We start from the raw sequence: 113178 nt of genomic DNA, 5'->3' as shown, positions 1-113178 counted from the left end.
CGGCTTCTGACGGTGTCGAAAAATCGCCGTTCGCATCTTTCTCCATGCTCGGCGACGGCACGTAAATGGCGCAGAGGCCGCCGGCCAGCCCGCCCTTCCTGGCGCGTGGCAGGTCGATGTGGCCAACAGTATCACCCTCGATGAGCAGCGTTTCAGGTGAGGCATTGCCCGATCGCCATAACCGCAGCAGCACATCGTTGTGGCCGTCGAAGACGGGGACGGTTTTTTCATCGGTCATGGTCATTCACCTTCGGAAATGGGTCGGCGCGGGCGCGCCATCGGGGGAGTTTTGGGAATTGGTAGAGGAAAGGTCAAGGCGGGAGCAAATGCAATCCATGCATAGGCTCTGCCAAATTTGGAATTGGTCGGGCCTCGTTTGCTCGTGGTAATCGCGGGAAAACATAAAAAAAATGACTGGATTGGGGCAAACCCACACCGTTTCCGAAAAATAAGGTCCGAAAGGGGATTTTCGATGATTTCAAGACGCAACCTGCTGATTGCCGGCGCTGCCGTTCCGTTCCTGTCCTATGCGCGTATTCCGGCCTTTGCCGCGACGCCCAAGGATATTCTGGTTGTCGCCCAGCAGCTGGACAATATGACGAGCCTTGACCCGCATGAAGGTTTCGAAGCCGTCGGCGGTGAAATCATCTCCAACATGTATCAGAAGCTGGTGCGCGCCAACCGTGAGGATTCCACCAAGGTTGATCCGGTCATCGCGAAATCATGGGAAGCCGATGCGGACAGCAAGGTCTTCACCTTTGTGATCGGTGACGAAGCGACCTTCTCCAGCGGTGCGAAAGTGACCGCGGAAGACGTTGCCTTCTCGCTGCAGCGCGCCATCAAGATGAACAAGAGCCCGGCCTTCATCATCAGCCAGTTCGGCTTCACGCCTGAGAATGCCGAAACGACCATCGTTGCCGCCGACGACAAGACGGTGAAGCTGACGACGGCAAAGCCGACCGCCATCTCCTTCCTGCTTTATTGCCTCTCCGCCAATATCGGCGCGATCGTCGAAAAGAAGGCGGTTCTCGCCAATGCTTCCGGCGAAGACCTCGGCAATGGCTGGCTGCAAAAGAACAGTGCCGGTTCGGGCGATTTCGTTCTGCAGGCCTGGAAGCCGAGCGAAAGCGTAGCGCTCACCGTCAATCCGAACGGTCCTTACAAGGGCAATATCAAGCGCATCGTGCTGCGCCACGTCACCGATCCGTCTTCGCAGCTGCTGATGCTGCAGAAGGGCGATATCGACATCGCCCGCGACCTCACCTCGGAGCAGCTGCGTACCGTCAAGGACGACGCCAATATCGAGCTGGAGCGCAAGTCCATCGCCTCGCTGGTGTTGATCTCGCTCAACCAAGGCAATGAGAACCTTGCCAAGCCGCAGGTCTGGCAGGCGATCAAGTGGGCGCTGGACTATAAGGGCATGCAGGAAAACCTGGTGTCGCTGACGCACGAGATCCACCAGAGCTTCGAGCCGAAGGGTTTCCCCGGCGCCGTTAACGACATTCCGTTCCAGCGAGATGTCGAAAAGGCGAAGGCGCTGATGGCCGAAGCCGGTCTTGCCGACGGTTTCGAGATCAGCATGGATCACTATTCCGCCCAGCCTTACCCGGATCTGGCGCAGGCCATTCAGGCAAACCTTGCCGATATCGGCATCAAGGTGCGCCTGCAGTCGGCCGAGAACCGTCAGGTCCTGACCAAGATGCGCGCCCGCGAACACCAGATGGCGCTGTCCGCATGGGGTACGGATTATTTCGATCCGCATTCCAACGCCGATGTCTTCAACATCAACAAGGATAATGGCGACGACGCCAAGTCCAAGCCCTTCCTGTGGCGTTCGCGTTTCAAGAACGACGATTTCGCCGCCAAGGCGGAAGCCGCCCGTGACGAGAAGGACCCGGCAAAGCGCGTGGAGCTTTACGAAGCCCTGCAGCGCGAGCACATGGAAAACAGCCCCTTCGTGTTCATGTTCCAGACCACGAAGACGGCGGCCTTCCGCAAGGGCGTTTCCGGCTTCGAACTCGGCGTTCTCTCCGAGGGCAATTCCTACCACGATGCGAAGAAAGCGTGACATTGAACAAGCGCGTTAAAAGCATATCGTCGATACTGGGCAGCGTCATTCTGACGCTGTTCGGTTTGATGGTCATCACCTTCATGATCGGGCGCGTCATGCCCGTCGATCCCGTCATCGCGGCGGTCGGCGACAATGCGCCCGAAGACGTCATCGTGCGGGTGCGGGCCGAAATGGGTCTTGACCAGCCGCTGGTCGTGCAGTTCTTCCATTATGTCTCGCAGGTTCTGCATGGCGATTTCGGCAATTCGATCCTGACCCGCAATCCGGTCTGGATCGATATCAAGCGCGTCTTCCCCGCCACCTTCGAACTTGCCACCGCAGCCCTAATCCTTGCAGCGCTGATCGGCATTCCGCTCGGTGTCTGGGCCGCCGTGAAGCAGGGCAAGCTGACCGACCAGGTCATCCGCGTCGTCTGCCTTGCCGGTCACTCCGTGCCGGTCTTCATGCTGGCGCTGATTTCGCTGCTCGTCTTTTACGCCACGCTTGGCGTTGCACCGGGACCGGGCCGGCAGGACATCATCTATGACGGCATGATCACGCAGATTACCGGCCTGATGACGGTCGACACGCTGCTTGCGGGTGACTGGGACGCCTTTTATGACGCCATTGCCCATATGGTGCAGCCAGTCTGCATTCTCGCCTATTTCAGCATGGCCTATATCACCCGCATGACGCGCGCCTTCATGATCGATGCGCTGAAGGGTGAATATGTCATCACCGCCCGCGCCAAGGGGCTTTCGGCCATGACCGTCATCTGGGGACACGCCTTCCCGACGGTTGCCGTGCAGCTCGTCACGGTTCTCGCACTCACCTATGCCGGGCTTCTCGAAGGTGCCGTGGTGACGGAAACCGTCTTCAGCTGGCCGGGCCTTGGCCAATACCTCACCGTCTCGCTCATGAACGCGGACATGAACCCGGTCGTCGGAGCAACCCTGTTGATCGGCTTCATCTATGTCGCCCTCAACCTGCTCGCAGACGTGCTTTACAGAGTTATGGATCCTCGCGTTCGATGATGTTAGCTAATTTCAGAAACTGGGCGCTGGATGAGACGCCGCATTCCCGCACACAGGCTGCCTGGGGAAACCGGTACCGCATCTGGCTCAACCTCAAGTCCAACCCGCTGGCGGTGATCGGCCTGACCATCATCGTCCTCTTCATCGCGCTGTCGCTGCTGGCGCCGTTCATAGCGCCCTATGATCCGGCGACGCAGAACCTCGGCAACCGCCTTGCGTTTCCGGATGCCACGCACTGGTTCGGCACGGATGAGCTGGGACGCGATATTCTCTCGCGCATTCTCTACGGCGGCCGCGTCACGCTCGGCATGGTCATCGCCGTCGTCGTTCTCGTCGCACCGATCGGTCTCGCCATCGGCTGCATCGCCGGTTATTTCGGCGGCATTGTCGATACGGTGCTAATGCGGGTGACGGATGTGTTCCTGGCCTTTCCGCGCCTCATCCTCGCGCTCGCCTTTGTTGCGGCACTGAAGCCCGGCGTTGAAAGCGCCGTTCTCGCCATCGCGCTTACCGCATGGCCGCCCTATGCACGTCTTGCTCGCGCCGAAACCATGACGGTGCGCGGCAGCGATTTCGTTGCGGCCTACCGCCTGACGGGCGCTTCCGCCTGGCGCATCATTGCGCGTCACATCGCGCCGCTCTGCGTGCCGAGCCTTATCGTGCGCATCACGCTCGACATGAGCTCGATCATCATCACCGCCGCCAGCCTCGGCTTCCTCGGCATGGGCGCGCAGCCGCCTTCGCCGGAATGGGGCGCGATGATCGCCACCGCCAAGCGCTTCATCTTCGAACAATGGTGGGTCGCCACCATTCCCGGCATCGCCATCTTCCTCGTTTCGCTCGCCTTCAACTTCCTCGGCGATGGCCTGCGCGACGTTCTCGACCCGAAGGGACATTGAGCCATGCTGGTCGAAATCGAAAATCTGAAGATCGCGTTCCAGACCCGCACCAGCCGTTTCGAGGCGGTGCGTGGTGTCTCCATGAAGCTCGGCACCGAAAAACTCGGCATCGTCGGCGAATCCGGTTCCGGCAAGAGCCTGACGGCGCGTGCGCTGATGAAGCTTCTGCCCTCCAATGCGGATATTCGCGCCGACAAGCTCGCTTTCGACGGGATCGATATACTGTCCGCCAGCGAAAGGCAGATGCGACAGATCCGCGGCAAGCGTGCGGGCTTTATCCTGCAGGATCCGAAATATTCGCTGAACCCGGTGAAGACCATGGGTGCGCAGATCGCAGAAGCATGGCGGGCTCATAAGGGCGGCAGCAAGCGTGCCGCCATGGAAGCGGCAATCGCCCTGCTCGACCAGGTGAAGATCCGCAATCCGCGTCAGGTCGCTTCCTCTTATGCGCATGAGGTTTCCGGCGGCATGGGCCAGCGCGTGATGATCGCCATGATGCTGGCGCCCGATCCGGAACTGCTGATCGCCGACGAACCGACCAGCGCGCTTGACGCCACGGTGCAGGCGGAAATCCTGCGGCTGATCGAGGAGCTGGTGTCGGAACGCGGCATGGGTCTCATTCTCATCAGCCACGACCTGCCGCTCGTTTCGCATTTCTGCGACCGCGTGGCCGTGATGTATTCCGGCCGGGTGATGGAGGAACTGAAGGCTTCCGAGCTTTTGAAAGCCCAGCATCCTTACACGCAGGGACTTCTGAACTGCATTCCCTCGCTGACGCATCCGCGCGAGCGTCTTCCCGTTCTCAACCGTGATGCAGCGTGGTCCAGCCAATGATCGACGTCGACAATCTCCGTATCAAGTTCGGCGACCGCGAAGTGGTGAAGGGCGTGTCCTTTTCGGTGGAAAAGGGTGGCAGCTTCGGCATCGTCGGCGAAAGCGGCTCGGGCAAGTCCACCATCCTGCGCGCCATGGCCGGCCTCAATGAAAGCTGGGAAGGCCGCATCGCCTTTGCCGGCAAGGATGCGCCGCTGCGTCGCACGCCGGAATTCTTCCGGCAGGTGCAGATGGTGTTTCAGGACCCTTACGGGTCGCTGCATCCGCGCCAGACCATCGACCGTATCCTCAGCGAATTGCCGCTGGTGCACGGTATGGACAATATTGAAAAGCGCATCCAGCAGGCTTTGTCGGACGTCGCGCTGCCGCAGGCGGTGCGTTTCCGCTTTCCGCACCAGCTCTCGGGCGGCCAGCGCCAGCGCGTGGCGATTGCGCGTGCGCTGATCGCCGATCCGCAGGTGCTGCTGCTCGATGAGCCGACCTCGGCGCTCGATGTTTCGGTGCAGGCGGAAATCCTGAACCTGTTGCAGGACCTGCGCGTGGCCCGCAACCTCACCTATATTCTCGTCAGCCACAATCTGGCGGTTATCGCGCATCTGTGCCCGCAGGTTGGCGTGATGCTGAATGGCGAAATGGTGGAGCAGCTGAGTGCGGACGATCTGCGCGAGGGCCGCACCAAACATCCGCATACGGAAGAGCTGCGTAGTTTGAGCATCCGGCTGGAAGAGCCGGCCTGAGGTTGACCGTCTAACCGACGTTACGCATGGATAAAGTGGGTGCCGCTCGCTTCTTCTCCCCGCCGGGGAGAAGGTCGCGGCAGCGGGATGAGGGGGCAAGCTCTCCGAAATCCGGCAAGGTTGCCCCCTCATCCGACCCTTCGGGCCACCTTCTCCCCCTCGGGGAGAAGAAACAAGCGGCGACGCCGGTGACAGAACCGTTGTCCTCGCGCGCTGCAATAGAGACACGAGACCGAACCATGCCACAGCAATTCGACTGGAACGCCGCTTCAACCCTTTCGCAAAGCTTCGTCTCGCAATGGGCGGGCAACGAGCCGGGCGGGGCGGTCATCGGTTTCGATCTCAACGGCATCCGTTTCGCACATGCGGGCGGTGTCGAAAGCCTTTCGACCTTTGCGCCTTTCACGCAGCAGAGCGTGGTGCGTTATGCCTCCGTCACCAAACATGCCTTCTGCGCCATGGTGCTTGCGCATTCCGATCTGATCGGCCTCGACGACCCACTCGGCAAACATCTGCCGGAGCTGCAATCGCCGCTCAGCGAGGTGACGGTGGGGCAGGCGCTGGATATGAGCGGCGGCCTGCCGGATACGCGGGAATGCCTCTCACTGCTTGGCCTTTCCGTATACACCGAGACGAAGGCCGGCCCGCTTCTCGACTATCTCTCGCGGCTGACGCGGCTGAATTTCGATGCTGGCAGCGAGGTGTCCTATTCCAATACCGGTTATCGTCTGGTGGAAGCGGCGCTGGAGCGCCGAGGTTTCCGTTTCGACGATTTCGTGCAGACGCAGATTGCCGACCCCTTCGGCGTGTTCCTGAAGGCACCGGATGTCTGGAACGATCCGGTCGATGGCCTCGTGCCGGGTTACTGGAAAGCCGAAGACAACTGGCAGCTTTCGGCCGCCGGTCTGCATATCTCCGCTTCGGGCAGTCTCGCCGGCAGCGCCGAAGCGCTGACCCGCTGGCTGCAGGGGCTGATGCGGGGTGAAGGCAGTTTTGCGAGTGTTCTTGACAGGCTTTCGGCTGAACGGCCGCTCGCCGATGGGCGGATGAGCGAATATGGTCTCGGCCTGCGCTGGTCGCATCTCGGCGGCAGGCGCTTCGTCGGTCACGGCGGTTCGCATCCCGGCTACAAGACTTATTTCCTGCTCGATCCGGAAAACGGCACGGGTTTTGTCGTGGTGTCGAACCGCGAGGATACCAACGGTTTCAAGATTGCGCTGGAAAGCATGGCGGCCCTCACCGGCCTGCCTTTGCCCAAACCCGCCGCCAGCCTGCCGGAAGGCCTCTATGTCACCGAAAGCGGTCCATGGTGGCTGGAGATCAAGGGCAGCACATCGACCTTCATCGATGGTGACGACACACTTTATGAAGATGTGGATGGCTGGGTCTCTTCCCGCTCCGCATCCTCGCCGATGCGTCTCAGGCTAGATGGTGCCGCCATTGTCGGCGAGGCGGGCCACGCCGCCCGCCGCTTCCTGCCGGTCGGCCAGCATGCCGTGCCGGATGATCTTTCGGGCTTGTGGTGCTCGGATGAGGGAGCGGAATTTATCATCAGCGGCTCGTCGCTGACCATGGGCATCGGCCCCACGCGCCGCAGCATGCCGTTGAAGGCGCTCGGCAATGGCCGTTTCCTCTTCACGCTGATTGACGGGCCATGGACCAAGCGTGTTTGCCTCAATCGTCTGGGTGATGATCAGATCGAGCTGGTTTCCAGCCGGGCGCGGATGATCGAATATTCAAGGGCTGTTTAAAAGAGTTTCATTCACGTCCCATTGCTCCTAATAAAGACGCTTTCCGGATAAACGGATAAGTGTTTTTGGTGGGAGTGTGGGCCGTGGAAGTCAAATGGCTCGAGGATTTCCTGGCGTTGGCCGGAACGCTCAATTTCTCGAAGGCGGCGGATGAGCGGCATGTGACGCAATCCGCGTTCAGCCGGCGCATCAAGCAGCTGGAAGCCTGGGTGGGCGCGACGCTGGTCGACCGTGCCTCCTATCCGTCGCGGCTGACCGAGGCGGGCGTGAAATTCGTGCCGGTGGCGCAGGAGACGCTGAAGCAGCTTTACCATGCGCGGCGCACGCTACTTCAGGAAGAGGGGGCGGATGCGAAAACGGTGCGGCTGACGGCGCTGCACACGCTATCGTTCACCTTTTTCCCGGACTGGCTGAAACGGGTGAACGAGACGGCGGGACCGCTGTTTTCGGTTCTGCGGCCGGATTCCGGCAGCATGGAGGAAAATCTCAATTCGCTGGTGGACGGGCAGAGCGATTTCCTTCTGACCTATGCCCACCCCGAAGTGCCGATGCTGCTTGATGCGCAGACCTTCGAGTTCCGTGTGCTGGGTGCTGAAAACATCATTCCCGTTTCAGCGCCGGCCAAAGATGGTTCACCGCTGCATGCACTGGTGGAAAACGCTCGAAAACCCTTCGCCTATCTGGACTATGAAAAGGCCTCGTTCTTCGGGCCGCTGCTGCGCGATCTCTTAAGCGCGCGCCTGCCGCAATTCGAGCGGGTGCATGAGGGCAGCATGTCGGTGGGGCTGAAAGCCATGGCGATGGCCGGCTGGGGTGTTGCCTGGGTGCCGGAAAGCCTGATGCGGCACGAACTGGATAGCGGCGCGCTGGTGCGTGCCGCCGATAACAGTTTCGATATTGCCGTCGATATCAGGCTTTATCGTTCGAAGGAGAACCGCCGGCCCGTAGTCGAGCGCATCTGGGCGGTTCTCGAAGGCTGATGTTTGCTTAAATCGCGGTGCGGCGGGCGTTTTCCAGATAGAGCGCGCGCAGACGGCTGACGAGCGGGCCGGGCTTGCCATTGCCAACCGGCTTGCCATCGATCTTCGTCACCGAGACAACGAAGTTGGAGGCGCTCGTCAGGCAGGCCTCATCGGCATTCAGCGCCTCTTCCAGCGTGAAGGGCCGCTCTTCTAGCGTGAAGCCGGCTTCCTTGGCCAGTTGCAGGGCGGCGAGGCGGGTGCAGCCGGGCAGGGTCTTGTTGCTGTTGCCGCGGGTGATGATCTTCTTATCGCCGGTAATGATATAGGCGGTTGAGGAAGCGCCTTCGGTGACGAAACCATCCTCAATCATCCACGCCTCGTCACAGCCTTCGGCCTTGGCAATGCGTTTCGCCATGACCTGCGGCAGCAGGCAGACGGTCTTGATGTCGCGGCGTTCCCAGCGCTGATCGGGAACGGATTTGACGGCGATGCCGGCTTCCTCGACGGGGGTGCCGATCAGCTTCTTCGCCTGGGTGAACATGACCAGCGTTGGCTTCAGATCGGCGGAGAACAGGAAGTTGCGGTCTTCGGCACCTCGTGTCAGCTGCAGATAGATCATGCCTTCCACGAGGTTGTTGTCGGCAATCAGGCGGCGCTCGGCCTCGACGATTTCCTTGGTCGTGACGGGCAGCGGCACGTCGATTTCGCGGGCGCTGCGTTCCAGCCGGGCCATGTGCAGGTCGCTGTCGATCAGCTTGCCTTCCAGAACGGAGGTGACTTCATAAATGCCGTCACCGAACAGGAAACCGCGGTCGAAGATGGAAAGGCGGGCGTCCGCTTCGGGCAGGAATTCGCCGTTGACGTAAACGATGCGACCGGATGGGCTAGTCATGAAAACTCCGTCTGGAAAAGTCAGGCTGAAAGAAGGGTTTTAAGGGCGTCGATGGAAATGGCCTCTAGCGTCGCGGTTTTGCCGGTGCCGGCATTGAAGCCTGATGTCGTATTGGCTGCACAGAGCGAATTGAGGATCGCCTCCTCCGTCGCCTCAATCGCTGCTTCGAAGAGCGGCGAAATCGCATCGTTGGAAAGTTCTGGATAGTCTGTGACGGCCTTGCGGCGCGCAGGCGTGCGGCGCAGCCGCTCATCGGTGGAAAATGCCAGCGCATAGTCACCGGAGCCATTGCTGAGTGCTGCACCCGTGCGTGCCAGCCCGCCGAAGCTTCTGGCCGCCAAACGCTTCAGGTTGCGGGAGGAGAGCGGCGCGTCGGTGGCGACCACGATGACGATGGAGCCGTCCTTGTCCTGATGGTCAGGGCTGACATAGGGCTTGCCGCAGACCAGCAGATGGCCGCCGTAATTGGACTGGACGAGAATGCCGAGCGTATAGGTCTTTCCGGTGATGGTGACGATGCGGGATGCGGTGCCGATGCCGCCCTTCATGCCAAAGGCCACCGTGCCGGTTCCGGCACCAATGCCGCCCTCGGCCACGGGGCCTGTGGCGGCGTTTTTCAACGCGGCCGAGATTTCCTCGATGGTCGGGCGGCCGGCGCGGATGTCGTTCAGGCGGGAATCGTTGGTCTCGCCAACGACCGAGTTGATCGACACCACTTTTTCATTGCCCGGCTGCGCCAGCGTATGGCGGTTGATCGCCTCGATGGCCCGGCCTGTCGCCAGCGTATTGGTGAGGATGATGGGTGTTTCGAGTTCACCGAGTTCCTCGATCTGGGTGGAGCCGGCAAATTTGCCGAAGCCGTTATAGACGGCGAAGGCGGCGGGCACCTTGTCCTGAAAGAGATTGCCGCCATGCGGCAGGATCGCGGTTGCGCCGGTGCGGATCGTGTCGCCTTCGATGACGGTCGAATGGCCGATGGTCACGCCTTCGACATCGGTAATGGCGTTGAGCGGGCCGGTCTCGAAATGGCCGGGCCGGAAACCGATATCGCGCAGTCTCGGGCGGGTCGTCTGATGCATCGGGCGATCACTTTTGCGGAATGCAGGCTGAAATTGGAACGGGCGCGGCTTGCGAAAAGCTTTGCCTGTCCGAACGTTAGCCTAGTTCTCCGCGAAACGGCATCGCAAAAATGGAATAGTTTTATGCGGGCAATGGATGCGCTCAGGAGGCGCGCAGCGTAGGTTCGCCTTCACGCTCCAGCCATTGCCGCATGGCTTCTTCGGTCTCTTCGTGCGTGGGTGCGCCGATGCGGCCGCCGAAGACGGTGCATTTCAGCGCGGCGGCAACGGAGGAGAGCCGGATGGCCGCACGGCTTTGCATACCTTCAGCCATCGCCAGCGCAAATGTGCCGTGGAAGATATCGCCCGCCGCCAGCGTATCCACTGCCTTAACCTGCATCGTCGTCTGGAAATGCACGGTCGGATCGCCGGCCTCCGTCCACCAGCAGCCTTGCGGTCCGGCGGTGACGGCGATGAAGGTCTGCGGGTAGCGGGCGTGTAGCACCGGTAGCATGTCTTTTACAGTTTCGATGCCCGTCAGCCGGGCGGCGGCGGGTTCGGAAAAGACGATATGGGTTGCGGCGGGGGCCAGCTTCTCAAGGGTTTCGGCGGGTGCAACGTCGCCATCCAGAATGGCTGGTTTGCCCAGAGTACGTGCCACAGTCAGCACATCGAGTGCCAGTTCCGGCCAGCGAACATCCACCAGAACGGCATCGAACGGGGCAAGGTCTTCCGGCGTGCAGGAGCGTTTTTTCTGATGCAGGCGATGATCGTAAAAAGGCACGATAAGCCGCTCGCCGCGGTCATCGATGATGATCGTCGAGAGTGCGGAGCGCGCACCGGCGGCGATGGTCATGCCGGCAACATCGATGCCGCTTTCGGCGAGATCGCGCAGGATGCGGGCGCCGGTCTCGTCATCTCCCACCGCACCCCACAGGCTGGCGCGGCCGCCCATGCGATGCACGGCATAGGCGGCGCTCGACGCCATGCCTTCGGCGATTTGCAGCATCTCGTAGGGCAGGACCTTGCCTTCGCCCTTCGGCATGTCATGCACACGAAACAGGGTGTCCAGCACGGCGGCTCCCACGCAGAGCACATGCTTGCCGTCCGGTTCCTTCACCATTCTCTTCGCTCCTGCCGTGTTCAGATACGCTTGCCGCTATCCTTGTCGAACAGATGCACCGTTGCCGGATCGATGGCAATGTGGATCGTGTCGCCGAAGCGGACATTGAGCCGCTCGCGGAACAGGCAGGCGATCTCGTCACCCTTGCAATTGAGCTTGGCGTAGATTTCCGAGCCGGTGCCTTCGACCAGTTCGACCCGGCCTTCGATGCCGGTTTCGGCGGCGCGGATATGTTCCGGCCGCGCGCCGTAGACGAGGTCACGGCCGCCGAGCTTGCCGATATCGGCATTGGCGGGCAGCGGCAGGCTGAGGCCCTTTGCGGTGCGGAAGACGCCTTCCTCCACCCGGCCGCGAATAAAATTCATGGCCGGCGAACCGATGAAACCAGCAACGAAGAGATTGGCGGGATTGTCGTAAAGCTCGAGCGGCGCGCCGATCTGCTCGATGACGCCGTCATGCAGGACCACGATCTTGTCGGCCATGGTCATGGCTTCCACCTGGTCATGGGTGACGTAAATGGTGGTGGTGCCGATGCGCTGGTGCATGGCCTTGATCTCGCCGCGCATCTGCACGCGCAGCTTGGCGTCGAGGTTGGAAAGCGGCTCGTCGAACAGGAAGACCTGCGGATCGCGCACCAGCGCGCGGCCCATGGCGACACGCTGGCGCTGGCCGCCGGAAAGCTGGCGTGGATAACGGTCCAGCAATTTTTCTAGCCCCAGAATGGCGGCGGCCCTGTCCACCTTGGCCTTGGTTTCCTCGGTGCTCACCTTCTTCAGCTTCAGCGCGAAGCCCATATTATCCTTGACCGTCATGTGCGGATAAAGCGCGTAGTTCTGGAAGACCATGGCGATATCGCGGTCGCGGGCGGGCAGGTGACTGACCTCGCGCGCGCCGATGTGGATTTCGCCGTCGCTCAACTCCTCCAGCCCGGCGATCATGCGCAGCAAGGTGGACTTGCCGCAGCCGGACGGGCCGACGAGGACGACGAATTCGCCATCCTTGATATCGATATCGATGCCGTGAATGACATTGACCGAGCCGAAGCGCTTCTGGACATTTTGAATATTGACCGGTGCCATATGCAGGTTCCCGTTACGAGCAATTCCAGCAAAAGTGCGTCGCGGTTTTGCGTCCGGAATTGCGTTAAAAGAGTAAGGGCATGGAATGCCCTGATTGGTTGGTTCAGCCGCCCTTGACGGCGCCGGCGGTCAGGCCCGCCACGATCTGTTTCTGTGCGAACATGGTGAGCAGCAGCACCGGCAGCGTGACGATCAGAGCTGCGGCGGCAAGCGGTCCCCAGCTGACCTGCTCGAAGGACAGCATGTTGTAGACCGCGACCGGCAGGGTGCGCGTTTCACGGCTGGCCAGCACGATGCCGAAGACGAAGTTGTTCCACGAGAAGATGACCGCAAGAATGAAGGAGACGACGATGCCGGGTTTGGCAATCGGCAGCGCCACCAGCCTGAACACTTGCCAGGAGGATGCGCCATCGATGCTTGCCGCTTCTTCCAGTTCCTTCGGCGTGGTCTCGAAATAACCGATCATGATCCAGACGACGATCGGCACGGTTACGACAAGATGGATGATGATCTGCGGCCAGAGCGTGCCCAGGAGGTTCAGCCATTGGAACAGCAGGAACAGCGGAATGAGGAAGGAGAGGCCGGGTGTCATGCGGGCGATCATGATGACGACGGCGGATTTTTCCGCCTTCAGTCGCGCAATCCCGTAACCGGCGGGCACGCCGATCACCAGTGCCAGAATGGTGGCTGCACCGGTGACGAGGACCGAATTCCAGAAATAGAGGAAGAAATTATTCTCCTCGAACACCTTCACATAGTTCGACCAGGCGAAACGTTCGGGAATGAGGATCGGCGGATAGGCGCCGTTGTCGATTTCATATTTCAGCGACAGCGAGATCATCCAGATGAAGAACAGGATGACCGGCGAGATCATCACCAGCGCCACGAAGAACAGGCCGATGCGATCGATGTTTTTGCGTTTCAGGATTTTAGCGGACATCAGCGATCCTCCATCTCGTTCCATTGCGAGCGCTGGCGCACCATTAGAAGCACGAAGGACAGCGCCACGATGATGATGAAGAAGACGACGGCCATGGCTGAGCCGTAACCGATGTCGTAATAGGCGAATGCCGTATTGTAGAGATAGATGTTGATGGTTTCCGACGCCGTGCCGGGTCCGCCTTGCGTCATCGCATAGATGATGTCGAAGCTTTTGACGGCGTCGATGGAGCGGATGATGACGGCGATCATCAGGAACGGCGCGATCATCGGCATGGTCAGGTAACGGAATTTCTGCCAGGCATTGGCGCCGTCGATTTCGGCGCTCTCATAGGGTTCGCGGGGTACTGCGGCCAGCCCGCCGAGCACGATCAGCATGACGAGCGGTGTCCATTGCCAGGTTTCCACCAGCACCAGCGAAGGAATGACGGTGGACTGGTTGTAGATCCATTCCAGTGGGCCGATGTGGATGAAGGACAGCAGGTAGTTCAGAACGCCGAGCTGTGGGTGGAACATCATGGTCCAGACGAGCGCGATGGCGACCGGGGTCGCCATCATCGGCATGACGAAGACGCCGCGCAGGAAACCGCGCAGCGGAAACTGCGCATCGAAAACCAGCGCCGCCAATGTTCCGAGGATAAGCGGGGCGACCACCGACAGCACGGTATAGATGAGCGTGTGCCAGAGTGATTCCCAGAACCTGATATCGCTGGCGAGCCTTATATAATTCTCGAAACCGATAAAGCTCTGCTCCTGCCCAAGCGTCCAGCGATGCGCGCTCATCCAGAGTGTGAAGACCCATGGAAAAACGATCACCGCCAGAATGACGACAAGTGCCGGTATGACGAAGGGCCAGTAGTTGGGAGCAAGCCTTGCCGGCCTGCTCCCTTCTTTCCGGCTTGCGCCTGTCTTGGTGTTTTCGATGCTCACGGAGGCCATTATCCCTCGCTACGCGCCAGAACGGGTGCGAACTGTTCCGTCGCCTTTTTCAGCTCGGCTGCCGGGTCTGCGCCGCCGATCATGTTGGTGAGGCCGACCCCGTAGATGTCGCGGAATTCCGTCACCGGAATGATGACGGGCAGCGCAAGCTGCGAGACCTTGCCGGAACCGACGACCGCATCCAGCCAGGCGGCCGGCATCTTCACGCCTTCGCGCACCTTCTGGTCTTCGAGGATGGACTGGCGGAAGGGAACGCCCGCACCGGCCTGCAGGAGACGCGCGCCCATTTCATGCGAGATCGCCCATTGGCAGAAGAGATAGGCGGCTTCCTTCTTGCTGCTGGCTTCGACGACGCCGAGGCCATCGCCAAACGTGCCGGCTGCCTGTGTTGCCGGGCCTTTCGGCATGACGCCGTAACCGACCTTGCCGACCACGCGGGATTTTTCCGGATTCTCGATCGGCGGCGCAAAGCCGACGCCGTCGAACCACATGCCGATCTTGCCCTGCAGGAAGGCCGACTGCGCTTCCGCCCAGTTGAAGCCGGAAACGCCGGGAGGGGCGGCTTTGGTCATCAGGCGCTGGTAAAGCTTGGCGGCTTCCACCGCTTCCTTGGATTCGGTGTCGATCTTTCCGTCCGCGCTGATGGGCTTTGCGCCGTAACCCAGCATCAGCGAGGTCCAGACCGGGGTGTTGGCGTTCTTCAGGCCACGCGCCACGAAACCATAGGTGTTGGTTGCGGGGTCGGTGATCTTTTCCGCCGCCGTCACCAGTTCTTCGAAGGTCTCAGGGTATTTCAGGCCCTTGGCTTCGAAGAGGTCCTTGTTCCAGTAGACAATCCAGTAATCCACCGAGAAGGGCAGCGAGCGCAGCACGCCGTCGCTATCCTTGGCAAACAGCATGCCGGCCTCGGCGAAATCCTTCTCGACCAGCGACGGATCGGTCAGCGACGGGTCCTTCAGGAAACCGCTGATATCGGCCAGCCACTTGCCCTTTTCAAACTGGCGTTTCTGCACGTGGTAGCTCAGATGCACCACATCGAAGCTCGGCTTGCCGGAAGAAAGCTCGATGACGACCTTCTGGCGCTGCTGCTGTTCCGGCGTTGCTTCGGCATTGACCTTGATGCCGGTCAGCTCTTCGAATTCGCCGAGATATTTGATCAGCGTTTCGCTGCGCGGGCTTTTGACGAGGTTAACTTCAAGCGTGGTGCCGGCGTGTTTTTTCCAGTTCACCGCCGCCGATGCCGGGCGAATGCCGAGCATCGCGCTGCCGCCAATCGCGGCCGTGCCTGCCAGAAAGGCGCGACGCGTGGGGTTGAGCAATGAATGCGTCATGTCAGTTCTCCTCCAGTTAGCCGGAAATTCTCCTCACCCCGGCTTGTTGCTTATTTTCATGCAATTCCGGCGCAGGATCCTCTTTAGTCCCTGCCGGAATTGCCCTATACCGCCAGCGCCCTGTCCCTTGCGTTGCGGATATGGGCGGTCAGACGCTCCACGGCGTCTTCGACGGATCGCCTCTCGATGGCCTCGAGAATGGCGAGATGTTCCTTCATCACCGACTTCACATGGCCGGCGATGCGAAAGCGCTCCTGGTTGATGAGGCGCATCTTGATGGAATTGACCCGATAGGCGTTCGAGATGATCGAATTGCCGAGCGCATCGATGAAGGCATCGTGCATGCCCCAGTCCACCTGTTGCGCATGCTGATCGAGCTCCGGCGATTCTCCATTATTTTCAGCCGCTTCGGCGATATCGCGATGCTGTTTCAGAAGCTTGGCGATAGTTTCGTCGGAAGCCGAACGGGTAAACAGCGCCACGGCTTCCTTTTCGAGGAAGATGCGGAACTGGAATGCCTCACGGATAAGGTTGATGTCGATATGGGCGACCTGCAAGCCGCGTTGCGGCACGGTCTTGATCAGCCCTTCCGCCTCCAGCCGCGGAATTGCCTCCCGGATCGCCCCCAGCGGCAGACCCGTCAGTTCCACGAGGCGGCGTTGCGAGATGAATTGCCCCGGGCGAACATCACGCGAGAGAAGGTGATGCGTAAAGCTTTCATACGCCCGTTCCCGCAATGTCTGTTCGCCGGTATCGTCCATGCTCAACCTTTCAAGGCCTGTTCAAGCGGCCTGTTTGCGAAACAGCGCATCGAAAGCGCCTTCGATCCGCCGCCGGTCTTCAGCCGAAATCGTAACGAGCGGTGCGCGCACATCCGCCCAGATATTTTCGCCTGTCGTGTGTGATACCAGCACCTTGACGGCAGGCGTAACCGGAAATTTCAGAAGTTCCACAACAAGATCGACGATGCGCTTGTCGTCCTTGCCGTCAACGGCCATGGCGCGCACTTCCTGCGTCAGGAAATTGGCAACGCCCGATATCGCGCCCTGACCGCCGAGGCGAACGCCCCTGGCGAGATCGCGCTCATCGCCGATCAGGATGGCGAGGTCGCCGTGCTCCTTCAGCAGACGCTCTGTATGGCTCCAGTTGCCGGAGGAATCCTTGACGCCGGTGACGATGCCGGGGAAGGCTTCTCTCAGCCGTCCCACCAGCTCGACCGACAATGTCACCATGGTCACGGACGGAATGTTGTAGACGAGAATGTCACGGGCATCCTTGCCGATTTTTGCAAAAACGGCAGAGAACCAGGCAAACAGCCCGTCATCGCTGACATTCTTGAAATAGGAAGGCGGGGCGAGAAGGATATTGCGAGCGCCCGCGCTCAACGCTTCCGCCGATTGTTCGGCCGCATCCTCGATGGAATCCACCAGAACGCCGGTGACGAGGCGGGAGGGTTCAATGCCAGCTTCAATGAAACGGGAAAGAATGATCTGCCGTTCACGGCTGCCGACCGAGCACCCCTCGCCGGTGGTGCCGAACAGTGTCACGCTGTCGCAGCCATTTGCAAGGCAGCGGCGGGCATGCGCGATCATCGCATCGATATCGACGTTTCCATCCGCTTTGAACGGTGTCGTCAGGGCTGCTGAAAGGCCGAATTTCTGGGTCAATTAAGATGCTCCTCCAAGGTGACCGCAGATTGATGGCATACTGACATGTTAGTTGTAAAGCGGTAATTGTAACGTGATTTGTAACGTTCGGGACCGGGGGAGGAATTCGCTTTTCGACGCGGCGGGTGCCTTGTCTGTTTGTGGTCGAGGATGGGGCCATTGCCGATGATTGGCGCGGATGCCGTTTGCTGCCGCTTTTGCCCGCAGGTTTTCTCTGCCAGGGGTCACGAAAAAATGCGAAAATAAAATTTGACTGTTGGAGTAAAGATTTTTATCAGGCAGTCTGAATATAGGGATAAAGGGACCATCACCATGACCATTGCGGAGCAGACAGCGCCTGTGGCAGAGATTGAACAGAGCCGCGTCAAGCGCCTGAAGGCGGCGACGCGTGGCGCCCATGGCGATCTCGATACCTTCATCATGGCATCCAAGCCGTTCGAGAGCCGGGAAAACTTCGGCAAATTCGTCGAAACCCAATATCTTTTCCATCGCGACCTCGACGTTTTCTTTTCCAATGCCACGCTTGATGGCCTGCTTCCCGATCTCAAAGGCCGCCGCCGTCTCGCCATGATCGAGCAGGACCTTGCCGATCTCGATCTTGCTATTCCGGAAGCCAAGGCTGCGCGTTTCACCGGCGAAACGCCGTTCGATCTGCCGGAGGCGATGGGCTGGCTTTATGTGGTCGAAGGCTCCAATCTCGGTGCGGCTTTCCTGCTGAAAGATGCGGCCAAGCTTGGCCTGACCGAAGAATTCGGCGCGCGCCATCTGGCCGGAGCACCGGAAGGACGCGGCCTGCACTGGCGCACGTTCACCGCAGCACTCGATGAAATTGCGCTGACGGTTGAAGAGGAAGAGCGGGTTGTCGCGGGTGCCGAGGCTGCGTTCCGGGCCGTACATGCCTATGCGCAGCAGCGCCTCGTCTGAGGTTTTGGCATAGCTGCATGATTGAAAATGGTGACCGGTAGGTCCACCAAAGTTTGTCGACAGAACTTGCTCAGTATTCGACGTCATCCTCGGGCTTGACCTGAGGATCCATTGATTTCAGTGGGTTATGGATCCTCGGGTCAAGCCCGAGGATGACGGCAGAGAGGTTGGAGCTTTTTCGTCGCGTATATTGGGGACGGCCTGTGGGTCGTCCTTTTTCTATTCATTTCTGCCGAATAAACAGGCAAATATTTTGACCAAATGATAAATTTTTTGCCTTTTGGTCAAGGCTCCGCTCACCCCAAAATTTTATCCATTTGATAAAATTATTTTATTTGGTCTGGCACGGAACCTGCTACTCTTTTGTCAAGTCAGGAGACACCTGACGTAAAAAGGGAACAGCAAAATGGAAGTTGGTGTTTTTATCCCGATCGGGAACAATGGGTGGCTTCTTTCTGAAAACGCGCCGCAATACAAGCCGAGCTTCGACTTGAACAAGGCGATCACGCTGAAGGCGGAGCAGTATGGCTTCGACTTTGCGCTGTCGATGATCAAGCTGCGCGGCTTCGGCGGCAAGACAGAGTTCTGGGATTATAATCTGGAATCCTTCACGCTGATGGCGGGCCTTGCCGCCGTCACCTCCAAGATCAAACTGTTCGGCACGGCCGCCACGCTGGTCATGCCGCCGGCCATTGTTGCCCGCATGGCAACGACGATCGATTCCATTTCCGGCGGCCGTTTCGGCATCAACCTGATTACCGGCTGGCAGCGGCCGGAATACAGCCAGATGGGGCTCTGGCCGGGCGATGATTATTTCGGTGATCGCTACGAATATCTCGGCGAATACACCACCGTTCTGAAAGAGTTGCTGACGGACGGGCAATCGGATTTCAACGGCAAGTTCTTCAAGATGGAAGATTGCCGCATGAAGCCGGTGCCGCAGGGCGATGTTAAGCTCATCTGCGCCGGCTCTTCCAATTCCGGCATGGCGTTCTCGGCCAAGTTCGCCGATTACAGCTTTTGCTTCGGTGTCGGCGTCAATACGCCGAAGGCCTTCGCGCCCACCAACGAGCGGCTTTTGGCGGCAACGGAAAAGTCCGGCCGCGAGGTCAAATCCGTCGTGCTGACGATGGTGCTTGCCGAGGAAAAATCCGAAGATGCCTGGGCGAAGTGGGAGCACTACAAGGCGGGTGCGGATGAGGATGCCATCAAGTGGCTCGGCCTGCAAAGCGCCGTCGACACCAAATCCGGCTCCGATACCAATGTGCGGCACATGTCCAACCCGGTCTCGGCGGTCAACATCAACATGGGAACGTTGATCGGTTCCTATGAGGAAGTGGCGGCCATGCTGGATGAAATGAGCGAAGTGCCGGGAACGGGCGGCGTGATGCTGACCTTCGACGACTTCCTCGAAGGCGTTGAAAAATTCGGCAAATATGTGCAGCCGCTGATGAAGAGCCGCGCGCATGTTCAGGCCGGACTGGAGGCTGCGGAATGAGCGAAGCCGTCGTGGCGGGCTACAAGGGACCGGAAAGCCGTTCGGAAAGTGTCACTCTTCCCGCAAGGCCGGAGCCGATTACCCTGAAACCCAGCGAGACCGCCGTTGTCGTGGTCGACATGCAGAACGCCTATTCGACAGAGGGCGGTTATGTCGATCTGGCCGGGTTCGATATATCAGGGGCCAAGGGCACCATCGCCAACATCAAGAAGACGCTGGATGCGGCGCGCGCAGCAGGTGTTCAGGTCATTTATTTCCAGAATGGCTGGGACAAGGATTATGTTGAGGCGGGCGGGCCGGGTTCACCCAACTGGCACAAGTCCAACGCCCTGAAGACCATGCGCAAGAGGCCGGAACTGCAGGGCCAGCTTTTGGCCAAGGGCACGTGGGATTATGCCATCGTCGATGAGTTGCAACCGCAGCCGGGCGATATTCTGGTGCCGAAAACGCGTTATAGCGGGTTCTTCAACACCAATATGGACAGCGTTTTGCGCGCCCGCGGCATCCGCAATCTGGTGTTCGTCGGCATCGCCACCAATGTCTGCGTCGAAAGCTCGCTGCGCGATGCCTTCCATCTCGAATATTTCGGGGTGATGCTGGAAGATGCCACCCATCATCTGGGTCCGGACTATATCCAGCAGGCGACGGTCTACAATGTCGAGAAATTTTTCGGCTGGGTCGCCACCGTCAATGATTTCTGCGGTGTCATCTCGCAGGCCGCACCCGTCAGCGCTTGATATCCAACCACAAGAGGAGAACGAAATGCCGAAGAAGATTGTCGTGCCCGCCGGCACCAGCAAACCCATCGCTCCCTTTTCACCGGGAACCCTTGCCGATGGCGTGGTTTATGTTTCCGGCACGCTGCCTTTCGACAAGGACAATAATGTCGTGCATGTGGGCGATGCCAGTGCGCAGACCCGCCATGTTCTTGACACCATCAAGTCCGTCATCGAAACCGCCGGCGGCACGATGGAGGATGTGACGATGAACCATATTTTCATCACCGACTGGGCGAACTACCAGGCCGTCAACACGGTCTATGCCGAATATTTCCCCGGCGACAAGCCGGCGCGGTATTGCATCCAGTGCGGCCTTGTGAAGCCCGACGCGCTGGTGGAAATCGCCACCGTCGCCCATATCGGCAAATAAGGCGAAGCGGCACGATGATGCATTTCGAGGTTCATGGCCGCACCGACCCTGAAGCGCCCACCATCCTGCTGTCATCGGGACTGGGCGGATCGGGCGCCTATTGGGCACCGCAGATCGAAGCCCTTGCCGATCATTTCCGGATCGTCACCTATGACCATCGCGGAACCGGCAGGACCGGCGGCGAGGTGCCGCTGGATGGCGGCATATCGGCGATGGCGGATGATGTGCTGGAAATCGTCTCGGCGCTGAACCTCGAAACATTCCACTTCATGGGCCACGCGCTTGGCGGACTGATCGGTCTCGATATCGCGCTGCGCAGGCCCGGCATCATCGACAGGCTGGTTCTCATCAATGCATGGAGCAAGGCCGATCCGCATTCCGGGCGCTGCTTCGATGTGCGGATCGAGCTTCTGGAGAAATCCGGTGTCGAGGCATTCGTCAAAGCCCAGCCGCTGTTTCTTTATCCGGCCGCCTGGATGTCGGAACATCAGGAACGGCTGGCCCGCGACGACGTGCATGGCGTCGCGCATTTTCAGGGCAGGGCGAATGTGCTGCGGCGTATTGCGGCGCTTCGGGCTTTTGATGTCGACCGTCGACTTGGCGATGTCGGCAATCCGGTTCTGGTGGTGGGCACGAAAGACGATCTTCTGGTGCCCTATACCCGCTCCCTGCGTCTCGTTGAGGGTTTGCCGCAGGGCGAACTCTGCCTTCTCGATTTCGGGGCGCATGCGGTCAATATTACCGAACCTGACCTTTTCAACGCACGACTTTTGCAGTTTCTGCTACCGGCAACACGAACATTCTGACGGGATTTTTTAGGACAATGACGACAGCACTGGACGACAAGGCACTTGCAACGCTCTTCACCGAAGCACGCACCCACAATGGCTGGACAGACAAGCCGGTCAGCGACGAGACGCTAGGCGCGCTGTACGATCTGACGAAGATGGGGCCGACTTCGGCCAATTGCTCGCCCGGCCGTTTCGTGTTCGTGCGCAGCCCGGAAGCGAAGGAAAAGCTTCGGCCGGCGCTGTCTTCCGGCAATCTTGAAAAGACCATGGCGGCACCCGTGACCGTCATCGCTGCCATCGATAGTGAATTTTACGAGAAACTGCCGATGCTGTTTCCCCATGCCGATGCCCGTTCGTGGTTCACGTCCAGCCCTGCTGTCGCCGAGGAAACGGCCTTTCGCAATGGCACCCTGCAGGCGGGTTATCTCATTCTCGCGGCCCGGGCTTTGGGGCTGGATACCGGGGCCATGTCCGGTTTCGACAAGGGCAAGGTGGATGCGGCGTTTTTCGCCGGCACGACGTGGAAATCCAATTTCCTGATCAATCTCGGTCATGGCGATCCGTCGAAGCTCTTCGGCCGGCTGCCGCGGCTTGGCTTTGAAGACGCCTGTGTGCTGGCTTGATGGCCTGTTAAGGAAGGATGGGTTAGATGCGGATGATGTCTCTTGAAAAGGAAGCGGAAATGGAGACGAAGACTGCACAGGAGCGCAGCCTCGAATACAGAAACGCCATGGCGCGGCTCGGTGCGGCGGTCAACATCGTCACTACCAATGGTGCCGCTGGCCGCGCGGGCTTTGCAGCAACTGCCGTTTGCAGCGTTTCCGACAATCCGCCCACGCTTCTCGTCTGCCTCAACCGCAATGCTTCAGCCTATAAGGTGGTGAAGACAAACGGTGTCATCTGCGTCAACACGCTCGCCGCGCATCACGAGGTGCTGAGCACGCTTTTTGGTGGCAAGACACCCGCCGATGAACGTTTTGCTGCCGGCAGCTGGGGCGTGCTTGAAACCGGCGCACCCGTTCTGGAAGACGCGCTCGTCTCTTTCGACTGCCGCATCCGCGAAGCCCATGACGGTGGCACGCATGATATCCTCATCTGCGATGTTGTCGGTATGAAGATTAATGCGGGCGATGAGGCGCTGATGTATTTCAACCGGCGTTACCGGGTGCTTTGAGCGCGGTCTATCGACAACATCCCGCGGAACGGTTCTGTTTGGCGCGGCCATAGCATCCGCACACCGTCACCCCGGACTAGTTCCGGGGTCCAGCGCGATCAAGTCCTTGATCGCGTAAGACTCTTTTCACGGCGCAGACGCGCCGTGGCTGGATGCCGGATCAAGTCCGGCATGACGGACGAAACGTATCGTCGTTTCTCAGAAATTCGAAGGGCGTTTCCGGTCTCCCGGAAACGCCCTTTTCATTTACTTGATCAGCGGCAGAAGGTCGTTGATCGATTTCTTCGCATCGCCGTAGAACATCCGCGTATTGTCTTTGTAGAACAGCGGGTTCTCGATACCGGAGTAACCCGTGCCCTGGCCACGCTTGGAGACGATGACGAGCTTCGATTTCCACACTTCCAGAACCGGCATGCCGGCGATGGGTGAGTTTGGATCGTCCTGCGCCGCCGGATTGACGATGTCGTTGGAGCCGATGACGATGACGACGTCGGTATTGGGGAAATCGTCATTGATCTCGTCCATTTCCAGCACGATGTCGTAAGGCACCTTGGCTTCGGCGAGCAGCACGTTCATGTGGCCGGGAAGGCGGCCCGCCACCGGGTGGATGGCGAAGCGTACGGTCTTGCCGTCGGCGCGCAGCTTGCGAGTGAGTTCGGAGACCGCGCTTTGCGCCTGCGCTACCGCCATGCCGTAACCGGGCACGATGATGACGCTGTCGGCATCGTTCAAAGCCGCTGCGACACCTTCGGCGTCGATGGCGACCTGTTCGCCCTCGATTTCCATCGCCGGACCCGTCGTGCCGCCGAAGCCGCCGAGGATGACCGAGACGAAGGAGCGGTTCATGGCCTTGCACATGATGTAGGACAGAATTGCACCCGAAGAGCCGACCAGCGCACCGGTGACGATCAGCAGATCGTTGCCGAGCGTGAAGCCGATGGCTGCTGCCGCCCAGCCGGAATAGCTGTTCAGCATCGAGACGACGACAGGCATGTCGGCACCGCCGATGCCCATGATCAGGTGGTAACCGATGAAGAAGGCCAGCAGCGTCATCAGCACCAGCGACCATGCGCCCGCACCGTTGCAATACATGATGAGCAGCACGAGCGACAGGATCGCGGCGCCCGCATTAAGAACATGTCCACCCGGCAGTTTCTTCGCCTTGCCGTCCACCTTGCCGGCAAGCTTGCCGAAGGCGACGACGGAGCCGGTGAAGGTGACCGCGCCGATGAAGACGCCGAGGAAGACCTCGACCTTCATGATCGCCAGTTCGACAGGCGTCTTATGGGCGAGGATGGCGGAAAAGCCTGTCAGCAGCGCGCGCGCCGCCTCATCGAGCGAGGCGACATGCGCTTCCTCGATATGGGCGTTGAAGCCGATGAAGACGGCGGCAAGGCCAACGAAGGAGTGAAGGGCTGCCACAAGCTGCGGCATTTCGGTCATCTGTACGCGGCTTGCGACGTAATAACCGAGGACGGAGCCACCCGCGATCATCAACAGGACGATGAAGCCTATGCCGACATCAGGTCCGAAGACCGTGGCGGCGGCGGCAAGCCCCATGCCCGTTATGCCGTACCAGACGGCGCGTTTGGCGCTTTCCTGGCCGGAAAGGCCGCCAAGCGAAAGGATGAAAAGAACGGCTGCGGCAACATAGGCCGCGGAAACGATACCAATGGTCATTTAAAAAGATCCCCGCACGCTCAGGACTTCTGGAACATGGCGAGCATGCGCCGTGTCACGAGGAAACCGCCGACGATGTTGATCGTCGCGATCAGGACGGAAAGCGAGGCAAGGATCACCACCAGCCAGTTGCCGGAGCCGATCTGCAGCAGCGCGCCCAGAATGACGATGCCGGAAATGGCATTCGTCACCGCCATCAGCGGCGTGTGCAGCGAGTGGCTGACATTCCAGATCACCTGGAAACCGATGAAGCAGGCGAGCACGAAGACGATGAAGTGGCTCATGAAGCTTGCCGGTGCAAACAGACCGACGAGAAGCAGCAGTGCCGTGCCGATGACGAGCAGTCCGACCTGGTTTTTCGTCTGCGCCTTGAACTCGGCCCGTTCTTTCGCGTGCTTTTCCTCGGGCGAAAGCTCTTTGGCTCTTTCCTTCGGTTTCTGCGCGGCAATCGCCTGGATTTTCGGCGGCGGCGGCGGGAAAGTTATCTCGCCCTGATAGGTGACGGTGGCGCCACGGATGACGTCGTCTTCCATGTTGTGAACCGGCTTGCCGTCCTTGGCGGGCGTCAGATCGGTCATCATGTGGCGGATGTTGGTGGCATAGAGCGTCGAGGCCTGCGCCGCCATGCGGCTTGGAAAATCCGTATAGCCGATGACGATGACGCCGTTGTCGGACACCACGCGCTGGTCAGGCACCGTCAGATCGCAATTGCCGCCGCGCTCGGCCGCAAGATCGATGATAACGGAACCCGGCTTCATCATCGCCACCATGTCGGCGAGCCACAGTTTCGGGGCGTCACGACCCGGAATGAGCGCCGTGGTGATGACGATATCGATCTGCGGTGCGAGCTCGCGGAACTTCTCCAGCTGCTTCTCGCGGAATTCCGGCGAGGAGGGGGCGGCATAACCGCCGGTGGCGGCGCCGTCCTGCTGTTGATCGGCGAAATCGAGATAGACGAATTCCGCGCCCATGGATTCGATCTGTTCGGCCACTTCCGGGCGAACGTCGAAGGCATAGGTGATGGCGCCGAGCGAGGTGGCCGTGCCGATGGCCGCAAGACCGGCAACGCCGGCACCGATCACCAGCACCTTGGCGGGGGGAACCTTGCCGGCGGCGGTGACCTGACCGGTGAAGAAGCGGCCAAAATTATTGCCGGCTTCGATCACGGCGCGATAACCGGCGATATTGGCCATGGAAGACAGCGCGTCCATCTTCTGGGCGCGGGAAATGCGCGGCACCATGTCCATGGCGATGACATTGGCGCCCTTTTCCTTGGCCTGCTCCAGAAGGTCCTTGTTCTGGGCGGGATAGAAGAACGAGATCAGCGTCTTGTCCGAAGACAGGCGATCAATCTCCGACGTTTCCGGCGGACGAACCTTGGCGATGATGTCGGATCCGGCGTAAAGCGCATCCGCGCTATCGACGACGGTGACGCCGGCTGCGCGATAGGCGTCGTCGGAAAATCCCGCCGCCTTGCCTGCACCGGTTTCGAGGATGCAATCATATCCGAGTTTCTGCAATGCCTGGGCGCTGTCGGGCGTCATGCCGACGCGCGCCTCGCCTTCATATAATTCCTTGGGCGTCCCGATCTTCAAAATGGCTCTCCCTGTGCCTGATAATATAGGGGGGTCATAGCCTATTCAGGGGGGCTTTGTCTCCATATTGATTTTGTCTTGCCTGCGACGGAATGACAGCCCGCTGCGACAGGCTCTGTCGATATGCCGGCTTGTCACGCGATAAAAAAACCCGGTGCCTGCGCACCGGGTTCCGAAAGTGTCGATCAGGATGGTGATCAATCCATGGTGTGGATGTCGCGATCCTTGGTTTCCGGCAGGAACAGCAGGCCGATGACCAGCGTGATGCCAGCAAAGACGATCGGGTACCAGAGACCGTAATAGATGTCGCCCTTCGCCGCGCTCATCGCGAAGGCGGTGGCGGGCAGAAGGCCACCGAACCAGCCGTTGCCGATGTGGTAGGGCAGCGACATGCCGGAGTAGCGGATGCGGGTCGGGAACAGTTCGACCAGGAGCGCCGCGATCGGGCCATAGACCATCGTCACATAGATGACGAGGACGGTAAGGACGGCAATGATGACGACCCAGTTCACAGCGGCCGGATCGGCCACCATGGCGAAGGCGCCGCCACCGGCAATGGTGTAGACGGCCATCTCGGCGGCACCGCCGGTTTCGGCCGGTGTCAGCAGCTTGTCCGCCACCAGCTTGTCGGTTGCCACCATCTTCTTGTCGGTGGCACGAACGGCTTCAGCATTGAGGCTGAGTTCCGGGTTTGCGGCGATGAAGGCGTCCAGTTTTGCATCCGGAACCTGCGCTGCGCCGCGCACCAGCGGATAGCCGCTGTCATGCAGTGCGATGTTGACCTGTTTCTGGAAGGCCTTGTCCTTGGCCGCAGCATCCGCACCGGCTGCGATCGCGTCGTAGCTGGCGATGGTGGCGTCGCCGAGCTTGACGCTCGCCGGCTGGCCGGCCGTTCCGGCAACCACGTCATAGGGCACGGAGTTGCGGGTCAGGAACGAGGTGGCGATATCGCAGGATGTGGTGAATTTCGCAGTACCCGTCGGGTTGAACTGGAATTTGCAGTCGCCGGGGGCGGCGGTCACGGTGGCGCGGACGGTGGATTGCGCTTCCGCGAGTGCCGGGTTACCCGCCCAGGTGAGCGCCTTGAACAGCGGGAAGTAGGTCAGCATCGCCAGAACGAGGCCGGCCATGATGATTGGCTTGCGGCCGATCTTGTCGGAAAGCCAGCCGAAGAGCACGAAGAAACCCGTGCCGAGGATGAGGGCGGCCGCAACCATGATGTTGGCTGACTGGCCGTCCACCTTCAGAATGCTCTGCAGGAAGAACAGCGCGTAGAACTGGCCGGTGTACCAGACGACGGCCTGACCGATGACGGCGCCGACGAGGGCAAGCAGGGCGATCTTGGCGTTCTTCCACTGGCCGAAGGCTTCGCTGAGCGGGGCCTTCGAGGTCTTGCCCTCTTCCTTCATCTTCTTGAAGGCGGGGGATTCGTTCATTTTCAGACGAATCCAGACCGATACGCCGAGCAGCAGAACCGAAACGAGGAAGGGAATGCGCCAGCCCCAGGCGGCGAAGGCTTCCTTACCGAGCGCGAACTGTACGCCGAGAATGACCACCAGCGACAGGAACAGGCCGAGCGTCGCGGTCGTCTGGATCCACGAGGTGTAATAGCCTCTGCGGCCGTTCGGGGCGTGTTCGGCCACGTAAGTTGCGGCACCGCCATATTCACCGCCGAGCGCCAGACCCTGCAGCATGCGCAGGATGATGAGGATGATCGGAGCGGCGATACCGATCTGCGATGCACTGGGCAGGACACCGACGAGGAAGGTGGAAACACCCATGATGAGAATGGTGATGAGGAAGGTGTATTTACGGCCGACGATATCGCCGAGACGCCCAAACACCAGCGCGCCGAACGGGCGCACGAGGAAGCCGGCGGCAAAGGCCAGAAGCGCGAAGATGTTGCGCGTCGTTTCCGGATATTGGCTGAAGAAGTTCGCGCCGATATAGATCGCGAGCGAGCCGTATAGATAGAAGTCGTACCATTCGAAAACCGTTCCGAGAGAAGAGGCGAAAATCACCTTCTTCTCCTCGCCCGTCATTGGACGGGCGGGGCTGCTCACGGCTGCAACATTTGCCATTGTCTGTCCTCCACAGATGTCCCAATCGGCGCAGTGCAGAGCCCGTCTCTCTCCTCCGGGCTCCCCTTTCGGGTGCAATGCGCATGACATCAGAGTGACAGAAAATTAACCCCAATAAGAGCGATGCTTTCGGATTATGACTTTAGTCTAATGTATAACGTGCGAAAATGTCGCAGAGCGGTTTTTGCCTGCCGGGAGCGGGCGGAGCGAAACATGCCTTTTTTCTTGACACAACTGAGAAACCTTCTAATAGCTTCTCGCGAAGAAGGAGCATCACCTTGCGCAGGCATGTTGCAGACATGATTGTCATGGAAGGACCGGCACAATCCGCCGGCGATGATCCGCGCCTTTCTTATTCCATCCGAATTACGGCCAAAACGACGATTAAAACCGTCTGACGTCTCTGGCCCGCCGCTCTCTCCCCGGTTTGGCTGGGGATCGAGGAAGCCGCGATGCGATGCGGTTTCCCCACCTCACCCAAAAGAGGAGAGACAGAAAGAGAGCTTGATCATGGGTTTCAAAGTTGCAATTGCAGGCGCCACCGGCAACGTCGGTCGCGAAATGCTCAATATCCTGGCCGAACGCGGCTTTCCGGCCGATGAGATCGTGCCGCTCGCTTCCGCCCGTTCGCAGGGCACGGAAGTCTCCTATGGCGACCGCACGCTGAAGGTTTCCAATCTCGAGAATTACGATTTTTCCGACACGGATATTTGCCTGATGTCGGCCGGCGGCGATGTGTCCAAGAAGTGGTCGCCGAAGATCGGCCAGCAGGGTTGCGTCGTCATCGATAACTCGTCCGCATGGCGCTACGATCAGGACGTTCCGCTGATCGTTCCGGAAGTCAATGCCGATGCGGTTGAGGGTTTTACCCGCAAGAACATCATCGCCAACCCCAATTGCTCCACGGCCCAGCTCGTCGTCGCGCTGAAGCCGCTGCATGACTTCGCCAAGATCAAGCGCGTCGTCGTTTCCACCTATCAGTCGGTTTCCGGCGCCGGCAAGGAAGGCATGGACGAGCTGTTCCAGCAGACCCGCGCCGTCTTCGTTGCCGATCCGGTCGAAACCAAGAAGTTCACCAAGCGCATCGCCTTCAACGTCATCCCGCATATCGACGTCTTCATGGAAGACGGCTACACCAAGGAAGAGTGGAAGGTTCTGGCCGAAACCAAGAAGATGCTCGACCCGAAGATCAAGGTAACCTGCACGGCCGTGCGCGTTCCTGTCTTCATCGGCCATTCGGAATCGGTCAATATCGAGTTTGAAAACGAGATCACCGCCGATCAGGCACGTGACATCCTGCGTGAAGCGCCGGGTTGCCTCGTCATCGACAAGCATGAAAATGGCGGCTACATCACGCCGGTTGAATCCGCCGGTGAAGATGCGACCTATATTTCGCGTATCCGTGAAGATGCAACGGTTGAAAACGGCCTCAACATCTGGGTCGTTTCGGACAATCTGCGCAAGGGTGCTGCCCTTAATGCCATCCAGATCGCCGAACTTCTGGTCAATCGTGGTCTCATCAAGCCCCGCAAGGCGGCTGCGTGATACGATTTTTTAAGGTTCGTTAAGTATAACCCGTCTGTTCTGTGTGGGGCAGACGGGTTTTCCATTGGTGACGATCACGGCCAGTTTATTTGCAGGCCTTGCTGCCGAAAGGCAATTTAAGCCGCCAAAAAGACAATTTGGCACCCGACCCCCTACAACGGCAACGTGTTGGTTCTCGGGATAAATTCCCCAAAGGATATCGAAGGCAGATTTTGATGCGGGCAATGAAGGCAATTCTGGCTGGTGTGGCCATGGTCTCGGTTTTGGCAGCGACGCCGGTTATGGCTGCGCAATGCGGCAACACTTCGGCGGGCTTCGATGCCTGGGTCGGCGCCTTCAAGCAGGAAGCGGCGGGCCGCGGTGTCAGCGCTTCGGTGCTCGACCGTGCCTTCTCCGGCGTGTCCTACAATCAGGCGACCATCCGCGCCGATCGCGGCCAGCACAGCTTCAAGCTGTCCTTCGAACAATTCATGCAAAAGCGCGGCGGCCAGACGATCATTTCGCGCGGCAAGACCATGAAGAAGAACAACGCCTCTCTCTTCGCTTCGATCGAGCGCGCCTATGGCGTGCCGGCCGGTCCGCTGCTCGCCATCTGGGGCATGGAAACCGGCTTTGGCGGCTTCATGGGCAACCAGCACACGCTTTCCGCCGTGGCGACGCTCTCCTTCGATTGCCGCCGTTCGGATTATTTCACCGAGCAGCTTTATGCGGCGCTGAAGCTCGTCGGCAGCGGTTCGCTCAACGTCAACGCCAAGGGTGCCGCCCATGGTGAAATCGGCCAGACGCAGTTCCTGCCGCTGAACGTCGTGCGTTACGGCGTGGATTTCGACCGCGACGGCCGTATCGATCTCGTCGGTTCGCGCGCCGATGCGCTGGCATCCACCGCCAATTTCCTTGTCGGCCATGGCTGGCAGCGTGGTGCAGGTTATCAACAGGGACAGGCGAATTATGCCGCCATCCAGGGCTGGAACGCCGCAAGCGTCTACCAGCAGGCCATTGCCTTCATCGGCAAGGCGATCGACGGCCAATAAGGTCGTTGGTTTGACAGGCCTTGTGATCACAAGGCCTTATCCGCATTCTTGACGTCATCCTCGGGCTTGTCCCGAGGATCTGCAACGTTCCGATTTGTGCGAGGTGGTTAGATCCTCGGGACAAGCCCGAGGATGACGGGAGTTACCGGAGCGGCCCCCAAAAGGGGCCCAGTAGTACAGCCCGCTTCAATCACAGATCCGGGCGACGAAAGTCGCCGGTTTTGCCGTCCATCACCCACAATTCGCCGGTCGAAATATCGAACCACGCGCCGTGCAGCTTCACCTTGCCGGCGGTTTCCTGCGCCTTGACGAAGGGGAAACCGCGCAGGTTGGCGAGGGAAGTGCGGATGGAGACGCGTTCCAGTGCGGTCTGGCGCTCGGAGGCGGTCATGACGTCGTTGCTCTGGATTTGCTCGGCCGCTGATTTGACCATGTTCATCCATTTGCCGATGAAGTCACCGGGGGACAGCGGCTCGAGATTGGGATCGAGTGCTGCCTGAATGCCGCCGCAGCGGCCGTGGCCCATGACAACGATGTCCTTCACCTTCAGAACCTGCACGGCATATTCGATGGCTGCCGAGGTGGCGTGGTATTGTCCGTCCGGCTCGAAAGGCGGCACCATGTTGGCGACGTTGCGGACAACGAAAAGCTCTCCCGGTCCGCAATCGAAAATGGTTTCCGGCGCCGAACGGGAGTCACAACAGGCAATGAACAGGGTTTGCGGTTTCTGTCCGGTATCGGCCAGAACGCGGTATCTTTCGCGTTCGTCGACATAGCGGCCGCTCATGAAGTTCTTGTAGCCGTTCAGAAGAGTTTCCGGAAAATCTTTCATCTATCGCAGTACCGTTATGCTTGGACCAAGATCACGGGGCGAACCTGGCGCGTTGAAGACCAATCCTTTAGAGCATTTTCGCTTTTCTTCGAACCGCGAAACCGCTCCAACTTCCTGTTGCCGCATTTCCAGACGGAAAACCGAAGGCCACTTTTCCTGGAAATGCTCTAGCCGCTATTTGCGCTTGCTGCGTGAAGGATGCAAGAGATGACGCATCTGCACCATGGCCATGGGTGTGGAAAGACTTGAAGAATCGGTCTCAAGCGTCAGTTCGTTCATCTCGCGTTTTTTCGTGCGGGCCAGAATTTCGAACACGCTGGCGGTGGCCAGCTGCAGCGCCTTTTCATCATCCAGGCCTTCCAGCAGGCGGGCGAGGAACAGCGCCGACATCAGGTCGCCAAGCCCGTTCGGCGCATTCTCGATGGCGCGATGTTCGGCAAGCAGGGCGTGCCGGCCGCTGAGATAAAGATTGCCGGTGCCACCCGCCATCATCGGCACGGCGGAGGTGACCAGCATTTTCGGCGGGCCGAGTGCCAGCGCCGCATCCATGATGGCATTGTTGGTTTCAAGTTCGGCGCCGCTCATCCAGGCCAGTTCGTAGCGGTTCGGTGTCGCGACGGTGGCAAGCGGGATGAGGTGGTCGCGAATGGCTTCGGCGGTCTCAAGAGGAATGTAAAGCCCGCCCAGATCGCCCATGACCGGGTCACAGGCGTAAATCAGCGACGGGTTCTTTTCCTTCAGGTTGCGGATCAGCCTTGCGACGGAGCGCACCTGTGCTGCGCTGCCGAAATAACCGGTGAGAACAGCCTTGACCTCGCCGACCCATTTGGCGTTCTCAAGGTCGCTCATGGCCTTGTCGAAGTCGTCGTCCTGAAAGCGCATCCGCGTGGATGGGCCATGACCGGGATGCCAGGGCATGACGATGGTGGGCACTGCCCATACCGGATAACCGAGGGTTTCCAGCGCGAAGACCGCGGCGCGATTGCCGACCGATCCACGCATGACGTGGCTGGAAATGACGATGACGGCGCCCTGTGTATTTTCCTGCATCACGGCCTTCTTGCTTTCAAATGTCGCAGAAGCGCGCAAGTGCCCCTGCCTAGAGATCAAGATGCGCTCTCATGACATATCGCAAGGCCGGTTTCCACCGTTAATCCCGCAAGGGTCTGTCCCGCAAAAGGATGGGCGGGGGCGGGCGTTCTTGCGCTGCCGGGTTACCTTCCTGTCATTGCGCGATGGGCGAGGTGCGTTTTATTGGCGCACTGGGTCCTCCGAAAAGCGCGTTACACTTTTCGGTCTGATGCCCTATAGTTGTAATATGCTCGATCTCGTCATCGCCTATTGGCCCCATATCCTTGCCGTCCTTTCCATTTTGATGGGAACCGTGGCGGCCGTACATGCCACGATGACGAAGGAGGAGGTCCGTTCCGCGCTGGGCTGGGTGGGCGTCATCGTGCTGTCGCCCATCGTCGGCGCGGTCATCTATGCCATTGCCGGTATCAACCGCATTCGCCGGTCGAACATCACGCAGCAGCGGTCCTTCATGCAGGACGAGATCATGGATCGCGTGGCGCGTTTCGATGCGGATGCAGAACTCGTCGCCACGCGGTTTGGCCGCCGTTTTGAAGCGATGAAGACGCTGGGCGACCGGGTGACACGCCACGCGCTGACGACCGGCAACGCCATCGAGCCGCTTGTGACGGGTGACGTCGCCTATGCCGCCATGCTGGAGGCGATCGGCGAGGCGAAGCGGTCGATCATTCTCGAAACATATATTTTCGACAATGACAGGATCGGTTCCCGCTTCGTCGCGGCGCTCGAGCAGGCAAAACTGCGCGGCGTGGAAGTGAGGGTGCTCATCGATGCCGTGGGGGCGCGATATTCCGTGCCGAGCATCCTGCCGACGCTCCGGGACAAGGGCATCATCGCCGATGTCTTCAACGGCAATGTCATCATGGGGCTTCGGCTGCCCTATGCCAATCTGCGCACCCACCGCAAGATCCTGGTGGTGGACGGGCGCATCGCCTTTAGCGGCGGCATGAATATCCGTGAGGGTTTCACGCTGGAATTCGGTGGCGAGAAGCAGTCGCACGATACCCATTTCAAGATTACCGGGCCGGTGGTTTCGGATTTTTTCTCCATTGCGGCGGAGGACTGGCGTTTCACCACGAAAGAACTTCTGGACACCCCGGTCTGGGATATCGCCATTCCCGACGGTGTGCCGGGTTCGCAGATCGTCGCCCGGGTTTCCTCCTCGGGGCCGGATAAAAGCATCGAGACCAGTCACAAGATGCTGATGGGTGCGTTTTCCGTCGCCCGTTCCTCCATTCTTATCATGTCGCCCTATTTTCTCCCCGATCGGGAGCTTATTTCGGCACTCATAACCGCAGCAAGGCGGGGAGTGGTGGTCGATATCATCGTGCCCAAAAGCAACAATCTGGTGCTTGTGGACAGGGCGATGACGGCGCAGTTCGACCAGATGCTGAAGAATTATTGCCGCATCTGGCGGGCGACGGGGGCTTTCAATCATTCCAAGCTTCTGGTGATCGACGAGCGCTGGACCTATATCGGTTCCTCCAATCTCGATCCACGTTCGCTGCGATTGAACTTCGAGATCGATCTCGAAGTTATGGATGAGGCGTTTGCCGCGGTGATCGGGGCGCGCATCCGGGATGCGCGTGCGACCGCCTTGCCGGTGCGGCTCAGCGAACTGAATGGGCGGCCATTCGTTGTTCGTTTCGTGGAGCGTGTCCTCTGGCTCGCTTCGCCCTATCTTTAGAGCCTTGGATATGCGGAGACATTGACGCGTGAAGAAAAACGGTTTGCTGAACAGCGAAAAAACGGCCCTGGCGGCAAATAGCAGTTTGCCCGCCTTCGTCATGCAGTCGCTGCGCGACCATCGTCAGCGGCAGAAAGCGGTGCAGGCGGCGAAAGATCATCCCTTCCCCGTCATTGCTTCCTACAATGTGCATAAATGCGTCGGCCGCGACCGCAAGTTCGATCCTGATCGCACCAGCCGCGTCATTCAGGAAATCGGTGCCGATATCATTGCCCTTCAGGAGGCGGACAGCCGTTTTGGCGAGCGCACCGGCCTGCTCGATCTCGCCCGGCTGGAGCGGGAAAGCGGGCTTATTCCCGTGCCGGTGCAGGCAGGGGTGAAGGCGCACGGGTGGCACGGCAATGTCGTGCTGTTCAGGGAAGGTGCCGTCAGGGACGTGCATACGCTGAAACTGCCGGGGCTGGAGCCACGCGGTGCGCTTGTCGTGGAGCTGGATCTGAAAAGCGGCGGCACGCTGCGCGTCATCGCCGCCCATTTCGGCCTGCTGCGGCATTCCCGTGCCCAGCAGGCGAAGGCATTGATCGGCCTTCTGGAAGCGCGCAACGAATGCGCGACCGTCCTCATGGGAGATCTGAACGAATGGCGGCTCGGCAACGGCTCGTCGCTCAACACGTTTCGGGACGCTTTCGGTGCGCTGCCGCCGGCGGTGCCGAGTTTTCCCTCCAACCTGCCGGTGCTGGCGCTCGACAGGATCATCGCCAACCGGGAAGGTCTGGTCGAGCAGGTGGAGGCGCATGACAGCGCGCTGGCGCGTGTCGCTTCGGATCACCTGCCGCTGAAAGCCGCGGTCCGGACCGATCTACTTCAGGCCTGATCCCGCCACGACATGGCACGTCGCTCGCCGAGGCGCAGGCCGGATTAAAGCCGCTGCGCCGCCGCCATGTGGTTGCGCGAGCGCGCTTCCAGCAATGACGTGCGAATGGCTTCCATCAGTCGCTCTCGATTGTTTCTGGTCTTGCACCGGTCGAGATTCTGCGCGGCAAGCGCGAGATCAAGACCCTCATGCATCACTATAGAATAGGCAACGGTTGTTGCCCAGTTTTCGTAGTCCTGCTCCATCATGTCGCCCCTGAACTAAATCATTTAGTCCGAATCACCCAGTTCTTGGAAATTACCACAAAATACAAAGCATAAAACAGCATTGTTTCTTCGGGTTTTCGGCGATTTGTGAAGCTATATTGATTTTTCTCAGTTCTAACGCGGTGCAATATAGGTGCTTATTCCAGTTAAGCATTTGAAACCGATTCCATTTCAGGAGGGTTGCATAAACATTTCCGTCCATAAAAAACGCCGCGCATCTGATGATGCGCGGCGGGCTTGCGTCGAAGGTGGCGGTGGATGGGAGGTAAGGTTTCAGCCGGCCTTTTCGAGCTTGTAGTCCGAATTGGCCGGTTCTTCCTGCTTGTGCTGGATGAGCGGGCGGTTGCCCGCCAGCTTGCGCACCAGCACATAGAAAACCGGTGTCATGAAGATGCCGAAGAATGTCACGCCGATCATGCCGGAGAATACCGCGACACCCATGGCCGCACGCATTTCCGCACCCGCACCGGTGGAGACGACCAGCGGCACCACGCCCATGATGAAGGCGAGTGAGGTCATCAGGATCGGGCGCAGACGAAGCCGGCTTGCCTCGATGGCCGCCTGAAGCGGCGTTCGTCCCTCGAATTCCAGCTCCCGGGCGAATTCCACGATCAGGATCGCGTTCTTCGCCGAGAGACCGACAAGGACGACAAGGCCGATCTGCGTAAAGATGTTATTATCCCCTCCTGTCAGCCAGACGCCTGTGAGGGCCGCAAGCACACCGAGCGGGACGATCAGGATGATCGCAATCGGCAATGTGAGGCTTTCATATTGCGCGGCGAGCACGAGATAGACGAGCAGCAGCGCCAGCGGGAATACCACGATGCTGGAATTGCCGGCGAGAATCTGCTGGTAGGTCAGGTCGGTCCACTCGTAATCGACGCCCGCGGGCAGGGTTTCGGCAAGGATTTTCTCCATGGCCGCCTGTGCCTGTCCAGAGGAGAAGCCCGGCGCCGGACCGCCGTTGATATCGGCGGCAAGGAAGCCGTTATAACGGTTGGTGCGCTCCGGTCCTGTCGTTGCATCCACCTTCAGCAGTGTCGACAGCGGGATCATCTGGCCGGTCGCGGAGCGAACCTTCAGGCGGCCGATATCTTCCGCATGAGCGCGGAACTGCGAATCTGCCTGCACTCGAACGCTGTATGTCCGTCCGAAAGCATTGAAGTCGTTGACATAGAGCGAGCCGAGATAGATTTGCAGCGTCTGGAAGACGTCGCTGACGGAAACGCCCAGCTGTTCCGCCTTGGCGCGGTCGAGATCGGCGAAGAGCTGCGGCACGTTGATCTGGTAGCTGGAGAAGATGCCCGCCAGCTCCGGCGTCTGATAGGCCTTGCCGATCACCGCTTTCGCCGCTTCATCGAGCGTCTGGTAGCCGTAGCCGGCGCGGTCTTCGATCTGCAGCTTGAAGCCGCCCGTCTGGCCGAGACCGTTGACCGGCGGCGGCGGGAACATGGCGATGAAGGCATCCTGAATGCCCGCATATTTCTGGTTCAGCTGCATGGCGATGGCATTGCCGGACAGTTCCGGCGTCTTGCGTTTTTCGAAGTCATCGAGAACCGCAAAAACGATGCCGGAATTGGAGCCGATGGTGAAGCCGTTGATCGACAGGCCGGGGAAGGCGATGGCATGGCTGACGCCGGGTGTTTCCAGGGCGATGTCGCTCATGCGCTTGATGACGTTTTCCGTGCGGTCAAGCGTTGCGCCATCAGGAAGCTGGGCAAAACCGATCAGGTATTGCTTGTCCTGTGCCGGCACGAAGCCGCTCGGCACTGTCGTGAACATGCCGTAGGTGGCCGCCACTAGCGCCATATAGACGATCATGACAAGGCTCTTGCGCGTCACCAGCCCGCCCACGGTCTTGCCGTAGCCGTTGGAGGCGGCGCCGAAGGCGCGGTTGAAGCCGCGGAAGAACCAGCCAAGGATTTTGTCCATGAAGCGGGTCAGCCAGTCTTTCGGTGCGCCATGTTCCTTCAGCAGCAGAGCTGCAAGAGCGGGCGACAGCGTCAGCGAGTTGATGGCCGAAATGACGGTGGAGATGGCGATGGTCAGTGCGAACTGCCGGTAGAACTGGCCCGACAGGCCGGAGATGAAGGCAAGCGGCACGAAAACGGCGACCAGAACCAGTGCGATTGCGATGATCGGGCCGGAGACTTCGCGCATCGCCTTGTAGGTGGCGTCACGCGGCGAGAGCCCGTTTTCAATGTTTCGCTCGACATTTTCCACGACCACGATGGCGTCATCCACCACGATGCCGATGGCGAGCACAAGGCCGAACAGGGTCAAGGCGTTGATGGAAAAGCCGAAGGCATACATGACGGCGAAGGTGCCGATGATCGAGACCGGAACGGCGATCAGCGGAATGATCGATGCGCGCCAGGTCTGCAGGAAGAGGATGACGACAAGTACCACGAGGCCAACGGCCTCGAGGAGTGTGTCAACGACCTTCTCGATGGAGGAGCGCACGAATTTCGTCGTGTCGTAGACGATCTCGTATTTTACGCCATCAGGCATTGCCAGCTGCAGATTGTCCATTGTGGCACGGACATTGTCGGCGATTTCGATGGCGTTGGAGCCGGGTGCCTGGAGGACGGCGACAGCCACGGCGGGTTCACCGTCGAGCAGCGAACGCAGCGTGTAATCGGCCGCGCCAAGCTCGATGCGGGCGACGTCACGCAGGCGGGTGATTTCACCGTTCGCGCCGCTCTTGACGATGATGTTGCCGAATTCTTCCGGTGTGGTCAGGCGGCCCTGCGCATTGACGTTGAGCTGAAGATCAACACCATTAGGGCTTGGGGAAGCGCCGATGACGCCGGCTGCGGCCTGCACGTTCTGCTGGCGGATGGCGTCGGAAACGTCACTGGCGGCCAGATCATGCTCGGCGACCTTCTGCGGGTCGAGCCAGACGCGCATGGAATAGTCACCTGCGCCGAAGACCTGCACCTGGCCGACACCTTCGATGCGGGCGAGGCGATCCTTGACGTTCAGCGTCGCGTAGTTACGCAGATAGGTGATGTCATAGGCGTCGGTCTTCGAGACGAGGTTGACGACCATGATGAAGTCGGGCGAGCTTTTGACGGTGGTGATGCCGAGGGCGCGAACTTCCGCCGGCAGGCGCGGTTCGGCCTGCGATACGCGGTTCTGCACCAGCTGCTGCGCCTTGTCAGGGTCGGTGCCGAGCTTGAAGGTCACGGTCAACGTCAGCACGCCGTCGGAGGTTGCCTGGCTGCCCATGTAGAGCATGTCCTCGACGCCGTTGATCTGTTCTTCCAGCGGTGTCGCGACGGTTTCGGCGATAACGGTCGGGTTCGCGCCGGGATAGGTGGCGCGCACGACGACGGATGGCGGAACGACTTCGGGATATTCCGAAATCGGCAGGGCGCGCATGCCGAGAAGGCCTGCCACCACAATCAGGACCGAAAGCACGGCAGCAAATACCGGCCGGTCGACAAAAAATCTGGAAATATTCATATCCAGTCCCTCTCCGGGTCTTTGGGAATGCGAAGGCCGTTCCGGCGGCAATCCTGCCGCCGGTGAAGGCCGGTTCTGTCTGAAGGGGCGTCTCGCGAAAGCGCGGGACGCTTACTGATCAAAGAGGCGGGTTACTGCGAGGCAGCAACCTTGTCTTCCGTCTGCGGCGCGATGGTTGCGCCGGGGCGAATACGCTGCAGGCCGTTGACGACGATCGTATCACCGGCGGCAAGGCCGCTTTCGATGATGCGCTGGCCATCGGCCGGTGCGCCCGGCTTGATCTGGCGGTAGCTCACCTTGTTTTCGGCATCGACCACGAAGACGAAACGCTTGTCCTGATCCGTGCCGATGGCGCGATCGCTGATGACGATGCGGTTTTCCGGCTTCGGTTCGCCCATGCGCACCCGCACGAACTGGCCGGGGATGAGCCTGCCATCAGGATTTTCGAAGACGGCGCGGACACCGATGGTGCCGCTTGCCGAATCCACCTGGTTGTCGATCAGGTGCAGCGTGCCCTTGATCGGCGTGCCCTCATCCGAAAGCGTGCCGATTTCCACCGGGATCTGTTCGAGAGCCGGCAGGGCGCCGTCCGTCTGCGGCAGTTCGGCAAGCGCCTTGGCCACCACGCCTTCGCTGGCGTTGAAGCTGGCATAGATCGGATTGACCGAAACCAGCGTCGTCAGGGCAGGCGAAGTCGAGCCGGCGGCGACGAGGTTGCCGGCGGTGATTTCGATGCGGCCGACACGACCGGAAACCGGTGCGAGGATTTCGGTATAACCGAGATCGAGCTCAGCCGTCGTCAGGGCTGCGCGGGCGGCGCGAAGCTGGGCTTGCGCATCCGCAAACGAGCTTTGACGCTGGTCGAGATCGCTCTGGGAGATGGTGCGGTTATCGGAAAGCCGGCGGCCACGGTCGAGTTCCGTCTTCGCAAGGCTAACCTTGGCTTCAGCGGAGGCGACCTGTCCTTCAGCGCCCGCAACGGCGGCCTGATAGGGGGCGGGGTCGATGGTGAAGAGGGGATCGCCTTCTTTCACCAGCGCACCTTCGCGGAAATGAACAGCCTTGATCTGGCCTGCGACGCGGGAGCGGATCTGCACCCGCTCGACGGCTTCGAGACGGCCGGAAAACTCTTCCCAGCGCATGACGTCGCGGCTTTCCACCTTGGCGACGGTGACCGGAATTGCCGGCGTCTCGGCAGGTGCGGAGGCGGCCGTGGCATCGCGGCTGGTGGGGAGATCGAAAAACAGTGCTGCGGCTGCAACGGACATAGCAAGTCCGATACCGGCGCCCGTCAGGGCCCGGCGCTTTGTGTTCAGCGTCATGGGTTTCTCCTTGGCTCCCGATCAGGAGCCGGTCAGTTTCTGAATAAATGCGGTATCAGTGTTTCAACTGGTCAACGAAGGTCTTGAATTCCGAACAGACGGATGAGACCCATCCGCCGCCCTCTCCTTGATAAAGCCCCGTCCAGCCAACGCCGGAGGGGAAAACATGCTGGCGGACGCTGACACCGGAGGCGATGAGCCTGTCGGCATAACCGACCGTTTCGTCGCGCAGAGGGTCGTCCTCGGCGGTAAAGATCAGCGCCGGCGCCACCCGGTTCAGCCGCGTACACTGGCAGGGCGCGGCATAGGGGTGGAAAAACCCGCATGCCTTGGCAAGATAGTGGCTCCAGCCATCCGCCCAGCGCTCACGCATGCCGATCCTGTCCGCGTCGCGAAAGGATTCCGTCGTCATCATCGGGTCGATCATGGGCGACAGAAGAATCTGACCTGCGAGTTTGCCGGGCATGCGGTCACGGGCCTTAAGGGCAAGTCCCGCCGCCACATTGCCGCCCGCCTCTTCGCCGGCCACGAACAGCAGCGATTTCGCGCTGCCATAATGTTTGCGGTCCCGGCTCAGATGGTCGAGCGCCTCAAAAGCGCAATCCATCGCCATCGGAAACTCGTTGCCGGATGGCTTGCTATAGTCAGCCTCGACAACGATGGCACCGCTTTCCGCTAAGGCCTGGGCTACCGGAAGTTCCGGGCAATTGCCGCCCTTTTCCAGAAACGAACCGCCGCGCAGATAAAGGATCACGGGCGGGTGGCTGCACAGGCCGGCGCTCTCATAACGGCGCACGGAAAGCTGGGATGCGGGGCCCCCACAGCATTCGATGTTTTCCCAATGCGCCTTCATTTGATCCGGTCCCGTGTACCGCCATCGGCAGTTCACCATATTTGCAAAATCTGAAATTCATATTATTGTTCGAGAGAAAACGATCAAGTACGTCAAAATGAAAACACTATTCCAAAAAAGTGGATAATAGCTAGATGGATCAGCTTTCCGCCATGCGGGTCTTCACGCGCGTCGTCGAGACCGGCAATTTCAGCCGCGCCGCCACCGCGCTGAACATGCCCAAAACTACCGTGACCAACATGGTGCAGGCGCTGGAGGCGCATCTGCAGACCACGCTTCTCAACCGCACCACGCGGCGGGTGATGCTGACGACGGACGGCGCTCTCTATTATGAGCGAGCCTCACAGATTTTATCGGAAATAGAAGAACTGGACGGTAGCATGTCCAGCGCACAGGTGCAGCCTTCCGGCCGGTTGCGGGTGGAAATGGCCGGTGTCTTCGCGGACTTGGTCGTTATCCCACATCTTTGCGAATTTTACCAGCGTTATCCGCAAATCCGTCTCGATCTCGGTGTCGGTGACCGGCTGGTCGACTATATTGCCGAGAATGTCGACTGTGCGCTGCGGGTCGGCGTGCTGCGTGATCAGTCGCTGATTGCCCGTAAAGTGGGCGAACTCCGGTTCGAGACATTTGCCTCGCCGTCCTACATCGAAAATTTCGGCATGCCGCGTGAACCGGAGGATCTGGAGAAGGATCACTATTCGGTGGGTTATCTCAATGCCACCACCGGCCAGATCATGCCGGCCTCCTTCGACAATGGTGTGCGCAGCGTCGAGCTGACCCCGAATTATGTGGTATCGGTGAATGACAGCCGCACCTATCTCAATGCCGCGCTGGCGGGCATGGGCATCGTGCAATTGCCTATCTTCATGGTGAAAGATCACCTGGCGCGTGGCGAACTGGTGCCGGTCCTTTCCGAATGGCAGCGCGAAGCCATGCCGATCTATGTCGTTTATCCGCAGACCCGGCACGTCACCAACAAGGTGCGGGTTTTTGTCGACTGGCTCGCCAAGCTGGTGCACGGCATGGTCTGAGGCGGTCAATCACCGCCCGACCCTTGCGGCGACAAAATCGATGAAGGCGCGCACGCGGGCGGCCAGGTGTTCGTGGCCGGCATAAACCGCGTGGATCACTTCCATCTCCTCGGCATTATAGTCTTCCAGAACCGGCACGAGCAGGCCCGCCTCTATATCCGGCTCGATATGAAATTCGCCGACCCTTCCGAGCCCTAACCCCGTCAGGCAGAGCCTTCGCATCGCCATGCCGCTGTTGACCGCGACATTGCCCGTGACGGGAAGGCGATAGACTTCCGCCGAACCGGGGTCACGAAATGGCCACTCGTTGAGGCTGCGGCTGAAATTGAAACTGAAGCAATTATGCTGCGCCAGATCCTGCGGTGTTTCCGGCATGCCGTGTTTTTCGATATAAGCGGGGGAGGCGACGATGATCCGGCGCACCTCTTTCAGCTTTCTCGCCTTCAGGGATGAATCTCCCATCGCGCCCGAGCGGATGGCGATATCGGTGCGCTCCTCGATGAGACTGATAACACCGTCGGTCAGCGAAATATCCAGCTCGATTTCGGGATAAAGCGACAGGAACTCAGGTGCCAGCGGCAGGAGATAACGTTCGCCGAAACCCAGCGTGGCGTTGACGCGCAAAAGGCCGCGCGGCACCACCTTGCCGCCGCTCGCCACGATCTGCTCCGTCTCGGCTATGTCGGCCAGAATGCGCCTTGCCCGAAAAAGGTAGACTTCGCCCTCCGGTGTGAGCGTGACTAGCCGGGTGGAGCGGGCAAGCAGCCGGGTGCCGAGGCGGTCTTCGATGCGGGTGACAAGCTTGCTCACCGCCGAGGGTGAAAGCTTCAGCCTGCGCCCCGCGGCGGAAAAGCTGCCGAGTTCGGCCGCCGCCACGAAGACTTCCATTTCTCCGGCCCGATTGTCCATCGCCATACCATCTGTGAAATCAATTCAAAGGTATTTATCCAACCTTGCCGATTATCATGCAAGTCCCCTTCGCCCATATTGCGTCCATAGATTTGATCCAACCGGACAGCACCGCTGTTCAAATGATCCAACCCGGACGGCACCGCTGTCCAGAACGCCCGCGATCCCGCTGGGCGAAGAGGTATTCGTCATGCCATTGGCCATATTTGCCCTGACGATCGCGGCCTATGCGATCGGCACCACGGAGTTCGTCATCGTCGGCCTTCTGCCGACGGTTGCAAATGATCTCAACATTACCCTGCCGCTTGCCGGCCTCATCGTCAGCGTCTACGCGCTGGGCGTCACCTTCGGTGCGCCGATCCTGACGGCGCTGACCGGAAAGATTGAAAGGAAGCCGCTGCTGCTCGGCCTGATGGCCCTGTTCATCATCGGCAACAGCGCCGCAGCGCTTTCTCCCAGTTATGAGATGCTGCTTGTCGCCCGCGTCATCGCCGCCTTTGCCCATGGCGTGTTCTTCTCGGTCGGAGCGACCATCGCCGCCGATCTCGTGCCGGAAAACCGTCGTGGCTCGGCGATTGCCATGATGTTCATGGGGTTGACGGTCGCCATCGTTACCGGCGTTCCGCTCGGCACCTATATCGGCCAGGTGTTCGGCTGGCGCGCGACCTTCTGGGCCGTTGCCGGGCTTGGCGTCATCGCCTTCTTCGGCATTGCCGCCCTTCTGCCGAACACGCTCAAAAAGGCGCCGCCTGCCAGCCTGCTCGATCAGGTCCGCGTTCTCGGTTCCGGCCGTCTGCTCATCGTCTTTGCCATGACCGCGCTCGGTTACGGCGGCACCTTCGTCGCCTTCACCTTTCTTGCGCCAATCCTGCAGGATGTCACCGGCTTTTCGGAAAAGAGCGTCAGCCTCATTCTGGTGCTTTACGGCATTGCCATTGCGGCCGGCAATATCGGCGGCGGCAAGATCGCCAACCATAACCCTGTCAAGGCGTTGATCGGTCTCTTCCTGGCGCAGTCCATCGTGTTGCTCGTCTTTTCCTTCACGGCCGTCTCGCCGGTGCTGACGCTCATCACGCTTGCCGCGCTCGGGTTCCTGTCCTTCGCCAATGTTCCCGGCCTGCAGCTTTATGTGGTGCAGCTCGCCAAGGAACATCGCCCCGGTGCCGTCGATGTCGCATCGGCGCTCAACATCGCCGCTTTCAATCTCGGCATCGCCATCGGCGCATGGCTCGGCGGTCTGGTGGTGGAATCGCCGATGGGTCTTGCTGCAACCCCGTGGGTCGGCGCCATCCTCGTTGCCGTCGCCCTGCTCCTGACCCTTTGGAGCAGCGCTCTTGATCGCCGCGCCGCGCTGACGCTGAAGACGGCTTAAGCTTTTCACACCCAATTCCCGGCCATTCCCCTCGGGCTGGTCGGGCAATATCATAGGAGAAAATATATGTTTGATGTTGCTGCCAATGGTGCTTCCATTCCGGCGCTCGGCTTCGGCACCTTCCGCATTCCCGGCCCGGATGTCCTGCGCATCGTTCCGCATGCGCTGAAGGCGGGTTTCCGCCATATCGATACCGCCCAGATTTACGGCAACGAGGCCGAAGTGGGTGAGGCCATTGCCGGCTCCGGCGTGGCGCGGGGTGATATCTTCCTTACCACCAAGGTCTGGGTCGAGAATTATCGGCACGATGCCTTCCTCGCCTCGGTCGATGAGAGCCTGAAAAAGCTGAGGACCGATTATGTCGATCTGCTGCTTCTGCACTGGCCGAACGAGGCGGTGGCGCTCTCCGAGCAGATCGGCGCGCTGAATGAGGTCCGGCAAGCCGGCAAGGTCCGCCATATCGGCGTTTCCAACTTCAATAAGGCACTGATGGCCGAAGCTGTGAAGCTCTCAAAAGCGCCGATCGTCACCAACCAGATCGAATATCATCCCTATATCGATCAGGACGTGGTGATGGCTGCTGCCAAAGCTGCGGGCATGTCGGTCACCGGTTATTACGGCATGGCTGACGGCAAGGTCTTTGCCGATCCGGTGCTGAAGGATATCGCCGCAGGCCGGGGCAAATCGGTGGCGCAGGTGGTGTTGCGTTGGCTCGTACAGCAGGAGGGCGTTGTTGCTCTCTCCAAAACCGTCAGTGAAGCCCGCGTTGATGAAAACCTCGCGATTTTCGATTTTGCGCTGTCGGCTGATGAAATGGCGGCGATCCGCGCTCTCGCCAGGCCGGATGGCCGCATTGTTTCGCCGGATGGGCTGGCGCCCGTCTGGGATGAAGCTGCCTGAACCATGAGGGCCGGGAGGGGTAACTCCTCCCGGTTTCATGCATGTGCGGGAAACGGCCACGGTGCCAAAAATGGTCGCACGTTGGCCTTGCCAAGATGACCATCTGGCACAGCAACCTGCGCAAATCTTTGTTTGTTGATCTTGGAAAACTGGAGCGGGCGAAGGGATTTGAACCCTCGACCCCAACCTTGGCAAGGTTGTGCTCTACCCCTGAGCTACACCCGCTCAAAACCGCTGGTCCGGGGTAGTTCGCTGGACTGCGGACCGCCGAAGTTCGGCGACGGGTGCTATATCGCTCAATCGATTTTAGAATGCAATAGTTTCTTTTGCGGTTTCGGTGGAAATCCTTCCGGTCGCGGCTTTATTCGAAAGCACGCGTCGAAGGCTGCGTCAGACGCGGTCATAGCCGGGCGAAAGCGTTGTTTCGGCTGACCTTTATTCCAGCGACAAAGGGCGCGCGGATAACCGACAGTGCAGAAAATAACCTGTTTACATTTGGTTAAAATCTGATTCGACAAGTGATTCGTTCGGGTGTACAAAATTGATGCCCACGAAAAAAGAAACGATACTTGGCATATCATCATCGGGAGGATGAGCCTTGTCGTACGCAGCTTTTGAAAGAGTCGGCGCACAATTGTCGCCAGAACAAATCACCGATCTGCAGAATATTTTCGATGGTGTTTGTTTCGAGTGCCTTCAAGATCGCAGCAGCCATGTTGCCAATGAGTGTGCAGCAATTTTGATCCGTAGCGCCCAGCGCGGCATTCTGGATCATGAAATGTTGCGCGACATAGGGCTTGCGGTTTTGCGCCGCCATTGATGGCATCATCTTTACGAAAAAAGCGCCCGAATCTCTCGGGCGCTTTGCTGTGATGAGCAGGCTGCAAATGCCTTCGGCTCAGCTCTTTTCCTGTACGTGTGCTTCGAGGAACCACAACGATTTGTCGAGATCGCGCGAGGCGGCGGTGAAGATGTCGGCCGTCGTCGGATCACCGGCCTCGTCGGAATCGTCGATTGCCTTGCGGATCATGTTCGCCACCTCGCCATAACGCTCGATCAGAGCGTCGAGATGGTCGTGGATTTTATAGATATCGGTCGGATAGGCCTTGAGCTTCGTCGTTGAAGAGACGGCTTGCAGGCTGCCGAGGGCCGTGCCGCCAAGCTGCACGACGCGTTCGGCAATCGTATCGCCGTGATTGTCGAGCTGGGTGCGGAAGGTGTCGAGAAGCTCGTGCACGGCGATGAATTGCGGGCCTTTCAGGTTCCAGTGCGCCTGCTTGGTCACAAGCGCAAGGTCGATCACCGAGGCCAGCGATTCATTCAGAATGCCGATCACCGTCGACTTGGCGTTGGAAGGCAGGTCGTTCTTCGTCTTGTGCGTCTTCATCGATGTCTCCTGAAGTTGCGGACGGAATGCCGCTTTGGAAAAGTCCGTCGATTAACGTCCGGGCCTGTGGCCCTGTTCCATGTTAGGGAACGCGACAGCAAAAATCCTGCACAATCATCATGTCATTCGTAAAACAGGCAGATGCGCCGGCCGTCTATCTCATTGACGCGGATCGGCATGTCATAAATGTCCTTGAGAATGTCGGGGCGGATGATCTCTTCCGCCGGTCCATGATGGCAGATGCGGCCCTCGCGCATGGCGATGATGGTGTCGGAATACCAGGAGGCGAAGTTGATGTCGTGCAGCACCAGAACCACGGTCTTCTTCAGTTCATCGGCGGCGCGGCGCATGATCTTCATCATGCCGGAGGCGTGCTTCATGTCGAGATTGTTGAGCGGTTCGTCGAGCAGCACATAATCCGTGTCCTGGCACAGAACCATGGCCACGAAGGCGCGCTGGCGCTGGCCGCCGGAAAGCTCATCCAGAAAGCGGTCAGCCAGCGGTTCGAGATTGAGATATTCCAGTGCCCGGTCGATGTAGACCTTGTCTTCGATGGTGGGGCGCCCCTTGGAATAGGGGTAGCGGCCGAAACCGACGAGATCTCGCACCGTCAGGCGCGAGGAGATGTGGTTGTCCTGTCGCAGGATCGAGAGCCGCTTTGCCAGCGTATCGGAAGCGGTCTTGCTCACATCCAGCCCGTCGACCGTCACCGTGCCTGTGTCCATGGACATAAGCCGTGCGACGATGGAGAGCAGCGTTGATTTTCCCGCCCCGTTCGGGCCGATGATCGAGGTGACCCCGCCTGCCGGAATGGAGACGGAGACACCATCGACGACGAGGTTATCGCCATAGGATTTGCTGATCTGACTGGCGATGATCATCGCGCACCCCGCTTCAAAATAAGACCGATAAAGACGATACCGCCCAGGAATTCGATGATGATGGAAAGCGCCGTATCGAAGGCGAAGACCCGCTCCAGCACCACCTGACCGCCGACGAGGCAGATCACGGCGATGAGGATCGCCGCCGGCAGCACATAGGCGTGTTTGCCGTTGCCGGTGAGATAATGGGCCAGCGCCGCGACCAGCAGGCCGAAGAACATGACCGGGCCGACGAGCGCCGTGGAGACGGCGACGAGCACGGAGACCAGCACGAGGATGATGGTGACAGTTCGCTTGTATTCGACGCCGAGGCTGATGGCTGTCGCGCGGCCGAGGGAGAGGACGTCAAGCGTGTGCATCAGCCTGAGGCCGATCGCTGTCACCACACCGATGATGATAGCGGAGACGGCAAGAAGCGTCGGGTCGATGGAGTTGAAGCTGGCGAAGAGCACATCCTGCAGCACGGTATATTCGTTCGGATCGAGCACGCGCTGCATGAAGCCCGAAAGGCTGCGGAAAAAGACGCCGAAGACGATGCCGACCAGTACGAGGAGATGCAGGCTGCGTTCCGCGCCGACGAAAAGCCAGCGATAAAGCAGGGCGGAAAAGGCGACGAGCAGGGCGGTCTCAGTGAGAAACTTCAGTTGCGGATCGATCATGACGACCGTTGCCGAACCGAAGACGAAGATCAGCCCGGTCTGCATCAGCACGTAAAGCGAATCGAAACCCATCACTGATGGAGTGAGGATGCGGTTGTTGGTGACCGTCTGGAACAGCACGGTGGAGACGGCAATGGCATAGGCCACCAGCAGCAGCGACAGAAGCTTGATGCCGCGAAAGCTCAGCACGAAACTCCAGCTGCCCTTCGCGCCGAGTGTCATGAAGGCGGCCATGGAGATGAGTGCGAATGCCGCAAGCACGAGCAGAACGGTTTTTGCCCGCCGGTCGGGATGTCTCTCACGCATGGTGGCGTTTCCGCAGCAGGAGATAGAGGAACAGCACGCTGCCGATGACGCCGACCACGGTTCCGATCGGTATTTCGTATGGCGCGCGTACCGTCCGGCCGATGATGTCGCAGGAAAGCACGAAAACCGCGCCAAGTGTTGCCACCCAGGGCACGGAGCGGCGCATATTGTCGCCGATCATCAGGCTGACGACATTTGGTACGATCAGCCCCAGAAAGGGGATCATGCCGACGGTGACCACGACGACGGCGCTGACCAGCGAGACGATGGTGAGGCCGAGCGCCATTACCCGGCGATAGTTCAGACCGAGATTGGTGGTGAAATCGCGGCCCATGCCCGCAACCGTAAAACGGTCGGCGGCGAGATAGGCGGCAATGGCGAAGATGAAGCCGACCCACAGCAATTCATACCGGCCGCGCAGCACGCCGGAAAAATCCCCGGTCATCCATGCGCCGAGCGATTGCAGGAGGTCGAAACGATAGGCGAAGAATGTGGTGACGGCGGAAATGACGCTGCCCAGCATGATGCCGATCAGCGGCACCAGGAGTACGTCGCGCAGCGGCACCTGTCTCAGGATACGCAGGAAAAGCGCTGTTCCGGCAAGCGCGAAAACGGCTGCCACCAGCATCTTGCCGAAGATCGGCGTTTCGGGCGCAAGTAGGGTGACGACCAGAAGGCCGAGGCCGGCGGATTCGGTCGTGCCTGCCGTTGAAGGTTCCACGAAACGGTTTCGCACCAGCATCTGCATGATGAGACCGGCAATCGCCATCGAGCTGCCGGCCAATATGAGCGCCAGCGTGCGCGGAATGCGGCTGACGAGCAGCACGCGCAGCGCATCCGCGCTCGTATCAGGTGCGAAAAGCGTTGTGAGTGAAACGTTGCTCACGCCGACGAACAGGCTGACGATGGCGAGCGTCAAGGCCAGAAGAAGGGCTGATATCAGTGAAAGGGACTTCACGTTGGCAGTTTCCGGAAAAGGCGAAAGCTCCCGGCGGCCTCAAGCCATCGGGAGCCCTGATGATGTTCGGCAGGGGTTATTTCTTCTCTGAGACGGCCTTGTAGACCTGATCGAGCAGGGTGTTGAGTGCCGTGTAACCGCTGCTGACGATATAGGCCGCCTGCGGATCGAGATAGACGATCTGCTTTTTCTTCCAGGCGTTGGTCTGGTGGATCAGTTCGTTATCCAGCACCTGTGCGGCGGCCTTGCCCGGGTCGGTGGCACGGCCGACACCGGCGTCACGGTCGATCACGAACAGCCACTCGGGATTGACTTCGGCCAGATATTCGAAGGATACGACGTCGCCGCGGTCGAAGCGGTCATCGATGTCGGCGGCGACCGGCTTGAAGCCGATTTCGGTGTGCAGCCAGCCGGTGCGCGAGCTCGGGCCATAAACGCCGACCTTGCCGGCATTGGTCAGGAGGATCATCGCCGTGCCGGAATTCGGGGCGATCTCTTTCAGCCTGGCGACTTTTTCGTCGAGAGCGGCGTCTAGCTTCTTTGCTTCTTCCTGCTTGCCGAAGATATCGCCGAGCTTGGTGATGTTGCCTTTGACGCTGTTGATGAATTCCTTGGAATCGATCGACATGTCGATGGCGGGCGTGATCTTCGAAACGTCAGGATATTTCGCCCGCGAACGGCCGCCGACGATGACGAGATCGGCTTCAGCCGCATTGATTGCCTCGTAATCGGGCTCAAACAGCGTGCCGACCTTCAGATATTTGCCGTCGGCGTATTTCTGCAGGTAGGCTGGCAGGTTGGAGCCAACGACGCCTGTTGGCTCGACGCCCAGCGCATCGAGATTGTCGAGCGAGGGAATATCCAGAACCAGAACCTTCTTCGGTGCCGCTTTCAGCACGGTTTCGCCCTGCGCGTGCTTTATCGTCATTTCCTCAGCACCTGCGGTCATTGCGCCAAGGCTGAAGGCCGCTGCCGCCAGCAGCCGAACGGGGAAGGTGAAGTTGATGGCCACGAATATGTCCCTTGCAATATGGTTCTGGACCGGCGGAAAGCTTTCCGTCAGCTTAACTTGATGTTCGCTATCAGCTTTATTGGCAAGGTCGGCGGAAATCAAAAATATGTTTTAGAATTGTTCTGAATTGCGGTGAGCGGGAAATGTGTGGGCGGGAGAGCATGGCTTGCAATCTCTCCGGACTTCATCCTCGGGACAAACCTACTGCTGTCCGGTTTAAATTTCCGGACAGGCTGCAGTCTCTTTGAAGTCGGTGGTGAAGGGTGAACATTCACTCGACGTCATCCTCGGCCCTGTGCCGAGGATCTAACCACGTCGAATAAAATCAAAGCGTTAGCAGATCCTCGGGACAAGCCCGAGGATGACGGAAGCACCGTTTTCGCTCGCGTCGCTAACCCGGTCCGTGTCCGCACGTCTCAATTCGGCGGCCAGTCGCCGATGATTTCGCGTCTTTCCAGCTTCAGCGACCGGTCGGGCTGCACGCGGTAGGTTTCCATTGCAAACCGCCCGTCATCCATGACGAATTCGTTGCTGAGCGTGCTGCCGACGGGGGATTTGGTGAGTTTGGTGCGAGGCTGCCCGCCATAGGTGATGCTGCCGGGAATGGGTTCCACATCGGGAGCGGCGGTGGCGCAGCCGGCAAGGGCCAGAACCATCATCATCGCGATCTTGCGCATGTTTTTCTCCTGCGTTTGGACAGGAGTTATATCATGGCCGCGTTCGCGCCACACATCCCGTTGGCGTGAATAAAAAAGGCCCCGCATCCGAGGATACGGGGCCAGTTGCCTTGGGAGGCTCTTTGTTATCAGTCCTCGTTAGCGGCAAGCTGCGACAGCACCTCACCACGGCCGCGGATGCGCATGATCAGCGGGATGATGAAGGCGGCTGCCGCGACAGCGAACAGGCCGACGGCGATGGGCGAGGTGAGCAGCACTGTCGGATCGCCCTGGCCGATGGCCAGTGCGCGGCGAAGCTGCTGTTCGGCAAGCGGGCCAAGGATCAGGCCGACGACCGCAGGCGCAATCGGATAACCGAAGATGCGCATGATGTAGCCGAGGATACCGAAGGCGAGCAGCATGCCGAGTTCGAACACCGACGGGTTGGCGCCGATGGTGCCGAGCGTGGCGAACAGCAGGATACCCGCGTAAAGCCAGGGCTTCGGAATGGTCAGCAGCTTCACCCAGAGACCGACGAGCGGCAGGTTGAGCACCAGAAGCATCAGATTGGCGATGAACAGGCTGGCGATCAGGCCCCAAACGAGCTGCGGATTGGTAGCGAACAGCAGCGGGCCGGGCTGCAGGCCGAACTGTTGGAAACCGGCGAGCATGATGGCGGCGGTTGCCGTCGTCGGCAGGCCGAGCGTCAGCAGCGGCACGAGCGTACCGGCTGCCGAGGCGTTGTTGGCGGCCTCTGGTCCGGCAACACCTTCAATGGCGCCGTTGCCGAATTCTTCCGGATATTTGGTCAGCTTCTTTTCGGTGGCGTAGGAAAGGAAGGTGCCGATTTCAGCGCCACCGGCAGGCATTGCGCCGATGGGGAAGCCGATCAACGTGCCGCGCAGCCAGGGTTTCCACGAGCGCGCCCAGTCCTGTGCACTCATCCAGACCGAACCCTTGACGGCCTCGACCTTTTCGTCGCCGCTATTGCCCTGTGCGACGATGAACAGTGTTTCGCCGATGGCGAACATGGCCACCGCAAGCGTCGTCACTTCCACACCGTCGAGCAGGTCGGGAATGCCGAAGCTCATGCGGGTCTGGCCGGTCAGCTGGTCGATGCCGACAATGGCAAGTGCAAAGCCGATGAACAGCGAGGTGAGGCCGCGCAGCGCCGAATCTCCGAAAGCGGAGGAAACGGTGACGAAGGCGAGCACCATCAGCGCGAAATATTCGCGCGGGCCGAACACCAGCGCCAGCTTGACGATAAAGGGTGCAACGAAGGCAAGCGCGATGGTGGCGATGAGGCCGGCGACGAAGGAGCCGATGGCGGCGGTGGCCAGCGCCGGGCCGCCTCTGCCCTTGCGGGCCATCTTGTTGCCTTCGAGCGCGGTCACGATCGAGGCGCTTTCGCCCGGCGTGTTGAGCAGGATAGAGGTGGTCGAGCCGCCATACATGCCGCCATAATAGATGCCGGCGAACATGATGAGCGAACCGGCGGGATCGAGCCGGTAGGTGACGGGCAGAAGCAGCGCCACGGTCAGCGCTGGCCCGATGCCGGGCAGAACGCCGACGGCGGTGCCGAGCGTGACGCCGATCAGCGCATAGAGCAGGTTCATGGGTTGGGCAGCAACCTCAAGACCGTGCAGCAGGAATTCAAACGTACTCATGGACAGATGTCCCCCAAGTCGAGCAGAAGGGCGGGCGGAACGGCTGGCATTCGCGTCATCGCGCGCCGGCGGTTCCTGTTATCCCGAATTTTGGTCGGAATGGCTGTTAGAAGAACAGCCGTTCCAGAGGTCCGGCGGGCAGCGAAAGCTGCAGCAGGCGCGCGAAGATGAACCAGATGGCAAAGCTCAAAACGATGCCGATGGGGATCGAATACCAGAGCTTGCGTTTGCCGAAGGCGCGCGCCGTAAAGGCAAACAGCAGACCCGTGGCAATGGAGAAACCCGCCACATTCAGCAGCAGCATCTGCGCGGCAAGGCCGGCGACGACCCAGATGACCGGGGCGATTTCCTGTTTGTCGCGTTCGGGAAAATCACCGCGCCAGGCTTCAATGGCCGTCCAGAGCGCCAGGCCGACAAGACAGAAGCCGATGGCGTAAGGCACGGTTGCCGGGCCGACCGGCGAATAACCGGTGACGCTGGCGAGGCGGGCGCTGTCCCAGAAGATCACTGAGGCGATGAGAACGAGGAAGACGGCGATCGCCAGCGCCGCCCAATCAGGGCGGCGCTTTTGATGTTGTGAAGGGTTGGAACCCTGGCTCATTTTACCAGTCCGATGTCTTTGAGGATCGTTTCGGTGGCGGCAGTGTCCTTGGCAAGCTGTGCCTTGAACTCGTCGCCGGAAAGGTAGGTGTCCATCCAGCTCTTGGTCTTCAGGGTTTCCTGCCACTTGGCGGATTTCGCCAGCTTCTCGACGTCTGCACTAACGGCCTTTTCCTGTTCCGGCGTCAGGCCGGGAGCAGCGGCGACCATGCGCCAGTTCTGAACCACGACATCAAGGCCGCTTTCCTTCAGCGTCGGTGCGTCAACGCCTTCCAGCTTCTCTTCGCTGGAAACAGCGAGCAGGCGCAGCGTGCCGGCCTTGACCTGGCTTTCGAATTCGCCGTAGCTCGAAATGCCGGCGGTTACCTGCGAGCCGAGGATCGAGGCAAGCGCTTCGCCGCCGCCGGAGTAAGCGATGTAGTTGATCTTGGTCGGATCGACACCGGCCGCCTTGGCGATCAGGCCAACGGCGATATGGTCGGTGCCGCCGGCAGAGCCGCCGCCCCAGGAAACGCTGCCCGGATCCTTCTTCAGCTGGTCTACGAGGTCGCCGATGGTCTTCAGCGGCGAGGATGCCGGAACGACGATGGCTTCATATTCGCCGGTCAGGCGGGCGATCGGCGTCACTTCATTGAGGGTGACGGGCGACTTGTTGGTGAGGATCGCGCCGACCATCACGTAACCGCCGACGATGAGGGCGTTCGGGTTGCCCTTCTGCTGGCTGGCGAACTGCGCAAGACCGATGGTGCCGCCGGCGCCCGGTACGTTCTGCACCTGAACGCTCTTGGAAATGCCTTCTTCCTGCAGCACGGTCTGCAGGGAACGCGCGGTCTGGTCCCAGCCGCCGCCGGGGTTGGCCGGGGCGATGATGGTGTAATCCGCTGCAACCGCCGGAAGAGCGATCACGCCCGCCAGAAATGTGCCGATAAGAAAATGTTTCACGTAGAAAACCCTCCTCAGGATGCCCTTTTGGGCGTCGTTTTTCGTTTTATGCGGGGGGCTTCAGAGCGCATCTGTCCAGCGCTGAAAACTCAAGCGCAGGGCCTTGGCGATCGTTCAGATTTCCTCCCGCATCTTCTTCCGCCTCCACGGAATGAAGAAGGATTGCAGAGCATCACAAAAAGCTGTCATCTAACTGACGCTACGCAAGTCCTTGCGCATTTACTCTCTATTAATTTGTATCGGACGTCTACTGTGGCGTGTGGGACGACTTTGTTTTGCGCCGTCGATGTTCACTTCACCCTCATTCCTGTGCCTGTCACAGGAATCCAGTCGACGCACGTCTGTGCGGCGAGAAGAGTCCCTTCAGCCCAAAGACTTGGGCTGGCTGGATTCCTGTGACGAGCACAGGAATGAGGGAGGGGTGGGGAACCTACTGTGAGCGCAACGCCTCGTTCCAGCGCTCAATCAGGCGGCTGCGTTTCACCTGATCCAGATAGACCATCAGGCCGGGGCTGACGGGCACGGGACGCAATTGTGCGCCGTGGATGGCCTGCATGGTGTTGGCGGTGTTTTCGCCCGCCACTTCCGGGCTGACTGCGGGGATCTGCAACTGCCGGGCCATGATCGTTTGTCCTTCCTTGGACATGAAGAATTCGAGATAACGGCGGCCGAGTTCGGGATTGGCGGCGGCTTCCGGCACCAGCCCGATGCGCGACATGACGACTGTATAATCCTTGGGCAAAACGATGCCGACATCGGGGTGGCGCGAGGCCCAGTCAGCCGCATAAGAGCCGAGAATATTGTAGCCCAGCACGAAACGGCCGTCGGAAACGCGTTCCAGAATGGCCGAGGAGGTGGAATAGACCTTTACGCCGGCGGCCCCCATGGCCTTGATGACGCTCCATATATCGCCGAACTGTTCCTGGTCCCGCGACATGAACAGGAAGCCGACACCGGAGCGCTCAATATCGTAGGTGGCGATGCGGCCATATACCTCCTTGGCATGGTGTTCGAGGTAATTGACGAATTCTGCGCGGGTGGCGGGCGGTTTTTCGGTGGTGAAGCTCGGCTTGTGATAGACGAAGACCGCCGGCTCGAAGGTCAGCGCATAGGCGGTGTTGCGCCAATTCGCCCAGGCGGGCCAGCGCGCGCTCATGGCGAGATCCGAGCGCTGGGCGTAACCGTCATTGCTCAGCTTTACCTGCAGATCCATGGCGGAGGAGAAGGCAAAATCGGCGGTTTTTTTGCCGGCGTCGGTTTCCTTGACGATGCGGTCGTAGATTTCGCCGGTCAGCATGTCCTCGTAATGGACGGCGACATCGGGATTGGCCTTCTGGAAACCCTCGATCATCGGCGTTGCCAAAGGTTCATCCAGAGAGGAATAGACCACCAGCGTTTGCGCGTCCGCCTTGCCAGATGGGGCCGGAAAAACGGCAACCTGGGCAAGCCCGGGCGAGGCCATGCAAAGACAGAGGCAAAGAAGAAGGCAGATACGCATGGAAAAGATCATGCCGCAGGCGCTTGCCATTCACAAGCGGCAAGGGCTTGGTTAAATTAGGACATCGCGGGAGGGAAGATTTGCGTATTTTGCTGGTCGAGGACAATCAGGTGCTGTCGGAAGGTCTCTCGGCGCTGCTGCGGGGCAGCGGTTACGCGGTGGACGTGGTTTCCGACGGCGCTTCCGCCGATGCGGCGATTGCGGCGGAAAATTTCGATCTGGTCATTCTCGATCTCAACCTGCCGGAAATGGATGGTATCGAGGTGCTGCGCTCCATGCGTTCGCGCCAGGACAAGGCGGCGGTGCTGATCCTGACGGCGCGCGGTACACCGGAGGAAAAGGTCAAGGGGCTGGATCTCGGCGCCGACGACTACATGATCAAGCCCTTCGATATCACCGAATTCGAGGCGCGGGTGCGGGTGCTCTTGCGCCGCAATGCCGGGCTGCGCTCTTCCGCGCTCAGTTTCGGCAAGGTTCTGTTCGATCTGACATCGCGCACCTTTTCGGCGGATGGGCGTCCGCTCGATATTCCGGCGCGCGAAGTGGCGTTGCTCGAAGTGTTGTTCATGCGGGCGGGCAAGGTCGTCGCCAAGGAAGCGATCGTGCAATCGCTGACAGGCTTCGACGACGATATTTCCGCCAATGCCATCGAGCAATATGTCAGCCGCCTGCGCAAGCGGCTTGCTCCCCACGGGCTGACGGTGAAGACCGCACGCGGCATCGGTTATTATCTCGAAAAGCTGCCGGAGATGGCTGAATGAGACAGGCCGCCTATTCGCTCAGGCGGCGACTTTTAGGCTGGCTTCTCATTTCCACTGCCATCATCGGCTGCGTTGCGCTGACCGATACCTGGCGTGAGGCGGTCAATACCGCCAATGTCGTCTCCGACCGGGTGCTTTCCGGTTCCGCACTTGCCATTGCCGAGCGGGTGGTGGTGGCCGAGGATGGTTCGCTGGAAGTCGACATCCCCTATGTGGCGCTGGAAATGCTGACATCTGCGGCGCAGGACCGGGTATTCTACCGTGTCGATGGGCCGAACGGGCAATTCCTCACCGGCTACCAGAACCTGCCGACGGTGGAGAACCCGAAGGGCGATACCCCCGCCTATCGTGATGCGGTGTTTCGCGACGAGCCGATCCGCATCGCCGCGATCCGCCGTTTTGCCTCCACCGGCATCAATTCCGTGCCGTTTTCCGTGACGGTTGCCGAAACCACCATTGCCCGCAGCCAGCTGGCGCAGGCCATCATCCTGCGTTCGGCACTGCGGCTGCTCTTGATGATCGTGGGGGCGGCGATCATCGTCTGGATCGCGGTGACGATTTCTCTCAGGCCGCTTTACCGGCTCAGCGAAGCCATTGCCGAGCGCAGCCCGAACGACCTGCACCCCATCCGCCAGTCCGTGCCGGTCGAGGTGGAAAATCTGGTGGAAACCGTCAATTCCTTCATGGTGCGGCTGCAATCGGCGCTCGATGCTCTCCGGCATTTCACCGGCAATGCCAGCCATCAGCTGCGCACGCCGCTTGCCATCATCAGCACCCAGCTTGCGCTTTCCGCTCGCGCCGCGAGCCTTGAGGAAGCACAGGCGGCGGCGCTGAAAGGCGGGGCGTCCGTGGCGCATGCCGAACATATCCTTGCCCAGCTGCTGCGCATGGCGAACATCGATGCTGCCGGCTCCAGCGAAAAGCATGATTTTTCTGCGATAGACCTCGTGGCCGTTGCACAGAACGTGACTGCCGATTTCGTGCCGCGCGCGGCAGATGCCGGCATCGATCTCGGTTTCGAAGGCGAGGGTGAGGCGACCATTCTCGCCGAGCCGCTTTTGATCGGTGAGCTGATCGGCAACCTCGTTTCCAATGCCATCAATTATGCCGGGCGCGGTGCGGAAGTCACCGTCCGCGTCGGCGAGCAAGCGGGCGCCGTCTGGCTGGAAGTGGAAGACAACGGCCCCGGCATTCCGCCTGAAAAACGCGCCATGGTGCGCCAGCGCTTCGCCCGCGGCGAAGCCAACGCCGCCCCCGGCGCCGGCCTTGGCCTCGCCATCATCGAGGAGATCGCCGGGCTGTTCGGCGGGCGGCTGATGCTGGAAGACGGCGCGGAGGGGCGTGGGCTGAGGGCGCGGGTGGTGTTTGGCCCGGACCTTCGGGAAGAGTGACCGACCCAGGCAAATGGCTGCCTCAAAAGAACATCACATCGCTATAATGAAAATCGGACAGAACACGACCTTTCACAATAATACTGGTGTCTCCATCAATGCTGACAGTTGTGTCCAGACCGTTATCTGATGCCGCCGCGACCAAGCTATTGAGGTCAGCGAATAGCGCCGTATCGAAAACGAGGATATCGTTTGAGCCGGTACCGGTTTCGAAACCGTGGATGATGTCGCGCCCGGTTTGAGCATTGGTGAAAAAGAACGTGTCATGCCCGTCTGTTCCGAAAAAGACATCGTCTCCCTGGCCGGACGAGAATGAGTGTCCCATTATTGCCCTTTTTACGGCTCTTGAGAGATCTATGGATACGATTGCCGTCGCCGTCTCGTTCCCGTCGGAGACCGTGTAAGAGAAGGATTTGATGCCGCTTGCTGATCCGGATGGCTGATATGTGAGCGTGCCGTCTGCATTGTAGATCACCAGACCATCGGCGTCGGCCACCCAGGTTTGCCAGCCAGGTTGCATGTCGACGCCGTTGATTTGAGTGATTGTAAGCGCGTCGCCATTCGGATCACGATCATTTGCTAGTACGTCGATGGTGACTGAGCTACCGGGCGTGATGGCAGCATAGTTATCGACAGGGGAAGGAGCGGTCGGGATTATGATTGCCGTAACAGTGGCCGTAGCTGTTTCAGCACCATCGGACACCGTATAGGTGAAGATTTGCGTGCCGCTTGCCGATCCGGATGGTCGATAGGTGAGCGTGCCGTTGGCATTGTAGATGATCAACCCGCTCGCTTCCGCTACCCAGGTTTGCCAACCCGGCTGCATATCCACGTTACCAATCCGGGTAATTGTAAGGCGATCGCTATCTGGATCGCTGTCGTTGCCAAGAACGTCAAATGTGATCGAACCGCCCGCAGCAACCTGAACGAGATCGTTTTCCGGTGCAGGAGGCGTCGCGGCGTGCGATGTGTTCGACACACTGCCATTCCCACGGGACGTATCAGCGTCGGGTAGTAGTACAGTAACGTAATCGTCTGTAAAATAAATCGCTTCAATATTGATGGCAGTCGTGAACTGAGATCTGTTATTGGCGCTGACTGTCACATGCCGGCCATTGCCAGACCAACCGTAGCTTCCGCTTGATCCGTCCAAAACGAGGGTATCCCAGCCAGTGCCACCATCGATACGGTTGCTGCCTGCGCCGCCGTTCAAGGTGTCGTCCCCGGTATTTCCATAAAGATCGTCGTCGCCATCATTGCCGGAAATTAAATCGTTGCCCTGGCCGCCATAAATCCGGTCGGCGCCCGCGTTGCCGTTGACGGTATCAGCACCATTTCCAGAGAAGAGGCTATCGTCGAACCGGGAGCCGTTGACGGTGTCATTGCCGTCATTTGTCATCGCGATGTAGCCATTCAAATAGCCTACACCGTTCGAACCCGACCGGGACAGATCGGTAATATCTGAACTGACAACGTTCAGGATACGAAGGCTCGGGTCGGAATAGTCAACACCAGCGGTGACGGCCCGCAAGAACCCGACAACCGGTTTGGCGTAAATAGTGCGATCCGCGTAGCGACCAAATAGTCCGAAAGAACCTTCTCCAATCGAAGTGCTGCCATCATTTTCGCGGTTGCCATCATAGGCATTGTAACCGTCATTGGTCTCCCTGTAATAGTTGTCGAGCACCATATGAGCCATGATACCCTTGAGATCGGTATTGTCCCAGCTGTCGAGAACGCCAATGGCTTCGGCAATGAAATTGGCCTGGTCGATCTCGCCGGCCAGGCCCGCTCCGCGATAGCCCGTGTAGGATGGAACCCCGAATTCAGTAATCCAGAGTTCGGCGCCCTCGAAGCCGTGATAGTCCTTCAGGAACTGGATGCTGTGAAGCGCACCCTGAAAGCTATGGTAATAGTTCCAGGCTGACGGTGTATCGACAGGGTTCGGCACCCAATCGGTTGGGCGCCCGGATTGCGGACTCGTGGCGTTGTAATCATAGATCGTGTAAGGATGGATCGTGAAACCCTCGATATCTGCGCCAAGGTGCTTCAGGGTTGCGAACATGGTGTCCATGTAAGCGTAGTCGTTGTGGGCAATGCCGGCCCCGATTACCTTGATGTTCTGTCCGAGGGAGTTCTCGACACCCTTCACGGTTTCGTTCACGGCGTGAAGGTAGCGGGCATAATACTCCGCGTTTTCAACGCTGACGGCATAAAATCGGTCGTGATTGGGATCGCCTTTGCCGCTATAATAGGTGCCCGTATAACGATAGCTCAGGTTTGGTTCGTTGCCGACTTCCCAGCCGGCGATCACGTCTGAGTATTGCGAAAGACTTTCATGTATTGTTTTTACGAATACTGCGAACCTCGCCGCGAGTTCGTCAATAGCATCTATTCGGGGAGAGCCGTCCACGGCGCCAGTCTGGCTGAGATCCCGAGGTGTTTGACCAGGCTGGAAAATAACCTTGATGCCAAATTGCTGCAGTTGTTGCAGCTCCGCGGCGATATTCTTGACTGCCCAAGAGGGTAGACCGTTGGGGCCTACAATTGAAAGGTCGAGCGGGATGCGAACAATTTCCGAGCCAGCGCTGTTGCTCAACTTGTGAATATCAGAAGCGGTAATACCATTGTGCGCTGGCGCGCCCTTTGTATTGTAAGCATTTAAGAGGGAATGCGTGCCTAGAAGCATATTCTTGATAGACATGACTGATATCTCATTAATTTATTGTAATATTAAATTAAAAAATCAGGATTAATTGTAGTGAATAATACTTATAGCAAAAATTCAATAGAGTATGTCGATTGGAAAAGTATATTCAGAGATCGTTATTTTATAATTAGAGTAACTATATTTAATTCAGATCCAATATATCCATACCCTCTCGAAATTATTGAAAAATCCGATGTAAGTCATCAAATTGAAATGATTTTATCAAATGCTCTTAGCAGACGCTCCGATGTTGTTCGACTACGTTTTATACCCATTGAGGCTCTGCCGAAAATAGAGAGTCTGGTCTTGCCTTTAGGTGGCGTAATAAAAATACACCGTGCAAGTAGTGTAACGATTTCAAAATTCTGGTCGTCTTCAGCATTGGGAATGGCATCGCGTAAGGGTCTGAAGCGTAAGTTCAGGAACTTGCAAAATGAAGGAATAATACAATTCGAAGAAGTTAAGGAGCCGAAAGAAAGACTGAAGGCTTGTGGCCAAATGCTGGATTGGAAATTTCAATGGTTGAACTCCAGACGCCAAATAGCATTTGGATTTAGAGACCCGTTTTTTCAAAAGAGTATTTATAGTTCATTTTCTGGAAATGACTCGTCAAAATACCGGATATTTTCTCTGGCGGTGGGGAAAAAGGCGATAGCCTACGAGTTTTGCATCCATGAAAATCAGCGACTTATGTCCATAATTGCAAGTTTTGACAGGAATTATGCGCGGTTTAGCCCTGGACGAATTTTGAGCACTCTCATTCTGGAAGCCTCTCAGCAATTGGGCTTCAATAAATACGATTTACTGCCTCCCGAAACAGATTTCAAAAAAAGCTTGGCAAATACGTCTGAAGAGGTTCTGGAGATAATTATTCCCCGGACAATGGTTGGCAGATCCCTGATGTGGATTGCAGAGAAATGCGGGAAAATTTGAATAATCTGAAACCTCTGCGATTGATCTGCGCCCTGTCGGTCGTTTTTGCGCATTCTTTTTCCGTTGTTTCCGGTAATTATCTTGATGAACCTTTTCAAAAATCTACCGGATATTCAATTGGTGACTACGCGGTCATTGTATTTTTTGCCATAAGCGGGATAGTTATTCCCCTAAGTCTCGAACGTAATCCTGATATGTTACGATTCTGGGCGCGCCGCATGTTAAGAATCTTCCCGGCGCTTATCGTTTGCGTTGCTGCTGTCGCGTTTGCGTTGGGACCTGCGGTATCAACATTATCGGTCGACGCCTATTTTGCGGACCCTCGATTTGTAAAATACCTCTTCGGCGCATCATCATTGCTTGCAACCTCCCAGGGACTTCCGGGCGTCTACGAGACGCTTCCGGATGCTGAGCAGGTCAATGTCCCGCTCTGGACGTTGAAATATGAAATTCTGGCCTATTTCTTCGCAGCAATTATCTTTGGTACGATAAGAGCGGATCCGATGAAACGTTTGATTTTCATGGCCTTGTTGCTGATGGTTTTTCTAAGTAATTTTATATGGTTGGAAGTTTCATCGAAACTTTTTAACGCGCAGGTATTTCTCACGTCTTTTTTCGGTGCTGCGATTTTTTATGGACTAATTAAAAAATGCCGCACTGCAGCGCTGGGTGCTATTCTATCGGGTTTGTTCGTTATTCTGCTCATAGGCACGCCGGCATGGCTTCCGGCAATAAGCATTGTGCTTGCTTTGGCGACGTTAGCGATCGCTTACGCGCCACCAATTCCTGTTTTAACGAATGACAGATTCGGCGACTATTCGTATGGGCTATATGTTTTTGCCTACCCGATACAGCAGCTCATTGTCTTAATGTATCCGCAGATAGGCGTATTATTTCATTTTACTGCGTCACTGCTTATTTGTGTTCCGCTTGCATATTGTTCCTGGCATATTTTGGAAAGCAGGGCTGCTAGCCTGGTCCGGTAAGTAAACACGCTTGCGGTTCACGCCTGTCCACACGCTCCCCGGTTTGCCTTCGAGGCTTAACCCATCCGCTCCGAGGCATAACTTCCCGGGCTTGGCGGAAAGACCACGGTGCGGTTGCCGTTGATGAAGGTGCGGTGGTGGATATGGGCGTGGATGGCGCGGGCCAGAACCTGGCTTTCCACGTCGCGGCCGAGCGAGACATAGTCTTCGGCGCTCTGGGCGTGGGTGATGCGCACGGTGTCCTGTTCGATGATCGGGCCTTCGTCGAGATCGGCGGTGACATAATGGGCTGTCGCACCGATCAGCTTCACGCCGCGCTCATAGGCCTGCTTGTAAGGGTTGGCGCCCTTGAAGGAGGGGAGGAAGGAGTGGTGGATGTTGATGATCCTGCCTGACATCTTGCGGCACATATCGTTGGACAGCACCTGCATGTAACGGGCCAGCACCACAAGCTCCGTGCCGCTGGTCTCGATGAGATCCATCAGCTGGCCTTCGGCCTTCGGCTTGTTTTCCTTCGTCACCTTGATGTGGTGGAAGGGGATGTCGTGATTGACGACGACTTTCTGGTAGTCGAAATGGTTGGAAACGACGCCGACAATGTCGATCGGCAGCGCGCCGATCTTCCAGCGATAGAGCAGGTCGTTGAGGCAATGGCCGAAACGCGACACCATCAACAGCGTCTTCATGCGCTGGCCATCCGGATAGATGTCCGCCTGCATGCCGAATTTCTCCGCGACCGGCTGAAAGCCCTCGGTGATGGCCTGCAGGGACGCGCCTTCCTCTGAAATGAAGGAGACGCGCATGAAGAACTTGCCGGTTTCCAGATCATCGAACTGCGAACTGTCGACGATGTTGCAACCTTTTTCCGCCAGATAACCGGAAATCGCGGCGACGATGCCGCGGGTCGATTTGCAGGCCACTGTCAGAACATAGGATGTCATGCGTTTTCCCTCAAAGACGTCGCGCCGGCATGAACCGGCGCGGTTTGGCGCGTTCCATAGCGCAGCTTGGCGGCAGAGCAAAGCGCCAAGACGAACGCAGCCAAAGTCATAAAACGGGAAAGGCACCCGCGCCGTGCCGGAAGCGACATGGAATGTTCCACGGCCAGCACGGCGGCGGGAGCTATTGTGACAGGGTCGTTCCCAACTTCAGGCGCGGCGCAGGCGCATGGCCGTGCGGCCGCGGCCGTCGATCAGTTCCAGCGTGCCGCGGCGCGGCTCCAGCCGGAAGGAGCGTGCGCCCTCCAGCGCATCGATGAACTGCCGTTCCTGGCGCATGATATCGGGGGCGCAGGCCATCTGGGTGGAAATCATCCGGCCGAAATCGACGCGGTTGCGACTGATTTTCACTTCACCGCCAATGCCGTTGCAGCCGGCATTGGCCGACACGCGGCCCTCGCGGGAAATTTCCAGCGTCGCCTGGCGGCGGCCACGAACCCGCTCGCCTCTGATATCCTGCACCAGCCAGCGCCCGTCAATGCCGGCTTCCGGTTCCGGCCTGCCCGGACCCGCGCCCACACGCTCCAGCACGAGGTCGGTATCATCGCGACCGCCGGCCAGTACCGAATAACGCCGCGTGGTGGTGAAGAGCAGCCGGTCGCGGTCGCGGATTTCGGCGCTCAGCGCATAGGAGCGGCGGCCCCTGATGTCGCGATCGTCATAACGCAGCACGAAGGGTACCGGCACCTGTCCACGCGGACGGATGGTGGTTTCGGCAATGGTCTGCGACGGCGCATCCGCCAGCGAAACATCGATCAGGCGCACCGTCACAGTCGCGCTAGGCGGCAAAGCGATGCGCTCACGATAGGAGACGGTGCCGCGTAGGCTTGCCGGTGCGGCAGCTGCGCCGCCTGCCGCAAAAAGCGGGGCGAGCGCAACAAGCCCGGCAAAACTGCGGCGCGAAAGAAGAGGCTGGCGATCATTCATGGGGCGTGCTCCGTGCGGTTTCCGTTCGAATTTCAACGGATGATAGAAAACGGCACTGAACGGGCGATGAACCGATGGATGTTCCCCTGAATGCTCGAGGAGAGGTTCGGGGTGGGTGATGGCGTGTGCGATTGCGAGAGCCGAGGCATCTCCACCCTCATTCCTGTGCTTGTCACAGGAATCCAGCCCCCGCGTGTCCACGCGGCAGAGGAGTCTTTTCAGCCCAAGGACTTGGGCTGACTAGATTCCTGTGACAAGCACAGCAATGAGGGCTAGGAGAGGTTGCCGCAGCCACGGAAAGCAATTCCTCGGGCTGCAGCCTCCGGCTCACCTCAGCCGCGGAAACCGTCCCGCAGCGCTTCGAATTTCGCCAGTTGCTCGGCCCGCAATTCCTTGTTTTCGTCGCGGCGGACGAAAATCTTGAACATGGCGCCGCCGGCGGCATTCATGAACCAGACGGAACAGGAGCGGCGGCCGTGAAAACCGCGGTCAACGAAGGTTATGCCGGCGCAATTGTCCTTCTTGATGTGACCGCCGATCGGGCTATCGCCGTGGATGTTGAACCAGCCGTGGCTTTCCGTGCCTTCCGGCAGGTGGCCGGGCACTTCCAGCACGATATCGCCGGTCTGCACGATCATCAGGACTTCGCCCCAGCTGCGCATCTCGTTCCAGATCGCGTCGAAGCGGTCGGCGGCAGCGGACACGGCGGATCCTTCGGGCAGGATCGCCAGAATTTCGGCCGGTGTTACTTCGGCCTTGGCGGCGATGGCTTCCACGATACCGTCAGGCTTTTCGGCAAGGGCGGCGGCGGCGCGGGCCTGTCTGTCGTCATCGGTCCTTTGGGCTGCAATGCTCATCTGCTGTGCCTCAGGCGGCAATCGAACGGCGTTCGCCATTCTTGTCTTCATGGATGATGACGTCGAAGCCTTCAAAATGCGGGCCGGAGAGATATTCCACCTTGCCGCGGTTATCACCGGCTTTGGCGTGGGCGGCGCGGAACTGTTCGGATTTCGTCCAGTTCAGGAAGTCTTCCTTGGTGGCCCACACGGTGTGCGAGGCATAAAGCGTATGGTCGTCCGCCTTCGGGCCTTTCAGCATGTGAAATTCAATATAACCCTGCAATTCGCTGAGGTGCGATTTGCGCTCGCGCCAGATGGATTCGAAGGTTTCCTCGTAACCCGGCACGACGCGAAAACGGTTCATTGCGATAAACATGAAATTCTCCCTTTAAGTTTCCAGTTTCAGTCAGGATATCCAGCCGCGGCGACGTTGGGAAGAGGCTCACGACAAAGCGAACAAATTTACTCCACTTATTGATTGCGCGGCTCATAAACATGTGCAAAGAACTCAAGTTAAATGGTGCGGGCAAAGCCGCGCCCGCTCGTGTTTGGTCGTGTTTCAGGATAACGCCATGTTGAATTTTCGCCTTCGCCCGCTTGTTCTCGCCGCACTCGTGCCCGCCGCAATCGCCTTTGCCGCGCCGGCTGCCATGGCTTCGGACAAGGGTAATCCGGAGGCGAAACGTATTGTCGCGGTTGGCGGAACGGTGACGGAAATCCTCTATGCGCTGGGTGCGCAGGATCGCATCGTGGCGCGCGACAGCACCAGCAGCTATCCGGCGGACGCGCTTTCCAAGCCTGACATCGGTTATATGCGGGCGCTGTCGTCGGAAGGTATTCTGTCGCAGAAACCGGATCTCATCCTCTCCGAAGACGGCTCCGGCCCGGCGGATGTCGTTGCTATTCTCAAGGCCAGTGCGGTGCCTTTCGTCACGGTCGACACGCCGCCAAGCGGCGATGCGATACCGAAGAAGATCGAGGATATCGGCGCGGCCGTGGGGCTTTCCGACAAGGCGAAGGCGCTGGCGGCGGACACCAGGGCCGGACTGGATGCACTTGCCAAGGATGTTTCGACTGTCCCTGAAAAGAACAGGAAGCGCGTTCTTTTCGTGCTCTCCAGCGCTGGCGGCCGCGTCATGGCGGCGGGCAAGGATACGGAAGCCGCGGCGATCATCGAAATGGCCGGCGGTATCAATGCCGCTCAGGAAATCAGTGGTTACAAGCCGCTGACGGATGAGGCGGTCATTGCCGCCGCACCCGATGTCGTGCTGACGATGGCGCGCGGCGACCATGCCGGCAAGGCGGCCGAGATCTTTGCGCTGCCCGCCTTCCAGTCCACGCCGGCCGCCGCTTCAAAGGCGCTGATCAGCATGGACGGGCTTTATCTCATCGGTTTTGGCCCGCGCACGCCGGCCGCCGGCCGTGAGCTGGCAGCGAAGCTTTACCCGGAGGCGGTGAAGCCGTGAGCCTTGCTGCCTTGAGTTCCGCTGAGGGCAGGTTTGCCGGCGACAGATCCCGGCAGGGGGTCGTCACGCTTGCCGTGCTTGTCGGCATCCTGCTGTTTGCCTGTGGTGTGTCGCTGGTCAGCGGACCGACGGGCGTCGGCATCTCCGAACTCTGGGCTTATCTCACCGGCGGCGCGGCCGAGCTCGACGCCCGTGATAAAATCATTCTCGAGGCGGTGCGCCTGCCACGCACGGCACTCGGCATGTTGATCGGCGCGGGGCTTGGTGTCTCCGGCGCGATGATGCAGGGGCTGTTCCGCAATCCGCTGGCGGACCCCGGCATTGTCGGTGTCACCTCGGGGGCAGCGCTGTTTGCGGTTGCCGCGATTTCTCTCGGGGAAGGCGCGCTTGCCACGGTTGCGGTGTTTTTCGGCCCGCATTTCCTGCCGCTGATGGCGTTTTTCGGCGGGCTCCTGAACACCTGGGTGCTTTATCTGATCGCGACAAAGGATGGCGCCACCTCCACCACCACGCTCATTCTGGCCGGTATTGCGGTTGCGGCAATCAGCGGTGCGCTGACCGGACTGATGATCTTCGTCGCCGACGACCGGGCGCTGCGTGACATTACCTTCTGGTCGCTCGGCTCACTCGGCGGGGCAACACCCGCCAAGGTGCTCGCCACCTTGCCTTTCATCATCATCGTGCTTGCCATCATCCCCTTCGTCGCCCGCGGGCTGGATGCGCTGATTCTGGGTGATGCCGCCGCCTTCCACATGGGCATTCCGGTGCAGCGGCTGAAGCGGATCGTCATCCTGGCCGTTGCCGCTGCCTGCGGGGCGAGCGTGGCGGCGGCCGGTTCCATCGGTTTCGTCGGCATCGTCGTGCCGCATCTTCTGCGCCTCGCCATCGGTCCGTCGCACCGTTTCCTGCTGCCGGCATCGGCACTAGGCGGCGCCGCATTGCTGCTTTTGGCCGACAGTTTCGCCCGCACGGTGGCGGCTCCGGCGGAACTGCCCATCGGCGTCGTCACGGCGCTGATCGGCGCGCCGGTCTTCCTGTTCCTGCTGCTGGGCCGCGGCGGCTTTTCCATGCGGAACGCATCATGATCCGGGCCGAAAACATCACCCTCATCCGCTCCGGTCGCCGCCTGCTGGACGATGTCAGCGTCGATCTGCAGCCGGGCAAGGTCAATGTCATCATCGGCCCGAACGGTGCGGGTAAATCCACGCTGATGAAGGTTCTGTGTGGCGAGCTGCATCCGGAACATGGTTCGGTGACCTATAACGATATCGCCCTGCCGCTGTTCAAGCCGGTCCAGCTTGCCCGCCTGCGGGCCGTGCTGCCGCAGAATACCCAGCTTGCCTTTCCCTTTACCGCGCTTGAAATCGTCCGCATGGGCGCGGTGGCGCAGGGATCGCGCGCGCCGGAAGAACAGGCCCGCCGGGCGCTTGCCAAGGCCGGCTTGCGGGGGTTCGAGCAGCGCTCCTACAACATGCTGTCGGGCGGCGAGCAGCAGCGCGTGCAATTTGCCCGGGCGCTGGCGCAGGTGCCCTTTCCGGTCGAAAATGGTGAGGTGCGGGCACTGTTTCTCGATGAACCGACGGCCAGTCTCGATATCGGCCACCAGATCGCGGTCCTGGAAACCGCGCGCGATTTTGCGGCTGGTGGCGGTCTCGTGCTCGCCATCCTGCATGATCTCAACCTTGCGGCGGAATTTGCCGATCAACTTATCGTCATGCATGGTGGCCGGGTGACGGCGAGCGGGCCATCGCTGGAAACCATCAGTGACGAGACGATTGCGCGGGTTTACGGCATTGGCGGCGTTGTCGGCCGGTTGCCGGCGCGGCATATTCCTTATGTGCTGCCGCAGTCGCGGCACCGCTAGGGCCTTTCCAGGAAAAGTGGAAGCCGGTTTCCGTCCGCAAATGCGGCAAAGCTCGAAAGTCTGAAATTCAGCTTTCCGGGCGGGTGGCGATGAACAGCGCCGAACCGAGCATGACGGCGGCAACAATTGCGGCGCGCATGAGCGGCGGGTCGCTGAGGAACCAGAAGGCAGCGTAACTCACCGTCATGGCCGACAAGGCTGCGATCTTGGCCTTGCGGGCGATTGCGCCACGTTCGCGCCAACGCCGAAGCGAAGGGCCGAATCTGGGGTGGCTGAGAAGCCATGCCTCGAGCCTGGGCGAAGAGCGGGAGAAGCACCAGAGCGCCAGAAGAAGAAACGGCGTGGTGGGCAAAACGGGAAGAAACGCGCCGACAATGCCGGTCGCGACCATAAGCCAGCCAAGACAGAGGTATAGAAGGCGCATGGCTATGCCGGTATCATGACTTATCTACTCATGATAGAGCGGCTGCGAGAAAACCGCGAGCCTTGTTGCCGCAGGCCCTCGCCACACCGGGAAAACCGGCGGTTTTGGCCATCACATTTGGCGTGATCGGACCGTTACCTCCTGTCGCAGGTCGCCTTTAGGGTTGAAAGCGCGACGCTCAGTCTTTATCCCCTTGGGCCGCGATGTCCGGAGCATAACCGGACCACCAAGGGTTAAGAAGAAGGAAACACCATGGCCAAGCTGATCCACTCGATGGTCCGGGTGCTGGACGAAAAGCGTTCGGTGGAATTTTACACGCAGGCTTTCGGGCTTGAGGTTGCGGAACGCGCCGAGTTCGAGAATTTTACGCTGATCTATCTCAGCAATGCCGAGGGCGATTTCGAGCTGGAGCTGACCGTCAACCGGGGTCGCGAAGTGCCCTATGCGCTGGGTGACGGCTATGGTCACCTGGCCGTCAGCGTTGCCGATGTGGATGCCGAACACCAGCGCTTCACCGAGATCGGGCTTTCGCCCGGCAAGATCATCGAAGCCGATTATAAGGGCCAGCCTTTCGCGAAATACTTTTTCATCTGCGACCCGGATGGTTACAAGATCGAAGTATTGCAGCGCGGCAACCGGTTCAAATAGGGTAGAGGCACATCATGGCAGAGGCAGGCGTCAAACTCGAGGATAGCTGGAAACGCGTTCTTTCCACCGAATTCGCCAGCCCCTACATGCTGAAGCTGAAAGACTTCCTGCTTGCCGAAAAAACCGCCGGCAAGCGCATCTTTCCCAAGGGTGCCGAATATTTCCGGGCGCTGGATCTGACACCGCTGGATGAAGTCAAGGTCGTCATTCTGGGGCAGGACCCCTATCATGGGCTTGGCCAGGCGCACGGTCTGTGTTTTTCAGTCCAGCCCGGCGTGCGCATTCCGCCTTCGCTCGTCAATATCTACAAGGAATTGCAGGCCGATCTCGGCATCCGCCCGGTCGGTCACGGTTTTCTTGAGAGCTGGGCGAAACAGGGCGTGCTTTTGCTCAACAGCGTGCTGACGGTGGAGGAATCCCGCGCTGCCTCACATCAGGGGCAGGGCTGGGAGAAGTTCACCGATGCCGTCATCCGCGCCGTCAATGACGAATGCGATCACGTGGTGTTCCTGCTCTGGGGCTCCTACGCCCAGAAAAAGGCGGCCTTTGTGGATCAGCGCAAGCATCTGGTGCTGCGCTCGCCGCATCCTTCGCCGCTTTCGGCCCATAACGGCTTTTTCGGCAATGGCCATTTTTCCAAGGCCAACGCCTTTCTCGTTTCCCACGGCCGTCAGCCGATTGACTGGCAATTGCCGGAAACGGCGGGAAGCGACAAAAACCTTCTTTAGATACTCATAAATACCTTTGCGCTTTGCGGCTGCCGGGATTAAAGATAACCGGACTATAAAGTGAAGGATTATGCCCGTGTCTCTCCTGTCTGCAGAAACCTCCGTCTCGCTGCCCGATCCGCTGTCGATCGTCGATGCTTTCGAGGATCATTTTTCCGAGCATATGGAGATGGAGCGTGAGGGGCCGACGGTGCGCTTCAAGACAGAATATGGCCATGGCAGCTTCAGCGCCGAAGGCGGCCGTTTCGCCGCGCGGGTGAACTGCATTTCCGAACATATCCTGATGTCGGTTAAGGCCATGGTGGCCGAGCATATTGTCGAGTTTTCCGGCGAGACGGGGCTGGATTTCCGCTGGAGCGGCCATGGGGCCTACCAGCGGGAATTGCCCAATCTCTTCATCGGCAAGGTTGCCCGCGCCTATAACCTCACGCCGCATATGCGCCGGCTGGTGGTGTCGGTCGAAAGCGGCATCGAAAGACTGGTCACCGGCGGCATGCATGTCCGCCTGCTCCTGGTGCCGGATCAGGCCCGTGCGCCGGTCTGGCCCTACCTGGCACCCACCGGCGCCATCGTCTGGCCGGCCGGCGACGATCTTTTGATGCGACGCGTTTATACCATCCGTTCCGGCGATGTCGGTCGCGGCGAAGTGGATATCGACTTCGTCATGCATGAGGGTGACGATATGCCGGGCGCGACCTTCGGCGCGACGGCAAAGCCGGGTGATGTTCTCGGCATCATCGGCCCGAGCGGCACCTGCCCGGAGGCGGAGCGTTACGTCTTTGCCGGTGACGAAACCGCGCTGCCGGTGATGCTGCGCATGGCAGCCGAAATGCCTGTCGGCAAGAAACTCAGCGTCTACGCTGAAATTGACGACGAGGCTGAGCGGCAGGAGATTGTCTGCGCGGCCGACGTCGAGTGGACATGGCTTTATCGTCGCGGCAAGCCTGCCGGCACCTCCGGCCTCATCGAAAAGGCGCTGCGCGACCACGCCTGGAGTGCGGACCACGAAGGCCTGCATGTCTTTGTTGCCTGCGAAAAATCCGAGGCGAGGGCGGCGAAATCCTTCCTGACCGATGAAATAGCCTTCCCCAAGGCGTCGCTGCGGGCTGTCGGTTACTGGGCCATGGGCGCTGCCGACGACCATTGAGGTCTGCGGCATGGCGGATTCGGCTGAACAGTGAGTTTTATCGTTCACCAATCGGGAACAATCCGTTCCCGTTGTCCGGTCTATGCCTTCTGCGCCTCTTACCCCATCTTTACGCCATGAACAGGGCGGGCCCGATTGCGAGGCCTGCCAGGCGAAAAGGGGTTTATCATGCTCAACCAGATCAAGGGCCTGCACCACGTCACGTCAATGGCGGCCAGTGCGCGCCAGAATAACGGCTTTTTCACCGATACGCTCGGCCTGCGCCGGGTAAAAAAGACCGTCAATTTCGACGCGCCTGACGTCTATCACCTCTATTATGGCGATGAGGTCGGCACGCCCGGCTCCGTCATGACCTATTTCCCGTTCCCGCATATCGCCCAGGGCCGTCCCGGCACCGGTGAAGTGGGCACGACGCTGTTTTCCGTTCCGGAGGGATCGCTCGGCTACTGGCAGGAGCGGCTTTCAAAGGCCGGTGTTGACGGCCTGAAGGCCGATGAGGCCTTCGGCAACAAACGCCTGCATTTTGCCGGACCTGACGGAGACGGTTTCGCGCTGGTCGAGGTGAGGGATGACAATCGCGCGCAGTGGACCGGCAATGGTGTCGGCGAAGATCAGGCGATCCATGGTTTTCAGGGCGCCAGCTTGCGTCTTCGCGATGAAGGGGCAACTGCCGAGCTGTTGAAATTCATGGGCTATCAGGAAGTGGATCGTCAGGATGGCGTGCTGCGCCTCGGTATTCCCGGCGGCAATGGTGCCGACTTCATCGACATCGAAACCATGCCGAATATCTCCGGCGCGCGGCTGGGTGCGGGGTCCGTGCACCACATCGCCTTTGCGGTCGAAAACCGCGCCAAGCAGCTGGAAGTACGCCAGGCGCTGATGGATACGGGCTATCAGGTCACTCCCGTCATCGACCGCGATTATTTCTGGGCGATCTATTTCCGCACACCCGGCGGCGTGCTGTTTGAGGTGGCCACCAACGAACCCGGTTTCGACCGCGACGAGGATACCGCCCATCTCGGCGAGGCGCTGAAGCTGCCAAGCCAGCATGCGCATCTGCGCTCCGCGCTGGAAAAGCAGCTGGAACCGCTTGGGGACGAGAAGGCGGTTTAATCCGCTCTTACTTAGCCCTCCATTGCGTTTTGGCAGGACGTTGCCTCGTCTTTCTTCTCCCCGTTCGGGGAGAAGGTGGCCCGAAGGGTCGGATGAGGGGGCAACGTTGCCGTATCTCACGACCCTTGCCCCCTCATCCCGCTGCCGCGACCTTCTCCCCGGCGGGGAGAAGAAGCAGGCGGCAAGCCGCAAGCCGCTCGTTCCACATGAGAATGCTCCGTTTGGCCGCCGAAGCTGTGCGGAAGCTGTTGAACCTTCTCCTTCCAGAAAGGATTATCCGATGAACAAGGACACCTATTTCCACAAATCCCGCGCCGGTGCCGCCGGTGCTCCGCTTTTCGTCGTGCTGCATGGCACGGGTGGCGATGAGAACCAGTTCTTCGACTTTGGCTCCCGTCTTTTGCCGCAGGCCACCATTCTCTCACCCGCCGGCGATGTTTCCGAACATGGTGCAGCGCGCTTCTTCCGGCGCACGGGCGAGGGCGTTTACGACATGGCCGACCTTGCCCGGGCAACCGACAAGCTGGCGGATTTCGTCAAGGCAAACCGCGAACACTACCAGTCCGGCCCAATCATCGGTCTCGGCTTTTCCAACGGCGCGAATATTCTCGCCAATGTGCTGATCGAACAGCCCGAGCTTTTTGATGCCGCAGTGCTGATGCATCCGCTGATCCCGTTCGAGCCGAAAATTTCCCCGGCAAAACCCACGCGCCGGGTGTTGATCACGGCGGGAGAGCGCGATCCGATCTGCCCGGTGCCGCTGACGACGGCGCTGGAACAGAGCCTTCAGGCGCAGGGTGGAACCGTGGAGACGGTATGGCATCCGGGCGGGCATGAAATTCGCTCGAACGAGATCGATGCCGTGCGGGAATTTCTCTCGGTTTACGGGGAGTGATGCTGTCTTCCGTCATGCCGGCCTTGAGCCGGCATCCAGCCACGGCGCGTCTGCGCCGTGGAAAGAGTCTTTCGCGATCAAGGACTTGATCGCACTGGACCCCGGATCTAGTCTGGGGTGACGGAGGAAGGATTTGCTGCTCCGTCATATAATCCCAACGGAGCTCGTCCCGCCGAGCCTCAGCGATATCCGCATTGCTGCAGCTGCGCCTCGTAACGCAGCGCCATGTTGGCGGAGCGGCGGGCGGCCTTCTGGACGGCGGAATTGTTGCGCCAGCTGCCCTTGGCATAACCGGCATGGCCGGAATAATAGGCGAGGTAGAGATTGTAGGGATCGTTCAGCGAAATGCCGTTTTCGCGGCGGCTTTTGGCGTGATACCAGCCGACGAAATGGATGGCATCGGTGAAATCCGTGCGGCTTGCTCCCCGGCGGCCGGTTTCGCGCTGGTAAACACTCCATGTGCCATCCAGCGCCTGGGCATAACCATAAGCGCTCGACTGGCGCGTCCAGGGAATGAAGCCCAGCAGCTTGGTGCGCGGCGGCCGTGCATAGGGACGGAAGGCGGATTCGGTATAGATCGTCGCCATCATGACAGGCACGGGCACGCCGAACTCCCGTTCGGCCGCTTTCGCATCACGTCGCCAGTTGTTGAAAATGCCGTTCCGCTGTTCGAAAATCGCACAGGCATTGGTGACCTGTGACGGTGCGGTGGCGCAGCCGGCCAGAACGAGCATCAGAAAAACTACGGCAAATACGCCACGCATAACGGAACCCTTTCGTTCCGCTATTCTTAAATTGCTAACCATTAACGTCGGGTTTTAAGACAAGGTTAATTCAAATGCCGTCGATCAAGGGCCTGTTAACCCGCTGAAAATTCCTGTGGCCGGGATGGGGCGAAAGCGTGTGCCGCGCCTCTCCTGCGTGCCTTTTTCGCGATACATTTATCCCCGCGCGTCCACGGGTCCGGCCGGCTCGCTATAATCTCCTTATCCCGGTCATTGAGCGTGCGCGCGGCGCAAGGTGGACGGGGCAGGCGGCCGAACCGGGGAATTTCCCGATGTCACGGTTAAGGCAGCCGGCATATGTCCATCCGCCAAACAGGAACCGGTTTGGCGGGCGGCGTATATGTTGAGACCGGGGCCGCATCGCCTGCAAACCCTCAACCATCCTTTCAATACCCCGCAGTGATGCGGCCCATTTATCGCCTCTCAACACTGCTTCCGAATTGGGGCGGTGATATCGGCGCATATTTGAATAAAAAGCGGTCGCTGTACAAAAATGAAAACCGATAAAATTGTAGCAATCGGCTTAAAGCGCTCGAAAACAGTCGTGTGCCATTGTGGGATCACAGACGGAGAGCGCCTCTGAAAAGAGACGTTCCCACAAAACAGAAATCGAGACCGGCACAAGCCGGCGGATCGCCAAACGGGGTATGAAATGTTGAAGAAGATTATTGCTGCTGCCATCTGCGGAATTGTCGTTGCTTCCATGTCCACCCACGCCGATGCGGCGGGTGCTGCCGGTTTTGCCCGTGGTTTTGCCGCTGTTGAAAAGAGCGCGGTGACGGAGATCGGTGTTTCGGCGCCGGGCGGTTTTGATGGCTGTGTTCTTTCCGCCGGCCAATGTGTTTCGACGATTGCCGCGCCGCTTAACGGCGAGCGTCGTGAGGAACTGTTGCGCGTCAACCGCGATGTAAACGCCACCATGGGTGCGCTCGATGATTATTTTTCCGGCTTCGCAACCGATGTGCCGGCAACACCTTCGTTAAGCCTTGGCGATTGTGGTGATTGCGCCGCGATCAAGCGCACGGCGCTTGCCGGTGCCGGCTGGTCTTCGAGCGCGCTGCGCCTCGCCTTTTCGCTAAACAATGACGGATCGCTCGAAAAAGTGCTGATCGTTACAACCGACAAGGGCGATATCGTTCTCGGTAATGCCGTCTTTTCTCCGGCCGAGCGCGAAACCGCGCTTTAAGCCCATCTCTTCATGCCTGCCAGACTACGCCGGTTTTTCCTGATCCTATCTGGATCAGGAAGCCGGCGATTTTTTTCGTTCCGCGACGGCAATGCCGGCGAGCGCCATGACGAGTGCCGCAATCTGGTAGGTGTGCAGGGTTTCGCTGAGCACCACGACGGAAAGAAGCGTGCCGAAGACGGGTACGAGGTTGATGAAGAGGCCGGCGCGGTTGGCGCCGATCTGTTCAACGCCCTTGATATACAGGATCTGCGCGACGAGGGACGCAAAAATGGCGGCATAGACCACCAGCACCCAGCCCTTCTGATCCGGCCAGACGACGCTCTCGCGTGAGATTTCCCAGAAGATCAGCGGCACGGAGGTGAGGAGGGCGAAGAAGGCGGGGATGGCCATCAGGGTGCGCCAGTCGACCGCCGGTTTCCAGCGCAGGATGACGGTGTAGATGGCATAGACGAGCACGGCGAGCAGCATGATCGCGTCGCCGACATTCATTTCCAGTTGCAGCAACGAGACCGGATCGCCATGCGAGGCGAGAAGCGCCACGCCTGATATGGTGAGACAGAAGCCGACGATCTGGCCGAACAGCACGCGGGTGCGGAACAGGATGAAGTTCAGGACGAAGATGACCATGGGAATGCCGGCCTGAATAACGGCGGCATTGATGGCGGAGGTGTGCTGCAGGGCCGTGTAGAGAAACACGTTGAAGGCGGTGTAACCGACGCTGCCGAGCACGAAGAAATACGGCAGGCGCTTTTTCACCACCGGCCAGTCCTTGATGAGTTGCGGCACGGAAATGGCGAAGATGATGGCGACGGCGAAGACCCAGCGCAGGAAGGTGAAGGCCATGGGGCTGATGTGGCCGACGGCCAGCTTGCCGGCAACGGTGTTGCCGCCCCAGCAGAGCGTGGCGATGATGAGGGCGATATAGGCTTTGGAGGGCACGCTGATGTTTCGCTTCTTCACGGGGCGGGAAAACGGTTAAGGGGTGAATGGCGGTCTTGCGCCCGCGCTTGGGCCCCACGGGGCGAGATAATGCGGGAAATCCACGCCTTGTCACGGAAAAAGCAAAATTCTCCATAAGAAACAGGGTCGCTTTCCGTAAAACAACACAGTATACATTCGCGGGTTTGGGTTTCCCATCGGGTTATCGGGCGCGCAAGCGCCATGAGCAGGAAAGCAAGAAATGACGAATGTTGTGGTGGTCGGCTCGCAATGGGGCGACGAAGGCAAAGGCAAGATTGTCGACTGGCTGTCCGAGCGGGCAGATGTCGTCGTGCGGTATCAGGGCGGCCATAATGCCGGCCATACGCTTGTCATCGATGGCATCAGCTACAAGCTTTCGCTTCTGCCGTCCGGCGTCGTGCGTCCCGGCAAGCTCGCCGTCATCGGCAATGGTGTCGTGGTCGATCCGCATGCGCTGATCGCCGAAATCGGCCGTCTGGAAGCGCAGGGCGTCAAGGTTACCCCGGAAAACCTGCGTATCGCCGACAATGCCACCCTTATTCTTTCGCTGCACCGCGAGCTGGACGGCATGCGCGAAGACGCCGCCTCCAACAGCGGCACGAAGATCGGCACCACCCGTCGCGGCATCGGCCCGGCTTACGAAGACAAGGTTGGTCGCCGCGCCATCCGCGTCATGGATCTGGCCGATATGGAGGCGCTTTCCGCCAAGGTCGACCGTATCCTCACGCATCACAACGCGCTTCGCCGCGGTTTCGGCGCGACCGAAGTTTCGCACGAGACGATCATGGAAGAGCTGGGCTCGATTGCCGAGCGCATCCTGCCGTTCAGCGAAACCGTGTGGCTGCTGCTCGACAAGAAGCGCCGCGCCGGTGCGCGCATCCTGTTTGAGGGCGCTCAAGGCTCGCTGCTCGATATCGACCACGGCACATACCCCTATGTGACCTCTTCCAACACGGTTGCCGGCCAGGCCGCCGCCGGTTCGGGCATGGGTCCGGGTTCGCTGGGTTACATTCTCGGCATCACCAAGGCTTACACCACCCGCGTTGGCGAAGGTCCGTTCCCGACCGAGCTGAATGACGAGATCGGTCAGTTCCTGGGCGAAAAGGGCCATGAATTCGGCACCGTCACCGGCCGCAAGCGCCGTTGCGGCTGGTTCGATGCCGCACTGGTGCGCCAGTCGGTCGCCACCAATGGTATTACCGGCATCGCGCTCACCAAGCTTGACGTGCTTGACGGTCTCGACGAGCTGAAAATCTGCGTCGGCTACAAGCTTGACGGGCAGGAAATCGACCATCTTCCGGCCAGCCAGGGCGCGCAGGCGCGCGTCGAGCCGATCTACATCACGCTGGAAGGCTGGAAGGAATCTACCGTCGGTGCCCGAAAATGGGCGGATTTGCCTGCTCAGGCAATCAAATATGTCCGTCAGGTCGAGGAATTGATCGGGGCGCCTGTCGCGCTTCTGTCGACAAGTCCGGAGCGTGACGACACCATACTTGTGACTGATCCGTTTGAGGATTAATGTCCTCGGCGATCTAGATTCATAAACCATATCGGGCCGGTACGTCGCCGGTCACGACGAGAAAGTGCTTATGGCGGATTTTGTAGCAGTCATTCGCAAGGCCGTGGATGGCTTGGCGAACAATACTCCCGAAAACCGGGCGAAGGTTTACGACAAGGCGCGCAGTGCGGTTGTGCGCCAACTCGAGAATATGAAGCCACGTCCGCCGGAAGAATTGTTGCGCCGGCAGATCGCCAAGCTGGACGCCGCAATCGCCGAGGTGGACAGCGAATATGCCGAGGCGCTTCCGGCGCTGGAGGAGGATGAAGAATTCTCCTCCGCTGCCGAAGAGGCCGCAGCACCTTACCATCAGCACGATATCGATGAGGATCGCGCGGCCCATGCCGCCGAGCCTGTCGAGGCGGAAGAACCCGCCTCGACCGAGGCCGCACAGCCAGAGCCGGCTTATGAAGAACCCGCCGTCGAGGAAGAGCCTCGCCACGAAGCGCCGGTTTCCGCCGCCGCCGAGCAGGATGAGCAGGTTTATGAGGAACAGCGTGAAGAAGAGCGCGAGCCGGAAGAGCTCTATGAAGCGCCCGCGCCGATAACGCCCGCCGTTTCCGATGAAACGCACGGAACCTATTTCACCCGTGCGGAGGAAGAGCCGGCCTATCGCGCGGCTGACGAGCACGATCGCGAATTCGAAACCGCGCCGCGCGAAGATGACACGTCCGTTCCCGCCCATTGGGCAAAGCCGGTGGATGAGGACGACTGGCGCAAGCTTGAAGAAACGCAGGCCGACGATGCGCCCGCCGCTGACGACTATGCCGACGTGCGTGCCGAGACGGACGAGCGCCCGCTGGTTGCCGGTTATGCCGCGCAGCATTATCAGGACCTGGCGGTGAATTTCGAGCCGGAAAAGCGCGATGCGGATGACCGCTTCGGCCATGCGGCAGTCGATCACGATCCGGTCTTCGGCCGGCAGGATGAATTTTCCGAACCGCGCCAGGCGGACGATACGACACCGAAAAAGTCTGCCGTCGTTGAGGATTTCTCGTCCTATTTCCAGGACACGGAGATCGCCATTCCGGCCAAGGACGCGCCGGCTCTGCCGCGCGCCGACAATGATCCCTTCGGCGATCAGACACCGGCCAAGGACAACAAGGAACGCACCCCCTGGGACGATCTGGATGAGCTGATCGGCTACGATGGCGCGTCGTCTTCCAGCCGGGCAACTGCGGACGATACACCCGCCGTGGGCGCAGGTGCCGCGACGCCCGCCTACATGGTCAAGAAGAAGCCGCGCCGCAACTATGCGTCGCTTGTGCTTGCCCTTGTCGGGGCCGGGCTTCTGGCAGGTGGCGGTTATGCGCTGTGGATGAACCGCGACGCCCTGAACGACATGGTCGGCGGGCTGGTGCAATCGGCACAGAATGGTGGCCAGACCCAGACGCCTCCGGCCACTACTCCGACAGGTGAAGCGCAGACATCGACGCCGCCTGCAACCCAGCAGCCGCCCGCCACCGGGCAGCAGCCGGCAAACCACCAGACGCCGACGCATGGCGACGATGGTTCCGTGACCGGCACGAAGTTTACCCAGCGGCTTCTGGCCGACGGGACCGAGCGTGACGAGGGACCTGCGCCGGGCGCGAACGGCCAGCCGGTTACGGCAGAAGGCCAGTCGGTTTACGAGCAGAACGTCGCGCCGCCGCCTGCGGGTGAGGCTCCGGCCAATACTGCCGGCGCGCCCGCAGGAACGCCCAATGGAACACCTGCCGGCACGCCGCCGGCCCAGCAACCTGCCGCTGCCGCCACCGGCGATCGCATGTTCCTTTACGAGGAAGTGCTGGGCCAGACCGTTCCAACGGCCATTCAGGGCAGCGTTTCCTGGTCGCTGCAGCAGGAAAATGATGCGGAAGGCAAGCCATCGCCCACCGTTCAGGGCCAGATCACGGTTCCCGGCCGCGGCTTGAGTGCGCTTATTACCTTCAAGCGCAACACCGATCCGTCCCTGCCGGCCAGCCACCTGATCGAGATAGTCTTCTCGGTTTCGCCCGGTTTCGAAGGCGGCGCGATCGACAGCGTCCAGCGTATCGCGATGAAGAGCACGGAGCAGGATCGCGGCAATGCCCTGATCGCGGTTCCGGCCAAGATCACCGACGATTTCCACATGATCGCGCTTAACGACTTCCCGGATGCGATGAAGACCAATCTGGAGCTGCTGAAGAGCCGCAACTGGATCGACATCCCGGTCTCCTATCGCAACGGTCGCCGCGCGCTTCTGACGCTGCAAAAGGGCAATGACGGCATCGCCGCCTTCGACAAGGCGCTCAGCGAATGGGCGGCGGCGGCTCCTGCTGCCGGCGGTCAGTGATGATTTTGGGGGCTTGCCGAGAGCTTGCCCCCTCATCGCCTCGCTTACGCTCCGGCACTTCTCCCCGGCGGGGAGAAGAAACTGCCGCGCCCGATTGCGCTCTTCAGACATAGTCCCTGACATTTGATGCGGAATGAGACGTCGCCGCAAATTCTTCTCCCCGCCGGGGAGAAGTGCCGGAGCGCAAGCGAGGCGATGAGGGGGCAACGCCCACCGGTTCTCCGCAACCATGCGTCTGGCAAACAAAAAGCCCGCAGATCTTGCGATCTGCGGGCTTCATATTGACTTGGACGTTTAAGGACGGCTTACGCATCCACCACGCGCAATGCGCGCGCAGCTTCCAGCGCTTCCTTCTGCACCGCTTCCTGAACCTTCTCGAAAGCGCGAACCTCGATCTGGCGCACGCGTTCGCGGCTGATGTCGAACTCTGAGGAGAGTTCCTCCAGCGTCACCGGATCTTCCGCAAGGCGGCGAGCCTCGAAGATACGGCGCTCACGGTCGTTCAGCACGCCCATGGCCTTTGCCAGCATGCGGCGGCGGGTTTCCAGTTCGTCCTGCTCGATCAACACGGCTTCCTGGCTGTCATGGTCGTCCACCAGCCAGTCCTGCCATTGGCCGGACTCACCTTCGGAAGCCTTGATCGGCGCATTCAGAGACGCGTCGCCATGCAGGCGGCGGTTCATCGAGATGACTTCTTCTTCGGAAACCTGCAGCTTGGTGGCGATTTCCTTGACGTGTTCCGGCTTCAGATCACCGTCGTCGATTGCCTGGATACGGCCCTTCAGCCGGCGCAGGTTGAAGAACAGTCGCTTCTGGTTGGCCGTCGTGCCCATCTTTACCAACGACCACGAACGCAGGATATATTCCTGGATCGAGGCCTTGATCCACCACATGGCATAGGTGGCAAGACGGAAACCGCGTTCCGGATCGAACTTCTTCACCGCCTGCATCAGGCCGACATTGCCTTCGGACACGACTTCGCCGATCGGCAGGCCATAACCGCGATAACCCATGGCAATCTTGGCAACGAGACGCAGATGGCTGGTGACGAGCTTATGGGCGGCGTCGCGGTCGCCATGCTCGGCGTAACGCTTGCCAAGCATGTACTCTTCCTGCGGCTCCAGCATCGGAAATTTACGGATGTCGTCGAGATATCTATTGAGACCGGCTTCACCGGCCGTAATCGTAGGCAAACTATTGCGGGCCATAAAGCACCCCCTTATCTATGGTCTGGAACGGCGCCCTCTCTGGCGTGGCAAAATCACCCGCCCGAGGCACGCCGTAAGCTGCGGGTCGTTACCGACCCCGCACGAACCCATGTGACAGATATGTATGCGCCCGCCGCGTTTCAAGCGAACGCTGCGTTCACACATGCGTTATGTTCCGGCGGCATTGTCTCTGACCTGTTTAACTTTCGAACGGTAGATTCGTTCCGAAAAACCGCCAAGGCCGGAGCGTACCATCAGCTCATACATTACCCGTCGCCGCATGGGATTGTGCAGGCGCACGACGTTGGAACCGAGGAACTGCGTCTCGACATGGCCAAGCGCCTGCAGATCGGGGTCAGTGGCAATTGCGCCCGCATAAGTCGCGTGAAATTCCCGGCGGCAGACATAGGTTTTATATTTGGTCATGCCGAAGCAGACGAGGCTATGGCCATGGGTGCGCAGAAAATCGGCCACACCCACCGTCACCTCCGGCCAGGCCGGGTTGAAGGTATCGTCGAAAACGATGATGCCGTGCGGGGCGATCACCTCCATCGCCAGTTTCGCATCCGCCAGCACGTGATGCAGGTGGTGGCCGCCATCGATGCTGAAGAAGCGCGCCGGGCCGATGCGTGAGGTGATCTCGGCGGGGGCCAGCCGGGTGCTGTCGCCCCTGATGATCAAGTCCTCATCCATGGCAAAACCCAGCCGGCGGCCGTTTTCCATCAGCCGCTCATATTGGTCTAGGCTGCCATCTTCGGGCGGATCAAGATCGAACAGATCGACGCCCAGCACCTTTTCCTGCGTCCCAGCGAATTTGCGCAGCAGGAAATAGGAGCGGCCATAATAGACACCGATTTCCGCCATTCCACCCTTGAGATCGTCCCGCGTCTGCGCCTGCAGCAAAGCCTTGAAGACAAGCGCATCGGGTGGGTCGATATAACCTTCTATGCTGCGTAGATCCTGAAATATGAACCGGCGGTCTTCGATATTCATGCGCGATAGATCCCGTCATCATGCCGGTTCCGCTCAGGCTTTTGCATCGAACGGAAGGCGTTGCTTGCGGCGTCGGTTATTCGGCAAGCTCGGCATGCGGCCACGGTGTTTGCGGGGACGATGACAAGCCTTGCGGGGGCCGAGGAGGTGCGACGATTGAAGCGAAATTGGGGCGGTCTACAAAAAGGACCGACTGCGGAATATCGCTATCCGCTAATCTTTTTTTATTATCCGAGACTTCCGGCGAGATACGTGGCGCGGTTTTTTTGACCGCGCCATACCAGTTTTCAGCTGCGCAGGGCTTCAAGCAGTTCTTGCATATCGTCAGGCATATCGGTTTCGAACTCCATCACCTCGCCGGTGCGAGGGTGTTCGAAGGCCAGCAGATAGGCATGCAGCGCCTGTCGCGGAAAGCGGTTGACGGTGCTTCTGGCCGGTTCTTCCAAAAGGTTCGCCTTGGTGCGGAAGGACGCGCCATATTCGGGATCGCCGATCAGCGGATGGCCGATATGGGCCATATGCACGCGGATCTGGTGGGTGCGGCCGGTTTCCAGGCGGCACTCCACCATGGAGGCGAGGCAGGATGCGTCAGGCCGTTCATGGAAGCGTTCCATTACCTCGTAATGGGTGATCGCTTCGCGGGCGTCATCGGTATCCTCACGTTTGACGGTGCGTTTGGTGCGGTCGGCGCCGCGGCCAAGGGCAGCATCGATGGTGCCGCGCAATGTGCGCGGGCGGCCCCAGACGACGGCCTTATAGGCCCGCTCCAGCGGCCCGGTGCGGCCGTGATCGGCAAATTGCGCGGCAAGATGACGGTGGGCATTGTCGTTTTTCGCCACGACCATGACGCCGGAGGTTTCCTTGTCCAGCCGGTGCATGATGCCCGGCCGCTTCACGCCGCCAATGCCGGAAAGGCTGTCGCCGCAATGGTGAATGAGGGCGTTGACCAGCGTCCCGGTCCAGTTGCCGGCGCCCGGATGCACGACAAGGCCGGCGGGCTTGATGAGCACGATCAGGTCCTCGTCCTCATATTCCACGTCGAGCGGAATATCCTCGCCCTGCGGCACGGGGTCTTCCGGTTCCGGCATGACGATTTCGATGCGATCGCCCGGATGCACCTTCTTTTTCGGTTCGGTTACGGGCGTTCCGTTGAGAAGGACGGCGCCCTGTTCGATCAGCGCCTTCAGGCGGCTGCGTGACAGATCGCCGCCAACTTCGCCCACCAGCCACACATCGAGGCGACCTTCGGCGTCTTCCCCGGCAATCAGGACTTTCCTTGCGTCTCCGCCTTGTTTAAAGGGGTCGTTCATTGTTATTTTTCCGATCCATCAGCATTTCAGGGAACCCGATGACGCAGATCGAGCCAGACGAACAGGAAGACAAGCCGCTTGATCCGGCCGTGGAAAAAGTTCGCCGCAAGATGATCCGTTTGCAGATCGTGTCGGGCTCCGTGATGTTTATCAGCCTTATGGCCGTCTTCGGTGCGGTTGTCTACAAGGCGATGGGGCCGTCGAAAACGGTTCAGACGCAGAGTGCTGCGCCAAATCTTGCCGTTCCCACCGGCAACGGCCCGCTGGCCGTCACCGCCAGCCTGCCGCAGGGCTTCGTGATCGACAATGTCAGCTATTCCGGCGGCGACATGCTGTTTTATGGCCGGCTCGCCAATGGCACCCGCAAGGCGCTGGTCTTCAACGTCGCGGCCGGCCGTTTTCTGGCCGATGTGACTGTTGATGCCCAGTGAGGGCAACGAGGGTGTGCTGCTGGATGGGCGGGCGCTGATTCCGGTCGAAGACCCGGCCGATCCGCGCATCGCCGCCTTTCGCGATATTCGCGAGCGTGACCTGACCGGGCGTCAGGGCCGCTTCATTGCCGAAGGCACGGTGGTGCTGCGCATGCTGGCCGCCGCCCACAAAGCGGGTGGCGCCTTTGCGGCGGAAAGCATTCTCATCCTCAAAAACCGGCTTGCCGGCGTTGCCGATATTCTTGCCGATTTCCCTGATGATGTTCCCGTTTATGTGGCCGAAGCGCCGGTGCTTGACGGTATCGTCGGTTTCCACCTGCATCGCGGCATTCTGGCGCTCGGCCGCCGGGTGGAACGCGATGGGCTGGAGGAGATGACGGCCGCGCTTCCGGCCGCCTCGCTGGTGCTGGTGGGCTGCGGTATTTCCAATCACGATAATCTCGGCGCGATGTTCCGCAATGCGGCGGCGTTTTATGCTGATGCAGTGTTGCTGGACGAGACGTGCTGCGACCCGCTCTATCGCAAGGCGCTGCGGGTTTCCGTTGGGTCGGTCCTTTCTGTGCCCTATCATCGCGGTGGTGCTGCGGTGGAGATGCTGGAGCGGCTGTCCGAGGCCGGTTTTGCCATCTGGAGCCTTTCGCCAAACGGCGAGACCGAAATCCGTGATATTCCCCGTTCAGAGCGCATGGCGCTTGTCATCGGCACGGAAGGCGAGGGGTTGCCGCAATCGGTGCTGTCGCGGTTTCATACCGCGCGGATTGCGCAGTCGCCGCAGCTGGATAGCTTGAATGCGGGCACGGCTTCGGGTCTGGCGCTTTATCAGATGGCAGGGGTGATGGGGCGGATTTAAGGAGTGCTTACCGCTGCCTTTGCGTATGCCGCTTCACCCCCCTCTGCCCTGCCGGGCATCTCCCCCTCAAGGGGGGAGATCGACTCGTGGAGATGTCTCGCCTCTCTCAACGTTCGCGAATGAAGCGGTGGCAGCGCCTCTTGCCGATCTCCCCCCTTGAGGGGGAGATGCCCGGCAGGGCAGAGGGGGGGTAAACCACACCCACTGAGGCGGACTATCCCGCACCACCAGTTTTACTGTTCCCGCTTCCTCATCAACGCACTCGCCCCCGTCGCAAGGCTCTCCCGCCCCGATGAGCCGGAGGCCTTGGCCAGCAGACCCGGAATAGGCGACGTCTCGCCCTCCTGTGCAGCCGTCAGTGCAATCATCTTTGCGGCGATCCGCGCGATTTCGCGGCGGATGGGTTCGTCATTGCCAGTGCCGCGCACATTCAGCAGACGTTCGGTGAGCGCCGTTCCCTGATTGCGGATGTCCTCGATTTCCTGCTCCAGACCTTCCGGCGACGGTGTCGTCGGCTCAACCATGGGGGAGACCGCGGCCTCCTCCGTGGTCACCGCCTGTGTCACGTCCTCAGCAACGACGGGTGTGGTTTCGAGCGCGGCAGCTGGGGCCGGGACAGGGGTCGCCGGTTGCAACTGGCTCGCCGCTTTCTCAACCGGCACGGCCGGGTTCGGCAGGCGAATGATCATGTCGTTGCTGCGGCCGCCAGTTGCCGCCAGCTGTTCCTTCAGGCGGGCGACTTCCTGATTGCGCAGCGTCAGCATGGTGTCGAGATCGGCATTTTTCGCCATCACAGTGGCGACCTGGTCTTCCAGACGCGTGACCTTGCGGCTTTCGCGCGCAACCGCCGTCATGGCTTCCTTGTTGCGGGCCGCCACATCCTGCAATTCGCGGGTGGCGGTTTCGCCTTCCTTGCGGAAGCGCGAGGCGCTCTGTTTTGCCTGCTCGGCTTCCAGATCGCGGGTGGCGGCGGTGATTTTCGAATCATCCAGCTCGCGCGTCAGATTGGTGAGACGGGCGGTGAGATCAGACATCTGGGCGGCGCGCTCGTTGGCGGCCTGTTCCTGTTGCGTGAGGCTCATGGCAATGGCACCGGCGCGTTCTTCGCTGGTATCGAGGGCGGCGCGCAATTCGCCGATCTCCAGCGTCAGCTCCTCGATTTTCAGCGAAAGGCTGCGGTTCTGTTCGCCCAGCCGATAGGCGTCGCTGGAAGCGGCTTCGTTGGCGAGGCGCAGCGAGGTGTTTTTCTCCCGCTCGGTATCCAGTTCCTGGCGAACCTTGGCGTTTTCAGCGGCGTAAAGCGCGCGCGCCATATCCTTCTGGGCGCGGACTTCCTGCGGGCTGATGGGCATCGTCGCGCGCAGGCGGTTTTCCGTATAGGCGACGATGCGGCGGTGGATCGCGGGTGCAATCAACAGGGCCAGCAGGGTTGCGGTGAGAAAACCCAATCCGAAAAGAATGGCATATTCGATCACGCGGGACAGTCTCCGAAACTCAGATACGCGCGCATTCGGAAAGAGGAGCGCGAAAGCACGTTACGCTATTATTGCAACCGTGGGGAGGGGTCTCCCGGCAATTGCAGAGGCGGTGTCAGCGCCGCTTGTTTCTTCTCCCCGTGGGGGAGAAGTCCGCGGCAGCGGGATGAGGGGGCAAGGGTCATGAGGTGCCGGCAACGTTGCCCCCTCATCCGGCCCTTCGGGCCACCTTCTCCCCGGTGGGGAGAATAAACCTGCCGCAATCTCTCGTCCTATATGCCACCGCTGGCTCCGCTGCACTTTGATTTCAGCGAATCAGAAGGGGTTCCAGGTCGGCTGCTGGGTAAGCTTCAGGTAACCGACATTGATGCCGAGGCGTGCGCCGATGCCGGTGCGGATGGGGGCGAGCGTCACATCGCTGCTCTTCAGATAGGTCATGCCGACGCCAGCGACGATGAAGGCGGAACCGCTGACACCGCCATAACGGCGGTAAAGTGCATCGACGGAGGGAAGATTATAAACCAGCATCATGGCGCGGGTGCCCTGACCGCCATAATCAAGCCCGAGCGACGGGCCCTGCCAGAACACCGGATGCTGGCCGGCATTCTTGGTATAAAGCGTGCCTTCACCATAGGTGAGGCCGGCAACGAAGGCGCCGGAGCCTTCCTGGCCAAGAATGTAACCGTTCGGAAGTCCGTATTGCTGGAAGGCGCGCTCCACCACCTTGGCAAGGCCGCCGGTGGTTTCACCGAAGAATCCGTGGCCTGCATCCACGACTTCCTGGATGGAATATTGATCGCTGGTCTGGGCAAAGGCCGGTGCGACCCACATCAAGAGGCTCGCAAGGAGCGCGAAAATCTTTCCCAGTCCGAGGCGTGCAATGGTGCGGGTTTTCGTAAGGCGCATCGTCATGTCCGTCCGTCTGTTTCGTTAACGCATCAGCCCGAAAAACCGAATCGATTTTCGCAAGGGCCGATGCGTAGAGTCAAAGTTCTACAGCATCTGTCGTGCATCCTGGCGGATACACGGGGCTCCAATGTGGCCTGTTAAGGCATTTGGCATTTTGAAACCATCCTATTAACAATCGGTTTACCAAATATGGTGTCATTATGGCTTAACAATTTCCACACCGTCCGCGCCTCCCTTGCGCAGGAGAGAATTTTATGACGAGCAAACTCAATATCACGCTGTCCGGTCCCGATCTGGCGGCTCTTTTGTGCAGTCGCGTGTGCCATGATGTGATTTCTCCTGTCGGCGCCATCAATAACGGCCTCGAACTGCTGGACGAGGGCGGCACGGATGACGATGCGCTCGATCTCATCCGCACGTCAGCCCTTAACGCATCCGTGCGGCTGAAGTTCGCCCGGCTCGCTTTTGGCGCTTCCGGCTCGGCCGGTGCTTCCATCGACACCGGCGAGGCCGAAAAGGCCGCGCAGGATTTCGCTGCGGCTGAGAAGAAGGCTGAAGTCAGCTGGAACGGTCCGCGGGCCATCGTTCCGAAAAATCGTGTCAAACTTCTGCTCAACCTCTTCCTTGTCGCTTACGGCGCAATCCCGCGCGGCGGCAATGTGGATGTGCTGCTGGAAAGCCCCGATGGCGACGCCAAGTTCGAAATCACCGTCAAGGGTCGGATGATGCGCGTTCCGGCCAAGTTCGTGGAGATTTACGAAGGCCGGCTGGAAGAGGCGGTCGATGCCCATTCCGTGCAGCCCTATTACACGCTGCTTCTGGCGGAAGAGGCCAATATGACGGTGGAATATAAGGTGCATGAAGATCGCATCGTCTTTACCGCAAAGACGGTTGCCGAGTGACCATTCGATTGCGGAGATGATTTTGCGAAAGGGCCGGGATTGCGTCTGCCGACGTGCCGGCCTTTTTTCGTTTTGGGGAGCATGTTCATGGTTCGTCTGACCACCGCTCGCCTTCTCCTTCGGCCACACGCCATCGGGGATGAAGCGCTTTATCGCGCGTTCTGGGGGGCTGATGTTCCACAGATCGAGGGACTTACCGCGATTGCTCCGCTGGACGCGGAACTCGCATTCGCAAGGCTTTTGCGCTTTATCGGCCATTGGTCCGCTTATGGGTTCGGCCCCTTTGTGGTGGAAGAGCGGGCCACGGGGCGTATCGTGGGCGAGGTGGGCTTTGCCCATATGCGCCGTGGAAACGGGGCCGATTTCGATGGTGTTCCCGAGGCGATGTGGAAAATCGATGTCGAACTGGGCGGCAAGGGTGTCGCGACCGAGGCCGTGGAGGCCGTAACCGGGTGGTTCGACAGCAGCGGAATTTCGCAGCGGACCGTCTGCATGATCGATCCGCTGAACAGCCCTTCCTTGGCCATTGCCGCCCGATTCGGCTTTCGGCCATTCCGCGAAACGACGTTCCGGAAACACCCGATCCGGCTTTTCGAACGTGTGGCCGGGGTTTAGACGATTGGTGAGGGCGCTGCCTTGATCGTGTTTCAGTCCGTCCTCAAACCCGTTTGAGGTCTCGGGCGGCGGCGGTTTGAGCCAGGAGTTGGTGCATATCAACTCCTGGAGCATCTCATGCGCAATTTTCTTCTGGCGACAATTGTCATCTTCTCCCTTGTTCCCGCCGCGATGGCGGAAAGCGCCATCGGTTTCAAGCAGATCAAATTGCCTGACGATGCCGGTGCAAGAGCGCTCAATGTATCATTGTGGTATCCGGCTGTTCCGTCCGGAAAAACCGAGGTCGTGGGTGAAAACGCCGCCTTTTACGGCCTTGGGGTTCAACCGGGTGCTTCCATTCCGCCCGGTTCCCGCCCCCTCATTCTGCTCTCGCACGGGTTTGGCGGAAGCTGGCGCAATCTGAACTGGCTTGCCGGAGAGCTTGCGCAGGACGGTTATGTCGTGGCCGCGCCGGATCATCAGGGCGAATCCTTTACCGAAGAGAATGCAGTCGAGGTCATTCCGCTATGGGAGCGACCGCGCGATATCGGCAGAACGCTGACGGCACTTCTTGATGACGATCGGCTGGCCGGCGAGATCGATGAGACGCGCATCGCCGTGATCGGCCATTCCCTTGGCGGCTGGACCGCGATGGAGCTGGTGGGAGGCCGTTATAACGCCGAACTTGCCTTGAAGGACTGCAACGCAGAGAAAACGCCACCGCAATGCAAGGCGCCACGGCTGCTGGCCAAGGTCGGCATCATCGGCGGTGGCAAGGCCGATCCGCGCCTTTCGATGGATTTGCGGGATATCCGCATCCGCGCGGCCATTGCGCTCGATCTCGGCCCGGCCGCCGGGTTTTTGCCGGGAACGCTTGAAGGTGTCGATGTGCCGGTTCTGGTTCTGGCTGCCGGTGTGGAGACGCCGGAGATCGCCGCGATCAGGGCCGATTCCGGTTATATCGCCCGGCATCTGCCAAAAACCACGACGATCTATCGGGAGATACCGGATGCCAGCCACTTCAGCTTCATGCAGCTGTGCAAGCCCGATGGCGAAAAAATCGTCGAAGAGATGTCACCGGGTGAAGGTTTCGTCTGCCGGGATGGCGGGGGGCAGGGGCCGCGCTGAGATCCATGCGCAAATCGCAGAGATAATCGGCGGCTTTCTCAAAGAGAAACTGCATTGAGACGCCTATCCGCCTGATAGATGGAGGGACGCCTCGCTGAAACCTTTCGGTTTTGCGCCGCGTCCCGATTCCTTCAAGCAACGTTGAGCGGGTAATATCGGAAAACGAGATCTTCCGGGTCGTTGCGCGGCGCGGAGGGGTCGGGAGAACCACCGATTCGTTTGGCGACGGCGGCGGATTTGCTGTTTTGCGGTGATACGTAGCTCACCAGCGTGGGCAGCTTCAGGGTTTCAAAGGCCCAGCCACGCAGCGTTATGGCGGCTTCGGCGGCATAACCTTTGCCTTCGTGGCCGTCATAAAGCAGCCAGCCCAGTTCCTTTTCGGGAAATAGCGGGCCGTGATTGATGCCGACCTGGCCGATGCATTCCCCCGTTTCATCAAGCTCGATCATCAGCGCGCCGTGGCCGAAGAAGTGCCAGTTGGCCAGATCGTGGCAAAAAACGCCCCAAGCTTTCCAGAGGTCATAGGGGCCGCCGACACCGAGAGAGCGCGGTGAGGCCATGAAGGCCAGATAAGCGGGGAAATCCGCCATGGTCTGCGGGCGCAATGTCAGGCGTTGGGTTTTGAGAGTGGGGATAGGGTGGTTCATGGCATTGGTCCTTTTTGGGAGTGCCAATATGCGCTTTCTGTTGCGTCCGAATGAAGCGGGCATGTTTTGGCTGTGACGCACAACAAAAAACCCGCTGTCGCCAGCGGGTCTTTTAAAACTGTCCTGTCCTTATAAGAGATCAGGCGGTTTCGAGGAATTCCGTGGCGCCGTCAGGCTCGCGCAGAACATAGCCGCGGCCCCAGACGGTTTCGATGTAGTTTGCGCCGCCAGCGGCATTTGCCAGCTTCTTGCGCAGCTTGCAGATGAAAACGTCGATGATCTTCAGTTCCGGCTCGTCCATGCCGCCATAAAGGTGGTTCAGGAACATTTCCTTGGTCAGCGTCGTGCCCTTGCGCAGCGAAAGCAGCTCGAGCATCTGATATTCCTTGCCGGTCAGGTGAACGCGCTGGCCACCCACTTCAACCGTCTTGGCATCGAGATTGACGATCAGCTCGCCGGTGGAAATGACCGACTGCGCATGGCCCTTGGAACGGCGGACAATGGCGTGAATGCGGGCAACAAGCTCGTCCTTGTGGAACGGCTTCGTCATGTAGTCGTCGGCGCCGAAGCCGAGGCCGCGCACCTTGTCCTCGATGCCGGCCATGCCGGAGAGGATGAGGATCGGCGTCTTGACCTTGGAAAGGCGCAAGGTTCTCAAGACTTCATAACCCGACATGTCAGGCAGGTTGAGGTCGAGAAGAATAATGTCGTAATCGTAGAGCTTGCCAAGGTCCACGCCTTCCTCGCCGAGGTCGGTCGTGTAGACGTTAAAGCTTTCCGACTTGAGCATCAGTTCAATGCTCTGCGCTGTCGCGCTGTCGTCTTCAATCAGTAGAACCCGCATAATTATCCCCTTTGCCGCCCGCGAACCGGTAAAACATTGCCTCGCGCGATGCGGATCCAGACGTTGCCTGATTTGCAGGCTGCCACCAAATGGTTAACAAATTCTAATTGCCTTTGGCAAGGTGTATCGAATTTATTAAGCAAAGAAGGCATTTCGCTGTTTTTGCACGTGAATCCACCATCGCCAAAATTGAAGCTTAACGTGAGGATTTCTCGCTAAGTGATTCAATCGACTCTTACATCGTCTGGCCCATTTTTTTGGACCTGGCATTTACCGACCCTTAAATGATCGTGTTTATCATTAACGATGCCCGTAAACGAAAGGTTAACGACGGTGGTTTTTTATTAACGTCGGGTAACTTTTAGGAATCATTCCGGCACAGGAGTTAACCTTTGCGGAGTGACGGGCGGGTTAAACGGGCCGATCAGGGGGGCATAGTGCCTTTTTGATCCGGGTCTCGCTATCCATGGAGTATTGCGTATGAAGTCGCGTGACAGCCTGGTTCGCCTGAAGGAATTTCAGGTCAATGAAAAACGCCGGCAGCTTAACCAGCTGCAGCAGATGATGTCCGAATTCGAGCGGATGGCAAAGGAACTGGTGCATCAGATCTCGCTGGAAGAGAGCAAGTCGGGCATTACCGATCCGACACATTTTGCCTATCCGACCTTCGCCAAGGCCGCGCGCCAGCGGGCGGATAATCTTCAGGTCTCGATCCGGGAGTTGAAGGCCCAGCAGGAAGCCGCCGAAGCTTCGCTGGAAGAGGTGCAGGCCGAATATGAAAAGGCCGCTGCCCTCGAAAACCGCGACGGAGCAATCCGCGCCCGCGCCTGATATCAGGCGCAACATCGGACGAATGATCGTCCTCATTGACGGCTGCCGGTGGATCAGGAGGCGGCTTTCAATGACGGGACGGCATGCATTTTTTTAAAAGGCCGCCTCTCAGGGGCGGCCTTTTGTTTTGCCGGGTCGCCGTATCTCCCTGCCGCCCGGCCACTCGCTGATTTCGATTGTCCGGGGGTGGGGAAAGGCGTAATTTAAGGGGGTTCCGACCGTGAGCCGGAGGCTTTTACGCGCACGCGCCCCGTGCGGGTGCGGGTGGCTATTGCAGGGAGGGAAAAATGGCCCGCCAATATATTGATTGCCGCGAATTCCCCAGTGACAGCAAATGCACGATCGCCATCTCCGCCGATTCTCCGGAGGAGCTTATGGAAGCGGCCGTGCAACATGCTGTTGCCGTGCATGGCGCAAAGGATACGCCTGAATTTCGCGAGGAAGTCCGCCACAGCATGCATGCAGGGACGCCGCCGCTAAAGGTGGCGTGACGGGAGGCCCGACGCGCATTTATGAATGACGCAATATGGGAACGGTTGTGAAGGATCGAGCGTCTGCCGCTTGTTTCTTCTCCCCGTCGGGGAGAAGTCCGCGGCAGCGGGATGAGGGGGCGAGCGTGCAGCCTATCGCTAGCGTTGCTCATCCGACCCTTCGGGCCACCTTCTCCCTGGCGGGGAGAAGAAGACGCGGCGACGCTTTTGACTATTCTGCCGGCTTACCCCTGGATAACATCCGCCCATTCTTTATGGCGCAGCGTCTGAGCCTTGAAAAACGGGCAGAGCGGAATGATTTTCCAGCCGCCCTTGCGGGCCTCATCAATCGCGTGGGCTGCGAGCGCCTGGCCGACGCCTTTGCCGCGCAGGGCATCGGGCACGCCGGTATGATCGATGATGATAAGGGAAGGGGAGGTGCGCGAATAGGTCATCTCCGCCTTGTGGCCGTCGATGGTTGCCGAATATTCGCCGTGCGATCCGGTTTCGGTGCTGAGAATGTCCATGGTTTGCGCCTCCGTGTTGCTGTTCGTTCTCGCCACTGTAATGGCTTGCGCCTGAATTGAAACAGCGGGAAAGCGAACGCAGCGGACACAAACCGGCGACAATCTTTTACCGTGGGGCGGACATGCTATGCGGGGGGAATCCAAAATCAAACCGAAAACCCCGTCGATAATCTGACGGGGCATTTGAAATTCGGTTTGGGCGCGTTGCCGCGCCGGCGCAATATCAGTGGCGATATTGCTGAATGCGCGTGGTGCGCAGGCCGGCAAGGCCATGATCGGAGATCGAGGACTGCCAGGACAGGAATTCTTCAACGGTGAGCGTATAACGCTCGCAGGCTTCCTCGAGGCTCAACAGTCCTCCGCGTACCGCTGCAACCACCTCCGCCTTTCTGCGAATGACCCAGCGTCGGGTATTGGCAGGCGGAAGATCCGCGATCGTCAGAGGGCTGCCATCGGGGCCGATGACATATTTAACTCGTGGGCGTATCATTTCGGTCATTGGACACTCTATACAAACTCAAGACCATATGACGGGAACTCTATCCCCGTACCTTTAAAAATTGCCTAAGCAGCTCTAGACAATTTATTAAGAATTTGAACGGTTTCGCCTGATCTGTTCGAGTCGCCTTATTTTGCCGGGAAAAAATTTTTCCAAAAATCGCAATTTTTATCGTCCATCGGTTGTTTGCACTCACAGTGCTGCAAGCGAGAGGCATGTTTTCCCGTTACCCTGGGTAAATTCCGCCGTCCCCTCATGCTGCAGCCGCAGGCGGTCGCCGGCATTGAGGGAAAGGATGGAGGTTGCCGACTGCGAGGTGCCTGAAGTCGATGCATTGCCGGCGATGCCGAAGGGGGCCGCCGCGCCGTTGATGAAAAGCGTCACCCGGTGGCCGGAAGAGGAGACCACGGCGAGCATCAAGGCCGCCAGATAAAGACCCTTTGCCGGAACCACGAGTTCGCGCCCGCCGCCGCTCACCGCATCACCGAGCGCAAAGCCGCCCTCGGCGAAGGAGAGCACGGAAAAACCTGCAGCCGTGCCATTGGCAGGTTTCGTCGTGCCCGCCGGCAGGCCGGCGACGGCGAGCGGGCGGTTCCGGCATCGAGACCCGGCCGTCGCCGCTGCAAAGAAGTGCGGTGTGCCATGCGGTGCCATCCTCGCTGGTCTTGATCGAAAACCCGTCATTGCCGGCAAGGCCCATTTCCGCCCGGCCGCTCCATCCTGACTGGAACAGCAGCGAGGCGGTATCGGCCTTGCCCGCCTTGTTGACCGTCAGGCGATGGCTGCCGTCTTCCGGCGCATGGGTGAAGAGGCTGGAGGGGGAGGCGAGCGCCAGACGGTTCGTCGTGTCGGCATCCGTGCCGATGCCAACCCTTTCCATCCGGCCAGCGGCAGGCAGCGGCATGTCGCGCCAGACGCCGTCGTGCAGGATGCGATATTTATCCTCACTGACAAACCAGGCCGTCCAGCCGGGCTGTGGCGTGAACGAGAGCCAGGCGCCATCCTGCTTGAAGGCGAGCCTGCCGCCTTTGCCGGCCCAGTCACCCGCGGCATCCGCGGAGATGAGGAAGCAGTCTCCTTCCGCCGCATTTTCGGGCGGTGTGGCGACGGCGGCCTTGATGGTGAGCTGCACGATCGCATCCAGCCTTTGCAGGGCTTCGTTGTGGGTGACGTGTTTCTGTGCCTGTGAGGGGAGGATATAGGGAAGCCGAAGTCTCGCCGTCTGTTCCGTCATGATGTGCCTTCCGCGCTGATGTGTTCGTTCGCGGGGCATTGTGAGGCGGCGGGGTGGGGTGGGGATGAGGGGGGATGGGATTATTTTGGGAGCTTCGGCGTATGCCGCTTCACCCCCCTCTGCCCTGCCGGGCATCTCCCCCTCAAGGGGGGAGATCGGCAGGAGGCGCTGCCACCACTTCATTCGCAAACGTTGAGATGGGCGAAACCCGCCCGCGAGTCGATCTCCCCCCTTGAGGGGGAGATGCCCGGCAGGGCAGAGGGGGGTAAACCGCACACGCACGTCACAGGAGGTCGCAGAAGACGCCGAGCGCCCGTTACCCCGCGACTTCCACCGCCACCGCCCCTTCGGCAATAAAATCCGGATTGGCCAGCGCATCCTCACCATCACCCCTCACGGCATAGCCGAGCAGCTGGCCTTCGCAATCGAGCGTCCGGCCGCCTGCGGCACGCAGCACGGCGTCGCCGGCGGCCGTGTCCCATATCATGGTGCGGCTGAAGCGGGGATAGATATCGGCGGCCCCTTCCGCCAGCATGCAGAATTTCAGTGAGGAGCCGACGGAAATGCAGTCTTTCAGCCCGTGTTCGGCCACGAAAGCTTCCGTCTTCGCCGTGCAATGCGAGCGGCTGATCAGCGCCACGGGCGAAGCGCCGCGCTGGCGCGCGCGGATGGGGTGGCGGGAAAGGATTGCTCCCTCGCCGGAAATGGCGAGCTTTTCGGCCTTGTTGCCTTCGCCAGTCCATGCCTGCCCGCGACAGGGTGCGTAAACCACGCCCGCAACCGGAGCGCCGTTGCGGATAAGCGCGATATTGACGGTGAAATCGTCCTTGCCGGAAATGAATTCCTTGGTTCCGTCAAGCGGATCGACCAGGAAGAATTCCTTGCCCGTTTCCGGCAGAATTCCGTTTGAGACAGCCTCTTCGGCGATCACGGGAATGTCGGGAAAATGAGCGGCCAGCGCCGCAAGAATAATTGTTTCGGCGCGTTGATCGGCCTCGGTCACCGGCGAGCAGTCATCCTTATAAGACACATGCGGGCCGGCGCGATGGACCGCCATGATTGCCTGCCCGGCGTCCAGCGCCGCTTTCGTCAATATGTCGATCATCTCTTTGCCGTTGCCATCCCGTGCCGGGATCTTTCGATCCCCAATGTCGCTACTCCTTTGCCCGTCGCCCGTCAAATAATGGCGGTAGACAAGACTAAAATAAGCATTCCAGCGTCATTTTTTCAGCACTTCCTGCCGAAATCATGGCTCTTTTGACCGGGAAACGGGCAGATGGTGTGGAAATTCCAAATTTTGTGCAGGATCGCCTGTTTTTGACTTCACATTTTTAGCGAACACGATATGCATTTTGGGAGTGGGGATGCCCGCAGGGGCTCCCCCTATAATTAACATAACGAGGCGTGGCCCATTTGAGGCCATACCCGGGGGAAAGACATGGAGTATTTTATCCAGCAGCTCATCAACGGGCTGACTCTTGGATCGATCTATGGCCTCATCGCTATCGGCTATACGATGGTTTACGGCATTATCGGCATGATCAACTTCGCCCATGGCGATATTTTCATGCTTGGCGGCTTCGCCGCGCTGATCGTTTTTTTGATTGCAACATCGTTTTTCGCCGGCATTCCGGTGGCGCTTCTTCTGCTTCTGATGATGGTCGTCGCCATGCTGATGACCGGCCTGTGGAACTGGGTCATCGAGCGCGTCGCCTACCGGCCTCTGCGCGGCTCATTCCGGCTTGCACCGCTGATCACCGCCATCGGCATGTCGATCGCGCTGTCCAACTTCATCCAGGTCACCCAGGGCCCGCGCAACAAGCCGATCCCGTCCATGGTGACGGAAAGCTATCATTTCGGCGCCATCACCGTATCGCTGAAGCAGCTGATCATCATGGTCGTTACCTCGGTGCTGCTGTTCGCCTTCTGGTACATCGTCAACAAGACCCCGCTCGGCCGGGCGCAGCGCGCCACCGAACAGGACCGCAAGATGGCTGCCCTGCTCGGCGTTGATGTCGACAAGACGATCTCCATCACCTTCATCATGGGTGCGGCGCTGGCGGCTGTCGCCGGTACGATGTATCTGATGTATTATGGCGTGGCTTCGTTCAGCGACGGCTTCGTTCCCGGCGTCAAGGCCTTCACCGCGGCCGTTCTCGGCGGCATCGGCTCGCTTCCGGGCGCCGTTCTCGGCGGCCTTTTGATCGGTCTGATCGAATCCCTGTGGTCGGCCTATTTCTCCATCGCCTACAAGGATGTCGCGGCATTCGGCATCCTGGCTTTCGTGCTGATCTTCAAGCCGACCGGTATTCTCGGTCGTCCGGAAGTCGAGAAGGTGTGATCCCATGACCAATATCGCTTCCGAAAATGCCGCTTCCAGCCCGAGCCTGATGGCAACGGCGGTGAAGGAGGGGCTGATTGCCGGCGTCGTCTCGTTCGGCATGTTCATTCTCTACATCGGCATCATCACCTATCAGGATATCAACAACCAGCTGATCTGGGGCACCCGCTGGGGGCTGCTGGCGATCTTCGTCGCCGTCGCCGCCATTGGCCGTTTCCTCGTGGTCGGCTTCTTCAAACCGTCGATGGATCGCCGCAGGCTTGCCAAGGCAAAAACCGGCATTCTGGAAATCTCCGAGGACAAGGGCTTTTTCCATAAGCACTTCCTCAAGCTGGCGCTGGTTCTGCTGCTGCTTTACCCTGTTATCGCCGTGCAATTGTTCGGTTTTCAGGGTTCGCTGAAATTCGTCGACAATTTCGGCATCCAGATCCTCATCTACGTGATGCTGGCCTGGGGTCTCAACATCGTCGTCGGGCTGGCCGGCCTGCTCGATCTCGGCTACGTGGCCTTTTATGCGGTTGGCGCTTATTCCTATGCGCTGCTGTCCAGCCAGTTCGGCCTGTCCTTCTGGGTGCTTCTGCCGCTTGCCGGCATTCTCGCGGGCTTCTGGGGCATCATCCTCGGTTTCCCGGTTCTGAGACTTCGCGGCGACTATCTGGCGATCGTCACGCTCGCCTTTGGTGAAATCATCCGTCTCGTGTTGCTGAACTGGACAGATGTGACCAAGGGCACCTTCGGTATTTCCGGTATCGCCAAGGCTTCCGTCTTCGGCATCTGGTCTTTCGATGTCGGCGCGCCGAACAACTTCGCCAAGGCGTTTGGCCTGTCGATGTCATCGGCCTATTACAAGATCTTCCTGTTCTATGTGATCCTGCTTCTGTGCATGCTGACGGCCTACGTCACGATCAAGCTGCGCCGCATGCCGATTGGCCGCGCCTGGGAAGCGCTGCGTGAGGACGAAATCGCTTGCCGTTCACTCGGCATCGATACCGTCATCACCAAGCTCACCGCCTTTGCGACGGGCGCGATGTTCGGCGGTTTTGCCGGTTCGTTCTTCGCGGCGCGTCAGGGTTTCGTGTCGCCGGAAAGCTTCGTGTTCCTCGAATCCGCCGTCATCCTCGCCATCGTCGTGCTTGGCGGCATGGGGTCGCTGACAGGTATTGCCATTGCCGCCCTCGTCATGGTCGGCGGCACGGAGCTTCTGCGTGAAATGGAATTCCTGAAGCACATCTTCGGGCCTGATTTCACACCGGAACTCTATCGTATGCTGCTGTTCGGCCTCGCCATGGTCATCGTCATGCTGTTCAAGCCGCGCGGCTTCGTCGGCTCGCGTGAACCCACGGCCTTCCTCAAGGAGCGCAAGGCCGTGTCCGGCAGCTTTACCAAGGAAGGTCACGGTTGATGGCTTCCGGAACGATGAACATGACATCCAATGCGAACGGCAATACGACGGGCGACACGATCCTCAAGGTCGAACATCTCTCGATGAAGTTCGGCGGCCTGATGGCCATCAACGACTTCTCCTTCGAGGCGAAGCGCGGTGAGATCACCGCGCTGATCGGCCCCAACGGTGCTGGAAAGACCACGGTTTTCAACTGCATCACCGGCTTCTACAAGCCGACGATGGGCATGATCACCATGCGCCAGCAAAGTGGCGAGGCGCATCTTCTCGAGCGCCTGCCGGATTTCGAAATCACCAAGAAGGCGAAGGTGGCGCGCACCTTCCAGAACATCCGCCTGTTTTCGGGCCTCACGGTTCTGGAAAACCTGCTGGTGGCGCAGCACAATGCGCTGATGAAGGCCTCGGGTTACACCATTCTCGGTCTCCTCGGCCTGCCTGCCTATAAGAGGGCGGTTGCAAGCTCGATCGAGAAAGCCAAATACTGGCTGGAAAAGGCCGATCTGATCGACCGCGCCGACGACCCGGCCGGTGATCTGCCCTATGGCGCGCAGCGCCGTCTGGAAATCGCCCGCGCCATGTGCACGGGGCCGGAGCTTCTGTGCCTCGATGAGCCGGCCGCCGGTCTCAACCCGAAGGAATCGCTGGCGCTCAATGCGCTCTTGCGCGGCATCCGCGATGAAGGCACGTCGCTGCTCCTCATCGAGCATGACATGTCCGTTGTGATGCAGATTTCCGACCATGTGGTGGTTCTGGAATATGGCCAGAAGATTTCCGACGGCACGCCGGACCATGTGAAGAACGACCCGAAGGTCATCGCCGCCTATCTGGGTGTCGAGGATGATGAAGTGGAAGACGTGATTGCGGAAGAACTCGACGGAGGAGCGGCCTGATGTCCGGTGAACCGCTTCTGAAAGTCCAGGGTGTCGAAACCTATTATGGCAATATCCGCGCTCTGGCCGGTGTCGATGTCGAAGTCAACAAGGGTGAAATCGTCAGCCTGATCGGCGCCAATGGCGCCGGCAAGTCGACGCTGATGATGACCATCTGCGGCAGCCCGCAGGCGCGTGCCGGCCAGGTGATCTTCGACGGCGAAGACATTACCCAGCTGCCGACGCATCTCATCGCCCGCAAGCGCATTGCCCAGTCGCCCGAAGGCCGCAGGATTTTCCCGCGCATGACGGTGCTGGAAAACCTGCAGATGGGCGCCAATCTCGACAACCTCAAATATTTCAAGGAAGACGTCGAGAAGATCTTCGTGATGTTCCCGCGCCTGAAGGAACGCCAGAGCCAGCGGGGCGGCACGCTTTCCGGCGGCGAGCAGCAGATGCTGTCCATCGGCCGCGCGTTGATGGCAAGGCCGAAGCTGCTTCTGCTCGACGAACCGTCGCTCGGTCTCGCGCCGCTGATCGTCAAGGGCATCTTCGAGGCGATCAAGAAACTCAACCAGGAGGAAGGGCTGACCGTCTTCCTGGTGGAGCAGAACGCCTTTGCCGCGCTGAAGCTTTCCGACCGCGCTTATGTGATGGTCAACGGCAAGGTGACGATGAGCGGTTCGGGCAAGGAACTGCTGGCCGACCCACAGGTTCGCGCCGCTTATCTGGAAGGCGGACGGCACTGAAAGATTTTACTTGCGCCGCAAATTTTGCGGCGCAAAACTGCAAACGGTGTTCAGCCGCTGCCTTCGTGCAACGGCTGCACACAAAACAATAAAATGCCCACCGGCAAAACGGCGGGACGACAGATAAGGCAGGGTCTGGGCATTTTCGCCCGGCACTGATGGGGAAAGAGATGCAGGGCCTTTTTTTCGAAACCGATAACGGCGTGCGTTATGTTCTGCGCGCACTGGTTGTCCTCTTGGGTTTCTGGACGGCATGGCGCACGGGCAAGTCCGTGGCCGATGGCTGGGGCGATTATACGCGTGTGGTGATCTATACGCTGGCATTGGGGCTGGTGATGCGCTTCCTGCATCACGCGCTCTTCAACGGGCCGTTCATCAACGGCTTTTATTACGTGTTTGACGTCGTTCTTCTTCTGGTCTTTTCCAGCATCGGTTTCCGCATGCGCCGGACAAGCCAGATGGTCAATAACTACTATTGGCTATACGATCGCACGTCGGCATTTTCCTACAAGAAGAAAGATTGACAGGCGGATTTTTCCGGCTGCACAATGCTCGTCAGAGTGGAACGGTTTCTGTTCGGTTAAGGTGGGTACCGAACAGGTCCTTGCAATCAACCCATCCAAGGAACTGGGAGTAAAGTAATGAAGAAGTCTCTTCTTTCCGCTGTCGCGCTGACCGCCATGGTCGCCTTCGGCGGTTCGGCCTGGGCCGATGTCGTGATCGCTGTCGGCGCACCGCTGACCGGCCCGAACGCTGCTTTTGGCGCTCAGATCCAGAAGGGTGCCGAACAGGCTGCGAAAGACATCAATGCCGCCGGTGGCATCAATGGCGAGCAGATCAAGATCGTGCTGGGCGATGACGTATCCGACCCGAAGCAGGGTATTTCGGTTGCCAATAAATTCGTTGCCGACGGCGTGAAATTCGTCATCGGTCACTTCAACTCCGGCGTTTCCATTCCGGCTTCCGAAGTCTATGCCGAAAACGGCATTCTCGAAGTGACGCCGGCTGCAACCAACCCGGTCTTTACCGAGCGTGGCCTGTGGAACACCTTCCGCACCTGCGGTCGTGACGACCAGCAGGGTGGCATTGCCGGCAAATATCTTGCCGACCACTTCAAGGACGCCAAGATCGCCGTCATTCACGACAAGACCCCCTATGGTCAGGGCCTTGCCGATGAAACCAAGAAGGCAGCCAATGCGGCCGGCCTGACGGAAGTCATGTATGAAGGCGTCAATGTCGGCGACAAGGACTTCTCGGCGCTGATCTCCAAGATGAAGGAAGCCGGCGTTACGGTCATCTACTGGGGTGGCCTGCACACCGAAGCCGGTCTGATCATCCGCCAGGCGGCCGATCAGGGCCTGAAGGCGAAGCTGATTTCGGGTGACGGCATCGTTTCGAACGAACTGGCGTCCATCGCCGGTGACGCTGTCGAAGGCACGCTCAACACCTTCGGTCCCGATCCGACGCTGCGCCCGGAAAACAAGGAGCTGGTCGAGAAGTTCAAGGCCGCCGGCTTCAACCCCGAAGCCTACACGCTCTACTCCTATGCAGCCCTGCAGTCGATCGCAGGCGCGGCAAAGGCCGCCGGTTCCGTCGAGCCGGAAAAGGTTGCCGAAGCTCTGAAGAAGGGTACCTTCCCGACTGCACTCGGCGACATCTCCTTCGATGAAAAGGGCGACCCGAAGCTTCCCGGCTACGTCATGTACGAGTGGAAGAAGGGTCCGGACGGCAAGTTCACCTACATCCAGCAGGGCAGCTAAGCCTTTCTGCGATACACGATCGAAGCCCGGCAGCGATGCCGGGCTTTTTGTTTTGCAGCTTCTGCCTGCCACACTGGAGACAACAAGGCGGGAAACAAAAGCCTCTCACGAAAACTGCAATGGGGGGTGGCAATGACGATAAAGCGGGCCTTGTTTCTGTTCCTTGTTCTTGCCGTGCTGGCGGGCGCGCTTCTCGGCCTGCACGCCTTCAGCAAATCCCGCACGACACAACTCTTCGGGACCATCATCGCAAGGGTCGAAACGGAGAAGCCCGTCGTGGCGCTGACATTCGACGATGGACCTTCGGCGCGCTTCACGGAGAGTGTCTTGACGACCCTCAGGGAGCGCGGGGTGAAAGCGACTTTTTTCCTGACGGGTAAGGAAACCGAAGAAAACCTGCCGCAGGCGCGGATGATCGTGGGCGCGGGGCATCAGCTCGGCAATCACAGCTATGCGCATTCGAACATGATGCTGATGGGACCGGCGCGGATCAGGGAGGAAATTGAGCGCACCGACGTGGCCATTCGGGCCGCGGGCTACGGAGGCGAGATCATGTTCCGGCCGCCCTATGGCAAGAAGCTGGTGGCCTTGCCCTGGTATCTTTCCCGGCATGAGCGGAAAACCATCATGTGGGATGTTGAGCCGGAATCGTTTCCCGATGTCGCCGGGGATACGGCTGCCTTTGCAAAACACGTTATCGAGCAAACGAAAAACGGCTCGATCATCATCATGCATGTCATGTATCGAAGCCGCGAGATATCCCGGCAGGCCTTGCCCTTGATCATCGACGGTCTGCGTCAACGCGGGTTTGAATTCGTCACCGTTTCGCAATTGCTGGACAGTCGCTGAGGCCGGTTCAGCTGCCTGCGGGGTGCCGTTCAACCGATCCGCGTCAAGATAAAGTCTGCACGTTCTTCGATGCGTGTTTTGGGGAGCACGACGATGTCGTAGCCAAGCGCGTCATAATCGCGGAGCAGACGCTTGTATTCCTCGACCGCCGCATCGAAATCGTGTTTGCGTTCGCTGTCGCCCCTGTAGATTTCCGGCCATGGCGGGGTGAGGAAGACCAGACGGTTATACCGGTGTGCATCCCGCAGCGTCTCGATGAAGGCATCGCCATTTATGTGTCGAAGCGCTGAGGCGGCATCGATGAGGCCGCGATCGAAGAAGATTGGGCCTTCCGGCGGGGCCTTTTGCCGGTCTTCGAGCGCCATGGCGATGGCGCGGCGGGCGAAGGCCTCCATGTCGATCCATGGCAGGGCGGTGCCGTTGTTGCGGGTTTCTTCGATGACGATGCGGCGGCCCGGTTCCTCGACGGTGGCGAAACCGCGTCGGGCAAGCTCGGCCAGAAGCGTGGATTTTCCGCCGCCGGAGCAGCCGGAAAGGATGATGAAACGGTCCATGGGTGTTTGTTCCTGTTGGGTCAGCGGATCGGACTGTGATTTTGGGTGATGGGTCGCCGCGAGTTTCTTCTCCCCGAGGGGGAGAAGGTGGCCCGAAGGGTCGGATGAAGGGGGAAACGTTGCCGGATTTGCGGAGAGCTTGCCCCCTCATCCCGCTGCCGCGGACTTCTCCCCCTCGGGGAGAAGAAACAAGGGGCCGCCGCTCGACGAATGAGTGGACGTTGCGCGCTCAAGCGGAAAATATATGCCGGACGAACCTTAGCATATTAACGGCGGTCGTCACCCCTGATGCAATATATGCGCCGCCTTCACAGCCGCCGATGCCCGGTTTTCCACGCCGAGCTTCACATAGATCTGTTCCAGATGCTTGTTCACGGTTCTCGCGGAAAGGCCGAGAATATCGCCGATATCGCGGTTGGATTTGCCCTTGGCGATCCACAGCAGCACTTCCGATTCCCGTGTTGTCAGGGCGAAATGGTTTTTCAGCAGGTGGTCGTCGGATTTCTCGTTGGCGGCGGTCAGGCGGAAGAGATATTCGTCCGGTCCCATCGCGCCGAGGAAGGAGAGTTGCAGGGCTGGCCTGCCGGCCTCGGTGATCGTCAGGGGCGTGTCGCGGGCGGCATCCACCGTCACCCTGTCCGAAAGCCAGCCGGAAATATGGGCAACGACGATCTCCAGCCCGTCATCGCGGCCGGTGGCGGCGTTGACGAGCCGCGTCGCCTGCGGCGTCGACCAGTGGATGACGCCATTAGCGCGCACGGCGAGCAGGTGGCGGCCGGCGGCGTCGAGCGCGACGCGGGCGCTTTGGGCCGAGCGGGCATTGGAAAGATGCACGCGGATGCGGGCGCGCAGCTCGTCGATGTTGATCGGCTTGGTCAGATAATCGACGCCGCCGGATTCGAGCGCCCGCACCACATGTTCGGTCTCGGTCAGCCCGGTCATGAAGATGACGGGCACCTGCGCCACCGCCGCATTGGCCTTCAGGCGGCGGCAGGTCTCGAAACCGTCCATAACAGGCATGACGGCGTCGAGCAGGATGATATCGGGCGTAATGCGTTCGGCAATGTTGAGGGCTGCCTGGCCGGAGGTGGCGATGAGGGCGGAAAAGCCGGACTGTTCCAGCGCATCGGTGAGAAACCCGAGCGCTTCCGGGCTGTCATCCACCAGCAATACAATGTCTCTCGGGGCTGCCGCCGCCTGACCGCTCATGTCGTGCCGTCCCCCGTGTCGTTATCCGCAAACCGTTTGAGAAAATGCGCGTAACCGGCCAGATCGAAGGCCTGCACATAGGTGCCGAGTTCCTGCGTGAAGGGCAGGTTATCCGTGTTGCGGGCAAGATCGGCGAGTTTCGCCTCTATGCCGCGTATGTAGCCTATTTCACCGAGACGCTGCAAATCCTGAATGTGAATTGCGCCGGGATGGACGATCTGCGCCACGGGCGGCGGCGATGGCGATGGCGGCATATCCGCCTCGTAGATCCATTTGAGGCCGAGATGCACGGCGAGCCTGTCGCACAGGTGGCGGATATCGACCGGTTTGGCGATGGCGTCGTTGTGATTGTCTTCTCCCGCACCCGCCACGGTTCCGTCGCCGATATTGGCCGAGAGCATGATGAGCGGGGCGGTCTGCCCGGCTTCCCGCAGTTTCGTCACAAGCTGCCAGCCGGTCATGCCGGGCATAGAAATATCGATGAGGAAGAGGTCGGGCTTCACGCCCTCGATCAGCGTCAGGCATTCCGGCCCGCTCTGGGCGGTCAGCACCACGAAATCGAGCGGGGAGAGTACTTGCCGCATCAGCTCGCGGTGGTCCTCATTGTCATCGACCACGACGATGGTGCGGCGCGGGCCGGAATAGGAGCGGATGGTCTTTTCCGCCGCCGGCGCCGTGCTTGGCCGGTGCACGGCAGACAGCATGAGGCGCACGCGGAAAGTGGAGCCATTGTCCTTTTCGCTGGAAACGGAGATTTCGCCGCCCAGCGTATTGGTGAGAAGCCTCGTAATGGTCAGGCCAAGGCCGAGGCCGGGCATGGGGCGCACGCTGTCTGCCTCGCCGCGCTGGAAGGGCTCGTAGATGCGGGCGAGGTCCTTTTGTGCAATACCGCGGCCGGTATCGGAGACGGTGAAACTCGCCACCTGGCTGCGATAACCGACATCGAAGGTGACGGTGCCCTCATCGGTGAATTTGATGGCGTTGGAGATGAGGTTGACGAGGATCTGGCGCAGCCGCTTTTCATCGGTGCGGACATATTGCGGCAGGGCGCGGGAGCGGTCATGGCGGAACTCCAGCCCCTTGGCCTGCGCCTGCGGGCGGAACATATCGACGATCTGGTCGAGGAAATCCTGAATATTGATCTCGTTGGAATAGACCTGCAAGCGGCCCGCCTCGATCTTGGAAATATCGAGAAGCCCGTCGATCAGGCCCGACAGGTGATCGGCCGAGCGGCGGATGACCTTGATCGCCGATTGCCGGGGTTGGGGGATGGTGTCGTCGCGTTCGAGGATCTGGGCATAACCCAAGACGGCGTTGAGCGGCGTGCGCAATTCATGGCTGAGGCCCACCACATAACGGCTCTTGGCGCGATTGGCGGCCTCGGCCGTTTCCTTGGCGTCCTGAAGGGCGGCGTCGGTCTTCTTGTGGGCGGCGATTTCCTTGAGCAGCAATGTGTTCTGGCGCGAGGATTCCTCTTCCGCCACCACCCGGCTGTCATGGGCAAGCACGAGGAACCAGCAGACGATGCCGGCAATGACGGCGAAGACAAAAAATACGATGAGGATGGTGCGGTTCACCACATCGGCCGTTTCCGGCGAGGCGGTGCCGACCTGATGGGCGATCATCGCCAATATGCCGCCGATGGCGGTGACGGCAATCGCCGCCGCCATGCCATAGCGTCCGAGCCGGGTAGCGAGCTTCGCCACCAGCTGATCCGGCAGGAAGGATTTCGCGACGGTCGCCACCTGATAGTTCAGCTTCGCCTTCGGCTTGCACATGTCATGGCAGCGGCTGTCCAGTGAGCAGCAGAGCGAACAGATCGGTGCGGCATAGGCGGGACACCATGCCATGTCTTCCGGCTCGAAAGGGTGCTCGCAGATGGAGCAGGTGATGGTGCTTTCTTCGCGCCATTTCTGGCGCGGCTTGCGGGCGAGATAAAATTTGCCTTTCGTGCCCCAGGCAATCAGCGGTGAGGCGATGAAGGCGACGATCAGCGTCAGATAGGGCGCGAGCGAGGCGGCGAGCGGGCCGAAAGCGCCGAAATGCGCCATCAGGGCGATGGTGGCCGAAAGCGCCATGGAGCCGACACCGACGGGGTTGATATCGTAAAGATGGGCGCGCTTGAATTCGATGCCCGGCGGGGCAAGGCCGAGCGGTTTGTTGATGAAGAGATCGGCGGAAATGGTGCAGAGCCACGCCATGGCAATAATGGAGAAGATGCCGAGCGTTTCTTCCAGCAGCCGGTAAATGCCGAGTTCCATCAGAAGCAGCGCGATCGCCACGTTGAAGACCAGCCAGACGACGCGGCCGGGATGGCTGTGGGTGAGGCGCGAGAAAAAGTTCGACCAGGCGAGCGAACCCGCATAGGCATTCATGACATTGATCTTCAGCTGCGAGACGACGACGAAGGCAACCATCAGCAGCATGGCGGCGGTTTCGTTGGGGATCATGTAACCGAAGGCGGTGAGGTACATCTGGGCCGGATCGGCGGCGCGATCCACCGAGACGCCGGAACTGAAGGTGAGCACCACGAGGAAGGAGCCGGCGAGCAGCTTCGGCACGCCGACGACGACCCAGCCGGCGCCGGCCAGGAAGACGGCAAGGCGGTGGCGAAGGCGGCTCTGGCCCTCGGCAGGCAGGAAGCGCAGGAAGTCCACCTGCTCGCCTATCTGCGACATCAATGCGAGGATGACGGCCGAGGCCGCGCCGAATTCCACGAGGTTGAAATCCGCCACCGTGCCCGGTGGACCGGAAGCGTGGTGAATGCCGGAAAAGGCCCGCCAGAGATCGTATTTTTCCCAGTCCATCAAGGCGATGAAGATGAAGGGCAGGACGTTCAGCACGATCCAGAAGGGCTGGGTGATGATCTGGAAGCGGCTGATGAGGCGCACGCCATGGGTGACGAGCGGAATGACCATGACAGCCGAGATGATGTAGCCGATCCACAGCGGAATGCCGAGCGCCAGTTCCAGCGCGCCGGACATGATCGACGCTTCGATGGCGAAGAGCATGAAGGTGAAGGCGGCATAGATCAGCGAGGTGATGGTGGAGCCGATATAACCGAAGCTTGCGCCGCGCGTCAGAAGATCGATATCGACACCGTGGCGGATGGCGTAACGGCTGATCGGCAGGCCGACGGCCAGCATGGCGATGGCGGCGACGAGGATGGCGTAAAAGGCGTTGGTGGTGCCGTAGGAGAGGGTGATCGCCCCGCCGATGGCTTCCAGCGCCAGAAAGGAAATTGCGCCGATGGCGGTGTGGGAGATGCGGTTTGAGGAAAATTGCCGGGCGCTTTTGGCGGTGAAGCGCAGCGCATAATCTTCCAGCGTCTGGTTGGCGACCCAGCGGTTATATTCGCGCCTGACGGGGATGATGCGTTGCCGTGCGGCCATGCCTATCGAGCGCCTTTCCGCAACGGGCCTCTCACAGCCGCACCGACATGCCGCCATCCACCGTCAGCACATGGCCATTGACGAAGGAGGCCGCGTCGCTTGCCAGAAACAGCGCCGCACCGGCGATTTCATCCGGCCGGCCCCAGCGCTCCAGCGGCACCCGCAGCTTGGCGAAGGCCACCATCTCAGGATTTTCGGAAAGGGCGGCGTTGGTTTCGGTGGCGAACATGCCCGGCGCTATCGCGTTGCTGGTGATGCCGCGCGCGCCATATTCCACGGCTATCGCGCGCATCAGCCCGGTCAGCCCCTGTTTGGCGACGGGATAGATCGCATCCCCCGGCCGGACGATATGGCCGAGAATGGAGGTGATGGTGATGATGCGGCCGTAACCATTGATGTTCATGGCCTCTGCCGCATCCCGCGACAGCGAGACGGAAGAGGTGAGGTCGGTGCGGATGAGTTCCAGCACGTCCTCGTCGCTGAATTCGGCAAGCGGGCGGCGGTCGCGCGCGCCGACATTGTTGACGAGGATATCGAGATGGCCGGTTTCGTCCATGATACGGCGGACAAGGGCGCTGCCGGCCGCTGTGTCGGCAATATCGAAGGCGGCGTAATCGGCTTTTCCGCCGGCCTTGCGCAGCACATCTGCCGCCTGCTCCAGCGTTTCGGCGTTGCGGCCGGTCAGCCAGACATGGGCGCCCGCTTCGGTAAACGCGCTGGCAATTTCAAAACCGAGGCCGCGGCCGCTGCCGGTGATGATGGCCGTGCGGTTTTCGAGAGAGAATTTCTGGAGAATGCCCATCGCTCACCTTTTTTGCTTCAGAGCATCGGACCGAAAACGATGTTGCGATTTTCGGAAGATCCGAGGCTGTTTGTCAAAGCCACGCAGCTTGTTTGAGCTGGCGTAGGGGAAGACTATGCCGTGTGCGGCGTTCCGTGAAAGGTCGCCAGTCCGGCCTGGCCGTTCGGTGGACACAAAAATGGCGTCGCCCGGCTCAGGGCGACGCCATGTCTTGGCTTATCAGGCAGCAGCCGACTTTGCGAGCGGCACTTCCGCGATCGTCTGCAGAACGACGGAAGCGATCTGGTATGGGCAGCCCTGCGAGTTCGGACGACGGTCTTCGAGGTAACCACGGTAACCGTTGTTGACGAAGGAATGCGGAACGCGGATCGAGGCGCCACGGTCTGCCACGCCATAGGAGAACTTGTTCCACGGAGCGGTTTCGTGCTTGCCGGTCAGGCGCAGATGGTTGTCCGGGCCGTAAACGTCGATGTGTTCCTGCCAGTTCTTGGCAAAAGCGGCCATGAGGGCTTCGAAATAGTCCTTGCCGCCAACTTCGCGCATGAACTTGGTGGAGAAGTTGCAATGCATGCCAGAGCCGTTCCAGTCGGTATCGCCGAGCGGCTTGCAATGGAATTCAACGTCGATGCCGTACTGTTCGCAAAGGCGCAGCAGCAGGTAGCGGGCGATCCAGATCTGGTCGGCGGCGCGCTTGGAGCCCTTGCCGAAGACCTGGAATTCCCACTGGCCCTTGGCCACTTCAGCGTTGATGCCTTCGTGGTTAATGCCGGCTTCGAGGCAGAGGTCGAGGTGCTCTTCAACGATTTCACGGGCAACCGAACCGACATTCTTGAAGCCGACGCCGGTGTAATAAGGACCCTGCGGAGCCGGGTAACCCTGTTCCGGGAAGCCGAGCGGGCGGCCGTCCTGGTAGAAGAAATATTCCTGTTCGAAACCGAACCATGCATCCTCGTCCTCGAGGATGGTGGCGCGGCTGTTGGAGGCGTGCGGGGTAACGCCATCGGGCATCATGACTTCGCACATGACGAGCGCACCGTTGGTACGGGCCGGGTCGGGGTAGATCGCAACGGGCTTCAACACGCAATCCGACGAATGGCCTTCAGCCTGCTGGGTGGACGAACCATCGAAACCCCAAAGTGGCAGCTGCTCGAGTGTCGGGAATTCGTCGAATTCCTTGACCTGTGTCTTGCCGCGCAGGTTGGCGACCGGCTTGTATCCATCCAGCCAGATGTACTCGAGTTTGAACTTAGTCATTACGAACCTCTCATAGGTAAAGATGCGAAGCCTTGAGGCTTCCGTGGCTTTCGCCGCCGGAAGCGCTTTCGCGTTCAAGGGCTGACCCCATAGATGCATGCCGCGTGCCAGATTGGCGATGTTTAGCAGATTCTTCGAAAAATCTTTCAGAGGCTCTGGAGCGCAAGGGCTGCGATATTGCGGGAACCCGTTCCTGCTGCGCCGCAGAAGGCAAATTCACCCCTCATGTTTCGTCATTGAATCCTGATAGATAGCCGGCGTCCTGGCAGAGAATGCCCTGTTGCGGTGCAATGATTTCAATTGCGCGCGACGGATCGGCATTTGCCCCAAAAACTGGCGCTTCCGGAATGGTTTTTCTTGCTGATTGGTCGCTTAGTGCCTATATTTTTCGCAACGTGATTTTTTTTTAATCAAACGGAGCGAATCCGGCCTTTGCGGGTTTGCTTCAGACAAAAAGTGCCTCGATGCAAACAAAGTGAGATGATCGAAATGGCAACTGGCATTCATCGCGAGACGGCAACGATCTATCAATTCCCGGTCGGCGGGCGCGCGGGCCTTTCCAGGTTCGGCAACAGCGGACTTAGCGAGCTTGAGCGTCAGGCGCGGGAGCCGCATGTGGATTTCGGCTCCTGGTATCATGATGAAGCGATCCGGGATGAAGAGCGGGGCGATAAGCCGCATTCCTGATGTGAGACGACGGTGCGGCGCATTTCTTCTCCCTGTAGGGGAGAAGGTGGCCCGAAGGGTCGGATGAGGGGGCAAGCTCTCCTGATATCTCGCCCCCTCATCCCGCTGCCGCGGACTTCTCCCCGGCGGGGAGAAGAAACAAGTTTAAGCCGCCCATTCCACATGGGACCCCTTTACTCGTATCTGCCCTTAAAACCTCCCCCCTGCATCTTTCGCCACCCCGCCTACGTCAATTGACGTATACGGTTTCGCGTTCGCGAGATCGATAGTCCCTCCCAGCAGCGGCCGCAGATGCCGCTGAGCCTTGATAAGAGGCCAAACAAGGAGAGGGGTTCTTCCGATGATATTCCGCAAGACGCTTAGTGCTGCGCTGCTTGGCGCGATCCTGTCCACCACCGCCTTCCATGGCGCTTTTGCCGCTGACGACACCATCAAGGTCGGTGTGCTGCATTCGCTGTCCGGCACCATGGCGATTTCAGAGACGACGCTGAAGGACGCCATGCTGATGCTCATCGACGAGCAGAACAAGAAGGGCGGGGTGCTCGGCAAGAAACTCGAAGCCGTGGTGGTCGATCCGGCTTCCGACTGGCCGCTATTTGCCGAAAAGGCCCGCCAGCTGATTTCGCAGGACAAGGTCGCGGCCGTTTTCGGCTGCTGGACGTCCTCCTCGCGCAAGTCGGTTCTGCCGGTCTTCGAGGAACTGAATTCGATCCTGTTCTACCCGGTTCAGTATGAGGGTGAAGAATCCTCGCGTAACATCTTCTATACCGGTGCGGCGCCGAACCAGCAGGCCATTCCGGCCGTCGATTATCTCGCCAGCACCGAAGGTGTGGAGCGCTGGGTTCTGGCCGGCACGGACTATGTCTATCCGCAGACCACCAACAAGATCCTGAAGGCCTACCTGATGTCGAAGGGCGTCAAGGAAGAGGACATCATGATCAACTACACGCCGTTCGGTCATTCCGACTGGCAGACGATCGTGTCCGACATCAAGAAATTCGGCTCGGCCGGCAAGAAGACCGCCGTGGTTTCCACCATCAACGGCGACGCCAACGTGCCTTTCTACAAGGAACTGGCGAACCAGGGCATCAAGGCTGAAGACATTCCCGTCGTTGCCTTCTCGGTCGGCGAAGAAGAACTTGCCGGTCTCGACACCGCACCGCTGGTCGGCCACCTTGCCGCCTGGAACTACTTCCAGTCCGTCGATGCGCCTGTTAATGCCGAATTCATCAAGACCTGGCATGCCTTCACCAAGAACGACAAGCGCGTGACCAACGACCCGATGGAAGCCGCCTATATCGGCTTCAACGCCTGGGTAAAGGCCGTCGAATCCGCCGGCACGACGGATACGGACAAGGTTCTCGACTCGATTATCGGCGTTTCCGTGCCGAACCTTTCGGGCGGTTACTCCACCGTCATGCCGAACCACCACATCACCAAGCCGGTGCTGATCGGCGAAATCCAGGCCGACGGCCAGTTCGAAATCGTGCAGCAGACCCCGCAGGTTGTGGGTGACGAATGGTCGGATTACCTGCCGGATTCGAAGGATCTGATCTCGGACTGGCGGAAGCCGATGTCGTGCGGCAACTTCAATGTGGCCAGTGGGAAGTGCGGCGGCAAGGGTAGCTGATAGCGGGTGGTTGCCGCCCCCGTTGTTTGGGGGCGGTGCTTCAATAGTTGAAAACTGAACAAGCGTGCCCCCCTCTGCCCTGCCGGGCATCTCCCCCACAGGTGGGGAGATCGACTCGTGGCTAGGCCCCGCATTTCTCTTCGGTCGAGATAGAGCGATGCGAGCGCACCTTGCCGATCTCCCTCCTTGTGGGGGAGATGCCCGGCAGGGCAGAGGGGGGTAAACCGCATACTCAAGTGGCATTACCCAAAAAC

Annotated in this window: 105 protein-coding genes, 1 tRNA gene and 2 pseudogenes (1 of these 108 only partly in view); 53 read left to right on the top strand and 55 right to left on the bottom strand. The window is 59.7% G+C overall.

The genetic code is table 11. From position 1 onward, the window contains the following. Positions 1 to 238 carry the start of a dipeptidase gene (locus CFBP6623_RS11945; RefSeq protein WP_046801612.1) on the bottom strand. Its footprint begins 803 nt before the window's first position, so 238 of the gene's 1041 nt are visible here — the first part of the coding sequence; its start codon is at positions 236 to 238; its stop codon lies off the left edge, out of view. A 234-nt stretch (positions 239 to 472) separates the two neighbouring features. Between CFBP6623_RS11945 and CFBP6623_RS11940 the strand changes: the two genes are divergently transcribed. From CFBP6623_RS11940 to CFBP6623_RS11910, 7 genes are all read left to right on the top strand, one after another. Beyond that, positions 473 to 2068 (top strand): ABC transporter substrate-binding protein, encoded by a 1596-nt coding sequence (locus CFBP6623_RS11940; RefSeq protein WP_046801567.1) that lies wholly within the window; start codon positions 473 to 475, stop codon positions 2066 to 2068. A gap of 2 nt (positions 2069 to 2070) precedes the next feature. Continuing rightward, positions 2071 to 3084: an ABC transporter permease gene (locus CFBP6623_RS11935; RefSeq protein ID WP_046801566.1), complete on the top strand. Its 1014-nt coding sequence runs from the start codon at positions 2071 to 2073 to the stop codon at positions 3082 to 3084. After that, the gene (gene nikC, locus CFBP6623_RS11930) at positions 3081 to 3983 is read left to right on the top strand and encodes a nickel transporter permease (RefSeq protein ID WP_046801565.1); all 903 of its coding nucleotides are present in this window, start codon (positions 3081 to 3083) and stop codon (positions 3981 to 3983) included. The genes CFBP6623_RS11935 and nikC overlap by 4 nt, the downstream gene beginning before the upstream one ends. A 3-nt stretch (positions 3984 to 3986) precedes the next feature. Beyond that, complete coding sequence (locus CFBP6623_RS11925; protein ID WP_046801564.1) at positions 3987 to 4817, top strand: ABC transporter ATP-binding protein; 831 nt, start codon at positions 3987 to 3989, stop codon at positions 4815 to 4817. Further along, entirely contained in the window at positions 4814 to 5554 is a 741-nt protein-coding gene (locus CFBP6623_RS11920; RefSeq protein ID WP_046801563.1) for an ABC transporter ATP-binding protein, read from the top strand. Before CFBP6623_RS11925 ends, CFBP6623_RS11920 begins: the two co-directional genes overlap by 4 nt. A 239-nt stretch (positions 5555 to 5793) precedes the next feature. Beyond that, positions 5794 to 7305: a serine hydrolase domain-containing protein gene (locus CFBP6623_RS11915; protein ID WP_046801562.1), complete on the top strand. Its 1512-nt coding sequence runs from the start codon at positions 5794 to 5796 to the stop codon at positions 7303 to 7305. A gap of 83 nt (positions 7306 to 7388) precedes the next feature. Further along, entirely contained in the window at positions 7389 to 8285 is an 897-nt protein-coding gene (locus tag CFBP6623_RS11910) for a LysR substrate-binding domain-containing protein (RefSeq protein WP_046801611.1), read from the top strand. Between the two features lie 7 nt (positions 8286 to 8292). On the opposite strand, the gene CFBP6623_RS11905 is transcribed toward CFBP6623_RS11910, so the two are convergent. The 9 genes from CFBP6623_RS11905 to CFBP6623_RS11865 all read right to left on the bottom strand — a co-directional run bounded on the left by CFBP6623_RS11905 (position 8293) and on the right by CFBP6623_RS11865 (position 17295). Next, positions 8293 to 9159 (bottom strand): D-amino-acid transaminase, encoded by an 867-nt coding sequence (locus CFBP6623_RS11905; protein ID WP_035224438.1) that lies wholly within the window; start codon positions 9157 to 9159, stop codon positions 8293 to 8295. Positions 9160 to 9179: 20 nt separating this feature from the next. Further along, on the bottom strand, positions 9180 to 10238 hold the full coding sequence (locus tag CFBP6623_RS11900; RefSeq protein WP_046801561.1) for a P1 family peptidase: 1059 nt from the start codon (positions 10236 to 10238) through the stop codon (positions 9180 to 9182). 142 nt (positions 10239 to 10380) lie between these two features. Next, the gene (locus CFBP6623_RS11895; RefSeq protein ID WP_046801560.1) at positions 10381 to 11340 is read right to left on the bottom strand and encodes a sugar kinase; all 960 of its coding nucleotides are present in this window, start codon (positions 11338 to 11340) and stop codon (positions 10381 to 10383) included. Positions 11341 to 11360: 20 nt separating this feature from the next. After that, positions 11361 to 12419, bottom strand: a complete 1059-nt coding sequence (locus tag CFBP6623_RS11890) for an ABC transporter ATP-binding protein (protein WP_046801559.1) — start codon at positions 12417 to 12419, stop codon at positions 11361 to 11363. Positions 12420 to 12522: 103 nt separating this feature from the next. Then, complete coding sequence (locus tag CFBP6623_RS11885; RefSeq protein ID WP_175414563.1) at positions 12523 to 13344, bottom strand: carbohydrate ABC transporter permease; 822 nt, start codon at positions 13342 to 13344, stop codon at positions 12523 to 12525. Positions 13345 to 13358: 14 nt separating this feature from the next. Beyond that, complete coding sequence (locus tag CFBP6623_RS11880; RefSeq protein ID WP_046801557.1) at positions 13359 to 14297, bottom strand: carbohydrate ABC transporter permease; 939 nt, start codon at positions 14295 to 14297, stop codon at positions 13359 to 13361. Further along, positions 14297 to 15628, bottom strand: coding sequence for an ABC transporter substrate-binding protein (locus tag CFBP6623_RS11875; RefSeq protein ID WP_046801556.1), 1332 nt, complete (start codon positions 15626 to 15628; stop codon positions 14297 to 14299). The genes CFBP6623_RS11880 and CFBP6623_RS11875 overlap by 1 nt, the downstream gene beginning before the upstream one ends. A gap of 104 nt (positions 15629 to 15732) precedes the next feature. Beyond that, entirely contained in the window at positions 15733 to 16389 is a 657-nt protein-coding gene (locus CFBP6623_RS11870) for a GntR family transcriptional regulator (protein ID WP_046801555.1), read from the bottom strand. Between the two features lie 21 nt (positions 16390 to 16410). Then, the gene (locus CFBP6623_RS11865) at positions 16411 to 17295 is read right to left on the bottom strand and encodes a dihydrodipicolinate synthase family protein (RefSeq protein ID WP_046801554.1); all 885 of its coding nucleotides are present in this window, start codon (positions 17293 to 17295) and stop codon (positions 16411 to 16413) included. 312 nt (positions 17296 to 17607) lie between these two features. Here CFBP6623_RS11865 and CFBP6623_RS11860 point away from each other — a divergent pair, with 312 nt between their 5' ends. From CFBP6623_RS11860 to rutF, 7 genes are all read left to right on the top strand, one after another. After that, positions 17608 to 18219, top strand: a complete 612-nt coding sequence (locus CFBP6623_RS11860; protein ID WP_046801553.1) for a biliverdin-producing heme oxygenase — start codon at positions 17608 to 17610, stop codon at positions 18217 to 18219. 406 nt (positions 18220 to 18625) lie between these two features. Further along, positions 18626 to 19717, top strand: coding sequence for a pyrimidine utilization protein A (gene rutA, locus CFBP6623_RS11855; RefSeq protein WP_046801552.1), 1092 nt, complete (start codon positions 18626 to 18628; stop codon positions 19715 to 19717). Next, positions 19714 to 20454 carry a pyrimidine utilization protein B gene (gene rutB, locus CFBP6623_RS11850; protein WP_003492071.1) on the top strand — a complete coding sequence of 247 codons (741 nt, stop codon included), beginning with the start codon at positions 19714 to 19716 and terminating at the stop codon, positions 20452 to 20454. Before rutA ends, rutB begins: the two co-directional genes overlap by 4 nt. Positions 20455 to 20479: 25 nt before the next feature. Further along, on the top strand, positions 20480 to 20866 hold the full coding sequence (gene rutC, locus CFBP6623_RS11845; RefSeq protein WP_046801551.1) for a pyrimidine utilization protein C: 387 nt from the start codon (positions 20480 to 20482) through the stop codon (positions 20864 to 20866). A 14-nt stretch (positions 20867 to 20880) separates the two neighbouring features. Continuing rightward, positions 20881 to 21672: a pyrimidine utilization protein D gene (rutD, locus tag CFBP6623_RS11840; RefSeq protein ID WP_046801550.1), complete on the top strand. Its 792-nt coding sequence runs from the start codon at positions 20881 to 20883 to the stop codon at positions 21670 to 21672. Positions 21673 to 21689: 17 nt separating this feature from the next. After that, a complete protein-coding gene (locus CFBP6623_RS11835) occupies positions 21690 to 22280 on the top strand; it encodes a malonic semialdehyde reductase (RefSeq protein WP_046801549.1) in 591 nt (196 codons plus the stop codon). 26 nt (positions 22281 to 22306) lie between these two features. After that, positions 22307 to 22831 (top strand): NADH-dependent FMN reductase RutF, encoded by a 525-nt coding sequence (rutF, locus tag CFBP6623_RS11830; RefSeq protein ID WP_046801548.1) that lies wholly within the window; start codon positions 22307 to 22309, stop codon positions 22829 to 22831. A gap of 246 nt (positions 22832 to 23077) precedes the next feature. On the opposite strand, the gene CFBP6623_RS11825 is transcribed toward rutF, so the two are convergent. From CFBP6623_RS11825 to CFBP6623_RS11815, 3 genes are all read right to left on the bottom strand, one after another. Continuing rightward, positions 23078 to 24511 (bottom strand): NAD(P)(+) transhydrogenase (Re/Si-specific) subunit beta, encoded by a 1434-nt coding sequence (locus CFBP6623_RS11825; protein ID WP_046801547.1) that lies wholly within the window; start codon positions 24509 to 24511, stop codon positions 23078 to 23080. A 20-nt stretch (positions 24512 to 24531) separates the two neighbouring features. Beyond that, entirely contained in the window at positions 24532 to 26106 is a 1575-nt protein-coding gene (locus CFBP6623_RS11820) for a Re/Si-specific NAD(P)(+) transhydrogenase subunit alpha (protein WP_046801546.1), read from the bottom strand. Between the two features lie 197 nt (positions 26107 to 26303). Continuing rightward, positions 26304 to 28187, bottom strand: a complete 1884-nt coding sequence (locus CFBP6623_RS11815) for an MFS transporter (protein ID WP_046801545.1) — start codon at positions 28185 to 28187, stop codon at positions 26304 to 26306. Between the two features lie 510 nt (positions 28188 to 28697). Between CFBP6623_RS11815 and CFBP6623_RS11805 the strand changes: the two genes are divergently transcribed. Together CFBP6623_RS11805 and CFBP6623_RS11800 are read left to right on the top strand one after the other, a co-directional pair. Continuing rightward, a complete protein-coding gene (locus CFBP6623_RS11805) occupies positions 28698 to 29732 on the top strand; it encodes an aspartate-semialdehyde dehydrogenase (RefSeq protein ID WP_046801543.1) in 1035 nt (344 codons plus the stop codon). A 215-nt stretch (positions 29733 to 29947) separates the two neighbouring features. Beyond that, positions 29948 to 30763 carry a lytic murein transglycosylase gene (locus tag CFBP6623_RS11800; protein ID WP_046801542.1) on the top strand — a complete coding sequence of 272 codons (816 nt, stop codon included), beginning with the start codon at positions 29948 to 29950 and terminating at the stop codon, positions 30761 to 30763. Between the two features lie 190 nt (positions 30764 to 30953). Here the strand turns inward: CFBP6623_RS11800 and CFBP6623_RS11795 are convergent, their stop codons facing one another. Then, positions 30954 to 31595 (bottom strand): carbonic anhydrase, encoded by a 642-nt coding sequence (locus CFBP6623_RS11795; protein WP_046801541.1) that lies wholly within the window; start codon positions 31593 to 31595, stop codon positions 30954 to 30956. Between the two features lie 174 nt (positions 31596 to 31769). Next, positions 31770 to 32645 carry a pyridoxal kinase PdxY gene (pdxY, locus tag CFBP6623_RS11790; RefSeq protein ID WP_046801610.1) on the bottom strand — a complete coding sequence of 292 codons (876 nt, stop codon included), beginning with the start codon at positions 32643 to 32645 and terminating at the stop codon, positions 31770 to 31772. Between the two features lie 268 nt (positions 32646 to 32913). Here pdxY and CFBP6623_RS11785 point away from each other — a divergent pair, with 268 nt between their 5' ends. Then, on the top strand, positions 32914 to 34374 hold the full coding sequence (locus tag CFBP6623_RS11785; protein ID WP_080841854.1) for a phospholipase D-like domain-containing protein: 1461 nt from the start codon (positions 32914 to 32916) through the stop codon (positions 34372 to 34374). A 28-nt stretch (positions 34375 to 34402) separates the two neighbouring features. Next, the gene (locus CFBP6623_RS11780) at positions 34403 to 35248 is read left to right on the top strand and encodes an endonuclease/exonuclease/phosphatase family protein (RefSeq protein WP_080841855.1); all 846 of its coding nucleotides are present in this window, start codon (positions 34403 to 34405) and stop codon (positions 35246 to 35248) included. Between the two features lie 44 nt (positions 35249 to 35292). Here the strand turns inward: CFBP6623_RS11780 and CFBP6623_RS11775 are convergent, their stop codons facing one another. From CFBP6623_RS11775 to CFBP6623_RS11760, 4 genes are all read right to left on the bottom strand, one after another. Then, on the bottom strand, positions 35293 to 35496 hold the full coding sequence (locus tag CFBP6623_RS11775; protein WP_046801538.1) for a hypothetical protein: 204 nt from the start codon (positions 35494 to 35496) through the stop codon (positions 35293 to 35295). 291 nt (positions 35497 to 35787) lie between these two features. Beyond that, positions 35788 to 38982, bottom strand: coding sequence for an efflux RND transporter permease subunit (locus CFBP6623_RS11770; RefSeq protein ID WP_046801537.1), 3195 nt, complete (start codon positions 38980 to 38982; stop codon positions 35788 to 35790). Between the two features lie 131 nt (positions 38983 to 39113). Further along, a complete protein-coding gene (locus CFBP6623_RS11765) occupies positions 39114 to 40304 on the bottom strand; it encodes an efflux RND transporter periplasmic adaptor subunit (RefSeq protein ID WP_080841857.1) in 1191 nt (396 codons plus the stop codon). 55 nt (positions 40305 to 40359) lie between these two features. After that, positions 40360 to 41157 (bottom strand): alpha/beta hydrolase fold domain-containing protein, encoded by a 798-nt coding sequence (locus tag CFBP6623_RS11760; protein WP_046801535.1) that lies wholly within the window; start codon positions 41155 to 41157, stop codon positions 40360 to 40362. Positions 41158 to 41291: 134 nt separating this feature from the next. On the opposite strand from CFBP6623_RS11760, the gene CFBP6623_RS11755 reads away from it, so the two are divergent. Next, a complete protein-coding gene (locus CFBP6623_RS11755) occupies positions 41292 to 42191 on the top strand; it encodes a LysR family transcriptional regulator (RefSeq protein ID WP_046801534.1) in 900 nt (299 codons plus the stop codon). 9 nt (positions 42192 to 42200) lie between these two features. Here the strand turns inward: CFBP6623_RS11755 and CFBP6623_RS11750 are convergent, their stop codons facing one another. Next, entirely contained in the window at positions 42201 to 43100 is a 900-nt protein-coding gene (locus CFBP6623_RS11750; RefSeq protein ID WP_046801609.1) for a LysR family transcriptional regulator, read from the bottom strand. Between the two features lie 190 nt (positions 43101 to 43290). Here CFBP6623_RS11750 and CFBP6623_RS11745 point away from each other — a divergent pair, with 190 nt between their 5' ends. Next, positions 43291 to 44472: an MFS transporter gene (locus CFBP6623_RS11745; RefSeq protein ID WP_046801533.1), complete on the top strand. Its 1182-nt coding sequence runs from the start codon at positions 43291 to 43293 to the stop codon at positions 44470 to 44472. A gap of 66 nt (positions 44473 to 44538) precedes the next feature. Beyond that, complete coding sequence (locus CFBP6623_RS11740; RefSeq protein WP_080841858.1) at positions 44539 to 45372, top strand: aldo/keto reductase; 834 nt, start codon at positions 44539 to 44541, stop codon at positions 45370 to 45372. Between the two features lie 150 nt (positions 45373 to 45522). Here CFBP6623_RS11740 and CFBP6623_RS11735 read toward each other — a convergent pair. Further along, positions 45523 to 45597: transfer RNA gene (locus tag CFBP6623_RS11735), tRNA-Gly, on the bottom strand. Positions 45598 to 45970: 373 nt separating this feature from the next. Here CFBP6623_RS11735 and CFBP6623_RS26810 point away from each other — a divergent pair. Next, positions 45971 to 46192 (top strand): hypothetical protein, encoded by a 222-nt coding sequence (locus tag CFBP6623_RS26810; RefSeq protein ID WP_161991265.1) that lies wholly within the window; start codon positions 45971 to 45973, stop codon positions 46190 to 46192. Between the two features lie 78 nt (positions 46193 to 46270). Here the strand turns inward: CFBP6623_RS26810 and dps are convergent, their stop codons facing one another. The 10 genes from dps to CFBP6623_RS11675 all read right to left on the bottom strand — a co-directional run bounded on the left by dps (position 46271) and on the right by CFBP6623_RS11675 (position 55938). Then, on the bottom strand, positions 46271 to 46759 hold the full coding sequence (gene dps, locus CFBP6623_RS11725) for a DNA starvation/stationary phase protection protein Dps (protein ID WP_006312098.1): 489 nt from the start codon (positions 46757 to 46759) through the stop codon (positions 46271 to 46273). Positions 46760 to 46881: 122 nt separating this feature from the next. Then, on the bottom strand, positions 46882 to 47640 hold the full coding sequence (locus tag CFBP6623_RS11720) for an ABC transporter ATP-binding protein (protein ID WP_046801530.1): 759 nt from the start codon (positions 47638 to 47640) through the stop codon (positions 46882 to 46884). Further along, entirely contained in the window at positions 47637 to 48605 is a 969-nt protein-coding gene (locus CFBP6623_RS11715; protein ID WP_046801529.1) for an iron chelate uptake ABC transporter family permease subunit, read from the bottom strand. The genes CFBP6623_RS11720 and CFBP6623_RS11715 overlap by 4 nt, the downstream gene beginning before the upstream one ends. Then, the gene (locus CFBP6623_RS11710) at positions 48598 to 49563 is read right to left on the bottom strand and encodes an ABC transporter permease (RefSeq protein ID WP_080841860.1); all 966 of its coding nucleotides are present in this window, start codon (positions 49561 to 49563) and stop codon (positions 48598 to 48600) included. The genes CFBP6623_RS11715 and CFBP6623_RS11710 overlap by 8 nt, the downstream gene beginning before the upstream one ends. Positions 49564 to 49639: 76 nt before the next feature. Further along, positions 49640 to 50575: a siderophore ABC transporter substrate-binding protein gene (locus CFBP6623_RS11705; RefSeq protein ID WP_046801608.1), complete on the bottom strand. Its 936-nt coding sequence runs from the start codon at positions 50573 to 50575 to the stop codon at positions 49640 to 49642. A 416-nt stretch (positions 50576 to 50991) separates the two neighbouring features. Then, positions 50992 to 51252: a hypothetical protein gene (locus tag CFBP6623_RS11700; RefSeq protein WP_046801527.1), complete on the bottom strand. Its 261-nt coding sequence runs from the start codon at positions 51250 to 51252 to the stop codon at positions 50992 to 50994. Between the two features lie 128 nt (positions 51253 to 51380). Continuing rightward, positions 51381 to 52898 (bottom strand): tripartite tricarboxylate transporter permease, encoded by a 1518-nt coding sequence (locus tag CFBP6623_RS11695; RefSeq protein ID WP_046801526.1) that lies wholly within the window; start codon positions 52896 to 52898, stop codon positions 51381 to 51383. Positions 52899 to 53004: 106 nt separating this feature from the next. After that, positions 53005 to 53499, bottom strand: coding sequence for a tripartite tricarboxylate transporter TctB family protein (locus tag CFBP6623_RS11690; protein ID WP_046801525.1), 495 nt, complete (start codon positions 53497 to 53499; stop codon positions 53005 to 53007). Next, the gene (locus CFBP6623_RS11685; RefSeq protein WP_046801524.1) at positions 53496 to 54440 is read right to left on the bottom strand and encodes a Bug family tripartite tricarboxylate transporter substrate binding protein; all 945 of its coding nucleotides are present in this window, start codon (positions 54438 to 54440) and stop codon (positions 53496 to 53498) included. Before CFBP6623_RS11685 ends, CFBP6623_RS11690 begins: the two co-directional genes overlap by 4 nt. Before the next feature lie 430 nt (positions 54441 to 54870). Next, a complete protein-coding gene (locus tag CFBP6623_RS11675) occupies positions 54871 to 55938 on the bottom strand; it encodes an ABC transporter substrate-binding protein (protein ID WP_046801607.1) in 1068 nt (355 codons plus the stop codon). 80 nt (positions 55939 to 56018) lie between these two features. On the opposite strand from CFBP6623_RS11675, the gene CFBP6623_RS11670 reads away from it, so the two are divergent. Next, the gene (locus tag CFBP6623_RS11670) at positions 56019 to 56699 is read left to right on the top strand and encodes a response regulator (protein WP_046801523.1); all 681 of its coding nucleotides are present in this window, start codon (positions 56019 to 56021) and stop codon (positions 56697 to 56699) included. Next, complete coding sequence (locus CFBP6623_RS11665) at positions 56696 to 58090, top strand: sensor histidine kinase (RefSeq protein ID WP_046801522.1); 1395 nt, start codon at positions 56696 to 56698, stop codon at positions 58088 to 58090. Before CFBP6623_RS11670 ends, CFBP6623_RS11665 begins: the two co-directional genes overlap by 4 nt. Positions 58091 to 58112: 22 nt before the next feature. On the opposite strand, the gene CFBP6623_RS11660 is transcribed toward CFBP6623_RS11665, so the two are convergent. Continuing rightward, positions 58113 to 60794 (bottom strand): Ig-like domain-containing protein, encoded by a 2682-nt coding sequence (locus CFBP6623_RS11660; protein WP_080841862.1) that lies wholly within the window; start codon positions 60792 to 60794, stop codon positions 58113 to 58115. 57 nt (positions 60795 to 60851) lie between these two features. Between CFBP6623_RS11660 and CFBP6623_RS11655 the strand changes: the two genes are divergently transcribed. Beyond that, positions 60852 to 61733: a GNAT family N-acetyltransferase gene (locus tag CFBP6623_RS11655; protein ID WP_137002530.1), complete on the top strand. Its 882-nt coding sequence runs from the start codon at positions 60852 to 60854 to the stop codon at positions 61731 to 61733. Then, positions 61718 to 62719 (top strand): acyltransferase family protein, encoded by a 1002-nt coding sequence (locus tag CFBP6623_RS11650; protein WP_080841864.1) that lies wholly within the window; start codon positions 61718 to 61720, stop codon positions 62717 to 62719. The genes CFBP6623_RS11655 and CFBP6623_RS11650 overlap by 16 nt, the downstream gene beginning before the upstream one ends. 56 nt (positions 62720 to 62775) lie before the next feature. Here the strand turns inward: CFBP6623_RS11650 and purU are convergent, their stop codons facing one another. The 4 genes from purU to CFBP6623_RS11625 form a co-directional block, all read right to left on the bottom strand. Next, positions 62776 to 63660: a formyltetrahydrofolate deformylase gene (gene purU, locus CFBP6623_RS11645; RefSeq protein WP_046801517.1), complete on the bottom strand. Its 885-nt coding sequence runs from the start codon at positions 63658 to 63660 to the stop codon at positions 62776 to 62778. A 207-nt stretch (positions 63661 to 63867) separates the two neighbouring features. Next, positions 63868 to 64644, bottom strand: coding sequence for a YbaY family lipoprotein (locus tag CFBP6623_RS11635; protein WP_046801516.1), 777 nt, complete (start codon positions 64642 to 64644; stop codon positions 63868 to 63870). Between the two features lie 332 nt (positions 64645 to 64976). After that, a complete protein-coding gene (gene hutX / locus CFBP6623_RS11630; RefSeq protein ID WP_046801606.1) occupies positions 64977 to 65501 on the bottom strand; it encodes a heme utilization cystosolic carrier protein HutX in 525 nt (174 codons plus the stop codon). Positions 65502 to 65511: 10 nt separating this feature from the next. Next, entirely contained in the window at positions 65512 to 65859 is a 348-nt protein-coding gene (locus CFBP6623_RS11625; RefSeq protein ID WP_046801515.1) for an antibiotic biosynthesis monooxygenase family protein, read from the bottom strand. Between the two features lie 196 nt (positions 65860 to 66055). Here CFBP6623_RS11625 and CFBP6623_RS11620 point away from each other — a divergent pair, with 196 nt between their 5' ends. The 3 genes from CFBP6623_RS11620 to CFBP6623_RS11610 are packed head-to-tail and all read left to right on the top strand — an operon-like array spanning position 66056 to position 68813. Next, a complete protein-coding gene (locus CFBP6623_RS11620; RefSeq protein WP_046801605.1) occupies positions 66056 to 66949 on the top strand; it encodes a heme/hemin ABC transporter substrate-binding protein in 894 nt (297 codons plus the stop codon). Further along, entirely contained in the window at positions 66946 to 68034 is a 1089-nt protein-coding gene (locus CFBP6623_RS11615; protein ID WP_046801514.1) for a FecCD family ABC transporter permease, read from the top strand. Before CFBP6623_RS11620 ends, CFBP6623_RS11615 begins: the two co-directional genes overlap by 4 nt. Then, positions 68031 to 68813 (top strand): heme ABC transporter ATP-binding protein, encoded by a 783-nt coding sequence (locus tag CFBP6623_RS11610; protein ID WP_046801513.1) that lies wholly within the window; start codon positions 68031 to 68033, stop codon positions 68811 to 68813. Before CFBP6623_RS11615 ends, CFBP6623_RS11610 begins: the two co-directional genes overlap by 4 nt. Before the next feature lie 67 nt (positions 68814 to 68880). Here CFBP6623_RS11610 and CFBP6623_RS11605 read toward each other — a convergent pair whose 3' ends face one another. Beyond that, entirely contained in the window at positions 68881 to 69237 is a 357-nt protein-coding gene (locus tag CFBP6623_RS11605; protein ID WP_046801512.1) for a YbaN family protein, read from the bottom strand. A gap of 252 nt (positions 69238 to 69489) precedes the next feature. On the opposite strand from CFBP6623_RS11605, the gene CFBP6623_RS11600 reads away from it, so the two are divergent. The 5 genes from CFBP6623_RS11600 (at position 69490) to CFBP6623_RS11580 (ending at position 73768) form a co-directional block, all read left to right on the top strand. Then, positions 69490 to 69885: a VOC family protein gene (locus CFBP6623_RS11600; protein WP_046801511.1), complete on the top strand. Its 396-nt coding sequence runs from the start codon at positions 69490 to 69492 to the stop codon at positions 69883 to 69885. 14 nt (positions 69886 to 69899) lie between these two features. After that, a complete protein-coding gene (gene ung / locus CFBP6623_RS11595; RefSeq protein WP_046801510.1) occupies positions 69900 to 70613 on the top strand; it encodes a uracil-DNA glycosylase in 714 nt (237 codons plus the stop codon). A 70-nt stretch (positions 70614 to 70683) separates the two neighbouring features. After that, entirely contained in the window at positions 70684 to 71760 is a 1077-nt protein-coding gene (locus CFBP6623_RS11590; protein WP_046801509.1) for a siderophore-interacting protein, read from the top strand. Positions 71761 to 71928: 168 nt separating this feature from the next. After that, complete coding sequence (locus CFBP6623_RS11585; RefSeq protein ID WP_046801508.1) at positions 71929 to 72873, top strand: VOC family protein; 945 nt, start codon at positions 71929 to 71931, stop codon at positions 72871 to 72873. Positions 72874 to 73153: 280 nt separating this feature from the next. Then, a complete protein-coding gene (locus CFBP6623_RS11580) occupies positions 73154 to 73768 on the top strand; it encodes an alpha/beta hydrolase (protein ID WP_046801604.1) in 615 nt (204 codons plus the stop codon). Positions 73769 to 73947: 179 nt separating this feature from the next. Here CFBP6623_RS11580 and CFBP6623_RS11575 read toward each other — a convergent pair whose 3' ends face one another. Then, positions 73948 to 74532, bottom strand: a complete 585-nt coding sequence (locus CFBP6623_RS11575; protein ID WP_046801507.1) for a membrane protein — start codon at positions 74530 to 74532, stop codon at positions 73948 to 73950. A 673-nt stretch (positions 74533 to 75205) separates the two neighbouring features. Between CFBP6623_RS11575 and CFBP6623_RS11565 the strand changes: the two genes are divergently transcribed. Next, positions 75206 to 75739, top strand: coding sequence for a transglutaminase-like cysteine peptidase (locus CFBP6623_RS11565; RefSeq protein WP_046801506.1), 534 nt, complete (start codon positions 75206 to 75208; stop codon positions 75737 to 75739). A gap of 54 nt (positions 75740 to 75793) precedes the next feature. On the opposite strand, the gene CFBP6623_RS11560 is transcribed toward CFBP6623_RS11565, so the two are convergent. Further along, positions 75794 to 76681, bottom strand: coding sequence for a DMT family transporter (locus CFBP6623_RS11560; RefSeq protein ID WP_046801603.1), 888 nt, complete (start codon positions 76679 to 76681; stop codon positions 75794 to 75796). A gap of 241 nt (positions 76682 to 76922) precedes the next feature. Between CFBP6623_RS11560 and CFBP6623_RS11555 the strand changes: the two genes are divergently transcribed. Next, on the top strand, positions 76923 to 78221 hold the full coding sequence (locus CFBP6623_RS11555) for an adenylosuccinate synthase (protein WP_046801505.1): 1299 nt from the start codon (positions 76923 to 76925) through the stop codon (positions 78219 to 78221). Positions 78222 to 78291: 70 nt separating this feature from the next. Continuing rightward, complete coding sequence (locus CFBP6623_RS11550; RefSeq protein WP_046801504.1) at positions 78292 to 80574, top strand: hypothetical protein; 2283 nt, start codon at positions 78292 to 78294, stop codon at positions 80572 to 80574. A 305-nt stretch (positions 80575 to 80879) separates the two neighbouring features. On the opposite strand, the gene rpoH is transcribed toward CFBP6623_RS11550, so the two are convergent. The 3 genes from rpoH to CFBP6623_RS11530 form a co-directional block, all read right to left on the bottom strand. After that, positions 80880 to 81782, bottom strand: coding sequence for an RNA polymerase sigma factor RpoH (rpoH, locus tag CFBP6623_RS11545; protein ID WP_046801503.1), 903 nt, complete (start codon positions 81780 to 81782; stop codon positions 80880 to 80882). A 168-nt stretch (positions 81783 to 81950) separates the two neighbouring features. After that, positions 81951 to 82775 carry a class I SAM-dependent methyltransferase gene (locus CFBP6623_RS11540; RefSeq protein WP_046801502.1) on the bottom strand — a complete coding sequence of 275 codons (825 nt, stop codon included), beginning with the start codon at positions 82773 to 82775 and terminating at the stop codon, positions 81951 to 81953. 287 nt (positions 82776 to 83062) lie between these two features. Continuing rightward, positions 83063 to 84085, bottom strand: coding sequence for an RluA family pseudouridine synthase (locus CFBP6623_RS11530; protein ID WP_046801501.1), 1023 nt, complete (start codon positions 84083 to 84085; stop codon positions 83063 to 83065). Between the two features lie 38 nt (positions 84086 to 84123). Between CFBP6623_RS11530 and CFBP6623_RS11525 the strand changes: the two genes are divergently transcribed. Together CFBP6623_RS11525 and CFBP6623_RS11520 are read left to right on the top strand one after the other, a co-directional pair. Then, on the top strand, positions 84124 to 84516 hold the full coding sequence (locus tag CFBP6623_RS11525; RefSeq protein WP_046801500.1) for a hypothetical protein: 393 nt from the start codon (positions 84124 to 84126) through the stop codon (positions 84514 to 84516). Then, positions 84506 to 85366, top strand: a complete 861-nt coding sequence (locus tag CFBP6623_RS11520) for a TrmH family RNA methyltransferase (RefSeq protein ID WP_137002529.1) — start codon at positions 84506 to 84508, stop codon at positions 85364 to 85366. The genes CFBP6623_RS11525 and CFBP6623_RS11520 overlap by 11 nt, the downstream gene beginning before the upstream one ends. Before the next feature lie 233 nt (positions 85367 to 85599). On the opposite strand, the gene CFBP6623_RS11510 is transcribed toward CFBP6623_RS11520, so the two are convergent. Together CFBP6623_RS11510 and CFBP6623_RS11505 are read right to left on the bottom strand one after the other, a co-directional pair. Beyond that, positions 85600 to 86841: a hypothetical protein gene (locus CFBP6623_RS11510; RefSeq protein WP_046801498.1), complete on the bottom strand. Its 1242-nt coding sequence runs from the start codon at positions 86839 to 86841 to the stop codon at positions 85600 to 85602. 315 nt (positions 86842 to 87156) lie between these two features. Continuing rightward, on the bottom strand, positions 87157 to 87753 hold the full coding sequence (locus tag CFBP6623_RS11505) for a DUF1134 domain-containing protein (protein WP_052818233.1): 597 nt from the start codon (positions 87751 to 87753) through the stop codon (positions 87157 to 87159). A gap of 251 nt (positions 87754 to 88004) precedes the next feature. On the opposite strand from CFBP6623_RS11505, the gene chpT reads away from it, so the two are divergent. The 3 genes and pseudogenes from chpT (at position 88005) to CFBP6623_RS11490 (ending at position 90432) form a co-directional block, all read left to right on the top strand. Next, on the top strand, positions 88005 to 88652 hold the full coding sequence (gene chpT, locus CFBP6623_RS11500; RefSeq protein ID WP_046801496.1) for a histidine phosphotransferase ChpT: 648 nt from the start codon (positions 88005 to 88007) through the stop codon (positions 88650 to 88652). An 87-nt stretch (positions 88653 to 88739) separates the two neighbouring features. Then, entirely contained in the window at positions 88740 to 89267 is a 528-nt protein-coding gene (locus tag CFBP6623_RS11495) for a GNAT family N-acetyltransferase (RefSeq protein ID WP_046801495.1), read from the top strand. A 117-nt stretch (positions 89268 to 89384) separates the two neighbouring features. Next, positions 89385 to 90432: pseudogene (locus CFBP6623_RS11490) on the top strand (alpha/beta hydrolase family protein). Between the two features lie 73 nt (positions 90433 to 90505). On the opposite strand, the gene CFBP6623_RS11485 reads toward CFBP6623_RS11490, so the two are convergent. Together CFBP6623_RS11485 and ctrA are read right to left on the bottom strand one after the other, a co-directional pair. Then, positions 90506 to 91021, bottom strand: coding sequence for a GNAT family N-acetyltransferase (locus CFBP6623_RS11485; protein ID WP_046801493.1), 516 nt, complete (start codon positions 91019 to 91021; stop codon positions 90506 to 90508). A gap of 139 nt (positions 91022 to 91160) precedes the next feature. Next, a complete protein-coding gene (ctrA, locus tag CFBP6623_RS11480) occupies positions 91161 to 91865 on the bottom strand; it encodes a response regulator transcription factor CtrA (RefSeq protein ID WP_003491823.1) in 705 nt (234 codons plus the stop codon). A 480-nt stretch (positions 91866 to 92345) separates the two neighbouring features. Here ctrA and CFBP6623_RS11475 point away from each other — a divergent pair, with 480 nt between their 5' ends. After that, complete coding sequence (locus CFBP6623_RS11475) at positions 92346 to 92696, top strand: flagellar export protein FliJ (protein ID WP_003491821.1); 351 nt, start codon at positions 92346 to 92348, stop codon at positions 92694 to 92696. A 287-nt stretch (positions 92697 to 92983) separates the two neighbouring features. Further along, on the top strand, positions 92984 to 93187 hold the full coding sequence (locus CFBP6623_RS11470) for a DUF1059 domain-containing protein (protein ID WP_046801492.1): 204 nt from the start codon (positions 92984 to 92986) through the stop codon (positions 93185 to 93187). Between the two features lie 224 nt (positions 93188 to 93411). On the opposite strand, the gene CFBP6623_RS11465 is transcribed toward CFBP6623_RS11470, so the two are convergent. The 4 genes and pseudogenes from CFBP6623_RS11465 to cysQ form a co-directional block, all read right to left on the bottom strand. Next, positions 93412 to 93693 (bottom strand): GNAT family N-acetyltransferase, encoded by a 282-nt coding sequence (locus tag CFBP6623_RS11465; protein ID WP_046801491.1) that lies wholly within the window; start codon positions 93691 to 93693, stop codon positions 93412 to 93414. Between the two features lie 223 nt (positions 93694 to 93916). Further along, positions 93917 to 94192 carry a DUF1153 domain-containing protein gene (locus tag CFBP6623_RS11460; RefSeq protein WP_004430042.1) on the bottom strand — a complete coding sequence of 92 codons (276 nt, stop codon included), beginning with the start codon at positions 94190 to 94192 and terminating at the stop codon, positions 93917 to 93919. 192 nt (positions 94193 to 94384) lie between these two features. After that, a pseudogene (locus CFBP6623_RS11455) lies at positions 94385 to 95426 on the bottom strand (DUF2793 domain-containing protein). A gap of 316 nt (positions 95427 to 95742) precedes the next feature. Continuing rightward, positions 95743 to 96531 (bottom strand): 3'(2'),5'-bisphosphate nucleotidase CysQ, encoded by a 789-nt coding sequence (gene cysQ, locus CFBP6623_RS11450; RefSeq protein WP_080841868.1) that lies wholly within the window; start codon positions 96529 to 96531, stop codon positions 95743 to 95745. 333 nt (positions 96532 to 96864) lie between these two features. Here cysQ and CFBP6623_RS11445 point away from each other — a divergent pair, with 333 nt between their 5' ends. The 7 genes from CFBP6623_RS11445 to CFBP6623_RS11415 all read left to right on the top strand — a co-directional run bounded on the left by CFBP6623_RS11445 (position 96865) and on the right by CFBP6623_RS11415 (position 103396). After that, the gene (locus tag CFBP6623_RS11445; protein ID WP_046797796.1) at positions 96865 to 97767 is read left to right on the top strand and encodes a branched-chain amino acid ABC transporter permease; all 903 of its coding nucleotides are present in this window, start codon (positions 96865 to 96867) and stop codon (positions 97765 to 97767) included. A gap of 4 nt (positions 97768 to 97771) precedes the next feature. Next, positions 97772 to 99169 (top strand): high-affinity branched-chain amino acid ABC transporter permease LivM, encoded by a 1398-nt coding sequence (gene livM, locus CFBP6623_RS11440; protein ID WP_046797797.1) that lies wholly within the window; start codon positions 97772 to 97774, stop codon positions 99167 to 99169. Next, a complete protein-coding gene (locus CFBP6623_RS11435) occupies positions 99169 to 100059 on the top strand; it encodes an ABC transporter ATP-binding protein (protein ID WP_046797798.1) in 891 nt (296 codons plus the stop codon). The genes livM and CFBP6623_RS11435 overlap by 1 nt, the downstream gene beginning before the upstream one ends. Continuing rightward, positions 100059 to 100787 carry an ABC transporter ATP-binding protein gene (locus tag CFBP6623_RS11430; RefSeq protein ID WP_046797799.1) on the top strand — a complete coding sequence of 243 codons (729 nt, stop codon included), beginning with the start codon at positions 100059 to 100061 and terminating at the stop codon, positions 100785 to 100787. Before CFBP6623_RS11435 ends, CFBP6623_RS11430 begins: the two co-directional genes overlap by 1 nt. A 170-nt stretch (positions 100788 to 100957) precedes the next feature. Then, positions 100958 to 101311, top strand: a complete 354-nt coding sequence (locus tag CFBP6623_RS11425) for a DUF6867 family protein (RefSeq protein WP_046797800.1) — start codon at positions 100958 to 100960, stop codon at positions 101309 to 101311. 117 nt (positions 101312 to 101428) lie between these two features. Further along, complete coding sequence (locus CFBP6623_RS11420) at positions 101429 to 102547, top strand: branched-chain amino acid ABC transporter substrate-binding protein (protein WP_046797801.1); 1119 nt, start codon at positions 101429 to 101431, stop codon at positions 102545 to 102547. A gap of 132 nt (positions 102548 to 102679) precedes the next feature. Continuing rightward, positions 102680 to 103396 carry a polysaccharide deacetylase family protein gene (locus CFBP6623_RS11415; protein ID WP_046797802.1) on the top strand — a complete coding sequence of 239 codons (717 nt, stop codon included), beginning with the start codon at positions 102680 to 102682 and terminating at the stop codon, positions 103394 to 103396. 29 nt (positions 103397 to 103425) lie between these two features. Here the strand turns inward: CFBP6623_RS11415 and CFBP6623_RS11410 are convergent, their stop codons facing one another. From CFBP6623_RS11410 to CFBP6623_RS11390, 5 genes are all read right to left on the bottom strand, one after another. Continuing rightward, the gene (locus CFBP6623_RS11410; protein WP_046797803.1) at positions 103426 to 103950 is read right to left on the bottom strand and encodes an AAA family ATPase; all 525 of its coding nucleotides are present in this window, start codon (positions 103948 to 103950) and stop codon (positions 103426 to 103428) included. 279 nt (positions 103951 to 104229) lie between these two features. Beyond that, the gene (locus CFBP6623_RS11405; protein WP_046797804.1) at positions 104230 to 105159 is read right to left on the bottom strand and encodes a response regulator; all 930 of its coding nucleotides are present in this window, start codon (positions 105157 to 105159) and stop codon (positions 104230 to 104232) included. Continuing rightward, entirely contained in the window at positions 105156 to 108551 is a 3396-nt protein-coding gene (locus CFBP6623_RS11400; protein ID WP_046797805.1) for a hybrid sensor histidine kinase/response regulator, read from the bottom strand. Before CFBP6623_RS11400 ends, CFBP6623_RS11405 begins: the two co-directional genes overlap by 4 nt. Positions 108552 to 108582: 31 nt before the next feature. Further along, entirely contained in the window at positions 108583 to 109353 is a 771-nt protein-coding gene (locus CFBP6623_RS11395; protein WP_046797806.1) for an SDR family oxidoreductase, read from the bottom strand. Positions 109354 to 109572: 219 nt separating this feature from the next. Further along, positions 109573 to 110607: a glutamine synthetase beta-grasp domain-containing protein gene (locus tag CFBP6623_RS11390; protein ID WP_046798392.1), complete on the bottom strand. Its 1035-nt coding sequence runs from the start codon at positions 110605 to 110607 to the stop codon at positions 109573 to 109575. Between the two features lie 480 nt (positions 110608 to 111087). Here CFBP6623_RS11390 and CFBP6623_RS11385 point away from each other — a divergent pair, with 480 nt between their 5' ends. Both CFBP6623_RS11385 and urtA read left to right on the top strand, forming a co-directional pair. After that, positions 111088 to 111294 carry a DUF2735 domain-containing protein gene (locus tag CFBP6623_RS11385; RefSeq protein WP_046797807.1) on the top strand — a complete coding sequence of 69 codons (207 nt, stop codon included), beginning with the start codon at positions 111088 to 111090 and terminating at the stop codon, positions 111292 to 111294. Between the two features lie 340 nt (positions 111295 to 111634). Then, positions 111635 to 112924: an urea ABC transporter substrate-binding protein gene (gene urtA / locus CFBP6623_RS11380; protein WP_003520618.1), complete on the top strand. Its 1290-nt coding sequence runs from the start codon at positions 111635 to 111637 to the stop codon at positions 112922 to 112924. Positions 112925 to 113178: the final 254 nt, after the last annotated feature.

Source organism: Agrobacterium tumefaciens, assembly GCF_005221385.1.
Taxonomy (GTDB): domain Bacteria; phylum Pseudomonadota; class Alphaproteobacteria; order Rhizobiales; family Rhizobiaceae; genus Agrobacterium; species Agrobacterium tomkonis.
The sequence above is the reverse complement of the archived record's forward strand: the minus strand, read 5'-3'. Positions and strand labels throughout refer to the sequence as shown.

Excerpts from the sequence above, each read along its gene's own strand:
- pdxY (WP_046801610.1), bottom strand. The coding sequence starts at position 32,645 with ATGCAGGAAAATACACAGGGCGCCGTCATCGTCATTTCCAGCCACGTC.
- CFBP6623_RS11900 (WP_046801561.1), bottom strand. The coding sequence starts at position 10,238 with ATGCATCAGACGACCCGCCCGAGACTGCGCGATATCGGTTTCCGGCCC.
- CFBP6623_RS11795 (WP_046801541.1), bottom strand. The coding sequence starts at position 31,595 with ATGAAAGATTTTCCGGAAACTCTTCTGAACGGCTACAAGAACTTCATG.
- CFBP6623_RS11470 (WP_046801492.1), top strand. The coding sequence starts at position 92,984 with ATGGCCCGCCAATATATTGATTGCCGCGAATTCCCCAGTGACAGCAAA.
- CFBP6623_RS11785 (WP_080841854.1), top strand. The coding sequence starts at position 32,914 with ATGCTCGATCTCGTCATCGCCTATTGGCCCCATATCCTTGCCGTCCTT.
- purU (WP_046801517.1), bottom strand. The coding sequence starts at position 63,660 with ATGACATCCTATGTTCTGACAGTGGCCTGCAAATCGACCCGCGGCATC.
- urtA (WP_003520618.1), top strand. The coding sequence starts at position 111,635 with ATGATATTCCGCAAGACGCTTAGTGCTGCGCTGCTTGGCGCGATCCTG.
- CFBP6623_RS11695 (WP_046801526.1), bottom strand. The coding sequence starts at position 52,898 with ATGAGTACGTTTGAATTCCTGCTGCACGGTCTTGAGGTTGCTGCCCAA.
- CFBP6623_RS11750 (WP_046801609.1), bottom strand. The coding sequence starts at position 43,100 with ATGGACAATCGGGCCGGAGAAATGGAAGTCTTCGTGGCGGCGGCCGAA.
- rutF (WP_046801548.1), top strand. The coding sequence starts at position 22,307 with ATGCGGATGATGTCTCTTGAAAAGGAAGCGGAAATGGAGACGAAGACT.
- livM (WP_046797797.1), top strand. The coding sequence starts at position 97,772 with ATGACCAATATCGCTTCCGAAAATGCCGCTTCCAGCCCGAGCCTGATG.
- CFBP6623_RS11395 (WP_046797806.1), bottom strand. The coding sequence starts at position 109,353 with ATGGGCATTCTCCAGAAATTCTCTCTCGAAAACCGCACGGCCATCATC.
- CFBP6623_RS11420 (WP_046797801.1), top strand. The coding sequence starts at position 101,429 with ATGAAGAAGTCTCTTCTTTCCGCTGTCGCGCTGACCGCCATGGTCGCC.
- CFBP6623_RS11400 (WP_046797805.1), bottom strand. The coding sequence starts at position 108,551 with ATGGCCGCACGGCAACGCATCATCCCCGTCAGGCGCGAATATAACCGC.
- CFBP6623_RS11905 (WP_035224438.1), bottom strand. The coding sequence starts at position 9,159 with ATGACTAGCCCATCCGGTCGCATCGTTTACGTCAACGGCGAATTCCTG.
- CFBP6623_RS11415 (WP_046797802.1), top strand. The coding sequence starts at position 102,680 with ATGACGATAAAGCGGGCCTTGTTTCTGTTCCTTGTTCTTGCCGTGCTG.
- CFBP6623_RS11555 (WP_046801505.1), top strand. The coding sequence starts at position 76,923 with ATGACGAATGTTGTGGTGGTCGGCTCGCAATGGGGCGACGAAGGCAAA.
- hutX (WP_046801606.1), bottom strand. The coding sequence starts at position 65,501 with ATGAGCATTGCAGCCCAAAGGACCGATGACGACAGACAGGCCCGCGCC.
- CFBP6623_RS11390 (WP_046798392.1), bottom strand. The coding sequence starts at position 110,607 with ATGACTAAGTTCAAACTCGAGTACATCTGGCTGGATGGATACAAGCCG.
- CFBP6623_RS11895 (WP_046801560.1), bottom strand. The coding sequence starts at position 11,340 with ATGGTGAAGGAACCGGACGGCAAGCATGTGCTCTGCGTGGGAGCCGCC.
- CFBP6623_RS11525 (WP_046801500.1), top strand. The coding sequence starts at position 84,124 with ATGACGCAGATCGAGCCAGACGAACAGGAAGACAAGCCGCTTGATCCG.
- CFBP6623_RS11550 (WP_046801504.1), top strand. The coding sequence starts at position 78,292 with ATGGCGGATTTTGTAGCAGTCATTCGCAAGGCCGTGGATGGCTTGGCG.
- rutB (WP_003492071.1), top strand. The coding sequence starts at position 19,714 with ATGAGCGAAGCCGTCGTGGCGGGCTACAAGGGACCGGAAAGCCGTTCG.
- CFBP6623_RS11825 (WP_046801547.1), bottom strand. The coding sequence starts at position 24,511 with ATGACCATTGGTATCGTTTCCGCGGCCTATGTTGCCGCAGCCGTTCTT.
- CFBP6623_RS11940 (WP_046801567.1), top strand. The coding sequence starts at position 473 with ATGATTTCAAGACGCAACCTGCTGATTGCCGGCGCTGCCGTTCCGTTC.
- ung (WP_046801510.1), top strand. The coding sequence starts at position 69,900 with ATGGCAGAGGCAGGCGTCAAACTCGAGGATAGCTGGAAACGCGTTCTT.
- CFBP6623_RS11565 (WP_046801506.1), top strand. The coding sequence starts at position 75,206 with ATGTTGAAGAAGATTATTGCTGCTGCCATCTGCGGAATTGTCGTTGCT.
- CFBP6623_RS11465 (WP_046801491.1), bottom strand. The coding sequence starts at position 93,693 with ATGGACATTCTCAGCACCGAAACCGGATCGCACGGCGAATATTCGGCA.
- CFBP6623_RS11760 (WP_046801535.1), bottom strand. The coding sequence starts at position 41,157 with ATGAAGGCGCATTGGGAAAACATCGAATGCTGTGGGGGCCCCGCATCC.
- CFBP6623_RS11815 (WP_046801545.1), bottom strand. The coding sequence starts at position 28,187 with ATGGCAAATGTTGCAGCCGTGAGCAGCCCCGCCCGTCCAATGACGGGC.
- cysQ (WP_080841868.1), bottom strand. The coding sequence starts at position 96,531 with ATGATCGACATATTGACGAAAGCGGCGCTGGACGCCGGGCAGGCAATC.
- CFBP6623_RS11445 (WP_046797796.1), top strand. The coding sequence starts at position 96,865 with ATGGAGTATTTTATCCAGCAGCTCATCAACGGGCTGACTCTTGGATCG.
- CFBP6623_RS11660 (WP_080841862.1), bottom strand. The coding sequence starts at position 60,794 with ATGTCTATCAAGAATATGCTTCTAGGCACGCATTCCCTCTTAAATGCT.
- CFBP6623_RS11635 (WP_046801516.1), bottom strand. The coding sequence starts at position 64,644 with ATGAATGATCGCCAGCCTCTTCTTTCGCGCCGCAGTTTTGCCGGGCTT.
- CFBP6623_RS11890 (WP_046801559.1), bottom strand. The coding sequence starts at position 12,419 with ATGGCACCGGTCAATATTCAAAATGTCCAGAAGCGCTTCGGCTCGGTC.
- CFBP6623_RS11575 (WP_046801507.1), bottom strand. The coding sequence starts at position 74,532 with ATGCGTGGCGTATTTGCCGTAGTTTTTCTGATGCTCGTTCTGGCCGGC.
- CFBP6623_RS11715 (WP_046801529.1), bottom strand. The coding sequence starts at position 48,605 with ATGCGTGAGAGACATCCCGACCGGCGGGCAAAAACCGTTCTGCTCGTG.
- CFBP6623_RS11915 (WP_046801562.1), top strand. The coding sequence starts at position 5,794 with ATGCCACAGCAATTCGACTGGAACGCCGCTTCAACCCTTTCGCAAAGC.
- rutA (WP_046801552.1), top strand. The coding sequence starts at position 18,626 with ATGGAAGTTGGTGTTTTTATCCCGATCGGGAACAATGGGTGGCTTCTT.
- ctrA (WP_003491823.1), bottom strand. The coding sequence starts at position 91,865 with ATGCGGGTTCTACTGATTGAAGACGACAGCGCGACAGCGCAGAGCATT.
- nikC (WP_046801565.1), top strand. The coding sequence starts at position 3,081 with ATGATGTTAGCTAATTTCAGAAACTGGGCGCTGGATGAGACGCCGCAT.
- CFBP6623_RS11755 (WP_046801534.1), top strand. The coding sequence starts at position 41,292 with ATGGATCAGCTTTCCGCCATGCGGGTCTTCACGCGCGTCGTCGAGACC.
- CFBP6623_RS11590 (WP_046801509.1), top strand. The coding sequence starts at position 70,684 with ATGCCCGTGTCTCTCCTGTCTGCAGAAACCTCCGTCTCGCTGCCCGAT.
- CFBP6623_RS11475 (WP_003491821.1), top strand. The coding sequence starts at position 92,346 with ATGAAGTCGCGTGACAGCCTGGTTCGCCTGAAGGAATTTCAGGTCAAT.
- CFBP6623_RS11600 (WP_046801511.1), top strand. The coding sequence starts at position 69,490 with ATGGCCAAGCTGATCCACTCGATGGTCCGGGTGCTGGACGAAAAGCGT.
- CFBP6623_RS11675 (WP_046801607.1), bottom strand. The coding sequence starts at position 55,938 with ATGCGTATCTGCCTTCTTCTTTGCCTCTGTCTTTGCATGGCCTCGCCC.
- CFBP6623_RS11800 (WP_046801542.1), top strand. The coding sequence starts at position 29,948 with ATGCGGGCAATGAAGGCAATTCTGGCTGGTGTGGCCATGGTCTCGGTT.
- CFBP6623_RS11435 (WP_046797798.1), top strand. The coding sequence starts at position 99,169 with ATGGCTTCCGGAACGATGAACATGACATCCAATGCGAACGGCAATACG.
- CFBP6623_RS11700 (WP_046801527.1), bottom strand. The coding sequence starts at position 51,252 with ATGCGCAAGATCGCGATGATGATGGTTCTGGCCCTTGCCGGCTGCGCC.
- rutD (WP_046801550.1), top strand. The coding sequence starts at position 20,881 with ATGATGCATTTCGAGGTTCATGGCCGCACCGACCCTGAAGCGCCCACC.
- CFBP6623_RS11870 (WP_046801555.1), bottom strand. The coding sequence starts at position 16,389 with ATGGACGATACCGGCGAACAGACATTGCGGGAACGGGCGTATGAAAGC.
- CFBP6623_RS11625 (WP_046801515.1), bottom strand. The coding sequence starts at position 65,859 with ATGTTTATCGCAATGAACCGTTTTCGCGTCGTGCCGGGTTACGAGGAA.
- CFBP6623_RS11740 (WP_080841858.1), top strand. The coding sequence starts at position 44,539 with ATGTTTGATGTTGCTGCCAATGGTGCTTCCATTCCGGCGCTCGGCTTC.
- CFBP6623_RS11410 (WP_046797803.1), bottom strand. The coding sequence starts at position 103,950 with ATGGACCGTTTCATCATCCTTTCCGGCTGCTCCGGCGGCGGAAAATCC.
- CFBP6623_RS11485 (WP_046801493.1), bottom strand. The coding sequence starts at position 91,021 with ATGAACCACCCTATCCCCACTCTCAAAACCCAACGCCTGACATTGCGC.
- CFBP6623_RS11925 (WP_046801564.1), top strand. The coding sequence starts at position 3,987 with ATGCTGGTCGAAATCGAAAATCTGAAGATCGCGTTCCAGACCCGCACC.
- CFBP6623_RS11805 (WP_046801543.1), top strand. The coding sequence starts at position 28,698 with ATGGGTTTCAAAGTTGCAATTGCAGGCGCCACCGGCAACGTCGGTCGC.
- CFBP6623_RS11385 (WP_046797807.1), top strand. The coding sequence starts at position 111,088 with ATGATCGAAATGGCAACTGGCATTCATCGCGAGACGGCAACGATCTAT.
- CFBP6623_RS11605 (WP_046801512.1), bottom strand. The coding sequence starts at position 69,237 with ATGCGCCTTCTATACCTCTGTCTTGGCTGGCTTATGGTCGCGACCGGC.
- CFBP6623_RS11585 (WP_046801508.1), top strand. The coding sequence starts at position 71,929 with ATGCTCAACCAGATCAAGGGCCTGCACCACGTCACGTCAATGGCGGCC.
- CFBP6623_RS11425 (WP_046797800.1), top strand. The coding sequence starts at position 100,958 with ATGCAGGGCCTTTTTTTCGAAACCGATAACGGCGTGCGTTATGTTCTG.
- CFBP6623_RS11520 (WP_137002529.1), top strand. The coding sequence starts at position 84,506 with ATGCCCAGTGAGGGCAACGAGGGTGTGCTGCTGGATGGGCGGGCGCTG.
- CFBP6623_RS11580 (WP_046801604.1), top strand. The coding sequence starts at position 73,154 with ATGAACAAGGACACCTATTTCCACAAATCCCGCGCCGGTGCCGCCGGT.
- CFBP6623_RS11880 (WP_046801557.1), bottom strand. The coding sequence starts at position 14,297 with ATGGCCTCCGTGAGCATCGAAAACACCAAGACAGGCGCAAGCCGGAAA.
- CFBP6623_RS11610 (WP_046801513.1), top strand. The coding sequence starts at position 68,031 with ATGATCCGGGCCGAAAACATCACCCTCATCCGCTCCGGTCGCCGCCTG.
- CFBP6623_RS11860 (WP_046801553.1), top strand. The coding sequence starts at position 17,608 with ATGACCATTGCGGAGCAGACAGCGCCTGTGGCAGAGATTGAACAGAGC.
- rutC (WP_046801551.1), top strand. The coding sequence starts at position 20,480 with ATGCCGAAGAAGATTGTCGTGCCCGCCGGCACCAGCAAACCCATCGCT.
- rpoH (WP_046801503.1), bottom strand. The coding sequence starts at position 81,782 with ATGGCCCGCAATAGTTTGCCTACGATTACGGCCGGTGAAGCCGGTCTC.
- CFBP6623_RS11495 (WP_046801495.1), top strand. The coding sequence starts at position 88,740 with ATGGTTCGTCTGACCACCGCTCGCCTTCTCCTTCGGCCACACGCCATC.
- CFBP6623_RS11430 (WP_046797799.1), top strand. The coding sequence starts at position 100,059 with ATGTCCGGTGAACCGCTTCTGAAAGTCCAGGGTGTCGAAACCTATTAT.
- CFBP6623_RS11505 (WP_052818233.1), bottom strand. The coding sequence starts at position 87,753 with ATGACGATGCGCCTTACGAAAACCCGCACCATTGCACGCCTCGGACTG.
- CFBP6623_RS11650 (WP_080841864.1), top strand. The coding sequence starts at position 61,718 with ATGCGGGAAAATTTGAATAATCTGAAACCTCTGCGATTGATCTGCGCC.
- CFBP6623_RS11540 (WP_046801502.1), bottom strand. The coding sequence starts at position 82,775 with ATGAATATCGAAGACCGCCGGTTCATATTTCAGGATCTACGCAGCATA.
- CFBP6623_RS11765 (WP_080841857.1), bottom strand. The coding sequence starts at position 40,304 with ATGACGCTGAACACAAAGCGCCGGGCCCTGACGGGCGCCGGTATCGGA.
- CFBP6623_RS11460 (WP_004430042.1), bottom strand. The coding sequence starts at position 94,192 with ATGACCGAAATGATACGCCCACGAGTTAAATATGTCATCGGCCCCGAT.
- chpT (WP_046801496.1), top strand. The coding sequence starts at position 88,005 with ATGACGAGCAAACTCAATATCACGCTGTCCGGTCCCGATCTGGCGGCT.
- CFBP6623_RS11920 (WP_046801563.1), top strand. The coding sequence starts at position 4,814 with ATGATCGACGTCGACAATCTCCGTATCAAGTTCGGCGACCGCGAAGTG.
- CFBP6623_RS11835 (WP_046801549.1), top strand. The coding sequence starts at position 21,690 with ATGACGACAGCACTGGACGACAAGGCACTTGCAACGCTCTTCACCGAA.
- CFBP6623_RS11775 (WP_046801538.1), bottom strand. The coding sequence starts at position 35,496 with ATGATGGAGCAGGACTACGAAAACTGGGCAACAACCGTTGCCTATTCT.
- dps (WP_006312098.1), bottom strand. The coding sequence starts at position 46,759 with ATGAAGACGCACAAGACGAAGAACGACCTGCCTTCCAACGCCAAGTCG.
- CFBP6623_RS11745 (WP_046801533.1), top strand. The coding sequence starts at position 43,291 with ATGCCATTGGCCATATTTGCCCTGACGATCGCGGCCTATGCGATCGGC.
- CFBP6623_RS11720 (WP_046801530.1), bottom strand. The coding sequence starts at position 47,640 with ATGATCATCGCCAGTCAGATCAGCAAATCCTATGGCGATAACCTCGTC.
- CFBP6623_RS11405 (WP_046797804.1), bottom strand. The coding sequence starts at position 105,159 with ATGAGCGGTCAGGCGGCGGCAGCCCCGAGAGACATTGTATTGCTGGTG.
- CFBP6623_RS11665 (WP_046801522.1), top strand. The coding sequence starts at position 56,696 with ATGAGACAGGCCGCCTATTCGCTCAGGCGGCGACTTTTAGGCTGGCTT.
- CFBP6623_RS11770 (WP_046801537.1), bottom strand. The coding sequence starts at position 38,982 with ATGAATATTTCCAGATTTTTTGTCGACCGGCCGGTATTTGCTGCCGTG.
- CFBP6623_RS11620 (WP_046801605.1), top strand. The coding sequence starts at position 66,056 with ATGTTGAATTTTCGCCTTCGCCCGCTTGTTCTCGCCGCACTCGTGCCC.
- CFBP6623_RS11530 (WP_046801501.1), bottom strand. The coding sequence starts at position 84,085 with ATGAACGACCCCTTTAAACAAGGCGGAGACGCAAGGAAAGTCCTGATT.
- CFBP6623_RS11690 (WP_046801525.1), bottom strand. The coding sequence starts at position 53,499 with ATGAGCCAGGGTTCCAACCCTTCACAACATCAAAAGCGCCGCCCTGAT.
- CFBP6623_RS11875 (WP_046801556.1), bottom strand. The coding sequence starts at position 15,628 with ATGACGCATTCATTGCTCAACCCCACGCGTCGCGCCTTTCTGGCAGGC.